General features: G+C 64.6%; 79 protein-coding genes, 1 tRNA gene and 1 pseudogene (1 of these 81 only partly in view). 45 read left to right on the forward strand and 36 right to left on the reverse strand.

Annotated elements, in window-relative coordinates; genetic code table 11:
• From rfbC to rplU, 10 genes are all read right to left on the reverse strand, one after another.
• Positions 1-555: the 5' portion of a dTDP-4-dehydrorhamnose 3,5-epimerase gene (gene rfbC / locus KDG50_01155; GenBank protein ID MCB1864011.1), read on the reverse strand. The gene continues 15 nt to the left of window position 1, outside the view; the window shows 555 of its 570 coding nt (coding positions 1-555); the start codon lies at positions 553-555; the stop codon falls past the left edge of the window.
• A gap of 42 nt (positions 556-597) precedes the next feature.
• Positions 598-2,583, reverse strand: a complete 1,986-nt coding sequence (locus KDG50_01160; protein MCB1864012.1) for a right-handed parallel beta-helix repeat-containing protein — start codon at positions 2,581-2,583, stop codon at positions 598-600.
• A 119-nt stretch (positions 2,584-2,702) separates the two neighbouring features.
• Positions 2,703-3,941 carry a glycosyltransferase gene (locus KDG50_01165; protein ID MCB1864013.1) on the reverse strand — a complete coding sequence of 413 codons (1,239 nt, stop codon included), beginning with the start codon at positions 3,939-3,941 and terminating at the stop codon, positions 2,703-2,705.
• Complete coding sequence (locus tag KDG50_01170; GenBank protein MCB1864014.1) at positions 3,938-4,774, reverse strand: hydrolase 1, exosortase A system-associated; 837 nt, start codon at positions 4,772-4,774, stop codon at positions 3,938-3,940. The genes KDG50_01165 and KDG50_01170 overlap by 4 nt, the downstream gene beginning before the upstream one ends.
• The gene (locus KDG50_01175) at positions 4,771-5,562 is read right to left on the reverse strand and encodes a hydrolase 2, exosortase A system-associated (GenBank protein MCB1864015.1); all 792 of its coding nucleotides are present in this window, start codon (positions 5,560-5,562) and stop codon (positions 4,771-4,773) included. Before KDG50_01175 ends, KDG50_01170 begins: the two co-directional genes overlap by 4 nt.
• Positions 5,559-5,807, reverse strand: coding sequence for an acyl carrier protein (locus KDG50_01180; GenBank protein MCB1864016.1), 249 nt, complete (start codon positions 5,805-5,807; stop codon positions 5,559-5,561). Before KDG50_01180 ends, KDG50_01175 begins: the two co-directional genes overlap by 4 nt.
• Before the next feature lie 232 nt (positions 5,808-6,039).
• The gene (locus tag KDG50_01185) at positions 6,040-7,170 is read right to left on the reverse strand and encodes a glutamate 5-kinase (GenBank protein MCB1864017.1); all 1,131 of its coding nucleotides are present in this window, start codon (positions 7,168-7,170) and stop codon (positions 6,040-6,042) included.
• A gap of 33 nt (positions 7,171-7,203) precedes the next feature.
• Complete coding sequence (gene cgtA, locus KDG50_01190) at positions 7,204-8,262, reverse strand: Obg family GTPase CgtA (GenBank protein ID MCB1864018.1); 1,059 nt, start codon at positions 8,260-8,262, stop codon at positions 7,204-7,206.
• A gap of 67 nt (positions 8,263-8,329) precedes the next feature.
• Positions 8,330-8,587, reverse strand: a complete 258-nt coding sequence (rpmA, locus tag KDG50_01195) for a 50S ribosomal protein L27 (GenBank protein ID MCB1864019.1) — start codon at positions 8,585-8,587, stop codon at positions 8,330-8,332.
• 16 nt (positions 8,588-8,603) lie between these two features.
• Positions 8,604-9,218 carry a 50S ribosomal protein L21 gene (rplU, locus tag KDG50_01200; protein ID MCB1864020.1) on the reverse strand — a complete coding sequence of 205 codons (615 nt, stop codon included), beginning with the start codon at positions 9,216-9,218 and terminating at the stop codon, positions 8,604-8,606.
• A 136-nt stretch (positions 9,219-9,354) separates the two neighbouring features.
• Here rplU and KDG50_01205 point away from each other — a divergent pair, with 136 nt between their 5' ends.
• The 5 genes from KDG50_01205 to KDG50_01225 all read left to right on the forward strand — a co-directional run bounded on the left by KDG50_01205 (position 9,355) and on the right by KDG50_01225 (position 12,889).
• A complete protein-coding gene (locus KDG50_01205; GenBank protein ID MCB1864021.1) occupies positions 9,355-10,365 on the forward strand; it encodes a polyprenyl synthetase family protein in 1,011 nt (336 codons plus the stop codon).
• Between the two features lie 109 nt (positions 10,366-10,474).
• Positions 10,475-10,551 (forward strand) — tRNA-Pro (locus KDG50_01210).
• Positions 10,552-10,834: 283 nt separating this feature from the next.
• Positions 10,835-11,284, forward strand: a complete 450-nt coding sequence (locus KDG50_01215) for a ligand-binding protein SH3 (GenBank protein ID MCB1864022.1) — start codon at positions 10,835-10,837, stop codon at positions 11,282-11,284.
• 157 nt (positions 11,285-11,441) lie between these two features.
• Positions 11,442-12,107 (forward strand): class I SAM-dependent methyltransferase, encoded by a 666-nt coding sequence (locus KDG50_01220; protein MCB1864023.1) that lies wholly within the window; start codon positions 11,442-11,444, stop codon positions 12,105-12,107.
• Entirely contained in the window at positions 12,107-12,889 is a 783-nt protein-coding gene (locus KDG50_01225) for a hypothetical protein (protein MCB1864024.1), read from the forward strand. Before KDG50_01220 ends, KDG50_01225 begins: the two co-directional genes overlap by 1 nt.
• 24 nt (positions 12,890-12,913) lie before the next feature.
• On the opposite strand, the gene KDG50_01230 is transcribed toward KDG50_01225, so the two are convergent.
• From KDG50_01230 to KDG50_01255, 6 genes are all read right to left on the reverse strand, one after another.
• A complete protein-coding gene (locus KDG50_01230; protein MCB1864025.1) occupies positions 12,914-14,350 on the reverse strand; it encodes a sensor histidine kinase N-terminal domain-containing protein in 1,437 nt (478 codons plus the stop codon).
• The gene (locus KDG50_01235) at positions 14,347-15,012 is read right to left on the reverse strand and encodes a winged helix-turn-helix domain-containing protein (protein ID MCB1864026.1); all 666 of its coding nucleotides are present in this window, start codon (positions 15,010-15,012) and stop codon (positions 14,347-14,349) included. The genes KDG50_01230 and KDG50_01235 overlap by 4 nt, the downstream gene beginning before the upstream one ends.
• A 147-nt stretch (positions 15,013-15,159) precedes the next feature.
• Positions 15,160-16,107: an alpha/beta fold hydrolase gene (locus tag KDG50_01240; GenBank protein ID MCB1864027.1), complete on the reverse strand. Its 948-nt coding sequence runs from the start codon at positions 16,105-16,107 to the stop codon at positions 15,160-15,162.
• Between the two features lie 42 nt (positions 16,108-16,149).
• Positions 16,150-16,551 (reverse strand): hypothetical protein, encoded by a 402-nt coding sequence (locus KDG50_01245; GenBank protein MCB1864028.1) that lies wholly within the window; start codon positions 16,549-16,551, stop codon positions 16,150-16,152.
• Positions 16,552-16,715: 164 nt separating this feature from the next.
• Positions 16,716-18,092 (reverse strand): HAMP domain-containing protein, encoded by a 1,377-nt coding sequence (locus tag KDG50_01250; protein MCB1864029.1) that lies wholly within the window; start codon positions 18,090-18,092, stop codon positions 16,716-16,718.
• Positions 18,085-18,762, reverse strand: coding sequence for a response regulator transcription factor (locus KDG50_01255; GenBank protein MCB1864030.1), 678 nt, complete (start codon positions 18,760-18,762; stop codon positions 18,085-18,087). Before KDG50_01255 ends, KDG50_01250 begins: the two co-directional genes overlap by 8 nt.
• Before the next feature lie 155 nt (positions 18,763-18,917).
• On the opposite strand from KDG50_01255, the gene KDG50_01260 reads away from it, so the two are divergent.
• From KDG50_01260 to KDG50_01300, 9 genes are all read left to right on the forward strand, one after another.
• On the forward strand, positions 18,918-19,937 hold the full coding sequence (locus tag KDG50_01260) for a hypothetical protein (GenBank protein ID MCB1864031.1): 1,020 nt from the start codon (positions 18,918-18,920) through the stop codon (positions 19,935-19,937).
• Between the two features lie 405 nt (positions 19,938-20,342).
• Positions 20,343-21,455: a hypothetical protein gene (locus KDG50_01265; protein ID MCB1864032.1), complete on the forward strand. Its 1,113-nt coding sequence runs from the start codon at positions 20,343-20,345 to the stop codon at positions 21,453-21,455.
• Positions 21,456-21,652: 197 nt separating this feature from the next.
• Positions 21,653-22,597 (forward strand): DUF58 domain-containing protein, encoded by a 945-nt coding sequence (locus tag KDG50_01270; GenBank protein MCB1864033.1) that lies wholly within the window; start codon positions 21,653-21,655, stop codon positions 22,595-22,597.
• Positions 22,576-23,010, forward strand: a complete 435-nt coding sequence (locus KDG50_01275) for a hypothetical protein (GenBank protein MCB1864034.1) — start codon at positions 22,576-22,578, stop codon at positions 23,008-23,010. Before KDG50_01270 ends, KDG50_01275 begins: the two co-directional genes overlap by 22 nt.
• Positions 23,007-23,945: a VWA domain-containing protein gene (locus KDG50_01280; protein MCB1864035.1), complete on the forward strand. Its 939-nt coding sequence runs from the start codon at positions 23,007-23,009 to the stop codon at positions 23,943-23,945. Before KDG50_01275 ends, KDG50_01280 begins: the two co-directional genes overlap by 4 nt.
• Positions 23,942-25,555, forward strand: a complete 1,614-nt coding sequence (locus KDG50_01285) for a hypothetical protein (GenBank protein MCB1864036.1) — start codon at positions 23,942-23,944, stop codon at positions 25,553-25,555. The genes KDG50_01280 and KDG50_01285 overlap by 4 nt, the downstream gene beginning before the upstream one ends.
• A complete protein-coding gene (locus tag KDG50_01290) occupies positions 25,552-27,000 on the forward strand; it encodes a hypothetical protein (protein MCB1864037.1) in 1,449 nt (482 codons plus the stop codon). Before KDG50_01285 ends, KDG50_01290 begins: the two co-directional genes overlap by 4 nt.
• Positions 27,001-27,129: 129 nt before the next feature.
• Positions 27,130-28,206: a 3-deoxy-7-phosphoheptulonate synthase AroG gene (gene aroG / locus KDG50_01295; GenBank protein ID MCB1864038.1), complete on the forward strand. Its 1,077-nt coding sequence runs from the start codon at positions 27,130-27,132 to the stop codon at positions 28,204-28,206.
• A gap of 20 nt (positions 28,207-28,226) precedes the next feature.
• Complete coding sequence (locus tag KDG50_01300) at positions 28,227-28,592, forward strand: DUF1304 domain-containing protein (protein MCB1864039.1); 366 nt, start codon at positions 28,227-28,229, stop codon at positions 28,590-28,592.
• A gap of 34 nt (positions 28,593-28,626) precedes the next feature.
• On the opposite strand, the gene KDG50_01305 is transcribed toward KDG50_01300, so the two are convergent.
• Complete coding sequence (locus KDG50_01305; GenBank protein ID MCB1864040.1) at positions 28,627-29,514, reverse strand: zinc ABC transporter substrate-binding protein; 888 nt, start codon at positions 29,512-29,514, stop codon at positions 28,627-28,629.
• Between the two features lie 132 nt (positions 29,515-29,646).
• Between KDG50_01305 and KDG50_01310 the strand changes: the two genes are divergently transcribed.
• From KDG50_01310 to KDG50_01335, 6 genes are all read left to right on the forward strand, one after another.
• On the forward strand, positions 29,647-30,675 hold the full coding sequence (locus KDG50_01310; protein ID MCB1864041.1) for a polysaccharide biosynthesis protein: 1,029 nt from the start codon (positions 29,647-29,649) through the stop codon (positions 30,673-30,675).
• A 140-nt stretch (positions 30,676-30,815) separates the two neighbouring features.
• On the forward strand, positions 30,816-31,934 hold the full coding sequence (gene wecB / locus KDG50_01315) for a UDP-N-acetylglucosamine 2-epimerase (non-hydrolyzing) (GenBank protein ID MCB1864042.1): 1,119 nt from the start codon (positions 30,816-30,818) through the stop codon (positions 31,932-31,934).
• Positions 31,935-31,944: 10 nt separating this feature from the next.
• Positions 31,945-33,135, forward strand: coding sequence for a glycosyltransferase family 4 protein (locus KDG50_01320; GenBank protein MCB1864043.1), 1,191 nt, complete (start codon positions 31,945-31,947; stop codon positions 33,133-33,135).
• A 371-nt stretch (positions 33,136-33,506) separates the two neighbouring features.
• Positions 33,507-34,259, forward strand: coding sequence for a zinc ABC transporter ATP-binding protein ZnuC (gene znuC, locus KDG50_01325; protein MCB1864044.1), 753 nt, complete (start codon positions 33,507-33,509; stop codon positions 34,257-34,259).
• Entirely contained in the window at positions 34,252-35,058 is an 807-nt protein-coding gene (locus KDG50_01330) for a metal ABC transporter permease (GenBank protein MCB1864045.1), read from the forward strand. Before znuC ends, KDG50_01330 begins: the two co-directional genes overlap by 8 nt.
• Positions 35,055-36,113 carry a hypothetical protein gene (locus KDG50_01335; GenBank protein MCB1864046.1) on the forward strand — a complete coding sequence of 353 codons (1,059 nt, stop codon included), beginning with the start codon at positions 35,055-35,057 and terminating at the stop codon, positions 36,111-36,113. The genes KDG50_01330 and KDG50_01335 overlap by 4 nt, the downstream gene beginning before the upstream one ends.
• An 8-nt stretch (positions 36,114-36,121) precedes the next feature.
• On the opposite strand, the gene KDG50_01340 is transcribed toward KDG50_01335, so the two are convergent.
• The 5 genes from KDG50_01340 to KDG50_01360 all read right to left on the reverse strand — a co-directional run bounded on the left by KDG50_01340 (position 36,122) and on the right by KDG50_01360 (position 41,242).
• Positions 36,122-37,123, reverse strand: a complete 1,002-nt coding sequence (locus KDG50_01340) for a DUF288 domain-containing protein (protein MCB1864047.1) — start codon at positions 37,121-37,123, stop codon at positions 36,122-36,124.
• Complete coding sequence (locus KDG50_01345; protein ID MCB1864048.1) at positions 37,120-37,854, reverse strand: glycosyltransferase family 2 protein; 735 nt, start codon at positions 37,852-37,854, stop codon at positions 37,120-37,122. The genes KDG50_01340 and KDG50_01345 overlap by 4 nt, the downstream gene beginning before the upstream one ends.
• Before the next feature lie 160 nt (positions 37,855-38,014).
• Positions 38,015-39,058, reverse strand: a complete 1,044-nt coding sequence (locus KDG50_01350) for an undecaprenyl/decaprenyl-phosphate alpha-N-acetylglucosaminyl 1-phosphate transferase (protein MCB1864049.1) — start codon at positions 39,056-39,058, stop codon at positions 38,015-38,017.
• A 61-nt stretch (positions 39,059-39,119) separates the two neighbouring features.
• Entirely contained in the window at positions 39,120-40,313 is a 1,194-nt protein-coding gene (locus KDG50_01355) for a glycosyltransferase (protein MCB1864050.1), read from the reverse strand.
• Entirely contained in the window at positions 40,310-41,242 is a 933-nt protein-coding gene (locus KDG50_01360) for a glycosyltransferase (protein ID MCB1864051.1), read from the reverse strand. The genes KDG50_01355 and KDG50_01360 overlap by 4 nt, the downstream gene beginning before the upstream one ends.
• Positions 41,243-41,417: 175 nt before the next feature.
• Here KDG50_01360 and KDG50_01365 point away from each other — a divergent pair, with 175 nt between their 5' ends.
• Positions 41,418-42,833 (forward strand): oligosaccharide repeat unit polymerase, encoded by a 1,416-nt coding sequence (locus KDG50_01365; protein MCB1864052.1) that lies wholly within the window; start codon positions 41,418-41,420, stop codon positions 42,831-42,833.
• Between the two features lie 43 nt (positions 42,834-42,876).
• Here the strand turns inward: KDG50_01365 and KDG50_01370 are convergent, their stop codons facing one another.
• The 3 genes from KDG50_01370 to KDG50_01380 all read right to left on the reverse strand — a co-directional run bounded on the left by KDG50_01370 (position 42,877) and on the right by KDG50_01380 (position 46,219).
• Positions 42,877-43,827 (reverse strand): class I SAM-dependent methyltransferase, encoded by a 951-nt coding sequence (locus KDG50_01370; GenBank protein ID MCB1864053.1) that lies wholly within the window; start codon positions 43,825-43,827, stop codon positions 42,877-42,879.
• Positions 43,828-43,832: 5 nt separating this feature from the next.
• Complete coding sequence (locus KDG50_01375) at positions 43,833-45,125, reverse strand: oligosaccharide flippase family protein (protein ID MCB1864054.1); 1,293 nt, start codon at positions 45,123-45,125, stop codon at positions 43,833-43,835.
• A 68-nt stretch (positions 45,126-45,193) separates the two neighbouring features.
• A complete protein-coding gene (locus KDG50_01380; protein MCB1864055.1) occupies positions 45,194-46,219 on the reverse strand; it encodes a hypothetical protein in 1,026 nt (341 codons plus the stop codon).
• A 351-nt stretch (positions 46,220-46,570) separates the two neighbouring features.
• On the opposite strand from KDG50_01380, the gene KDG50_01385 reads away from it, so the two are divergent.
• The 4 genes from KDG50_01385 (at position 46,571) to KDG50_01400 (ending at position 49,918) form a co-directional block, all read left to right on the forward strand.
• A complete protein-coding gene (locus tag KDG50_01385; protein ID MCB1864056.1) occupies positions 46,571-48,403 on the forward strand; it encodes a carbamoyltransferase in 1,833 nt (610 codons plus the stop codon).
• Positions 48,400-48,810, forward strand: coding sequence for a hypothetical protein (locus KDG50_01390; GenBank protein MCB1864057.1), 411 nt, complete (start codon positions 48,400-48,402; stop codon positions 48,808-48,810). Before KDG50_01385 ends, KDG50_01390 begins: the two co-directional genes overlap by 4 nt.
• Positions 48,810-48,962 carry a hypothetical protein gene (locus KDG50_01395; protein ID MCB1864058.1) on the forward strand — a complete coding sequence of 51 codons (153 nt, stop codon included), beginning with the start codon at positions 48,810-48,812 and terminating at the stop codon, positions 48,960-48,962. Before KDG50_01390 ends, KDG50_01395 begins: the two co-directional genes overlap by 1 nt.
• Before the next feature lie 131 nt (positions 48,963-49,093).
• Positions 49,094-49,918: an SDR family oxidoreductase gene (locus KDG50_01400; GenBank protein ID MCB1864059.1), complete on the forward strand. Its 825-nt coding sequence runs from the start codon at positions 49,094-49,096 to the stop codon at positions 49,916-49,918.
• Between the two features lie 114 nt (positions 49,919-50,032).
• Here the strand turns inward: KDG50_01400 and KDG50_01405 are convergent, their stop codons facing one another.
• From KDG50_01405 to KDG50_01415, 3 genes are all read right to left on the reverse strand, one after another.
• Positions 50,033-50,614, reverse strand: a complete 582-nt coding sequence (locus tag KDG50_01405; GenBank protein MCB1864060.1) for a hypothetical protein — start codon at positions 50,612-50,614, stop codon at positions 50,033-50,035.
• Positions 50,615-50,961: 347 nt separating this feature from the next.
• Positions 50,962-51,438 carry a single-stranded DNA-binding protein gene (ssb, locus tag KDG50_01410; GenBank protein MCB1864061.1) on the reverse strand — a complete coding sequence of 159 codons (477 nt, stop codon included), beginning with the start codon at positions 51,436-51,438 and terminating at the stop codon, positions 50,962-50,964.
• A gap of 47 nt (positions 51,439-51,485) precedes the next feature.
• The gene (locus KDG50_01415) at positions 51,486-52,700 is read right to left on the reverse strand and encodes an MFS transporter (protein MCB1864062.1); all 1,215 of its coding nucleotides are present in this window, start codon (positions 52,698-52,700) and stop codon (positions 51,486-51,488) included.
• Positions 52,701-52,857: 157 nt separating this feature from the next.
• On the opposite strand from KDG50_01415, the gene uvrA reads away from it, so the two are divergent.
• A complete protein-coding gene (gene uvrA / locus KDG50_01420) occupies positions 52,858-55,701 on the forward strand; it encodes an excinuclease ABC subunit UvrA (GenBank protein MCB1864063.1) in 2,844 nt (947 codons plus the stop codon).
• Positions 55,698-56,390: a hypothetical protein gene (locus KDG50_01425; GenBank protein MCB1864064.1), complete on the forward strand. Its 693-nt coding sequence runs from the start codon at positions 55,698-55,700 to the stop codon at positions 56,388-56,390. The genes uvrA and KDG50_01425 overlap by 4 nt, the downstream gene beginning before the upstream one ends.
• Before the next feature lie 18 nt (positions 56,391-56,408).
• Here KDG50_01425 and KDG50_01430 read toward each other — a convergent pair whose 3' ends face one another.
• Both KDG50_01430 and KDG50_01435 read right to left on the reverse strand, forming a co-directional pair.
• The gene (locus KDG50_01430; protein MCB1864065.1) at positions 56,409-57,494 is read right to left on the reverse strand and encodes an SGNH/GDSL hydrolase family protein; all 1,086 of its coding nucleotides are present in this window, start codon (positions 57,492-57,494) and stop codon (positions 56,409-56,411) included.
• Positions 57,495-57,863: 369 nt separating this feature from the next.
• A complete protein-coding gene (locus KDG50_01435; GenBank protein ID MCB1864066.1) occupies positions 57,864-58,160 on the reverse strand; it encodes a hypothetical protein in 297 nt (98 codons plus the stop codon).
• 407 nt (positions 58,161-58,567) lie between these two features.
• Between KDG50_01435 and KDG50_01440 the strand changes: the two genes are divergently transcribed.
• The 3 genes from KDG50_01440 to prpC are packed head-to-tail and all read left to right on the forward strand — an operon-like array spanning position 58,568 to position 62,526.
• On the forward strand, positions 58,568-60,472 hold the full coding sequence (locus KDG50_01440) for a propionyl-CoA synthetase (protein MCB1864067.1): 1,905 nt from the start codon (positions 58,568-58,570) through the stop codon (positions 60,470-60,472).
• Positions 60,469-61,362, forward strand: a complete 894-nt coding sequence (gene prpB, locus KDG50_01445) for a methylisocitrate lyase (protein ID MCB1864068.1) — start codon at positions 60,469-60,471, stop codon at positions 61,360-61,362. Before KDG50_01440 ends, prpB begins: the two co-directional genes overlap by 4 nt.
• A gap of 12 nt (positions 61,363-61,374) precedes the next feature.
• Complete coding sequence (gene prpC, locus KDG50_01450) at positions 61,375-62,526, forward strand: 2-methylcitrate synthase (protein MCB1864069.1); 1,152 nt, start codon at positions 61,375-61,377, stop codon at positions 62,524-62,526.
• A 90-nt stretch (positions 62,527-62,616) separates the two neighbouring features.
• Here prpC and KDG50_01455 read toward each other — a convergent pair whose 3' ends face one another.
• Complete coding sequence (locus KDG50_01455; GenBank protein ID MCB1864070.1) at positions 62,617-65,118, reverse strand: response regulator; 2,502 nt, start codon at positions 65,116-65,118, stop codon at positions 62,617-62,619.
• Positions 65,111-66,601, reverse strand: coding sequence for a radical SAM protein (locus tag KDG50_01460; protein ID MCB1864071.1), 1,491 nt, complete (start codon positions 66,599-66,601; stop codon positions 65,111-65,113). The genes KDG50_01455 and KDG50_01460 overlap by 8 nt, the downstream gene beginning before the upstream one ends.
• A gap of 551 nt (positions 66,602-67,152) precedes the next feature.
• Here KDG50_01460 and KDG50_01465 point away from each other — a divergent pair.
• The 4 genes from KDG50_01465 (at position 67,153) to KDG50_01480 (ending at position 71,640) form a co-directional block, all read left to right on the forward strand.
• A complete protein-coding gene (locus tag KDG50_01465; protein MCB1864072.1) occupies positions 67,153-68,352 on the forward strand; it encodes a hypothetical protein in 1,200 nt (399 codons plus the stop codon).
• Between the two features lie 42 nt (positions 68,353-68,394).
• Positions 68,395-69,189: a hypothetical protein gene (locus tag KDG50_01470; protein MCB1864073.1), complete on the forward strand. Its 795-nt coding sequence runs from the start codon at positions 68,395-68,397 to the stop codon at positions 69,187-69,189.
• Positions 69,190-69,296: 107 nt separating this feature from the next.
• On the forward strand, positions 69,297-70,469 hold the full coding sequence (locus KDG50_01475; protein ID MCB1864074.1) for an aminotransferase class I/II-fold pyridoxal phosphate-dependent enzyme: 1,173 nt from the start codon (positions 69,297-69,299) through the stop codon (positions 70,467-70,469).
• 4 nt (positions 70,470-70,473) lie between these two features.
• Positions 70,474-71,640, forward strand: a complete 1,167-nt coding sequence (locus KDG50_01480; protein MCB1864075.1) for a VOC family protein — start codon at positions 70,474-70,476, stop codon at positions 71,638-71,640.
• 165 nt (positions 71,641-71,805) lie between these two features.
• Here the strand turns inward: KDG50_01480 and KDG50_01485 are convergent, their stop codons facing one another.
• Together KDG50_01485 and KDG50_01490 are read right to left on the reverse strand one after the other, a co-directional pair.
• Complete coding sequence (locus tag KDG50_01485) at positions 71,806-74,913, reverse strand: efflux RND transporter permease subunit (protein MCB1864076.1); 3,108 nt, start codon at positions 74,911-74,913, stop codon at positions 71,806-71,808.
• A gap of 2 nt (positions 74,914-74,915) precedes the next feature.
• Entirely contained in the window at positions 74,916-75,956 is a 1,041-nt protein-coding gene (locus KDG50_01490; GenBank protein MCB1864077.1) for an efflux RND transporter periplasmic adaptor subunit, read from the reverse strand.
• Between the two features lie 29 nt (positions 75,957-75,985).
• Here KDG50_01490 and KDG50_01495 point away from each other — a divergent pair, with 29 nt between their 5' ends.
• From KDG50_01495 to KDG50_01535, 9 genes are all read left to right on the forward strand, one after another.
• Complete coding sequence (locus tag KDG50_01495) at positions 75,986-76,339, forward strand: helix-turn-helix domain-containing protein (protein ID MCB1864078.1); 354 nt, start codon at positions 75,986-75,988, stop codon at positions 76,337-76,339.
• A 506-nt stretch (positions 76,340-76,845) separates the two neighbouring features.
• Entirely contained in the window at positions 76,846-77,088 is a 243-nt protein-coding gene (locus tag KDG50_01500) for an AbrB/MazE/SpoVT family DNA-binding domain-containing protein (protein ID MCB1864079.1), read from the forward strand.
• Entirely contained in the window at positions 77,085-77,498 is a 414-nt protein-coding gene (locus KDG50_01505; GenBank protein MCB1864080.1) for a type II toxin-antitoxin system VapC family toxin, read from the forward strand. Before KDG50_01500 ends, KDG50_01505 begins: the two co-directional genes overlap by 4 nt.
• A gap of 238 nt (positions 77,499-77,736) precedes the next feature.
• Entirely contained in the window at positions 77,737-78,837 is a 1,101-nt protein-coding gene (locus KDG50_01510) for a Fic family protein (protein ID MCB1864081.1), read from the forward strand.
• A 130-nt stretch (positions 78,838-78,967) separates the two neighbouring features.
• Entirely contained in the window at positions 78,968-79,219 is a 252-nt protein-coding gene (locus KDG50_01515; protein ID MCB1864082.1) for an addiction module antitoxin, read from the forward strand.
• A 4-nt stretch (positions 79,220-79,223) separates the two neighbouring features.
• Complete coding sequence (locus KDG50_01520; GenBank protein ID MCB1864083.1) at positions 79,224-79,574, forward strand: type II toxin-antitoxin system RelE/ParE family toxin; 351 nt, start codon at positions 79,224-79,226, stop codon at positions 79,572-79,574.
• A 251-nt stretch (positions 79,575-79,825) separates the two neighbouring features.
• Positions 79,826-80,095, forward strand: a complete 270-nt coding sequence (locus KDG50_01525) for a hypothetical protein (protein MCB1864084.1) — start codon at positions 79,826-79,828, stop codon at positions 80,093-80,095.
• On the forward strand, positions 80,088-81,431 hold the full coding sequence (locus KDG50_01530; protein MCB1864085.1) for a HipA domain-containing protein: 1,344 nt from the start codon (positions 80,088-80,090) through the stop codon (positions 81,429-81,431). The genes KDG50_01525 and KDG50_01530 overlap by 8 nt, the downstream gene beginning before the upstream one ends.
• A 641-nt stretch (positions 81,432-82,072) precedes the next feature.
• Positions 82,073-82,480, forward strand: coding sequence for a hypothetical protein (locus KDG50_01535; GenBank protein MCB1864086.1), 408 nt, complete (start codon positions 82,073-82,075; stop codon positions 82,478-82,480).
• A 41-nt stretch (positions 82,481-82,521) separates the two neighbouring features.
• Here KDG50_01535 and KDG50_01540 read toward each other — a convergent pair whose 3' ends face one another.
• Positions 82,522-83,082 carry a hypothetical protein gene (locus KDG50_01540; protein MCB1864087.1) on the reverse strand — a complete coding sequence of 187 codons (561 nt, stop codon included), beginning with the start codon at positions 83,080-83,082 and terminating at the stop codon, positions 82,522-82,524.
• Between the two features lie 248 nt (positions 83,083-83,330).
• On the opposite strand from KDG50_01540, the gene KDG50_01545 reads away from it, so the two are divergent.
• Positions 83,331-83,672, forward strand: coding sequence for a helix-turn-helix domain-containing protein (locus KDG50_01545; GenBank protein MCB1864088.1), 342 nt, complete (start codon positions 83,331-83,333; stop codon positions 83,670-83,672).
• On the forward strand, positions 83,662-84,945 hold the full coding sequence (locus tag KDG50_01550) for a type II toxin-antitoxin system HipA family toxin (GenBank protein ID MCB1864089.1): 1,284 nt from the start codon (positions 83,662-83,664) through the stop codon (positions 84,943-84,945). Before KDG50_01545 ends, KDG50_01550 begins: the two co-directional genes overlap by 11 nt.
• On the opposite strand, the pseudogene KDG50_01555 reads toward KDG50_01550, so the two are convergent.
• Positions 84,906-85,094: pseudogene (locus tag KDG50_01555) on the reverse strand (antirestriction protein ArdA). The gene KDG50_01550 and the pseudogene KDG50_01555 sit on opposite strands and share 40 nt — an antisense overlap.
• Positions 85,095-85,220 lie beyond the last annotated feature (126 nt).

Here is an 85,220-nt window from a genome sequence, read left to right on the forward strand (position 1 = left end):
TGCATACACCGGCAACCGATCCGGCGAGATTCCGGCGAGCCGCGGCGCGGCTGCATCCTTCGCCGAGAGTTGCGGTTGCACGTCCAGCGGCCAGTCGATGCCGATCTCGGGATCGTCATAGCGAATCGAGAATTCGCACTCCGCGCAATACGACGCCGTGCATTTGTACTGGAACAGCGCCGTGTCGCTCAGCACCAGAAAGCCGTGGGCAAAACCCGCGGGGATCCACAGCTGATTGTGTTCGGAGGCACGCAGATGGACGCCGGCCCAGCGACCGAAACTCGGCGAACCGCGGCGCACATCGACGGCAACATCGAAGACCGCGCCGTCGAGCACCTGCACGAGCTTGCCCTGGGCCTGCGGATTCTGCACATGCAGTCCGCGCAGTACGCCACGCGCGGATCGCGACACGTTGTCCTGAACGAACTCGGTCGGCATGCCCAGTTTGGCATAGCGTTCGCGCTGCCAGCTCTCGAAGAAAAACCCGCGCGCATCGCCAAACACGCGTGGGCGCAGCTCGAGCACGCCGGGCAGTGCGGTCTCAATACACTGCATGTTCCAGCCCTGCCGGCTGACGTGAAGACCGGGGCGTACGGCTCATGGGGTGTTGATCTCGATGTTGTTTTCAAGCGCCGGTTCGACACCCCGCGCACGCACCAGCCGGCCCTCCGGACCCTGCCCGTTCACCAGGATGTTGTCCGTGACGGTGAAGCGGTTGTGGGTGTACTTGATCCCTTCCGCGCCGTAACTGATCAGATTGCGATTGTCGCTGCCGGGCCCCTGCTGCACGTAGTTGCGACGGATCGTCACATCACCACCGTTCGGGGTGTCGATCGCGTAGCTGGATGTACCGTCCTGCGCATCGTAGATCAGGTTGTCTTCGATCAGCGTTCGCGCGGCACGGCTCTTTACGTTGTGCCCGACGCGGGCGTGGTGCACACGCGAATAACGCAGCTCCAGCGAACGCGCCGCGCCGATGTAGATGTTGTGCGTGCGACCATCGCCAGCGCCGTTGCGGGCAAATTCGCTGTGCTCGATCACCACGTCGTTTTCCGGGCTGCGTCCGCCAAGGATGCCGTTTTCGTTGTCATGAAAATAGCAGTCACGAACGGTCAGGCCATCGCCCTCGTGACGGATTCCGGCACCGTTGCGATCGGGCACGCGCGCGCCGGAAAACTCGATGCCTTCAATGGTCACCCGATCGCCCTGGATCACCCAGATCGCCTTGCCCTGCTCGGTGACGCCAAACGATTGCAGATGCGCGCGACCGCCGCCAACCGCGCGAATCGTCAGATCGTTCTGCTTCCAGACCGCCGCATCGCGCGGATAGGTTCCGGTCAGGATCTCGATCACATCGCCGTCGACTGCATCGCGCGCGGCCTGGCTCGGCAGTTCGTAGTGCTTGCCGGTGCGTTCGATGGTCACGCCCGTGGTCGGTTTGGGTTTCGGTTTTTCGACCGTCCCGGCGTCCGGATCGAACCTGTACAGGTGCACATTTCGATCAACACCATTGACCAGTACAAAAACGTCATGCTCGGGCGAATACGCGAACCGCCCATAGGTGCCACGCGTTGCCGGTGCGCCGGGGTTCGCGCTGCCATCGATCGCCGGATGGCGATACCAGGTGTTCTTGTCGAGATCGAGCGAGTACACGGCGTCACCCGACGACCACGCGACCAGCCGGCCACTCGGCGGGTGGTAAGCAAAGCCCGGGCTGCGCGCACCGATGATCTCCGCCGCGCCCTGTGGCTTCACAAGCGTCTCGCTGACCGAACCGCCGATGTTCAGCACGATCATTTCGCCGGTGCCGATCGCGACGAACTTGCGTCGCTTCGGGTCGATCGCGACCGAGCGGTCTTCCCAGAAATTGCGGCCGCGAAATTCGAGCTTCCAGCGATCGGTCTTTGGATCGTAGCTGTAGAACTCCTTGCGCGGATGCAGATAGACCAGGCCGGTTTGCGGGTCGAACGCCGCGTAGTTGTTGAACCCGCTGGACGGCACATCGGCGAGCTGCTTCCAGGCGTGCCTGCCGAACTCGAACATCCAGGTGTTGCGATCGCCATGCCCCTCGACCCAGTTCGCGCCGCCCTGCGACCACAACGCATCGAACGGTGGCGGCAGGTACACCATGTTGCCGTAGGTGTGGCGCGAAACCGGGCTGCCGTCGCCCAGCACGCCGGTGTTCTTCTGTGTGTCATAGCCAGCGACCGAACCCGGATCCGTCAGTCGCGACCAGGCAAGATCATCGAGGTCGAACGCATACAGCTCATTGCCGGCGTAGGCCTTGTGTCCGCCGCCCCAGACGACCAGGCGGTTGCGACGGGTGTCGAACACGGCGCCGCTCCAGGCATCCATGACGGCGCTGACGCCGGCGGTGCCATACAGCGGTTCCTTCCGATCAACGGGCGCGGCAACGCGATCCATGCGCGTGTTCGGCAGTTCCACCCACTGCCCGGGTTTCAGTGTCTTGGCGGGGTGCGCGGCAAATGCCGACGCAGAAAGCAATGCGACGAACAGCGTCAGAACACGCAAGACCGCGGGAAAAAAATGTCGTGCCGGGAACATGGACTCGTTTGCAGACACCGCCGTGCGCCATCGACTGGACGCGGACGTGATGTGGAATTGCGGCGCGAAACCATAGCGAATCCACCTGCGCACCGCCACCCACCGCGGCCGATTGCCCACAACCTCGATACCGGCGCTCATCGCGAACGCGCCTCTCTCACCAGCGAATCCAGCAGTCGCGCGAACTCGCGGGTGCGCGCCTCGCGCGAGTGAACGGCAATTTCCTGCGCGGCGCAATGGTCGGAACCCGCGCAGGCCAACATCGCGCGCAGCGCGGCGGCGATCGCGTCACGCCCATCGAGCGGCGCAACGCGTGCGATCGGAAACTCCGCAAGTCGCCAGGCCGTATCACCGGCCGGGTCCGTCAGCGCAAGAATCGGCCGGTTCGCGCGCAGGTACTCGTAGAGTTTCGCGGGAATCTGTGCATTGCAGTTCGAGGCCTGCAGGAGCAACAGTGCATCGGCGGAACACATTTCCGCGAGTGCATCCCGATACGGCAGTGGTCCGGCAAGTTCCACGATTCTCTCGAGACCACGCTCGCGCAGCATTGGTTTCAGCACAGCATCGTTCTGCGTGGCCCGCAGCACGACGCGCAGGGACCGCTCGGTGGCGTCACCCGCCTCCCGCAACGCGGCCAGGGCGTCGAAGAACACCCGCGGATCGCGCTCGTTCGGATACAGCGTGCCGCTGTGCAGCAGCGTGAATGGCGCATCGTGCGCGCGAGCGGAAACGGCGGGAAGACCCGCGAAATCGGATTCGTCGAACGCGTTTTCGATGATCGCGACCGGCTGCCCGCCGCGCCGCGCGGCGAACGCCCGCGCCGCGCCAGGGGTCGTCACGGTCACGATGTTCGCCCGCGCGAGCACGGCATCCTCGATCGCGCGCATGCGCCGGTAGCGCTCCGGTTCCGGCGGAAACCCGTCGTCCGTCATGGGATCGCGAAAATCGGCGATCCATGGCAGGCCGCTGCGCCGCGCGACCTCCATGCCGATTCGCATGGTCGTCGCAATCGGATAGGTCGACCAGATCGCGGCCGGCCGATGTCTGCGAATCAGGCGCAAGGCCGCGCGCACGGCCGACCACCGCCAGGTCGCCCAGCGATCGGGGTCCGCCGCGCGGTGCGGATAGCGCCCGGCGACGGACAGATGCCGCGCCGCATCCAGCACGAAACTGCGCTCGACGATGACGCCGGGCGGCACGAGCGCATCGGCATCGCCAGGCGCGACGCGCGCATAGGCCCGCGGGTGCGGCGCCAGCACGATCGGCTGCCAGCCGAACGCGGGTAGATGGCGACTGAAACCGAGCGTGCGCTGCAGGCCGCTGCCGGTCGCAAGCGGCGGGTAATGAAACGCAATGAGCAGCACCGAGCGGTTCATGCCGGTTCCACGCGGTCGTGCAGCCAGTCGATTGTCGCCGTGGCAACGCGCTGTCGCCAGGCCGCGCTGGAAAAGGTGTGGTCGGCGTCCGGCAAGTCGATGCGCGTGACGTCGGGACGCGACAGGCGTTCGGCCCAGCGTGGCTCGCGCGCGCACAGTTCGACAAACTCCTTTGCCGTCAGATCCTGTCCGCTGATCACGAGCAGGGTTTCCCCGCCAAATCGTTGCCAGCCGTCGAGCATGCGATTGACGAACCCCGGGGCCGGCGCGTCCGAGCGCGCGGCGGTCACGCTGCCGCCGAGTTCCGCCGCGGCGTTTCCGACCCGCACCCGCCCGCGCAGCAGCTTTGCCCAGAACGACGGACTCGCCAGGCGACGCAGGTAATACCCGCGCAGCCGCGCGCGAGCCGCTCCGGCGGCGGAACGCACCCAGGGATTCGCGGTCACGATGCCGCGCACGCGGGGATCGGTCGCCGCGTAGAGCATCGCCGCCGAGGCGGCGTCACACAGACCCCAGATCACGACCGAGCGACAACCGGCGCGCGAACTGAGCGTGTCGATCGCGTCGCGCAGCACGGCGTCCAGCGCATCGAACGGCCGCGGCGCGCCGGAGCTGTCGCCCATGCCCGGCAGATCGAAGCGCAGCACCGGGAACCCGGCTTCGGCAATCGCACGCGCGAACATCACGAAGCTGCGGTGCGCGCCGACGCGATACTGCGGTCCGCCGACGACGATCAGCACACCGACCGACCGGCCCGCAGGATGCAGCAGCGCAAGCAGATCATCCCCGCCACTGGTGAACCAGAACGGTTCAATGACGGCTGCGGCGTTCATGGCCACAGTGCCGCCGTGGCATCGATCAGGGCCGGCAGGGTCACGATCTCGCCGGACTGCCAGAACGGGACGCCAACGCAGGTATGCAGGTTCGCGCCGGCCGCTGCGGCCCAAGACTGCGCGGCCGGCGTCGCGGGCGTTTCGGCCTGCGCGACGAGCTCGAACTGGTCGATGCGTTCGGCGCCGGCCAGTGCAGCGGGTTCCAGCCGCGCGGATTCCAGCCCTGTCACCAGCGCCGGAGACAGCGCATAGCCCGCGACCTCGATGGTGTCGCCGGCAGCAAGACGCTCGCGCAGGCGCTGCGGCGACACATCGGCGTCGCGCTTGCCGGTCAGACCCGCCGCCAGCGCAAGCCGCAGGAACTGTGCGAGATAGCGACGACCGTCGACCACCGGTTGCCAAAGGCAAACGCGCCCCGGATTGGCGATGGCGTCACACAGCAATGCACCGGTGCGCAGGGCCAGCACATCCACGCTTCCCGGCAGCCGTTCGCCGATCCACGCGGACATTGCCGCAACTTCTTCCCGCCAGCGCGCCATCGAGGCATCGGAATGATCACCGGCGCTGTCACCGGTACCGCCAAGGTCGGGTAGCAGCACGGCAACGCCGTGCGACTGCAACGCCCGCGCGGCAAGGCTCAGCATGCGCCGGGACTTGTTCATTTCCTCGGCGAACGGCGGCAACACCACGGCGGCACGCCGCGGCGCGGGGACGGGATACCAGAGGCAAAAGCAGGCGCCGTGCGGACCGTCCAGAAAGAACGGCTCGGGGGACGCGGGGGACGTCACGTGACGGTCTTGAGCTGCCCTTCGACGAAGCTGCACAGGCTGCCGACCGAGGCGAAGTCATCGGCGCTGATGGCGTCGTCCTCGACGGCGAACCCGAAGGTGTCCTCGATTGCGGTCAGCACCGCGACCACGGCCATCGAATCGAACTCCGGCAGCGCGCCGAGCAGCGCGAAATCCGGCTCCGGCGGCACCGGAACCTGGAGCGTGTCGGTGAGGATGCGCACAACGGTTTCGGAGCAATTCATCGGCCGGTTCATGTTGCAGTGCAGAAAAGGCGATTATAGCAGCGGGTCCGCCGCCCACTTCCAGCCCCTGACAGGCTGCTGAAATTCAGATCCCGGCCGCCGGCCCATGCCGGACAGGGTTGTCTTGCGCGCTGATCAAACACCCAAGAGATCGATCTTCGAAAGCAGCCGAAAACCGCGCGTTACGGTTGCGACTTTGAAAGGGCCCGGTGCGGGCCTTTTCAACAACCTGTCAGGACACGATCAGATTGTCGCGGTGGACGAGTTCGGCGCCATCCTGAAAGCCGAGAATCGCCTCGATCCTCGCACTCGGCTGGCCCATGATCCGGCGCGCATCCGCGGATGCATAGTTCACCAGTCCGCGGGCGATTTCACGGCCCAGTGCATCGACGCAGACGACCGGGGCGCCGCGTTCGAACTCGCCTTCAACCGAAATCACGCCGACCGCCAGCAGGCTGCGACCCGATTGCTTCAGCACGCTGCTCGCGCCGTCGTCGAGAATCAGCCGACCCTGCGGCTTCAGGCCCGCAAGCCAGCGCTTGCGCGCGAGCTTTGCAGGCTGGGTCGGCAAGAGAAAGGTGCCGACCGGTTCGCCGGCGCCGACCCGCTCGATCACGCGCGGCACGCGACCGCCGGCGATCACCGTGGGTGTGCCGGAGCGCGCGGCAATGCGCGCCGCGCGAACCTTCGTGACCATGCCGCCGCGCCCGAGCAGCCCGCCCTCGCCGGCCACGGCCTCCAGACGTTCATCATCGACCGTCGCCGATGCGATCAGCTTCGCGGCCGGGTTCTTGCGCGGATCGGCGTCGAACAGACCGTCCTGGTCGGTCAGCAGCACCAGCACGGTGGCGTCGACGAGATTCGCGACGACGGCCGCGAGCGTGTCGTTATCGCCGAAGCGAATTTCGTCGGTCGCGACCGTGTCGTTCTCGTTGATCACCGGCACCACGCCGAGCCGAAGCAGGGTCAGCAGCGTGCTGCGCGCATTCAGGTAGCGCGTGCGATCGGTCAGGTCGCCGTGGGTGATCAGCACCTGCGCGGTATGCCGGCCATGGGCCTGAAATGCCGATTCCCAGGCATCCGCAAGCCCCATCTGCCCAATGGCGGCCGCGGCCTGCAGTTCGTGCAAGGCACCGGGGCGCGTCTTCCAGCCGAGCCGCGCCATCCCCTCGGCGACCGCGCCGGAGGACACCACGATGACCTCGCGCCCGGCGGCGACGAGTGCTGCGATCTGCGTGGCCCAGCCGGCCATGTGCTCGCGGTCGAGCCCCATGCCGTCGGCGGTCGCCAGCGCGCTGCCGACCTTGATCACCAGGCGCGTCGCATTCGCGCAGACCGTACGTGTGTCGCTCGTGGTTGTCATGGCTTCCGCAGATAAACGAATTCGATCGCGGCCCTATTCACTGTCTCTGGCATCGCCGTCGGCAGTAACGGTTTCCTGTGCCGCGATCGCACGCAGGTGCTCGAAGGCACGCCGCGTCAGTTCCGTCGTACCGGCGCCGGTCAGCGCGGACACGGCAAACACCGGCGCGATCCAGCCGAGTTCCGCACACACCGCGTCGACCCGCTGTTGTACCTGATCGGCGGGCAGGCGGTCGATCTTGTTGAAAACCAGCCAGCGCTCGCGCGCAGCGAGGTCCGGCGAATAACGTTCGAGTTCCGCCGCGATGCGGCGCACGTCCGCGGCGAGATCCGCGCTTTCGTCCAAAGGCGCGATGTCCACGAGGTGAAACAGAAGGCGCGTGCGCGAGAGATGTTTCAGAAACCGCGTGCCGAGGCCCGCGCCCTCCGAGGCCCCTTCGATCAGCCCCGGAATATCGGCCATGACGAAACTCTCGGCCGGGCCGAGCCGCACCACGCCGAGGTTCGGATGCAGGGTCGTGAACGGGTAGTCGGCGACCCGCGGCTGCGCTGCGGAAACCGCGCGCACCAGGCTGGATTTGCCCGCGTTCGGCAGGCCAAGCAGGCCGACGTCGGCAAGCAGCTTGAGTTCCAGGCGCAGCATGCGCTGCTCGCCGTCGCTGCCCGGTGACGACTGGCGCGGTGCACGATTCGTGCTGCTCTTGTAGCGGGCATTGCCGATGCCGTGAAAGCCGCCGCGCGCGACCAGCAGGCGCTGGCCGTCGGCGACCACATCGCCGATGCGCTCCGCGGTGTCGGCGTCATAGACCTCGGTTCCGGCCGGCACGCGGATGACCAGGTCCTCTCCGCTCGCACCGGTGCGGTTCTTGCCCATGCCCGGACGACCGTTTTTCGCCCGGTAGCTGCGCTGGTAGCGAAAGTCGATCAGGGTGCCAAGCGCGGCATCACCCTCGAGCCACACGCTGCCCCCGTCACCACCATCGCCGCCATCCGGGCCGCCCTTGGGGATGTATTTCTCGCGACGAAAGCTCACGCAGCCGGCGCCGCCATTGCCGGCACTGACACGGATCGTGACTTCGTCGACGAATTTCATCTTCCGAAACGAAAAAGCCCCGTCGGCGACGGGGCTTTCAGGGTAGTGCTCCGGGCCGGCGTGCCGGTCAGGCCGGCACCACGCTGACGTACTTGCGCCGACGCGGGCCCTTGACCTCGAACTGCACCAGACCGTCGGCGGTCGCGAACAGGGTGTGATCCTTGCCGCAGCCGACATTGTCGCCCGGATGGAAGCGCGTACCGCGCTGCCGGACCAGAATGTTGCCGGCCAGCACGGACTGGCCGCCGAAGCGCTTTACGCCAAGTCGCTTCGACTCGGAATCGCGACCGTTGCGGGAACTGCCCGCTGCCTTCTTGTGTGCCATTGCGCTGTCTCCAGTCTCAGTCGGTTTCGCCGGCCGCCAGGCGCTTGGCCTGTCCGACCCAGTCGTCGCGCTCGATACGGCCCTTGAAGTTCAGGTGCGTATCGATCTGCTCGATCTGCTCGGCGGTCAGTGCGGCGACCTGGTGGTAATGGTAGATGCCCAAGCCGTTGAGCTTCTGCTCCAGCACCGGGCCGACGCCGGAGATCTTCTTCAGATCGTCGGCCTCGCCGGACGGGGCATCCAGGAATTTCGGCGCCGGCGCATCGGCTGCCGCGGCCGGCTTGGCGGCCTTTTTCGGCGCGGCCTTGGCGCTGCCGCCCTGACCGTTGACCGCCGTGATCTCGATCTCGGTGAGGTCCTGACGGTGGCCCTGGCGCTTCAGATGGTGCTTGCGGCGGCGGAATTTCACGATCGTGATCTTCGGACCGCGCACGTGGCCGCGCACGGTCGCCGTGACGCTGCCGCCATCGACGAGCGGGGTGCCGATGCTGGCGCCCTCGTCGCCGCCGACCATGAGCACTTCGCCGAACTCGATCGCGCTGCCGGGCTCGGCGTCCAGCCGTTCGACCCGGATCACGTCGCCCGGGGTGACCCGGTATTGCTTGCCGCCGGTGCGGATGACCGCATACATGACAGATGACTCCGTGGAATCGACTCGGGTACTCTTTACGGCTGCGCCGCCACCCAAAGCCGGGGAAAACAAAGACCGCGCATTCTAGCGGCGCAGTCCCGCGACGGTCAACGACAATCCAACGCACGAATCTGCCATGCGCGAAGCCCGAATCGCCGAAGCCCCCGCCCAGACCAGCGCCGCCGAGCGGCTGGCCGCCATCCGCGCGCTCGTGGGCGAGGATCTGGCGGCCGTCGACCGGCTGATCGTCGAGCGGCTGAGTTCGGATGTCGCCCTGATCAACCAGCTCGGCGCCTACATCGTATCGGCGGGCGGCAAGCGGCTGCGCCCCCTGCTGGTGCTGCTGGCGGCCCGCGCCTGCGGCTACCGGGGCCCGGACCACGTGCTGCTGGCGGCCGTGATCGAATTCATCCACACCGCCACGCTGCTGCACGACGACGTCGTGGACGCCTCGGAACTGCGCCGCGGGCGCGACACCGCGAACGCGATGTTCGGCAACGAGGCCAGCGTGCTGGTCGGTGATTTCCTCTACTCGCGCGCTTTCGAGATGATGGTCGAGGCCGACGACATGCGCATCCTCGCGCTGATGTCGCACGCGACCAACCGCATCGCCGAGGGCGAGGTGCTGCAGCTCCTGAACTGCCGCGACCCGGAGATCGACGAGGCCCGCTACCGCGAGGTCATCGACCGCAAGACCGCGACCCTGTTTTCCGCCGGCGCCGAGATCGGCGCGCTGCTCGCCGGCGGCGAACTCACTACGGCGCTGGCGCAGTATGGCCGGCACCTGGGGATCGCCTTCCAGATCGTCGACGACGCGCTGGACTATCGCGGCGACGCGGCAGAGACCGGCAAGAACCTCGGCGACGATCTCGCCGAGGGCAAGCCCACGCTGCCACTGATCCGCGCACTGGAACTCGCCGACGCAAACGAACAGCGCCTGCTGCGCGAAGCGATCGAACACGGCCGTCGTCAGGACATCGCCGCCGTGCAGCGCGTGATCGAACAGACCGGCGCGATCGACTACGCGCTGGCAGCGGCCGACGCCGAAATCGCGCTCGCCCTGGAGCCGCTCGCTACGCTCCCGCCGACGCCGTACCGTGACGCCCTGTTCGGGCTGGCTGAATTTTCCGTGGCGCGATCGTACTGATCTCCGCGCCAGACGCCCGGCAGCGCGTCTGCATATTGAGCGGCTCCGGCCCTTCTCGTAGAATGCCGCGTTCTCCCGCACCGGACAGCCCTGTCCGGCGTCGAGACCTCGGGGTGTAGCTCAGCCTGGTAGAGCACTGTCTTCGGGAGGCAGGAGTCGGAGGTTCAAATCCTCTCACCCCGACCAGATTTCTTTAGGGAAGCGCGGATCAATCCATCCTGGACTGCCCGCGCGACGAAAACGAAAAAGTGCGATTTTTCGTTTTCTTTCATTTTCAACGGCTTGCAGCCGTCGTTGTGGCGGCATCTCCCCGTGGCGCGCCATCTCGGCCCGGGTTCGTACAGACGGACCCGGCCCGCGCCGATTACGCCCTCCCGCTTCCATGCCCCCTTTCCCTCGTCCGGCGGAACCATTCTTGAGTAATTTAGTCAGAATATACCGATATACTGATTCACTCAGGAGGTTCGACATGAACGGTCTGATCGCAAACTTCCCCTATAACGGCGTGGTGACCGTCAACCGCGTCCTGATCAAGCCCGGCTACAGCGTGGACGACCTGCAGGAACGCGTCGCGCTGCTGTGCGAGAACGTCAAGACCTTCCACTCGGAAACGGGCTTTGTCGGCGGGTTTGTGGCGCTCAACAGCGGCCAGATCTCCAACGAGGGCTCCACGGTCGGTCAGGCCGTCGACAGCGATCTGAAGGACCGCGAGGCGTTGATCGTCACGTTCTGGCGCTCGTTCGAAGACCACGAAGCCTCGCATCGCAGCGACACCTTCCAGCCACTGTTCCGGCAGGTGCTGGAACTCTGCGAGAACGGCAACGAGGAAATCGCCTACGAGATGCTCTGGTCCGGCCGCGCCTACAGTCCGGAGGACGCCCGCCTGGCACGCGAAGCCAAGGCCCGCCATGCGGCCTGAGCCGTCACGCCTCGGCGCCGCGACCGCCGCCACAAACCCGCGGCGGATCGCGGCGTCCGTGTTCGGTTGACGCTACCCGCCCGCCCGCGTTAACTATCGGCCACCCTCCCGGACGTAGCGACGTCCGGGCCTCTTGATCCGTTGCTCCGGTGGTCCCGTGTCCGATCTCGCATTTTCAAAGAAATACGATCGCAAACACTCCGAACAGTATTTCGAGAAGCACAACACCGGCATTCGCCGCCGCATGACCAATTGGCGCGAGCACCGGCTCGCCGCACACGCGCTGGCACTGCTGGGCAACCCAGGTTCGGTGCTGGACATCCCCTGTGGCACGGGTCGATTCTGGGATCTGCTGACCGCCGACCCCGATCGAAACGTGCTGGCCGCGGATCTGAACGAAGGCATGCTGGAAACCGCGCGCACCCATCGCGACGCGGCGCTGCTCGAACGCATCGACCGTCTGTTTCAGTCGTCCGCGTTCGACATCGACCTGCCCGACGCAAGTGTCGACTGCGTATTCAGCATCCGGCTCCTGCATCACATCGTCGCGCCCGAAGACCGGCTGCGCATCCTGCGTGAATATCATCGCGTGGCACGCCAGAGCGCAATCGTCTCGCTGTGGGTCGATGGCAGCGTGCAGGCACGGTCGCGACAGAAGCGCGATGCGCGTCGCGCACGCGACGGTTACCAGAACCGACTCGTCATCCCGCGCGCCACGATCGAATCCGAGTTCGCACAATCCGGCTTCGAAATCGTTGCCGCGCTCGACGTGTTGCCGCGCATTTCGATGTGGCGGATGTACGCGCTACGCAAACGACCGTGATGCATGACGGCGAACTTCAGTTCGCAACCGAGTCCTGGCGTGCAGTGTTCGCGAGCGACGGCATCAGAGATTTCGATTCGTTATGGAACCTGGACGGCACGGCCGCCGAACCCGCCAATGAGCGCCGCGGTGGCTGGAGTGGCGTGACGATCATCGAACTCGGTGATCCGCAGGCACCGCAACGCTTCTTTCTGAAGCGACAGCTGAACCACGGCACCCGCAACTGGCGTCACCCGCTGCGTGGCGAACCCACGTTCGCGCGTGAATGGCGCAATATCCGGCGGCTTCTTCAGCTCGGCGTTCCGACCGTCGAACCCGTCGTGTTCGCCAAGCGGCGCGGCCCAGACGGGACACGCGCAATGCTGGTGACGGCCGCGCTGGAAGGCTATCGTCCGCTGGACGAATTCCTTGCCGAGACAGCCGTCTTCAACATGCCGCGCGCAGGCGCGGGCGCGCTGTCGCGGCGCATCGCGCAGGCCGTGGCACCAATGCATCGTGCACGCATGCGTCATGGCAGCCTCTATCCGAAACATCTGTTCGTGCGTGCAACCGACGCTGCGATGCGCGATTTCGATGTGCGACTGATCGACCTGGAAAAGGCACGTTCGACACTCACGATCATGAGCGCCGCGCTGCGCGACATCTCCCAGCTCGACCGACACTCGCCCGCCATGCCCCTGAAGCGGCGGCTGCGCTTCCTGCGCGACTACTGGAATGCACTGGGTATCGGTGGATCGCCGTTCCGCCTGCGCGAAAGGCTCGTCGAACGGGCGTCCAGATAGGCTTCGGTTCGCGCGAAAGCCGGATCAGGACAGTCCGGCATTTCCGCGCACCGCGCCGGCCTGGCCGCGCGGCCAGGTCACCGAGACACGCAGACCGCCAAGCCCGCTCGTGCCCAGTTCGACCCGACCGCCATGGTGTTCGACGATGCGCCGCACAATCGACAACCCCAGACCGGCGCCGCCGCCGGAACGCCGTTGCAGCCGGTGAAACCGCGCGAATGCATCGGAGCGTTGATCAGGTTCGATGCCGGGGCCGCTGTCATCCACATGCAACACACCATACGCGCTGCCGTTGCTGACCCGCACATGCACGCGCCCGCCGTCCGGTGTGTAGCGCAATGCGTTGTCGACGAGGTTTCGCACCACGACGTTTGCGAGATCCGCATTTGCGCGCACGAATACCGGATCGTCCGCCGAGCAAACGAGTTCATGTGCTTTGGTGGTCCCATTCGGGTCTGAGTCCATGCAGACAGCGCGCGCGATCGCCGCAAGGTCGATCTCGTGATCGCGTTCGATCGTCGTTTCGTCCACCCGTGCCAGTGTCAGCAATTGTTCAACCAGCCGCGCCGTGCGATCAGCCGCATCCTGCAAGCGTTCCAGTGCATGATTGCGCTGACTGGCATCGGCCGTGCGTCGGGCCACCTGTGCCTGGGTACGCATCGCCGCCAGCGGCGTGCGGAGTTCATGTGCTGCATCCGCGGTAAACCGGCGCTCGCGTTCAAACGCCGCGCCAAGCCTCAGAAACAGGCGGTTCAGCGCTTCGACGAGCGGCCGCACCTCGACCGGCGTGCTTTCGATCGAAAGTCCGTCCAGCCGATCCGGATCGCGCAGGGCAACCCGCTGTGCAAGCCGGTCGATCGGTTGCAACGCGCGACCGACACCGAACCAGATGAGCAAGGCCATTGATGGGAGCAGCACAAACAGCGGCCCGATCAGCTGCAACGTAAAGTCGTTGATGAGGTGGCCGCGCACATCCAGGGTTTCGGCCACATGCACGACGATCTCGTCACCGTCGGTGGCCGTGAATACCCGCCACACCTCGCCAGCATAGTCGCCTTCGGAAAACGCGTTCGGACGACCGGTAAAGCGTTGCGTCGGCGCCGCCTGCGAACGATAGAACTGCCTCCCGTTTCCGACCTCGATCTGAAAGGCGACCTTGCGACGCAGCTCATGTTCGTCGTCAAACTGTGAGACGAGGTCCTCTACAACGGCGACCACCGTCTCACCGGTGCCGCCCGAATGCTCCAGTTCACCACGCTCGTGGGCAATCAGCGACAGCAGCAGTTCGGCAAACTGCACCAGCCGCGCGTCGAACATCTCGCCAATGTCCTCGCGGGTGTCCCAGAAACTCCACGGAACGAATGCCGCCCAAGCGAGCGTGGTCACGCCTACCAGCCACGCCAGCAACCGGCGGCGGATGGAATTCACACCGGATACGGTCTTGCGGTCCGTCCGCGTCACGCGTGCGCGCTGTCGATCACGTAGCCCAGACCACGCTCGGTGCGGATCAGATCCCGCCCCAGCTTGCGACGCAGATAGTGCACGTAGACCTCGACGGCGTTGCTTTCGATCTCACCGCCCCATTCATACAGAACGTCCTCGATCTGTGCACGCGAAACCACCCGGCCGACCCGCTCGAGCAGCACGCGCAATACATCGAATTCGCGCGGCGTCAATGCGACATCGCGGTTGCCCAGGCTGACCCGCCGTGCGGCCGGATCGAGCGCAACCTCGCCGTGGCGCAGCACCGGCTCGGCATGTCCCAGCCGGCGGCGATGCAACGCACGAATGCGCGCCAGCAGTTCGTCCAGATCGAACGGCTTGGAAAGGTAGTCGTCCGCGCCACGATCCAGGCCCCAGATACGATCGCGCACCTCGCCACGCGCTGTCAGGACGAGAACCGGCGTTTCCTTTCCGGCGCGGCGCCACGCCACGAGCCGCTCCAGCCCGTCCCCGTCGGGCAGGCCACGGTCAAGGATCACGGCATCGAATTCGTTGGCCGCCAGCGCCGCGTCGCCCTGCCGACCCGTGTGGCACCATTCCACGCGCTCGCCGGCGAGGCGCAGACCGGCCACGATGCCATCGCCAAGCAGTTCGTCGTCCTCAATCAACAGAATTCGCATCGCACTTTGCCCTGACAAAAAACGCAGCAGCCGGCAGCCGATGTACCCCCCGGGGAGGCCATCGTCCGCCACTGTCGCAGTTTCGATCGGCGGCCTTAGGCCCAGCTTAAGAAATATGGAGATTTTGTGTGGTTTTTGTGCGGCGCGTCACAATCCAATCGCGGAATCCACCGTCGAAGGCCTCCGCAAATGCGTGTGCAGGAATCCATAGACCCGCTCCGCATAGTCCGGACCGGCGAATCTCGCCAGGTCTACATGCCCGGCACCGGGCACCAGCCAGAGTTCCTTGGGCTCATTGGCGCGCTCGTGGAGTCGGCGGGTTTCCGCGGCCGTGGTGTGGCGATCTTCCTGGCCGGAAACCACCAATGCCGGCATGCGCCAGCGTTCGATCCGGTCGATCGGGCGAAGTTGATCGGCGCCGATGCCCAGCCGCGCGGGCAGCTGCCAGAGCAGCGCCGGCGCAAGCAGCGAACCCAACGGGCCAAATCGGATCTTCAGGCGGTTATCGACCGCCTCGCCGATGGTCGGATACAGGGCTTCCAGGACGACTGCGTCGGGCGCGCGCTCCCAGTGCGAGAACAGCAGCGCTGCCGCGCCAAGCGAAGCGCCGATCACGCCGACCCGTTCGCCGGGAAATTCCGCCTCGATGAACCGCGCGGCGGCCTCGACGCCGCGCGCCTCATGCCAGCCGAAGCTGATCCGCGCGCCGTCACTCTCGCCATGCGCGGGCAGATCGATCAGTACGACGCCGAAACCCTGATCCCGCAGTGCAATGGCTCGGGCGGTCATCTGTCGGCGATCGCTGCGCACGCCGTGCAACAGCAACACCACCCCACCTCCGGATTCGCCGCGCGCGAACCAGCCGGCGACGGCCCCGCCACCTTCCGCAGTCAGGGCAACCCGCCTTGCCGACAATGCGGCGGGCGGCGGCCCAACCGTCAGTTGCACCGGGCGAGCGAGGTATTCACCGGCGGCGAGGACCGCCGCGATGCCAAGGATGGCGACAACGAGAATTGCGCTGAACCCGAAACGCCACCACCGGCCCGGCGCCTTGAGCCGCATGGAATCACGCCCACGCAATCGGTCGCAATGCACGGATCCTGTGGGCGATCGGCAGCCGCTGGTTCGCGGACGGGCTCAGAACCGAATCACCGACTCGACTCCGACATACTCGGCAGATTTCTCGTGCACGACGACGGGGTGGAGAATCCATTTGTCGGTCACGAACGCGCCTATTGCCGAACCGGCCGCATGGGAGAACATGTCCAGTGCCGAGGTTCCGGTCGTGACCAACTCGCCGATCACGCCCAGCGCGCTGCTGAGCCCGAAGCCGATCCATGCACGATTCTTGCGCGAGACCTCATACTGGTCAGCGATATAGGTAATCCCACCGGCAAGCAACGCACCGCCACCGGCATGCGAAAGTTCACTGGACCAACCGTCGTAGGCCTGCACGGGTTCGGCAACCGCGGCGATCAAGCCGACGAGAATGTAAGCGATGACGATCTTGTGCCGGCAAGCGGACTGAGAGGCGTTCACTTTTAACCTCCGGTTTCACGGCGCAGTGTTCATTGCGGGGACGCGGCAGTAGTTGATCGAAATGCCGGGCCAGAACGACCTTTCCCAAAAGTATAGGGCGGTGCGGTCGTCTGCGGCTTAAGTGACTTTAATCCGGGAGACCGGCCCCATGAGTTGGGCCCGTGTCAATCGCGCGGAAAGCGGACGCGCACGATCAGGCCCGGCGCGTTGTCGTCGAGTGTCAGCTCGGCCTGATGCAGGCGCACGGCGGCGCGAACCAGACTCAGACCGAGGCCGTTGCCGTCGGTGCCGCGCGACGCATCGAGCCGCACGAAGCGTTCGAACACGCGCTCGCGCTCCTCGGCCGGTATGCCCGGACCGGAATCGGCGACGGTGAGTTCAACGGCATTGCGCCGGCCGCGCACGGCGACGTCGATCACGCCATCGACCGGCGTGTATTTGATCGCGTTGTCGATCAGGTTGCCGATGACCGGCGCAAGCAGATCACGACTGCCGACGATGCGCGTATCGCCTTCCATCTCGAGCCGCAGGTCCTGACCGCGCTCCTCGGCCAGCGGTCGGTACAGATCGACAAGATCGTCCACGATACTGCGCAGATCGATCTCGTCCCACTCACTGCGATGATTGCCGGCCTCGACCTGGGCAATGCTGAGAAGCGCGTTGAAGGTCTGGATCAAACCGGCGGCGTCCTCGATGGCGCGCTCCAGTTCCTCGCGGTATTCGGCTTCGCTGCGCGGTTCGAGCAGGGCGACCTCGAGCCGGTTGCGCAACCGCGTCAACGGTGTGCGCAGATCGTGCGCGATGTTGTCGGTGACCGTGCGAATGCCGCGCACCAGCTGCTGGATGCGTTCGAGCATCGAATTGAGGCGCCGGGCCAGGTTGTCGAACTCGTCGTTGCGTACGGACACCGGCACCCGGCGGCCAAGGTCGCCGGCCATGATGCTCGCCGCCGTGCGGTCTATCGAACGCATGCGCCTTTCGAACGCCAGTGCCAGCGTGATCCCCATCAGCAGCATAAGCGGTATCCCCATGGCCATGCCTTCGATGAGAACGTCCGCGGCTTCACGCAGGCCCTCGGCCTGTTCGACGGGTTGCGCGACGAGCACGCGGCTGCCATCGGCGAATGCGCCACTGATGGCCGGCCAGTACGCTTGGTCTTCGATCACACCCGGCAGGTCCTCCTCGTCGATCCAGACCTGGTGCACGCGAGAGTCGGGCTCGATATCGGCCTCGCCCGGCCAGCGCACGAAACTGCCGGCAATCCATTCAGCCTCGGCATCGACGAGCGCGAAGTACTGGCCTTCCTCCGCCTCGGCTTTCTCGTGCCGCGCAAGTCTCGCGGACACGGCTGCATGCCCGCCCTGTCGATACGCGGCATCCAGATCGCCAAGCGTGTTGACCAGCGCTGCGGTGACCGCGTCATCCACTCCGCGCCCGGCATACCAGACGGTTGCGCCAAGCAGCACCGCGGCCGCGATCGCGTAGATCAGCGTGTATTTGAGCGCGAGACGCAGCGCGCTGCTGCGCAGCAGGCTACGCATTCGTGCCCAGGCGATAGCCTGCTCCGCGCACCGTATGCAGAAGTGGACTGTCGAATCCGCGATCGATCTTCGAACGCAGCCGGCTGACCTGCACGTCGATCACATTGGTCTGAGGATCGAAACTGAAATCCCAGACGTTTTCCAGCAACATCGTGCGCGTCACGACACGACCGGCCTGACGCATGAGGTATTCCAGCAAACGGTACTCGCGCGGCTGTAAGCGAATCGCACGGTCCCCGCGCCGCGCGGTCTGCATGCGCAGATCGAGCTCCAGGTCGCCGACGTGCAGGCGTTCGGTCGTCGTATCCGGCTGGGCACGCCGTGCCAGTGCGTCGATGCGCGCCAGCAGTTCTGAAAACGCGTACGGCTTGACCAGATAATCGTCCCCTCCGGCGCGCAGACCGGCGACACGATCATCCACCTCGCCGAGCGCCGACAACACCAGCACCGGTGTCTGGTTGGCATCGGCCCGCAGCATGCGCACGATCGCAAGCCCGTCACGCTTCGGCAGCATGCGGTCACAGATGATGACGTCGTAACTCCCGGTCAACGCGAGGTGCAGACCGTCATCGCCATCCTTCGCGTGATCGACGACATGACCCGACTCGCCAAGCCCCTTGACCAGGTACTCGGCCGCGCGCAGGTCGTCTTCGATCAGTAAAAGATGCATGCCTACAGCATAGCGATTCGGATCGCCGCCGACATTACGGTGCGGTAATGTTCGGGCAAGCGCATGGCAATGCGCGGTGTGAAGAATTGATCACGAGCCTGGGCAACCGCATCGACCCCGGCTCGACCCGATTCAGTCACATGAGGAACCGTGTCATGAAACCGCTTCAACGCACCACGCTCGGCTGTGCACTCGTCGCCGCCGGCCTGCTCATCGCCATCCCGCCCGCATTCGCCGACGGCATCTGTACTTCCACGGCCAAGCTGCAACTGAAGGCCTGCAAGGAGGACGCCAAGGACGATTACTATCTCACGCGCGCGCAGTGCGAAAATCTCGCCGACCCAGCTGCACACGCCGAGTGCGTGGCCGACTCCAAGCCCGAGCGGGACGCTGCGATCGACGAATGCCGTGTGCAGTATTTCTCCCGCCTGGACCTCTGCGGACTGGTCGGCGAGAACGCCTACGATCCACAGATCGATCCGGCGAACTTCGTCGATCCGCTCGCGATTGGCGACACCGTCGAGCCGAATCCGTATTTCCCGCTGACCCCAGGCTGGACGCGCGTCTACGAGGCTGGTGACGAGACCATCGTCGTGACCAACACCTATGAAACGGTCGAGATTCTCGGCGTGACCTGTCTCGTCGTGCGTGACACGGTGAGCGAGGACGGCGAACTCGTCGAAGACACCACCGATTGGTTCGCACAGCACATCGACGGCAGCGTCTGGTACTTCGGCGAGATCGCGCGCAACTTCGAGGACGGCGAGCTGACCGATCTCGACGGTTCGTTCAAGGCCGGTGTCGACGGCGCCAAGGCCGGCATCGTCATGCAGGCCATGCCGATGGCCGGCGTGAGCTATCGCGAGGAATGGGCGCTCGGCGATGCCGAGGATGCCGCAACGGTGATCAGCACCGCGGCATCGGAGAGCTCGCCGTTCGTCGACTGCGTCGGCGACTGTGTGCAGACCTCGAACTTCACCCCGCTCGAACCGGGCATCTTCGAGAGCAAGTTCTATGCGCCGGGTATTGGCGTCATCGTCGGCTACAACGACGCCGAGACCGAGGATCGCGAGGAACTCGTCGACCGCTTCTTCACCGAACCCGAGGCCGATGAAGAAGAAGACCAGGAGGAAGGCGAGGATGACGACGACGAGGAAGACGAAGAGGACGATTGATTCCCGTACCGATTCGTGAATCGTCACGGCACAGGGAAGTGCCCCATCCGACGTCCCCCCACAGCATCAGTCATCAAATGCCACGGCAATGTCCGAGACCGCCGTCCCCACAGACAGCACTCTCTCGACGCGCCAGGGCCCTACCAATCTCCCGCATCGGCCTGTGTCCGCCCCTTCCGGACGCAGGCCATTTTTTCGTTTCCACGGGCCTGTACATGCACAACCCCACGCGACAACCTAAGGAAACTCTGAACAATTCAGAGTTTCCCGCGGCACAGGGAAGTGCCGCCATTTTCAACGGACGTAAGACGTTGAAAATGAGAGAAAGCGAAAAATGACACTTTTTCGGTTTCGCTGCTCTGGCAATCCGGGACGGATTGATCAGAGCTTCGCTAAAGTATCTGCATGAAACAACCCTTCGAGACGCCGTTCCGGGCAAGACCGACACGCACGCTGTACGCAGCCGCGGCGGCATTGCTCTGGATGATCGCGAACGCGACGCACGCGAACGATGAGCCGGGCAGCGAACCGCAGCGGTTCTACCGCACGCCGCAGGAACGCCGCGAGGCCGGCATACGCCATGAGATCTACGACTGGCTCACGGTCACGGCACTGGTTGAATTCGAGACCGAACGACGCCGCACAAGCACCGACAATCCGCACGGTCATGTGCGCGAACAGGACAACGGTCAGTCGCTGCAGATTGCCGCCGAGATCACGCCGGCGGAATGGCTCGAAGCCGAGGTCGTTTACGAATATGACCCGGACCTCGGTCGCCATGGCATCGACGAGGCGGTCGTGGCCCTGCTCGGCGGGCCGTTCGAACTCAGCGCCGGCAAACAGGACACCGCGCTCAGCGAGTTCTACAGCCACTTCATCATCGGCCCGGTGTTGGAGTTCGGCGAGACCGTCGCGCCTGGCGTGGCACTGAGCTGGAAACCGGCGGCTGGCACCGAGTTGACGCTGTTCGGCTATCGCGGTGAAGCGCGTCGCGAAGGCGGCGGCCGACATGGCCGCGACGACTGGGGCCTGGCGTTCGTCGCCGAGCCGTTCGACGGCGTGACGCTGGGGCTCGGCTATCAGTCCGATCTGGCGGATTCCGACGCCGGCTTCTACGCCGACGAAGGCGACCGTTATCCGCGCCGGGTCGATGTGGCCGCCGCGCACCTGCTCGTGGAATTCGACGCCTTCGAGATCAGCGCCGAATTCGTCCGGGCACTCGACCGGCTGGCGGACTTCGACGACGACCGCAACCAACCGCGCGCCTGGAACGTCGAACTTGCGTGGTTCGCCACGCCGCAGCTGTCACTGGCGCTGCGTGCCGAAGGCAGCGCGGAGATCGAGGACGAACCGCGACGGCGGTTCGGGGTCGGTCTGAGCTGGCTTGCCAGCGAACGCGTCAGCGCACGCGTGGAATTCATGCGCGGGCGCTTTCGCCGTGGCCTGGCACAGACCGACGAGGACGCGGACCTGCGCACCAGCCATGAACTCGCGGCACAGATCAGCATCGCGCTTTAGCGAGCGGTTGTGATCGAGAGACAGGAATACCTTGGACGCAAACCGCGCTTTTCGGTTGCGCCGTTGAAATGGCCTTTGTCTTCGACAAGCTTCCAGACGCAACCCACGACTCGATCGGCGATCCGCGCGCCATGACGGATGGGTGCGTTTCGACAAACTGCTAAGCTTCTGCCCAGTTCCGCGCCACGCGTGCATGCATGCAGACGGCAAGCGATCCCTACGCCACTCCAATGCTCGGCCCGGCCGATCTCGCACGGCTGCGCGCACTCGCGCGCGGCTGCGACTTCCCGCCGCAGAGTCCGCCCTGGATCGAGGCCGCCGCACATGGCGACCGGCTCGCGCGCATCACCGGCAGCGGCCTGGAACTCGAGGAGCTGCGCCCCTACCAGCCCGACGACGAACTGCGTCGCATCGATCCACGTGCCAGCCAGCGGCTGGGTCGGCCGATCGTGCGCGTTTATCGAGAAGAACAGCTGCCGAGCGCCTATGCCGTCTGCGACGCCGGCTCGAGCATGCGCTTCGGCACCCGCGGCGGCCTCAAGCTCGCACAGGCCGCGCGCGTCAGCGCCCTGTTCGGGATTGCGGCGGCGCGGCATGGCTTTGCGGTGGGCGGCGAGCGCGCCGATGCCGGCGGCCGCATCGACCCGGTGCCACCACGCACCGGCGACGCGCACCTGGCACGCTGGCTGGCGCGACTCGCCGAACCCGCCCCGCCGCTCGCAGACGATGGCGGACGGGCACTCGCCAGTGCCCTGCAGGCACTTGCGCGGCGTGTACCGGCCGGTGCGTTCGTGCTGATCGCCAGTGACTGGCGCTTTCTCGACGCCGTGCCGGAGGCCACGCTTGCCGAACTCGCGCGGCGCACCCACCTGCGCGCGGTCGGTATCCAGGACGCCGCCGAATACGCGCTGCCCGACGTCGGCCAGCAGCGGTTCGGCCGCGATGCAGACGCAGTCCCCATGACCCTTGCGACCGGGGATTCCGCCGTGCAGGCCACCACCGCCGGCGAACTGGCCGCACAGCGCGAACGCGCAGGCCGACGCCTGGCCCGCCATGGCGTGGTGCTGCACTGGTTCGCGCCCGGGATCGACTGTGCCGAACGCCTCTGCCAGCTGCTGCGATGGAACCCGACCTCACGCTGATCCGCGACATCATCGAGCCGCGCGGCCCCGCGACGGCTTCGGCCGAGGACCCGCTCGCCGCCGCGCCGGGCTTCGCAATCACGGAACCAGCGATCCTGGCCGGCATCGCAGCCGTGCTGATCGTCGCCGTGGTTCTGTGGTGGCGCCGTCGCACGGCCTGGCGCCGCGGGATCCAGCGCGCACTCAACGCCGCCGGGAACGATGCGCCCGGCGCACGCCAGGCCGCATTCGCGACCGCTGCCGGACTGCGCCGGCGCTTCGCCCGGTCGCAGCTGGACGCCGACGATCCACCGCAGGACATCGACGCCGCCGTGTGGCGCGAACTGGTCGCGAGCCTCGACGCACTGCGCTACCCGTCGACCGTGGAGCCGGCCGCAATGGATCGCCTGCGTGGCGCGGTCGCGCGACTGTGAGCTTCGCCGAACCGTGGTGGCTCGCGCTGGGTGTGCTGCCGTGGCTGGCGCTGCGCGCAGTCGGCGCCGGTCCGGTCGGGCGCCGGCCACTGCTGCGCCATCCGTTCGCGGATCGGCTCGGCGTCGCGCAGCGCAGCGTCGCGCCGCGACGCAGCGGCTCACTGGCCGCCGCGCTGGGCTTCAGCCTGCTCGCCGTCGCGCTGGCGCGCCCGCAGACCGTCGGCGACTGGCTCGCCCCGCCGGTCGCGAGCCGGCAGATCGTCATGGTCGTCGACAGCTCGCAGAGCATGTCGATCCGCGACTATCGGCTCGGCGACGCGCCCGCCTCGCGCATGCAGGTGCTGCGCGCAACGCTGGCGCGGTTCGTCGGTGCACGGCGTGGCGACGAGTTCGCGCTGGTGAATTTCGCCACGCGCGCGGCGACCTTCCTGCCGATGACCCACGATGCGGATGTGGCGCTTTCCATGATCGAACGCCTGCGTGCCGGGCTCGGCGGCGACGACACGGCGATCGGCGACGGCATCGGGCTCGCGCTGCGCGAGATCACGGGTGCCGACGGCCCGCGTCCGGCCCTGCTGGTGTTCAGCGACGGTGAACAGAATGCCGGCGAGCTGTCGCTGGCCGAGGCCGGCGCCCTGGCCCGCGCCGCCGGCGTGCCGGTGTACGTGATCCGGGTCAGCGCCCGACCGCCACCCGAAACCGGCGCCGGCTACGACCTGCGCCGGCTCGCCGCTGACACCGGCGGGCGCTGGTTTCAGGCCGGCAGCGGCGCGGACCTGGACGCCGTGATCGCGACGGTCGGCGCACTCGAGCCCCTGGTACAGCGCGCGCCGACGCAGCGAGCGCAGATCGAGTGGTATCCGCCGCTCGTGTGGGCGGCCGCGACGCTGCTCGTGCTGGCCGCGGTCGCGCGCATCCGGCGCCTCGCGCGATGATCGGCGGCGACCTGCGGCTCGACTTCCCCGTCGCCGTCGCGCTGGCGCTGGTCCCGGCCGCGCTGACGTTCTGGTGGCGTCGCAAGGCCGACCCGGCGTTGCGCTACGCAGACACCGCGCTGCTGCCCTGGGCGGTCATCGGCGACCACACGCGGACGCGCGCCTGGCGCGTCTGGGCCTGGTGGCTGGGCTGGCTCGCGCTGGCCATTGCCGCCGCCGGGCCGAGCCGTCCGGCCGGCGACAGCGAACCCGGCGTCAGCGCCTCGGCGCGCGGCGCGCTGGTGATCGTGGTGCTCGATGCCAGCGACCCGTCGACGGACCGCTTCGGACCCAGCTTTCACGAACAGGCCCGCATCGCGCTGGCCGATCTCACCGCGCAGATGCGCGGCGCCCGCTTTGCGCTGATCGCCTACGCCGCGGACGCGGGCGTGCTGCTGCCGGAAACCATCGATCCGGCGCTAGTCGCGCATTTCGCGGATGTCGCCGTGGATGTGTTTCTTTCCATCGACGCCGAGGATCCGGCCGCGGGACTGGGCGCCGCGCTCGCGCTGGCCAATGCCATCGCAGGCGAGCGCAGGCCGGCGATCGCCTTGCTCGCGCACCAGCTGCCGCGCGGCGCCGACCGCGCCCTGGGTGTAGGACTGGCCGCCGATCGCCTGCGCGGCACGGGTCAACCGATCGTCGCGCTGGCACCGCCCGCCTTGCAGACCAATCTGCGCACGCTCACCGATGCGCGCGTTTTCGGGTTCGACGACACGCAGAGCTGGGTGGCCGCCGTGGACGCCGCGGCCGAACGCGATGAACAGACTGCGAAAGACTCCGCGACGACCCGCGGCCAGCCGGCGGCCCGGCTCTGGCTGGTGCTGGCGCTGCTGCTGCTGGGCGCGGCACACATCGAGCCCGGCCGGCTGCGCCGCCTCGTGCCCGGACTTGCGCTGGCTGCGGGCCTTGGCGCGAGCACGGGCGCGGACGCAAGCGAAGCCGAGGTCGCGGCCTGGGATGCCTATCGCGGCCAGGACTACGCGAACGCCCAGTTGCGCTACCACCGGATCGAGGGCTTCACCGCGCGTTTTGGTGAAGGCGCGGCGGCCTACCGACGCGGTGCCTGGGGCGCGGCCGCGGAGCAGTTCGCCACCGCGGCGCTGCTGGCCGAGGAAGACCGCAATCGCGCGGCGGCGCTCTACAACCTCGGCAATGCGGAATATGCCGGCGGCGACCCGCGCGCGGCGGTCGAGGCCTGGCTCGCCGGCCTGCTGCTGAACCCGGCCGACAGTGCACTGCGCCACAACCTGCAGATGATCCTGCAACAGCTGCCGCAGGCGGCACCGAACGACCCGAACCGGCCGGGACGCGCGGCCGAGGCGCAGAACCTGCCGCAGGACAACACGCCGCCGGGCTTCGGCGAGGACCCGGCCGGCGAGCTCGGCCCGCTGGCAATCGAGGCGGACGCCGCGGGCGGCTGGGCGATTGGCCGCGGGATCGCGCACTCGGGCACCGTCGTTCAGGGCGCGTCGACTGCGGAACTGCGCGCGGCCCGGCGCAAGCTCGAGTTCGTGCGTGACGAGCCCGGCCAGATGCTGCGCGAGCTGGTCGACGCGGAGCGCAAATGAGGCGCTGGCTGGCACTCGCGTGGCTCGCGGCCCTGGCGTTTCCGGCCCGGGGCGAATTCACGCTGGAACCCAGCCGCCGGGTACTGGAGGTCGGCCAGTCCGTGACGCTGTACTTCCGCGCCAGCGACGCACCGGGGTCGCTGGACGACCTCGACCTCAAGCGCATTCCCGCCGACGACTTCTTTCAGGAACCATCGGAGTTCTCGCGTGGCAGCGGCGTCGGCGAGTTCGGTGAACGCGTGATCGTGCAGACCCTGAGCGTGCGTCTGTTCGCCCGGCGGGCCGGACAACTGACCATCCCGGCGTTCGAGTTCGACGGCGTCACGCGCGGCCCCCTCACGTTCGAGGTGGCACCGCCCGCGGGGGATCTGCGCATCGAACCGCGCGTCGTACCGCGGGCCAGCGGCGGCGCTGCGGTGGGCCGTGCGGATGCACGCATGGAGCGCGAGACCTTCGAGCTGCAGGTGGTGATTTCGGCCGCGGCCCGCAAGCTCGACGCACAGATGCTCCTGCCGAGCACACGCGCGTATCACGCCCGCGCCCTGGAGACCGAAAGGCCCGGCGCCCGCGACGGCCGCGAAACCGTCGTATTGCGCCACGCCCTCACGGTGCTCGCGGCCTCGGGTTTCGAGGTGGAGTTTCCGCCGATTGAAGTCCGCAGCCAGGACGCCGTGGTCGGACGACGACTAATCCAGCCGCGCGCATTCGGTGTCGCCGTTCAGCCCCTGCCCGGCTTCGTGCCGGCCTGGGTGCCGGTGGGGCCCGTCGCGCTGGAGTCCGAGCTGGACCCGCCCACGGCCCGGCTCGGCGAGCCCGCGGTCTGGCGCGTGCGCCTGCACGGCGCCGGGCTCACCGAGACGACCCTGCGCCAGATGTTCACACTCAATCCGCCGCAGGCCGACGCCATCGAGGTGCTGGCGCCGGCGTTTTCGATCACGCGCGGCCCTGTGAGCACCGAAGAGACCGCCCGGCTCGACATCCCGCTGCGCCTGCTGCGCGGCGGCGAACTGAAACTCCCGCGACTGCGCCTGCCGTATGTGGACGCCACGACCGGGCGCCTGGAAAACCTCGCGACCGGCGGCGACACAGTGACCGTGATCGACCCGCGCGCGGGGCGCGTGCCGGGTGGACTGGCGCTGATCGCGCTGGTGCTTGGACTGTATGTCGCGGCACTGGCGCTCGCGCCGAGTGTCCGGCGGTGGCACGAACAGCGCGCGCTGCGCAGACGCGTCCGTGGCAGCGCAGACGCCCGCGAACTGCACGCCGCCCTGCTGACCGGATCGGCGGCACGCACGCTCGGCCAGTGGTTCGGGCGCGAGCTGCCGCATCGGCAGGAGCTGCGCAACCACCTGGAGCGCCTGCGCTATGCCCGGTACGCCGAACCGCAGGACGAGTTTCCGCGCCTGCGCACGGCACTGCTCGCGGCACTCGATTCCGCGCACTGACCGGACCCGGCCGCGCGCAATAGTCCCGGTCAAACGCCACCATCGGCGCATTCAACTGGATGCAATCGGGGCGCCGGGTTACCATCAAAGTTCCTGAATCCCCCTTGTTGCCGCAACACCATGGCCGCCGTGCGTTACCAGACCGACGATGTCCGCATCGTCTCGCTGAAGGAAGTCGTCCCGCCCGAAACGCTGCATGCCGAATTTCCGGTCAGCGACGAGGCGGCGACCCTGATTCACGACACACGCGAGCGCATCCACCGCATCCTGCACGGCGAGGACGACCGCATGCTCGTGATCGTCGGGCCGTGCTCGATCCACGATCCGGTCGCGGCGATCGATTACGCGAAACGCCTCAAGCGCGTGCGCGACCGGCTGGCCGGCGATCTGGAGATCGTCATGCGCGTGTATTTCGAAAAGCCGCGCACGACGGTCGGCTGGAAGGGGCTGATCAACGACCCGGACCTCGACGAAAGCTTTCATATCAATCTGGGGCTGCAGCTCGCGCGCAAGCTGCTGAGCGACCTGAACCGCATGGGCATGCCGGCGGCCACGGAGTTCCTCGACCTGATCACGCCGCAGTATGTCGCGGACCTGATCAGCTGGGGTGCGATCGGTGCACGCACGACCGAATCGCAGGTTCATCGCGAACTCGCCTCGGGCCTGTCCTGCCCGGTCGGGTTCAAGAACGGCACCGACGGCGGTCTGCGCGTGGCGATCGACGCCATCGGCGCGGCCTCGCGTCCGCATGTGTTTCTGTCGCTGACCAAGCAGGGGCATTCGGCGATCTTCTCGACGACCGGCAACACCGACTGCCACATCATCCTGCGCGGTGGCGCACGCGGGCCGAACCACGACGCGGCCTCCGTCAACGACGCCGCCACACAGCTCGAAGCCGCCGGGCTGGACCCGATCCTGATGATCGACTTCAGTCACGCGAATTCGCAGAAGGACCCGAAACGCCAGGTCGATGTGGGCGCGGATGTCGCCGCGCAGGTCGCCAGCGGTGACGGCCGCATCATTGGCGCGATGATCGAAAGCCATCTGGTTGGCGGACGGCAGGATGTCGTGCCGGGCCAGGACCTCTGCTACGGCCAGAGCATCACGGACGCCTGCCTCGCCTGGGATGCGACCGAACCGCTGCTCGAATCACTGGCCGCGGCCGTACGCGCCCGCCGCGGCAGCGCGCAGCGCGCCGCCGGCTGAAACCGGAGTCCCGCACGACCATGGAGTGGCTCGCCCGGATCGCAGTCGCCATCGTCGCCGTGCTGCATCTCGGCTTTCTGGTGCTGGAGATATTCCTGTGGAAACGCCCGGTCGGGCGGCGCATTTTCGGGCTGTCGCGTGAGGTCACCGATGGCGCCGCGGCACTCGCCGCGAACCAGGGTCTCTACAACGGTTTCCTCGCCGCCGGGCTCGTCTGGGGCCTGCTCGATGCACGCGCCGGTACGCCGGTGCTCGTGTTCTTTCTCGCATGCGTCATTATCGCGGGCATCTTCGGCGCCCTGACCGCGAAGCAGAGCATCCTGTGGATTCAGGCGCTGCCGGGTGCAATCGCACTCGCGCTGGTGCTGGCGACCGCAATGCGCTGACGAACCCGCGCAACCGGCTGTTGAAACGAGAACTTCAACGGCCTGCCAGGCAGCTGGCGACGGTATCGGCGATCCCTTCCAGCAGTCGGGCGTAGAGCTGCGCACCGGGCTCGATGTCGTATCCCAGCGGGTCGAGTTCGGCGCGGTGTACTTCGAGCCCGGCGGTCAGCCGTTCGGCGATGCGCGGCGCAAACTGCGGCTCGGTGAACAGACAGCGCGCGCCGTCGGACTCGAACAGCCTGCGCAGTTCGGCGAGGTGCCCGGCGGTTGGCGGGCGATCGGCATCCAGCGTCACGCTGGCGGCAACGGCAAGCCCATAGCGCGCGGCAAAGTAGGCAAAGGCGTCGTGAAAGGTCACGAACGGCCGCCCACGCAGCGGCTCGAGCCGGGTGCGCACACGCGCATCGAGCGCCGCGAGTTCCTGTTCAACACGCTCGGCATTCGCCCGGTACGCGGCAGCGTGCACCGGATCGCGCCGGGCGAATTGGTCGGCCAGCACGCGAGCCAGCGCGGCCATGTTCGCAGGGTCGAGCCAGGCGTGCGGATCCACCTCGGCGGCGGAATCCCCGGCGCGACGCAGCGAGACGCCTTCGGTTTCGAGCAAGGCCACGGCGGTCTGGCCCGGATGCCGCGCGATACTGCCCGCGAGCGCCGTTTCCAGCGCCGGCCCGACCCAGACCACGACATCGGCGGCATCCAGCGCGCGCGCCTGCGATGGCTTGAGTTGCAGGTGGTGCGGCGAAACGGCACCCGGCAGCAGCAAGCTCACGGACGTGCTTTCGCCGGCCACGGCCACGGCGATCGAGTGCAGCGGTCGAATCGTTGCGACGACCTGGATTGGTGGCTCCGCAGCGGCCGCGCCTACCAGTGCAAGAATCAGGGGAACGACCCAGACACGCGACATCAACGGGAGCCTCTTCATGGTGTGTACTGGCCTGGCCGCTGCATGCGCCCCCGGCCCCGGGTTACCATCGGCGGCTACGATACCGCATGTTCATTCTGCGGCATGACCGCCCCGCTCCAACACCTGAGCCTACGTCACCCCTTCGAACCCATGTTTGATTCAAGAACCCTGCTGATCACCGGTGGCACCGGGTCGTTCGGTAACGCCGTTGTCCGACGATTTCTCGGTTCGAACCTGCGCGAGATTCGCATCCTGAGCCGAGACGAAAAGAAACAGGATGACATGCGCAAGCTCTACGACAGCCCCAGGCTGAAATTTCACCTGGGCGATGTGCGCGATTACCAGTCGGTCCTGAATGTTACACGTGGGGTTGATTTCATCTTTCATGCAGCCGCGCTCAAGCAGGTGCCGTCCTGCGAGTTTCATCCGCTGGAGGCGGTCAAGACCAACGTACTGGGCACGGAAAACGTGCTCGAGGCCGCGATCAATTGCGGCGTCAGCCGCGTGATCTGTCTCAGCACCGACAAGGCCGTCTACCCGATCAACGCCATGGGCATCACCAAGGCCATGATGGAGAAGGTCGCCGTCGCAAAGTCCCGATCCAGCGGTGACACCGTCATCACGGTGACCCGCTACGGCAACGTCATGGCCTCACGTGGCTCGGTGATCCCCCTGTTTACGAACCAGATTCGCGCAGGACAAGCACTGACCATCACCGATCCTGCGATGACCCGTTTCATGATGACGCTGGACGACGCGGTGGACCTGGTTCTGTTTGCGTTCGAGCACGGCAACCCGGGCGAGATTTTCGTACAGAAGGCGCCCGCCGCCACCATCGAAACGCTTGCCAGGGCACTTACCCGGCTGCTTGATGTGCCTGAACACGCCATCAACATCATCGGCACTCGCCACGGCGAAAAGCTGTTCGAGGTGCTGCTCAGCCGCGAGGAAATGGTGTCGGCGCAGGATCTCGGCAACTACTTTCGCATCCCGCCTGACCTGCGCGACCTGAACTACGGAAAATTCGTCGAACAGGGGGAAGTCACCATCTCCGAGTCAGTCGAATACACCTCTCACAACACCACCCGCCTGGACGTACCCGGCATGCAGGCATTGCTGATGAAGCTGCGTTTTATCGAGGCCGCGGTACGCGGCGAGTATGTGGAGCCCGAGGAGTGATCCTGACCCGTTGCGGCCAACGACACCGGGACCGGTCGGAGCCAGGTTCTGTCTCCACGCACGCAGTCCGTGCAAGCACGCAAAGTCGCAGCCTGAAACGTGTCGCAGCACCCTGATCCATCATGAAGAAACTCAGAATCATCACCGTGGTTGGCACCCGCCCGGAGATCATCCGGCTGTCACGCGTGATCGCCCTGCTGGATCGACATTGCGATCATGTCCTCGTGCACACAGGGCAAAACTTCGACTACGAACTCAACCAGGTATTCTTTGACGATCTGGAGATTCGCAAGCCGGACTTCTTTCTGAACAGCACGGAAGGAAGCACGGGAGCGGCCAACACGATCGGCAACGTGATCACCGCCATCGACAGGGTTCTGGAGCAGGTCAAACCCGAGGCGATGCTGGTACTGGGCGACACGAACAGTTGTCTGGCGGTCATACCGGCGAAGCGCCGCAAGGTCCCGATTTTCCACATGGAGGCCGGAAACCGCTGCTTCGATCAGCGCGTTCCGGAAGAAACCAACCGGCGCATCGTGGACCACACCGCGGATGTCAACCTGACCTACAGCTCGATCGCGCGGGAAAATCTGCTGCGCGAAGGGCTGCCAGCGGACCAGATCATCAGGACCGGCAGCCCGATGTACGAAGTGCTGCACCACTACATGCCGCGGATCACGGCATCCGACGCGCTCCGGCGCCTCGCCGTTGAGCGGCACCAGTACTTCGTCGTGAGCGCGCACCGCGAGGAAAACGTCGATTCGGATCACGGTCTGGAGAAGCTGGCGAGCATCCTGAATGCGCTCGCCGACGACCACGCCCTGCCGGTGCTGGTGTCAACACATCCGCGCACCCGCAGGCGCATCGACGAGGCCGGCGTGCAATTTCATGCGCAGGTGCGCCTGATGAAGCCACTGGGCTTTCTGGACTATGTTCAGCTCCAGATCCACGCGAGAGCAGTTCTGTCGGACAGCGGGACGATCAGCGAAGAGTCGTCGATCCTGAATTTTCCGGCATTGAACCTTCGAGAGGCACACGAGCGACCCGAAGCCATGGAGGAAGCCGCGGTCATGATGGTCGGGCTCGATGTCGATCGGGTACGCCAGGGCCTGTCCATTCTGGAAACCCAGCCGCGTGGCGACGGACGCGGGCTGCGACTGGTTGCCGACTACGGCATGCCGAACGTCAGCGAAAAGGTGTTGCGCATCGTGCACAGTTACACCGACTACGTGAAGCGCGTGGTCTGGAGGAAATACTGAGTCGGCTGCGATGCGCATCGCGTTGATCGCCGACACCTACCCGCCGCTGCGCACCTCCGGTGCGGTGCAACTGCGCGACCTTTCCAGGGAACTGGTGCGACAAGGTCACGAAGCGACCGTCATGCTCCCGGCCCCGGGCCAATCCGCGCGCTGGACCGTCGAACACATCGATGGCGTCCGTGTCGTTCGGCTGCGGGCACCAAGAACCAAGGACATCGGCTACGTCCGCCGCACGCTGGCCGAATTCCGGATGCCGTTCGCGATGCTGCGAAGCCTGCGTGCCAGCCCTGTCGCAGATGAGCGCTGGGATGGGGTCGTGTGGTACGCACCATCGATCTTCCATGGCCCCATGGCGAGTGCGCTGAAGAAATCCAGCGGGTGCAAAGGCTACCTGATCATTCGCGATATCTTTCCGGAATGGGCGGTCGACATGGGTCTCATGGGGCGGGGGCTTCCCTACCGGCTGCTGAGCACCGTAGCCCGCTACCAGTACTCGGTCGCCGACGTGATCGGCGTCCAGACGGCGGGCAACCGGCGCTATTTTGCAGACTGGATGCGCAGCCCGGGGCGAACACTGGAGGTTTTGCAGAACTGGCTGGACCAGCCAGCGCAGCTGCGCTGTCGCATCCGGATCGATGAAACCGCACTGGCCGGACGAAGGATCTTTGTATATGCGGGCAACATGGGCGTTGCGCAGGGGATGGACATCCTCGTCGATCTCGCGGAGCGGATGCGCCTGCGTCCGGACGTCGGATTCGTGTTCGTCGGCCGCGGCAGCGATGGCGCGCGCCTGAAACGCGTCTGCCGTGACCGGGATCTCGACAACGCCCTGTTCTTCGACGAAATCGACCCCGACGAGATTCCCGACCTGTACCGACAGTGCAGCGCCGGCCTGGTCGCGCTGGACCCCCGCCACCGGTCGCACAACATCCCCGGGAAGTTCCTGACCTATATGCAAAGCGGACTTCCGGTGCTGGCCAGCCTCAATGCCGGAAACGACCTGGCTGAAGTCATCCGCACGGAGCAGGTCGGACAGGTCTGCGAGACCCATCGCATCGACGATCTGCTTGCCTTTGCCGACCGGCTGCTCGAGCAGATCGAGACCGACGGGTCGCTACCGGACCGATGCCGGGCGCTGTTCGAGCGGGAGTTCTCGGTCACCCGGGCCGCGGCACAGGTCGTTGCGGCTCTGTCGGCCTAGTGTCCTGTCCCGCAGTGATCTGTCATTCCTGAGGGTTCCTACGGTTCGAGGGCAAGGCGCGTCGTGAAGGCGACGGTCATTCCATTGGCAAGCGGCGCAACACAGTCCTCGAACCGTAGAAGCCGTCCCTGCGGTCGCGGCGCCCGCACGGCTCCAGAACGGCCCACAGGAAGGGCGAGGGCAAAAACTTCGCCGATATAATGACCAGTGCGACGCCGAACTCGCGAGACCCTTTTTCGGCCTGCCATTCCGGGTAATACTGCGTTGCAATGCCTGCGCGTCTGCCCGGCTCCGACTGGTTTCCCCGTTGATCCCGACCCAGCCATGCCTGCCGCCCGCACACACCAAAGCCCCCCACTGTCCACTGCGCGATGGCCGATCAATTTCTGATCGAGGCGCGCGGCGTGCGGCTGAGCCGCGCGGGCCGACGCATTCTCGACGGCGTGAGTCTGGCCGTGCCGCGGCGGCGCATCGTCACGGTGATCGGCCCGAACGGTGCGGGCAAGACCATGCTCGCGCGCGTGCTGCTCGGGCTGACGCCGCCCGACGCGGGCAAAGTACATCGCGCCGCGGGTGTGCGCATCGGCTACGTCCCCCAGCGGCTCACCGCCGAACCGCTGCTGCCGCTGACCGTCGCACGATTCCTGACCCTGACGATGCGTGCCGATCGTGATACCTGTGTCGCCGCGCTCGCTCGCGTCGACGTCGACGATCTGATCGACGCCGACCTCTACCGCATCTCCGGCGGCGAACTGCAACGCGTGCTGCTCGCCCGCGCGCTGCTCCGGCGCCCCGACCTGCTGGTGCTCGACGAACCGGCGCAGGGGGTCGATCTGACCGGACAGCTGGAGATGTACGAACTGATCGCCGCGCTGCGCGATGAACTCGGCTGTGGCGTGTTGCTGATCTCCCACGACCTGCATCTGGTCATGGCCAAGACCGACGAGGTCGTGTGCCTGAACTCGCATGTTTGCTGTACCGGACACCCGGAAGCCGTGAGCCGTCATCCGGAATATCTCGCGCTGTTTGGCGAGCCGGCGCCGGCCGCGCTGGCCGTCTACCGGCATCACCACGACCACCAGCACGACGTGCACGGACGCGTCGTGGAGGACGGCCATGACTGAGTTCTGGGTCTGGCCGCTGGCTGCCGCACTGACCGTCGCACTGGTCGCCGGGCCACTGGGCTGTTTCGTCGTCTGGCGCCGCATGGCCTATTTCGGCGACGCGCTGGCGCACTCCGCGCTGCTGGGCGTGACGTTGGGTTTTGCGATCGGGCTGGCGCCGACCGCGGGCGTCGCGCTGGTCATGATCGCCGTTGCCGCCCTGCTGGTGTGGCTGCAGGAACACACGGCGTTCGCCTCCGACACCCTGCTCGGCATCCTCGCGCATCTGGCGCTCGCGCTCGGCATCGTGCTGGCGAGTCGCGAGACCAACCTGCGCGTGGACCTGCTCGGCTACCTGTTCGGCGATGTGCTCGCGGTCGGACCGGCCGACTTCGCAGGGATCGCCGCGATCACGATCACGGTGGGGATTGCGCTGGCGCTGGCCTGGCGCGGACTGCTCGCGTCCGTCGTGCACGGCGAACTCGCCGCCGTAGAGGGTGTGCGCGTGGTGGCGCTGCGCTGGCTGTTCGTGATGCTGATCGCCGCGCTCGTGGCCGTGGCCATGCGGGTGGTCGGCATGTTGCTGATCACCGCGCTGCTGATTCTGCCCGGGTCGGCGGCGCGCGCGCTGGCGCGCACCCCGGAAGGCATGGCGCTGATTGCGGCCGGCGTCGGCGTGGTCTCGGTGCTGGGCGGGCTTGCCGCCTCCTTCGCGTTCGACTGGCCCAGCGGACCGACGATCGTGCTCGCGGCCGGCGTCGTGTTCGTTGTCATGCAGCTTGCCGGCGCCCTGCGTTCACGCGCCGCTCAGGGCTCATGAATCGTCACGCGGGCGCGCCCAACGACAGCGCACACCCGGCGCTGCCCGCGCTTCTGCAATCGTCCGATGCGCTGCGCGCCGGATTCATCGACGGGCTGGAGCGGCTGCTGGCACGCGACAGCCTCGGCGCCCTGATCCTCGTGCACGCGAACGCGGCGATCGACCCCGGGCTGTGGCCTGACTTTGAGCCGCGGCTCGCCGAACGTCGCGATGCAGCGCTGGCCGCGGAGGCCGCCGGTGCGGCATGGCCCGGGTCGGCCGATGATCGCGCCGTGTTCAGCACCCTGAGCAGGCAGGCCAGCGAATTCGCCGTCTGTCAGCGGACGCGCGAATGCGGTCCCTGGCGAATCTGCGTCAACCCCATGCGCGCCCTGCGCCCGGCCCGCGCGGCCGAACAGCCGGTCCATCAGCTGCGCGCGCCGTTCAACCCGGACGGCTTTCACTTCGCGCGGCCGTTTTTGCAACCGGAAATCCTCTGGCAGGGCGTTCTCGCGGGACGCGAAACGGGCCTGCTCTACAACAAGTTTCCGTTTGTACCGCTGCATGGCCTGCTGGTGCCGACGCCCACGGCCGGACGCGAGCAGTTTCTGCGCGAAGACGATCTCGGCTGGCTGGTCACGCTTGCCGGCACGCTCGCCGTCCGCATTCCGGGATTCGGCATCGCCTATAACGCCTACGGCGCCTCGGCGTCGGTCAATCAGCTGCACTTGCAGACCTTCGCCAGCGACGCCGCGCTGGCCATTGAGTCGCCGACCTGGCGACACAACGGCGGTGCCGATGCGTATCCGGTTCGGGTAGAGACATTTGTCGACGCCGACACCGCATGGAGCGCCATCGAGGCACTGCACGCGCGTGAGCGGCCCTACCATCTGGTGTTGCGGAACGCGCGGATTTATCTCATCGAACGCGCGTTCCAGGGCCGGTTCGAAGCGCCGGTGTGGAGCAGCGGACTGGCCTGGCACGAGTTTGCCGGCGGATTTACCACCGAGTCCGCAACCGCCTTTGCAGCGATGCAGCCCGCTGAACTCTACGAGGCGCTCGAGGCCGCGCGCTGAAGCCGCTATCAGGCCAGACCAAGCACGGCCAGGTCTTCCAGCCAGGCATCGAGCAGCACACGCTCGCCGGATTCGATCCAGCCGTTCGAGATCATGCCCTCGTAGGCGAGCCGAAGATTCCGGCCCATGCCGGCGGCCGAGCCGGAGAGCCGGAGTTCATCGAGCATCGCGCCGATTGCGGCGTTATGCAGATAGCCCGGGATCTCGTCGGCGAAGTCACGCATCAGGTCGTGTTCATTGCGCGCCTGCTCCACGGTCGCGGCATGAAACAGCACGCTCCAGTCACGCGCCCAGGCCAACCGCTGCGCGATGAATCCACGCCAGATATCCGTCATACGAAACGAACACAATGCCGGCAGGTACATGAGCGCAAACGCGTCGCGAAACCAGGTCGTGTTCTGCGAATTGAACGGACAGAAGGCGCGGTCACCGAGCGCAACCGGCGTCGCCTGTTCAAAACGCACCGGCAACGGCCGGGTCAGGCGATAGATCGCGTCAACGTCGGGATTGTCATCGGCTAGGCCCTGCTGGATCGGGCAGTCGAGCTCTGAGTCGGGTTCCGGATCCGGGACACCGGCATTTACCGACGCAAGCGGCAGCCCGCGCGGCCAGATCGCGGCCTGAGTGAAATAGCGATACACATTGACCCAGCCAGCGCGGGCGACCCGACGCGCGCGCCGGCCGCGCGTGCGTGGCGCCCAGAACGCCGGCAGCGGAAGATTGTCGTCATCGGTCTCGATGATGCATTCGGCACCTTCGCGCATCGCCAGCAGATAGCCGATGTTCTTGCGCGCGTAATGACGTTCCGGGCAGGCCAGCGCGGTCGCCAGCCCCGTTGCTCGCTGCCGTTCGAGATCGTAGTAGTCCGCGCCGTCGAGCCTGAAATCGGGCGGGCTCGATCGATCACCGATCACGATCATGTGGATGTCGTGCGCCCGGCAACCCGCGGCAAGCCGGCGCATGGCCTCATTGGGCGCGCCGATGGTCGTCACCACGAGTGCCGTTTTCATCTGCGAAGGGTCCTGCGCCGTGCGCGAAGGCGTTTCAGCCCGGCGAAGGCGTCCGCGAGCGCACTGCGGCCGATCGCGTGGCTCGGCGATCGGTAGTGAATCGGGACCTGCGTCCAGTTCAATTCGTGGGCGTGGGTACGAATCTCGGTCTGGAAAAACGGGCCACGCGACTCGATGCCAGCGTCGAGAATCGCGCGCAGGGCGTCCGCCGTAAAAATTTCGAAGCCGCTGGTCATGTCCGTCATTTTCGTTCCGAGCATGCGGTTCGCTAGCCAGGTGCCGCCCTGGCTGACGATCCGACGCTTCAGGCTGCCATCGAAGCGCGCGCCCTCAAGCCCGAAGCGCACACCAAACGCGCAGTCATGGCCGTCGGCAAGGGCCTTGAAGAACGCCGGGATCGACCGCGGATCGTGGCTGAAACCGGCGTCCAGTTCGAGCAGCCAGTCGGCCCCCCAGGCGAGCGCCTCGCGATATCCGCGCAGATAGGCATCCACAACACTTCGATTTTCCGGGGCCCAGACGACCTTGAGCCGCAGTTCGCCCGCAGCGATGTCCTGAAGCTGCTCCCCTGTTGTGTCCGTACTGACGCGATCGAGGATCACGAACCAGCGCAGTCGCGCGAACGGGAAGCGTTCACAGACCGCGAGCACCTCCGTAACGAATCGCTCGACGGTCGCCGCCTCGTTGGCCATGGGCGTGACAATCGCGAGATCTACGTCGCGAACGGGCATTTTCGGCGTGCGAGGCTGCTCCGGCGACATGCGCGGTCAACTAGGCGCGCGTCGGGACACCCGCCCGTCGCGTGGAACAAGAGGCACCATCATGCGCCGGGAGGATACGCGAGGTGCGCGGCTCAGAGCGCGAACTGCCGCTGCCGCGATGCGATCGGCGTCAGTCCGCCGCGTCGGGCTGCGGGGCGGAATGGCCCGCCCAGAACCAACCGAACAGGGTGTAGCCGGTGAACACGCCAATGAAGAGCCAGAACATCAATGCCTCGGACACCCCCGCGTAGTCGGCCGCCAAGCCCATGCCGGCGGTTGCGACCGCAAGCAGCGCCTCAAAGCCCAGCGCCCGACGCGGACCGAGCCGGTCGCGCAGCAGATGGTGCAGATGCCAGCGATCGGCCGAAAACGGTGAACGCCGCCGTAACAGGCGTCGCACGATCAGGCTGACCGTATCGATCAGCGGCACAGCCAGGATCCACAGCGCGGTCACCGGCGCAATCGCACGATCCTCACCTTGTGTCAGCGCCACTGCGAACCAGGCAAGCACCAACCCGAGCAGCATGCTGCCGGCGTCACCCATGAATACGAGCGCAGGCCCGCGTGCACGCAGATTGAAGAACAGAAATGCCGCTACGACGGCCATCAGCAGACCCAAGGTCCAGGCGGACTGCGCGTGTCCGCCCAATGCCGCGGCCAGCGCGAGCGCACCCGCAGCGACAAGTGTCAGCGTTCCGGCCAGTCCGTCCATGCCGTCGCTCATGTTCAGCGCATTGATGACGCCGACGGTCGCGAACACGGTCAGCGGCACCGACCAGCCACCGAGCCACATGATCTCGTCAGGCGCACCGAGATGGCCGAGGTTCGCAAGCGTGACCCCGGCCCCCAGTGTCATCACCAGTCCGGCGGCGGTCTGCGCGGCCAGGCGCAGGGTCGACCCGAGCTCAAGCCGGTCGTCGGCAACGCCGACAATGACTACGATTCCTCCCGCCGCAATCAGCCAGCCAGTTGTCGGACCACTCGCCAGCAGCGTAGCACCGACGATCAGCCCCATGAACATGCCGATTCCGCCGACCAGCGGCGTGGCCGCCGCGTGGTGTTTTCTTGCATCGGGGTGATCGACCAGCCCCCAGCGTCGGGCGCGGTGCCGCAGTTCTGCGATGGCGGCGGCGGTCACGAGGGCGGCAAGCAACAGTCCGATTGCATGGAGCATTCAGCGGTCCGGGAGTGGTCGCGCTGCAAGTATAGCGTTGTGGGTGGAATCGAGATTGCCGTCAGGCATGGCGCGATCCACCCTGCGCTGGACGTCCAGCGCATGCTTCGGCGATCGCATCGAGCGTGGCGCGCGCGATCGTCGGCCACTGATAGCGCTCGCGCACCAGCGCCGCGCCGGCGCGACCCATCGCGTTGGCCAGGCCGCCGTCACCCGCGATCTCGATCAGCGCCGCTGCAACCGCATCGATATCGAGTGGCACCACGCGGCCGGCCCCGGTCTCGGCCACCTCCGGAAAGTGACAGGCCTCGCTGACGACCACGGGCACGCCGCAGGCCAGCGCCTCGGTGATCGCCACCGAAAACCCCTCCTGCCGGCTCGGCAGGCAGAAACAGGCCGCATCCACAAGCACCTCGAATTTTTCGGCCCCGTATATCGCGCCGACCAGATGCACCCGTCCGTCAATTCCGAGGTCGACAATCTGCCGCTCGAACGCGGCCCGTGCGCCGCCATCAGGACCGGCCACCACCAGCCGCAGGCGCGGGTGTACGGCCAGCGCCCTGGCAAAGGCAGGCGCAAGCAGATCAAGGCCCTTCTTGTAGTGCAGCCGCGAAAGAAACAGGACGAACGGATCGTCGCCCAGCTCAGAATGCTGCGCGCGAAACCGCCCGCGCGCGGGCAGCGGCTCGATCTCTTCCAGAAAGATGCCGTTGGGAATGACACGGACCGGGGACGATAGGGAAAGCGGTGCAAAGCCACGCACTTCATCAGCATTCAGCGCGTGCAGAAATGCGGCGTGCTCGAGCATGGAACGATAGGACAACGCCAGCGCAAGCCGCTTCTTTGTGCGTTTCTGACGCAGACTCCACGGATCGAGCTGGCCGTGGGGCGCCACGGCATACGGAACGCCGGCCTGCGCGGCCAGCTTCGCGGTCACGCGCAGGATGGGATCCCAGATTTCGTGGATATAGACGCAATCGCTATCGAGAATGTGTGGGGCGAGTCTGGCGCGCGCCTTGCGTGCCAGCAAACGCTCCATGCGTCCAGCCCCATCAACACGTTCAAGCGCGACGTGCTGGAGTCCGGGCACGGCCGCGCATTCGCGCTGGATACTTTCATCGGCCTCATCCGGCGCGTAAGCGATGACGCGCACCTCGTGCCCTAGCGATGCCTGTGCGGCAGCCAGGCGCACGCACACCTGCTGCGGTCCACCGCTGGCCGGATCCAGGCTCGCGGCAACATGGAGGATTTTCACCTCGACGCGGCTCCGGAGCCGGCCCAACGTGCACGAATCTCTGCAAGCATCGTCGCCGCAACGTTTGCCGGGGCGTGCTCTTTCATCCATTCGGCGCGTTGCGAGCCGACGGCCGATGCGCGGGTGATTGCCAGGTCTACCGCACGCTGCCACGAGCCAACGTCGCGCTCCGAACATACGACGACGCCCGGTGCGGCACCAAGAATCGTACTGGTGCGCCCGCGCGACATCACGACCGGTGCATCACAGGCAAGCGCCTCCAGGATTGCCGTCTGGCCGGCGGGGTGGTTGAAACTCGTGAGCGGCAGCAAGACTGCCGAAGCACGCTGGTAAAGATCACGCAGTTCACGGTACGGCACCCGAACCCGCACATCGACCAGCGGTTCCCGGTGCGCCTGGTGGTAGTTTGCCACCGCGGGATCGAGGCTGACGCGAACCATGCGATGTCCGGCCCTGGCAAGCGCACAGACCAGAGCCTCGTCGCGGTCGTTGTCGCCCGGTACGAGCCAGAAGTTGTCGCGTGGCGATGCCGGCGGACGGAAGTAGTCGGTATCGACGAGATAGGGCACCCGTAACGCATTCACCCCGTAGACCACACGCATCTGTCGCTCCGTTACGCGGTCGTTGACGAACACCAGCGTTGCACGACGAGCGATCACTCCTAGGCGCCAGGCCTTCACGCGATATCGCCAGGTGCCGCAGGGACGCGGCGCGCCCCAGCTCAGAAACGCATGGGCACCCCCACGCAGCGCATACAGAAACGCCTGCGGATCAGGTGCGATGCTGAAAAGCAGACTGCGTGCCCTCAGCCACTGCCGCCAGTCCAGGCGTCGCAAGGGGGGATCAGGTAGACTGGCCCCGATCATCTCGAGGACATCGAAAATGTTTTTCGGATCGTCTTCGCCGAAGCGCGCGCGCCGAAGCGCCATTTCACCGAGTATGAAATCCGATACCAACACGGGCGTTGAGACCAATCATGCCCGGCGCCGGCCGCGCCCAGGCGGCCGCCATGCTAACAGACGCCTCGGACCTGATCCAGCAAGTCCGGAAGCGAACTCGCGCAAGCCACCAGGCACCTGTCGCTAGTGTGAACGGGCCCTGACGATGGTGCTACTCTATCTGTCGTTCATACTGGTGGCGCTGGCCGCAAGCCTGGCGCTGTTCAGAAGTCCGCTACACCCGCACTTCCTCTTCACGCTGGCATTTTCCAACGTACTCGTTATCCCGTATATCGCCGAAGGAAATGAGCACCCGCTGATTCAGGTCATTGCAACCCCGGAACGATACTACTATCAGCTCGACCTGCTGGTGGCTTATGTCGCCGTGTTGTTCACCACCGCGATCTACGCGCTGATGCGGCCGGTCAACCTGCGCTTCTCGTCCATCATGCCCCGCCCGTCGCGCTCGCAGGCGGCGTGGATTGCATTCACCTCGGTCGCATTCATTTTTCTCGAAATCGGCAAGCGACTGTACGCCACGGACTGGTCGATAGACGATGCAATCCACCACTCGCTCGCGCCCCGCGGCGAACAACCATGGAGCCGAAAAACCCTGACCGGCGGCGCGCTGCATTTCTATTTCCTGATCGGGTTCACCATGCCGTTGGCCGGCGTCGCATTTGCATATCTGTCCGCGGCCATGCGACGCGGGCGCCTGCTGAACACCGCTGGACTGCTGATCACCTGCATGCTGCTACTTACGGAGGGTTCCCGTACGCCACTGGTCTTTGTACTGGGCGCATGGATCGTCTTCTCGCTACTGTTTCAGCGCACCTGGTTCACCCGCCTACTGCCTGTCGCGCTGGCAGGCGGATTGATCGTCGTCGGCACCTCGATCATGATCGAATATCGGGCGACGGGCCTGTCGAATTTTGTCGACGCCCGATTTGGAATCGACGAAAGCAGTTTCGAAACGCGCTACCACCAGGACGACAGTTATTACTGGGCCTTGCTGGCTCTGCAGCATGCAGACGAGACCGGGGAACGGCTGGAGGCGAAGGATTTTTTCCTGTCCATGCTGGTCAACCCAATTCCTCGCGCATGGTGGCCGGGTAAACCGCAGACTGACAAGTCGTACTGGAAGGGATTCAAGCCGTACTGGATCACCAGCAGCGTGTTTGGCGAGATGATCGGAATATTTGGCAGCATTCTGGGCTTGGTAATCGGCTGGATCATGGCCAGCCTGTCATACGTTCTCCTGCATCGTGTCTCGCCGATCGCATTGCGGCCGCTGGGAATCATGCCGTATCTGGCCATTGCACTGTACGTGTACATGTTCCTGCGATCCGCCCTGAATCTGACGCAGTTCATCTACCTGCCGGCCGCGGTGTTTCTCGTTTACGCCCTGTTCTCACGGTCAGGCAAGCGACGCCGGAAAACGATGCAGCGCCGCCCGATTGCACCAACGCTGCAACAACCACCGCGTCCACCTGAAGAATTGCGCCAGGCCCCGCGCCGCACACCAGGTCACTCGCCGGAACTCGCCCGCGAACCCCGGCTCACCGGTAACCCGCTGGCCTGATTCAAGCCATCGTTCCGCAGGTCGGGCGGCCATCTCCCGCAGCCTATCGTCGCGCGAGGCGTGCTATCCAACGAAGGACGATGAACCGGACCATGATCAAAAGCTGTGCAGGATAGATCATCTCGAGCGCAACCGAACGCCAGCCACGCCCCATCAGCGCGGTTGTTTGCTTTCGAGGAGCCTCCGGCACACCCACCAGCGCACGCAAGATCATCACCCTTCGCACGTCATAGCGCCCGAGCACCCTTTGAACCGAAACCGGCACGAGCCCGAGCTTCGCAATGAACTGACGCAGGGTGGTCATGGAAAAGTAACCGACGTGACATGAATCCCCGAGCTTGCGTTTGACCATGGGTGTGTACAGCTCGAACGGAACCTCGATATACAGATGCCCACCTGGGCGCACCACGGCAATGGCGCGTTCGAGCAATTCCGTGGGCGACCACACATGCTCAAGGATGTGGTTCATGATTGCGAGGTCGTAGCTCTTCTCCGACCCGAGCCGATCAACCGTCGTACGTCGGATCTCGATGGTCGGGTGGACTGGCGCGCCGCCCGACATATCGACCACGGTCACCCGATGCCCGTGTTCCGCGAGCACCCGGCTCACGTGCCCGATTCCGCCACCGATGTCCAGAACCCGCCGTGGTGAATCGAGATTCAGATGCCGCCGAAGGAACTGGAACAGTTCATCTGCCCTGCGATCATGACCAGCGAGTTCCGTGGACACCACATGTTCGCCGCCGCGTTGAGCGTACAAACGGGTCAATTGTTCATCGCTTAGCACTCCGGGCTTGAACGTCCATCCGCAATTGCGGCAGGCAACGGTCGTGTATGCCGACCCGGTCACACCGAGCGATGCAAGCTCGGCGTCGGTGCGCGGGTCGCGGGCAACCAGTTCAACGAATGGTGCCGGCTGTCCGCAGAGATCGCAGTGATCGACCCAGCGGACCGGGGCCTCCCCGGGCTGTTCCTGCACTCGCTTGTCCGTCATGTCAGTCATCGATTGGCTCGCCCCATTGCGGCCGACAGTATTCGTCGGACCATCGAAAGACGCAGCGACAGCAACTCGACGGTGTTCGCCTCGAAGTGACTGGCCGCCGCCCGCGCAAGCACGTAAAGCTCACACAGCGCGCCCACATTCACACCCAGCACCACGCCGTAGACACCAAGCGATGGCTCAGTGACCACGGAAACGCCGATCACCAACAGCACACCGAGAGCACGCGCGCGGATGCCGCCGCGAACCACACCGCGGCCACGCAGTACGTGGTCGAACATCAGCGCGACACCGCTGAGCGCGCTCGCGGGCACGATAGCCAGCATGATCGGCACGGCCGCCGAGAACGCCTCGCCGAACAGCAGCGGCAGCAAGTGGGGACCGACCACCATTACGATCAACATGATCGCCACGGCGGCAACGATGGCGATCTGCGCCCGCTCGATCAACCACTGTGCACCCAGTTCGTCGCCCGCCGATGCCACACGCGCGAACGACAGCGACGCCATCGCCGTGGCAAAGCTTGACTGCGCGGATGCGAAAACGAACGCGACCGCATACAGACCCAGGGTATGCGAATCCGACAGCGCGATCAGCATCACCTGCGCGATATAGATGTTGAGGGCCTGCAATGCGTTTGATCCCGCGAACGGCCAGGCACCGCGCAACAAGCTCCGCAGCGTAAAATCCGGTTCGGCCATTGCCGCCGGTTCGTGACCGCGCAGCACGATGACCAGCGAGACCACCACGCCGAGCGCCGCCGCAAATCCAAACGCGGCGGCGACGACAGACACTTGCGCAGATGCCGAAAGCGCCACAACGCTAAGCAATGTCACGTAGACGAGGCTGAACGACAGACGGCTCAGGTTGTATGCGCGATGGTCCTCGCGCCCGAGTGCGATCGAAAATACCAGCACGTTGGCGACGCTGGCGGCGATCACCAGCAACATCGCGCGGCTCGTGCCCAGCAGATGCAGCTTGTCGCCCGGCAATACCGCGGGCAACAACCACCAGCCGATGAACGCGCCCAGGCCGCCGGCAATCAATGCCGCCCTCAATGCAAGACCGACCAACGCTCGGACCGAACGTCGGTTCGCGGCCGCCAGGCGCGCGGTCTCCACATCCATGCCGACCAGCGCGACATTGGCGAGCAGCATTGGCCAAAGAAGTACGGCTGCAAACTCGCCGCGTCCTTCCGGACCGAGCATGCGAGCCAGCAGCACGCCGGACACGGCGGCCAAAGCCTGGATGCCCAGGTTCGTGGCCGTGGTGTAAACAACCGCGCGGCGCATCACGGGTCAGGCGTTCGCCCCGGTAACGAAACGAAGTGTGCAGGCTTACAACACGGAGGCATGCTCAGTCAATCTGGATGCTCTAACAAATAATCACCGAGCACCCGGGCCACCAGACGATGCCCGTCGGCGGTCCAGTGAGGATCATGTGCAAAATGGTAACGTAGTGGTTCGCCTCCCGCCTCCAGCGCCGCACGGGGGTCGACGACCTCAAAGCCCCGCCGTCGTGCTCCGTCCACGAACGCCCGGTGGTAACGATCCGCCAACTCGCGGTAGCCGTCCAGCCACAGGCCGCGTGACGGGACGATCAAAATCACACGCCGCTCAATGCCGACACTGATCTCCTCGAGTCGCTTGAGCGAGTCGTCGATGACCTGCTGGTCAAAGTCGCCCGCGACCAATCCGTCATGGGGCGTTCCCGCCAGGCCCGCGTCCACCGTAAGCTCATGCAGCCAGGGTGAACGCCGCAGCATCGTGGTTGCATACACATACAGCGCCGAATGTGCTTTAAGCGCCTGCTTTGTCCGAACCGTCAACGATGCACCCTGTGTACCGCTAGCTCGCGACTCCGTCGTGGCCTGCGAGTAGCGATACAGGTCATTCTCCATGCAAATTCCAAAGATGACTTTTTCGACAGGCGCATTGAAGCCGCGCGCGTAGTGAATCAGGCGCCCGTAATTGTTGAAGTCGCCCGGAATGGCGACATTGAAGATGTCACGGCCCAGTCGTTGCACCAGCAGTTCGCCGAACCGCTCCGTCGCTTCTACGCCGTGCCCCATGCTGTAGGAGTCTCCAACAAGGAACCAGTCGTCAGCGTCCGCGCGGGCGAGATCCCGCGCATCGCGCAATCCGTACCCATTGAAACGCATCTCGACATCAAAGTCGCCGGACGGATCGACATGCCGAACCACCGTCGCCTTCGGACCCAGGGTTGGCTGGTCACCGTCGCCCGTCACGAACCGAACCAGTCCACTCGGATCGTAGGCCGGCAGCAGAATTCGCACCGCGAATTCCGCAAGCACGAGGCTCACGGCGAGCACAAATAGAGTCAAGGGCAGGTTTGCAATCAGGCGCTTCATCGCGTTCCGGATCATCAGCGGGCCTCGCCTGCAAACGCTGTCGCGGTCGACGTTTCAGGACGCATTGCAGAAAACCGGTCGAAGTGACCTCGACTGCCCGGCCGCCACTCGTCCCGCAGACGAAGCATAGACCGGCAAGCCGCAGACTCCCCTCCGGCCGGCACCTTGTTTTCCGATCTCGCGCATCAGACTGGCAACGGCCAGTCGCGACGCGAATCGGTTCCCACCGGTGCCCGGGCGCCACCGGTAAGGGGCGCAGTCTGTGGCGGCGTCCGAGCGAGGTCAAGCCTGCCCACGCCCGTCCGCGGTGTTAGAATCGCGGCCCTTTGCTGCGCCAGTGACCCCGGTTTGACCGCCCCGACCCGCATCCTCGGCCTGTCCGCCTACTACCACGACGCCGCGGCCGCGCTGGTCGAGGACGGCCGCATCGTCGCGGCCGCGCAGCAGGAACGATTCACCCGCAAGAAGCACGATGCAGCGTTTCCGGACGCGGCAATCCGCTACTGTCTGGGCGAGGCCGGCATCGCGCTGGCCGATGTCGATCGCATCGTCTTCTACGACAAGCCGCTGCTCAAGTTCGAGCGCCTGCTGGAGACCTATCTGGCGTACTCGCCGCAGGGCTTCCGCTCGTTTTTGGCCGCAATGCCCGTGTGGCTCAAGGACAAGCTGTTCCTGAAGACCACGCTCCGACGCGAACTCGCAGCCCTCGGGGACATCTCCGAGAAGGCGCTGCCGTCGCTGCTGTTCTCCGAACACCACCAGTCGCACGCGGCTTCGGCGTTCTTCCCGAGCCCCTACCAGCGCGCCGCGGTCATGTGCCTGGACGGGGTCGGTGAGTGGGCCACGACCTCGGTCTGGCTCGGCCACGACAATCAGGTCGAGGCGCAATGGGAGATCGACTTCCCGCATTCGCTGGGCCTGCTCTACTCGGCGTTCACGTATTTCACCGGTTTCAAGGTCAACTCCGGCGAGTACAAGCTGATGGGGCTCGCGCCCTACGGCGAGCCGAAATACGTCAGGACCATCCGGGAGAACCTGCTGGACATCAAGGACGACGGCACCTTCCGGCTGAACATGAAGTACTTCAACTACGCGACGGGACTGACGATGACCAACCGTCGCTTCGCCGAACTGTTCGGCGGACCGGCGCGCAAACCCGAGAGCCCCGTGACGCAGCGCGAGATGGACCTGGCCGCATCGGTACAGGTCGTGACCGAAGATGTCGTGCTTGCGCTCGCGCGTACGGTTGCGAAAGAGACCGGCGAGAAGAACCTGTGCCTGGCCGGCGGCGTGGCGCTGAACTGTGTGGCGAACGGCCGCCTGCTGCGCGAGGGACCGTTCGAGTCCGTCTGGATCCAGCCCGCGGCCGGAGATGCCGGCGGCGCGCTGGGTGCGGCACTCATGGCCTGGCATCAATATCTGGACCGTCCACGGTCGGTGAACGGCAGTGATGCCATGCACGGTGCCTACCTCGGCCCGCGCTATGGCGATGGGGCGATCCGCGCGTCACTCGACGAACTGGGTGCGAGCTACGAGCGACTCGATGACGCGGCGCTGTTCGAGCGGCTTGCGGAAATCCTCGACAATGAAAACGTCGTCGGCTGGTTCCAGGGCCGCATGGAGTTCGGTCCGCGCGCGCTGGGTGGTCGCTCGATCGTCGGCGATCCGCGCAGCGCGAAGATGCAGTCGGTCATGAACCTGAAGATCAAGTACCGCGAATCGTTCCGGCCATTCGCCCCGGCGGTGAAGGCCGAGCGCGTGTCCGAATGGTTCGGACTCGACAGCGAAAGCCCCTACATGCTCATCGTCGCGCCCGTCGCTGAACCGCGCCGCCGTGAGATGAGCGATGAGGAAAAAGGCCTGTTCGGCATCCAGAAACTCCACGTGCCACGCTCGGAGATTCCCGCGGTGACGCATGTGGACTACTCCGCGCGCATCCAGACCGTGCACACCGCAACCAATCCGCGCTTTCATGCACTGCTCGATGCCTTCGAGCAGCGCACGGGTTGCCCGGTGCTCGTGAACACCTCGTTCAACGTGCGCGGCGAGCCGATTGTGTGCACGCCCGAAGACGCCTACCGCTGCTTCATGCGCACCGAGATGGACTATCTGGTCCTCGAAAACTACCTGCTCGCCAAGCCTGCCCAGCCGGAATGGGTCGAACAGGGCGACTGGCGCAACGAGTTCGAACTGGATTGAACGCGCCGCCCACCACACCGCCGGGCGCGAAGGAACTGCGCAGCTTCGGTCTGATCATGGGCGGCATCATCGCCGCGCTGTTCGGGCTGCTGATTCCGTGGCTGTTCGATCACGCCTGGCCGCTGTGGCCATGGATCGTCGCGGGTGCGTTCGCGCTCGTGGCGCTGGCCTATCCGCCAGCACTGGCGCCGGTCTACCGCGGCTGGATGGCCTTCGGCCGCATCGCCGGGGCGATCAACACGCGCATCATTCTGGCGATCCTGTTCTACGGCATGTTGTTGCCGATCGGCTTCGTGCTGCGGCTGTTCGGGCGCGATCCGATGTTCCGCCGCTACGATCCACGCGCCGAAACCTACCGCGTCGCCAGCCGGCGGCGCGAACGCAATCACCCGGAGCGACCCTTCTGATGCTGGACCTGCTCAAAGACCTGTGGGCCTTCATGCGCGAGCGCAAGAAATTCTGGCTGGCGCCAATCATCATCGTGATGCTGCTGCTCGGCGCACTGCTCGTGCTGGGCTCTGGCTCCGCGGTCGCGCCGTTTATCTACACGCTGTTCTAGAAGCGCCAGATGGACTTGCCGATGCGTACTGTTCACAGACCGCCGTCGGCCCAGGTTACGGCCCGCGAAGCACTGGCTGCCCGGTGAGCGAAACGGCCGGAACGAGGGTTCTGGTGCTGGGCGCGACCGGAATGCTCGGCAACGCAATCCTGAGGTTGCTCTCGCAGTCCGATCAACTGGAAGTTCATGGCTCGGCTCGCTCTGCCGGGCTGCCAGTGCGTTTCCCGCAGAAACTCGGCGGGCGTGTGATCACCGGCGTTGATGTGGAGAATCCGGATGCGCTGATGCGCCTCTTTTCCACGGTGCGGCCGGACGTTGTAATCAACTGCGTAGGCCTGGTCAAGCAACTGGCAGAAGCGAAAGATCCGCTTGCGGCGTTGCCCATCAACTCGATCCTGCCCCACCGGCTCGCGCGGTTCTGCGAACTGGCCGGCGCGCGCCTGATCCACTTCAGCACGGACTGTGTGTTCAGCGGTTCGAGGGGCATGTACCAGGAAAGCGACCCGGCGGACGCGAAGGATTTGTACGGAAGAAGCAAGTATCTGGGGGAAGTCGCCTATTCGAACTGCCTGACGCTGCGAACCTCGATCATTGGACACGAGTTGAACAGCGCCCGCAGTCTTATCGGCTGGTTCCTGTCGCAGTCCGGCCGCGTGAAGGGATTCAGCAAGGCCGTTTTCTCTGGACTGCCCACGGTGGAAGTAGCAAAGGTACTCAGGGACTTCGTGATCCCGAAGCCGGATCTGAGCGGCCTTTACCACCTGTCCGCCGAGCCGATCAGCAAGTTCGATCTTTTGAGCCTGGTTGCCGAAATCTACGCCAAGGAGATCGAAATCCAGCCGGATGATTCATTCGTGATCGATCGCTCGCTGAACTCCGAGCGATTCCGAAAGGCCACCGGATATACGCCAAGCTCATGGCGAACGATGATCGAGACCATGCGTGATTTCGGCTGATCCGCGGATCAGCCGAAATCACGCCGCAACCCGCAAATCTTCCCCGCAATTTGGTAGCCCGTGGCACAGCCGACCTGCACCACGGTCTCGTTGCCGGGGGAAGCGGCGTCGCGCCTAAATCGTGCGGTGCTGCCGCACCGCCACGACACCCAGGGCGAAGATCAACAGTGCCAGGCCGAACAAGGCGCCTGACGAGGATGCAGGCACCGCGGCACAATCATCCCCCGCGGCGGGTTCAATGCGGATGGACATGCCCCCGGAGTTGTCCCCCTCCTCACCGGGCGTTTCACCCGACAGGAACACCGCTACGTCCTGATCGTATGGCACACAGAACGTGCCGGACTGTGCGGCGTTCAGCGCCTGCTGCGGAGTCGCAAAGCTGATGGCGGAACGAAACCTCCGCTCGCCCGCGCTGGTTCGCACCGTGAAGTCGTTCAGCCAGCCGTGCGCGCAGTTTTCGCCACTGCCGTCACAGCCGGTGGGCGTGTCGCCCCACTTGGTCCACGCCTGGTAGGTTCCGTCAAACGGAGTCGCCGTATAGGCACCCCGCGTCAGTCCAATGATGATCACCGGCGCCGATACGATGTGGACCGTACCGACGAGATCAACATCGATCGCGCGGGCGCCGGTCGGAATTGCAATCAGTACGGCGAACACCACCCAGACACGTGGATGGAAAAGTTTCAGGATCGACATGCTTGCCCTTCCAGCAGTCGCATCTTTCGCGTGAACGGATTTATTGTTACCGAATCCAGCCATCGCGGCAGTTCAGAGCGTGCCGGAAATCTGAGGTGTGATCTCCGGACACTCGCCTGCGCCGCCACAATCTGCCTACTGGCGCTCGCGCCGCCCAACTGACGGCGGTCGGACCGTAACACGACCCGCTTTGAGGGATCAAATCTCGATGTCAGCGCAGGGAGCTTGGCCCGGGCTGTTGAACGAACTACCAGCTACACCGCGACCCGGGTGATTCGACCGCGGTGGAAAGCAAGGGAAACAATGGGGGCACGCGCAGCACGAATCTCGTGGCGCGCGGGAGCAGGCTAGAACGGTACGTCGTCGTCCGGGTCGTCTCCGAAGCCACCGCCTGCGGGTCCGCCGCCATAGTTGTCCGAACCACCGCCGCGCGAGCCGCCACCGGAGCGGCCGGCACCGCCGCCACCCCCGAAGCCTTCACCGCCACCGCGGCCGTCGAGCATCTGCATGTCGTTGGCGACGATCTCGGTGGTGTATTGATCCTGACCCTCCTTGTTCTGCCATTTGCGGGTCTGTATCCGTCCCTCGACATAGATCTTGGCGCCCTTCTTCAGATATTCACCAGCGATCTCGCCCAGCCGTCCGAACATCACCACGCGGTGCCATTCCGTACGCTCCTGCGATTCGCCGGTGTTCTTGTCCTTCCACTGTTCGCTGGTCGCCAGGCGCAGGTTCGCGACCGCGCCGCCGCTCGGCATGTAACGGACCTCGGGGTCCGCGCCAAGATTGCCGATCAGAATGACCTTGTTGATGCCTCTAGCCATGGCCGCCTCTGGTAACTGATTGATTATTTGAAGAAAGCACGGGGATTCTACGCGCCGCCCCGGGAGAATTCATCCGCGACCGACGAGCCCGAGACCGTCTCGGCCCGGCGCGCAGGCACCCGCATGCCGGTCGCGACCACGGCCCAGACCGCCGCCATGCCGGCCAGCATGAGAAACACGGCGTCGATGCCGTAGTGCTGGTGCAGCCAGCCACCGAACGTCCCGCCCGCGAACGCGCCGAAGAACTGCGAACTCGAATAGACCCCGAGTGCCGCGCCCTTGCGCGCGGCGGGGGCCAGACGCGAAACCAGCGAGGGCAGCGTCGCCTCGAGCAGGTTGAAGGCGGCGAAGAACGGCACCAGCACGACAACGACCGACCACAGCGCCCGCGGCCCCTGCGCCAGCAGCAGATTCGCCGCGGCCAGCACGGCGACCGCCCCGATGAACGCCAGCCGGGTCCGCTGGTGCCGTTCGGCGCTGATCAGCACCGGCACCATGACGGCGATCGCCGCGATCATCACGCCGAGATACAGCCAGGTGTGGTGGATCAGCGGAATTTGCAGACGATCGACCAGCACCAGCGGAAACACGACAAACATCGCAGTGAGCATCATGTGCAGCACGAACACGCCGAAATCCAGGCGCAGCAGCTGGGCATCCAGCAGCACATCGCGAAACCGGGTCGCCGCCGCCGGCGCCGCCGGGGCCTGTGGGCGCGGGACGAAGCCGAATAGCAGCCCGATTGCGGCAATTGCCAGACAAGCGGTGAGCAGGAAGATGCCGGGCACGCCGATCAGGGAATCCAGCGCCGGACCGAGCATCAGCGCCGCCATGAAGGCCACCCCGATGCCACCACCGATCACGGCCATGACCTTGGAGCGCTGCGACTCGCGCGACAGATCGGCCGCGAGCGCCATGATCGCCGCGGCGATCGCACCGGTGCCCTGCAGGGCGCGCCCGGCGATGACCGTCCAGATGGAGTCGCCGACCGCGGCGAGCAGGCTGCCGGCGGCAAACAGGAGCAGCCCGACGGCGATTACCGGCTTGCGCCCGAAACGGTCGGACAGCCAGCCGAACGGGATCTGCAATGCGGCCTGCGTCAGCCCGTAGGCGCCGATCGCGAGCCCAGCGAGGGCCGGACTGAAGCCGTCGAGGCCGCGCGCATAGACCGCGAACACCGGCAGGATCAGGAACAGCCCGAGCATCCGCGTCGCGAAGATCGCCGCCAGCCCGAACGCGGCACGGCGCTCGGCGGGGGCCATCGGGTCGCGGGAGTGTCTGTTTTGGGCCAAGGGTTTGGGCGGCGGGCGGTTCGCGTTTGGAAACAGCGCGGCCGGTGCACCACGCCATGCACAGGCGGGCACCTGCCGCGCCGGGCCGCGTATAGTAACAGGTTGCCCAAAGCCGGATTCCGCCCCGATGGACTCGATCCGCATCCGTGGAGCGCGCACGCACAACCTGCGCGACATTGACCTGGACCTGCCCCGCGACCGGCTGATTGTCGTGACCGGGCTGTCGGGCTCGGGCAAGTCCTCGCTCGCATTCGACACCATCTACGCCGAGGGCCAGCGCCGCTATGTGGAGTCGCTGTCGGCCTACGCGCGGCAGTTTCTGGCGCGCATGGAGCGCCCGGACGTCGACCTGATCGAAGGCCTGTCGCCGGCCATCTCCATCGAACAGAAGGCCGCCTCGCACAATCCGCGCTCGACCGTCGGCACCATCACCGAGATCCACGACTACCTGCGCCTGCTGTTCGCGCGCGTGGGCACCCCGCACTGCCCCGAACATCATCAGCCGCTGGTCGCGCAGACCGTCAGCCAGATGGTCGACACCGTGCTGTCCTGCCCCGAAGACGCGCGCATCGTCGTGCTCGCGCCGTTGGTCGCCGAGCGCAAGGGCGAACACCAGCGCGTGTTCGAGGAACTGCGCGCCCAAGGTTTCGTGCGGGTGCGGATCGACGGCGATATCCATGACCTGGACGAAGTCCCGCCGCTCGATCCGGCCCGGACGCACACGATCGAGGCCGTGGTCGATCGCCTGCGCGTACGCGCGGACCAGGGCCTGCGGCTCGCCGAGTCGTTCGAGGCGGCGTTGAAACTGGGCGCCGGCGTCGCGCGTGTTGAATCGCTCGACGACGGCGGTCGGGCGCCGCTGGTGTTCTCGGAACGCTACGCCTGCCCGCAGTGCGGCTTCGCGCTCGCGGAACTCGAACCGCGACTGTTCTCGTTCAACAGTCCCGTGGGCGCCTGTCCGCGCTGTGACGGCCTGGGCAGCGAACAGTTTTTTGATCCGGAACGCGTCGTGCGCCACCCGGAACTCAGCCTCGCCGCCGGCGCCGTGCGGGGCTGGGACAAACGCAACGCCTACTACTATCAGCTGCTGCGGGCACTCGCCGCGCATTACGGCTTCGACATCGAAACGCCCTGGAACGAACTGCCCGAGGCCGTGCGCACAGCCGTCCTGCATGGCAGCGGCGCGGAGAGCATTCGCTTCGAATACATCGGCGAACGCAATCCGCGCAGCCATCCGTTCGAGGGCGTCATCCCGAACCTGGAACGCCGTTATCGCGAGACCGAATCACAGGCCGTACGCGAAGAAATCGCGCGCTTTCAGTCCCAGCGTCCATGCCCGGAATGCAACGGCACGCGACTGAACCGCGGTGCCGGTGCCGTGCGCCTGGGTGGGCGGTCACTGCCCGCGGTCGAGGACATGACGATTGCCGAAGCACTGGAGTTCTTTGATGCGCTGAAGCTCGTCGGCCAGCGCGCTGAAATCGCCGACAAGATCCTGAGCGAGACACAGCAGCGCCTGCGCTTTCTCGTCAACGTCGGGCTGAACTACCTGACGCTGGCACGCTCGGCCGACACGCTTTCGGGCGGCGAGGCACAGCGCATCCGGCTGGCGAGCCAGATCGGCGCCGGGCTGGTCGGCGTGATGTATGTGCTCGACGAACCTTCCATCGGACTGCACCAGCGCGACAATGCACGCCTGATCGCAACACTCACGGAACTGCGGGACATCGGCAACACCGTCATCGTTGTGGAACACGACGAAGCCGCCATCCGCGCCGCGGATCACGTCGTGGACATCGGTCCCGGCGCGGGCCGCCATGGCGGACGCATCATCGCCAGCGGTCCACCCGCGGTGATCGAGGCGAACCGCGAATCGCTGACCGGCGCGTATCTCTCGGGCCGGCTGGCGATCGAGGTTCCGGCCAGGCGCAACCAGCCGGATCCGGAACGCTGGCTGCGCATCCGCGGCGCGCGCGGCAACAACCTGCAAAACGTCGATGCCGCGCTTCCGTTGGGCCTGCTGAGCTGCGTGACGGGTGTCTCCGGATCCGGCAAATCCACGCTGGTCAACGACACGCTGTATGCGGTCGCGGCACGCGATCTGAACGGCGCCTCCACGCAGCCGGCACCGCACGATGGCATCGACGGACTGGACCAGTTCGACCATGTCGTCGCAATCGACCAGTCGCCGATCGGCCGCACGCCGCGCTCGAACCCGGCGACGTATACGGGCCTGTTCGCGCCGATCCGCGAACTGTTCGCCGCCGTGCCCGAGGCACGCTCGCGCGGGTATCGCTCCGGGCGCTTCAGCTTCAACGTCAAGGGCGGGCGCTGCGAGGCCTGCCAGGGCGACGGAATGATCCGCGTGGAGATGCATTTCCTGCCCGACGTGTATGTGCGCTGCGATGTCTGCGAAGGCCGTCGCTACAACCGCGAAACCCTGCAGATTCGCTACCAGGGCCTGAACATTCACGAGGTGTTGTCGCTGACGGTCGAAGACGCCGCGCGCCGTTTCGCGCAGATACCGGTGCTCGCGCGCAAGCTTGAGACCCTGCTCGACGTCGGCCTCGGCTACGTCACGCTCGGTCAGAGCGCGACAACGCTTTCAGGCGGTGAGGCACAGCGGGTAAAACTCGCAAAGGAACTTTCGCGCCGCGACACCGGGCGCAACCTGTACATCCTCGACGAACCCACGACCGGCCTGCACTTCCATGACGTGCAGCAGCTGCTGAGCGTGCTTGCGCGTCTGCGTGATCACGGCAACACCGTCGTCGTGATCGAACACAACCTCGATGTCGTCAAGACCGCGGACTGGGTCATCGATCTTGGCCCGGAAGGCGGGGCCGGCGGCGGGCGCGTGATCGCGTCCGGCACTCCGGAGGCCATTGCCGCCGCCACTGACTCTCATACCGGTCGATACCTCGCCGAACTGCTTGAACCGGCGCCAGCCGCAAAGGTGAAACACGCATGACCAAGATCCTATTCGTCATCGTTCTGGTGGCCATCGTCGCGTTCGCGCTCTGGCATCAGAGCCGGCACCGGGACGCTCTGGCCGGCGCGGCAAGCGCGCTCGGCCTGCCATTTGAGCGCGGCGAGCAGGCGTTGCCGGCGACTGTCGCCAGCGCCGGTTTCCACCTGTTCACACAGGGCGACGCGCGCATCTCCAACCGCATGTACGGCAGACGCGACGGACACGAAATCGAGGTGTTCGAGTACGGCTATCTCGCCGCGCTGGGTCAGGAGGGGGAGCCGGGCGAACCTTCGCGCAAGGTCGACGACGCCAACATCCGCGACCGGCGACAGACCGTGATCTGGATCCGTACGCCGGGCCAGCGGCTGGCGGATTTCGACATCGCCCCGGCCGACAGTGCGATACGCTCAGTCACTGAGCGCACCGGGCTGCAACTGGTCACGCTCGACGACGCGCAGGACTTCAACGCCGCGTTCCGTGTGCATGCCCGGGATGCGGATCGCATACGCGCCCTGCTGACACCTGAACTGCGAGAGTCATTGATGCAACGTCCGCGCCGCGTGATTGAATCTCGCGGTGATGCCGTTCTGATCTTCGCGCCCGAGGTCGTCCTGGACCCCGACCGACTCAACAGCGCGATCAATGACAGCCTGTCCACCGTGTCGGGGTTTCAACGACCAGCGAACTAAGCAAGCGCAACGACAACATCAATTCGACTGTGAACGGGGCAAGACCGCCTCGGTGAGATAGCGGGCCAGCAGCGCGTGCCCTTCCACGGACAGGTGCATTGGATCATGGCTCAGGAAGTAGTCGGCCGGATTGCCGCCGGCGTTCTGAAACGCACCCGCCGCATCGTGGGCCTCGATGCCTGCAAGTCGCATCTGTTCCGTCAGAAACCGCTGCGGCAACCAGACCGCTGAATCACGCGAGCGCAGCTGCGCCTCGTAGGGCGTGATCACGATCGTCAAGGGGATGCCCTTCGACATCAGCTCGCGTTCGACACTACGCAGGTCGTCGATCACCGAAGCGAGACGTTCCTTGCCATCGAGGTAGGGTTCGAAGTCGGCCTTGAAATAGCGCCCGCTGGTGTCGGTGACCAGCGCGCGAACCAGTACGTAGAGCTTCGAGCGATCCGCAAGAAACCGGTTCGCGCGCTCGATGAATCCAATGCGCCGCAGTGTCTCAACCCAATTGTCGCCGGCGGCCGCCGGCCGCGATTCGAGCACTGGCGGTGCCTGCCCGGCATCGCGCGCAGCGAGACGGGCGTTGATCTCGACTGACGACTCCCGATGTACGTCATTGAGACAGAACACCAGAAGTACCTGATCGAATTGCGACCGGCTGAGGTCGACATGGCGAACGAAGTTCAGATAGTCGTAGGTTGAATAACCGATCACCGCGGCGTTTTCGACACCGCGCCCGAGCATCGAGCGCAACAGGGCGGCGAACGTCTCTGATTCGGCCACGCCCGGCCCGAACGCGACGGAGTCTCCGAGTACCAGCAGCGAAGGGGCCGGATATAACGCGGCGCGATAGGAACCAGAAGCATCGTCCAGCGCGGTCCGAAACCCCCGCGTGTCCGTCTGGACAGGGATCCCGAAGGCCTCGCCGCGAAAATCCTTCGCGTTACCGAAGCTGGATCCATGCACGTTGGGCACGAACAGTGCCTCGCTCGTGGCCTGGCTGGGCACTTGCGAAAAAACCCGTGCCGCAATCTCGCCCACGGCCAGAAGGACGCTGACACCAACGGTCACCGACACGAGATTCTTGAGCCAGGTCAGCAGGCGGTGCATCGGTGAGAGCGGCGGGAAAACCGGATGAAGCGGGAGGCGAAGCTGCCAAAATCCGCGGGGATTGTAACCCGTTGATCCGGGCGCACGGTGAACGAGCCAAACCACTCCGTCGCCTGACGGGCTGTTAGAGCAAGGCCGGAACGTCTCGCCGGCAAATCGAATACCCAGGTGTTTGATTTTCGCGAGCGACCGAAAACCGCACTCTTCAGTTGCGATGTTGAAAAGGCCATAGAGAGGCCTGTTTCAACCACCTGCCAAACATCCGGCCCGGTCTGTCACACAAACAAAAACGCCACGTACGCAGGACGTACGTGGCGTCGTCAAGCGGTCCGGGGACAAATCCCCGGCCACTCGGATCACGCGCGGGAACTAGCCGTCGCCGCCGCCGGCACTCTTGTCCTGGCCCACGGGCCAGATGTTTGGCATGTCTTTCAGGCATTGGGTGATGTAGGCCGCCTGGTCGGCGGCACCGCTTGCCGGCGCCCAAGCCTGACACTGACGCTGATAGTACGCGACAACGCGCGCGTCCGATTCGTCGACTGCGCCGGGGGGCGAAGCATCCCCGGCATAGGCGCCGCTCGTCACCGCGCCCAGCGCGGAAACCAACAACAAACCTGACAGTCTCTTATACATACAAGTGAAGAACTCCAATTCGAGCAGGCGCACAATTGCGCGCAGTAAATGCTCCGCTCGTGCAATACGCTCCGCAAGCAGATTCCATTTATCCCCCCGGTCCGCGGGGCGCCCGATCGAGCCGCTTTATGGAGTTCGGCAAGAACCACCTCAGCCAAAACCCGGCTATTCTCTGTCCGACGGGGCTCACACCCGGGGGTGCGTGCGGATTCATCCCCGTTTCACGCGCCCCAGGCTCAGCATTACCACCGACAATGCTGAATCTTGAACGATGCAATTTCCTTAATGATGGCCACTTAGGCTACCGTCAGGGTTCGAACATCCGTCGGCGGTAATCGCCTGCGCGCACGGTACGGGCTTTGCCGCCGGCGCAACGACAACAAGACCCGACCCGCCCCGCGGGATCGCGAAACCTGCGAGCGACGAGGAGGAACGCCGAATTGACCACCTACGCGGAGCTGTATCGGCAATCGCTGGACGACCCGGACGCGTTCTGGGGCCAGGCGGCGGATGCGATCGACTGGTCGACGCCGCCAACGCGGGTGCTGGACGCCGGCGCGCGCCCGGCCGCGCGCTGGTTCGGCGGTGGTCGGCTGAACTCCTGCCGCAACGCGCTGGACCGTCACGTCGACGCCGGCTGCGGTGATCGCGCGGCGCTGATCTACGACTCCCCGGTCACCGCCCAAAAGCGGCGCTACAGCTACGCCGAACTGCGCGATGCCGTCGCGAAAGTGGCCGGCGCCCTGCACGATCTCGGCGTGCGGCGCGGCGACCGCGTGATCCTCTACATGCCGATGATTCCCGAGGCCGTGATGGCCATGCTCGCCTGTGCGCGCATCGGCGCGATCCACTCGGTGGTATTTGGGGGCTTCGCATCGAACGAACTCGCCACACGCATCGACGACGCGAAGCCGAAACTGATCATCGCGGCATCCTGCGGTATCGAACCGGGGCGCGTGGTCGAGTACAAACCACTGCTCGACGCCGCCATCGACATGGCCCGCCACAAGCCCGACCACTGCCTTGTTTACCAGCGCGAACAGGCCAGCGCCGCGATGACACCCGGGCGCGACCGCGACTGGCTGGAGACCGTCGAAAACGCCGAACCGCAGCCCTGCGTGGAGGTCGAGGCGACCGACCCGCTGTACATCCTGTACACCTCGGGCACCACCGGTCAGCCGAAAGGCGTGGTGCGCGACAACGGCGGTCATGCCGTCGCGATGACCTGGTCGATGCGCAACATCTACGACATCGGGCCCGGCGACGTGTTCTGGGCCGCCTCCGACGTCGGCTGGGTCGTCGGCCACAGCTACATCGTCTATGCGCCGCTGCTCACCGGCGCGACAACCCTACTCTACGAGGGCAAGCCGGTCGGCACGCCGGACGCCGGTGCGTTCTGGCGGGTCATCTCCGAATACGGCGTAAAGGCGCTGTTCACGGCGCCGACCGCGTTTCGCGCCATCAAGAAGGTGGATCCGAACGGCGAGTTCATCGGCCGCCATGACCTCGCCTGCATGCAGGCGCTGTTTCTGGCCGGCGAACGCTGCGATCCGGACACCCTGTTCTGGGCGCGCGACAAACTCGGCGTGCCGGTGGTCGATCACTGGTGGCAGACCGAGACCGGCTGGGCCATCGCGGCGAATCCGCTCGGGCTCGAACCGCATGAGCTCAAGCCCGGCTCGCCGAGCATCGCGATGCCCGGCTACGACGTTCAGGTGCTCGACGAGGAGACCGGCAAACCGGTCGCCGACGGCAACATGGGCAGCATCGTGCTGAAACTGCCGATGCCGCCCGGCTGCCTGCCGACGCTGTGGAACAACGACGGGCGTTTCATCGACGCCTATCTGAAACGCTTCCCCGGGTACTACCTGACGGGAGATGCCGGCTTTCGCGACAGCGACGGCTACCTGTGGATCATGAGCCGCACCGACGACGTGATCAACGTCGCCGGCCATCGCCTTTCGACCGGGCAGATGGAAGAAGTCCTCGCCGGCCATCCGGCCGTCGCCGAATGCGCGGTGATCGGCGTGCAGGACCCGCTCAAGGGCCAGCTGCCGCTCGGACTCGTCGTGCTGCGCGCCGGGGTCGACCGGCCGGAGGCCGACGTCGTCAGGGAACTCGTCAAGCGCGTGCGCGACCAGATCGGACCGGTGGCTGCGTTCAAACTCGCAACCGTCGTCTCAAGACTGCCCAAGACACGTTCGGGAAAGATCCTGCGCGGCACCATGGCGAAGATCGCCGACGGCGAAGCATGGAAGATGCCGGCCACCATCGACGATCCGGCCATTCTCGATGAAATCACCGCGGCGCTGAAGGGCCTCGGTTACGCAACGGGGAATACATGAACCATTCCATGCCCAGTCCGGGCGCGCGACTGCGCGCGGCCCTGCGCGATGAAAGTCCCCTGCAGTGCGTCGGCGCGATCAACGCCTACCACGCACGGCTCGCCGAGGCCAGCGGATTCCGCTCCCTGTACATCTCCGGCGGCGGTGTCGCAGCCGGCTCGCGCGGCATCCCGGATCTCGGCATCACGACCATGAACGACGTGCTGGTCGATCTCGAACGCATCACCGCCGTGACCGACCTGCCGGTGCTGGTCGACATCGATACCGGCTGGGGCGGCGCGTTCAACATCGCGCGCGCGATCCGTTCGATGATCCGCTGTGGTGCGGCGGCCGTGCATATCGAGGATCAGGTTCAGCAGAAGCGCTGCGGACATCGTCCGAACAAGGTCATCGTCGCGCAGTCGGAAATGGTCGACCGCATCAAGGCCGCGGTCGACGCGAAGACCGATCCGGACTTCGTGATCATGGCCCGGACGGACGCGCTCGCCAGCGATGGGCTCGAAGCAGCGATCGAACGCGCCCGTGCCTGCGTGGAGGCCGGCGCCGACATGATCTTCCCCGAAGCCGTCACGACACTCGACGAATACCGCGCGTTCACCAACGCCGTCGGTGTTCCGGTGCTGGCGAACATCACGGAGTTCGGTTCGACGCCGTTGTTTACGGTCGAGGAACTAGCGTCGGCCGGTGTCGGCATCGCGCTGTATCCGCTGTCGGCTTTTCGCGCGGCAAATGCCGCCGCGCTGAACGTCTATCGCACGCTGCGCGCCGAGGGTACGCAGAAAGAGGTGATCCAGACCATGCAGACTCGCGCCGAGCTGTATGACTTCCTCGATTATCACGCCTATGAACAGAAGCTCGATGCGCTGTTCGCAGGCTCTGACGAAGACTGAGAGAGAAACACCATGAGCGAAACCGCCCAGATTCTTCCCAAGGCCAAGAAATCCGTGGCCCTGTCCGGAACCGCGGCCGGCAATACGGCCATCTGCACCGTCGGGCGCACCGGCAACGACCTGCACTACCGCGGCTACAGCATCGAAGACCTTGCCGCACACTGCGAGTTCGAGGAAGTCGCGCACCTGATCGTGCACGGCCGCCTGCCGACACAGGCCGAGCTGACGGCCTACAAACAGAAGCTGCGCCGTCTGCGTGGACTGCCGATGCCGGTGCGAACCGCACTCGAGGCCCTGCCGCCGTCCACGCACCCCATGGATGTCATGCGTACGGGTTGTTCAGTGCTCGGCAGCTGCATGCCGGAGTCCGAGGCGCACCCCGCCGCGGCCGCACGCGACATCATCGACCGGCTGATGGCGAGCTTCGGTTCCATGCTGCTGTACTGGTATCACTACGCCGCGAATGGCCGCCGCATCGATGTCGAGACCGACGATGACTCGATCGGCGGGCACTTCCTGCACCTGCTGCACGGCAGGCCCCCCAGCGATTCGCTCGTGCGTGCGATGCACGTCTCGCTGGTGCTGTATGCCGAACACGAATTCAACGCTTCCACCTTCACCGCGCGCGTGGTCGCCGGCACGAATTCCGATCTGTATTCCTGCATCACCGCAGCCATCGGCGCGCTGCGCGGCCCCAAGCACGGCGGCGCCAACGAAGAGGCGTTTCGCGTACAGAGTCGCTATCGCTCCGCCGACGAGGCGGAGGCCGACATCCGCGAGCGGGTCGGCCGCAAGGAAATCGTCATCGGTTTCGGCCACCCGGTCTATACCATCGGCGATCCACGCAACCCCATCATCAAGGAGATCGCGCGCGAACTCAGCACGGCACGCGGCGACACAACCATGTTCGATGTCGCGGACCGGCTGGAGGCCGTGATGTGGGAAATCAAGAAGATGTTTCCGAACGCCGACTGGTTCTCCGCGGTTTCCTATCACATGATGGGTGTGCCGACCGAGATGTTCACGCCGCTGTTCGTGATCTCGCGCACCAGCGGCTGGGGTGCGCACGTCATCGAACAGCGCGAGGACGGCAAGATCATCCGTCCGTCGGCCTACTACACGGGACCGGAAAACCTCGGGTTCGTGCCGATCGACGCACGCTGACACCGCGGACGCACGATCATCGCGCGCGAGGCCCGAACCACCCACGCTTGCTTTTGATGACTCGAAAACCCCGATCAGCCCGGGGCCTGCTCAGCTGAGCGACGATTCGCTTGCGACCTGGTCGGCGTATTCACGCGCCAGCGCAAGGCCCTGATCGACCAGCTTTCGCAGCCGCGCGATGGTCTGCGGCGCCGCACGCCGGGACTCCTCAATCTCGCGGGCGAGCGCGCTGGCATCAGGCAGACCAATGTTTCCGCAGGTTCCGCGGATCGAGTGCGCGACCTGCGAACAACCATCCGCGTCCTGTGAACCGCAGGCTGCTTCGAGCCGGGCGAACAGCCCGTCGAGTTCACCCCGGGCCTGCGCGACGACCGCGCGCACGAACCCCATATTGGCGCCGAGCGCATACATGGATTCGAGCTGCGCAGGGTCGAACATCCCCGTCTGCGTCCGGCGCGGCTCGACGGGTGCCGCCCTCGGTGCATGCAGGATCGACGGATCGACGCCGGCCGCCACGGCAACGGATTCGCACAGCAACACGCCATCGACCGGCTTGGTCATCACGCGCGCAATGCCCAGTTCGCGGGCGCGCTCGCGCAGATCGGTGGTCGCATCCGCGGTCAGCAGCACCCAACCCGGTGAATTCGCAGGATTCGTGAACTGGTAGGTCGAGAACACGTGCAGGCCATCGATGTCCGGCAGGTTGTAATCGAGCACCACGACGTCGGGCCGCATGGTTTCGAGCAGTTCCAGGGCTTCCAGCCCCGAGCGTGCTCCGATGCACTCGTGGCCAACCCGCTCGAGATGCCAGCGCGTGACCATGAGGTTCGCCTCGTTGTCCTCGATCACGAGAACCTTGAGCCGTTCCGCCGCCTGGCCGGCCTCGCCTTCGCGTACGGGCGCGACGGCGCGCAGATCCGCGCGCGTTCCGCGACAGGCATGCAGGGTGTTCCACAGTCGACCACGCTCGAACTGCGTACCCATTCGGTAACCGACGAGCCCGCTGCCCATCCATGCCGTCTCGAGCGCCTCGCCGTAAACGACGAATCCCGGACGCTCGGCCGGTTCGAGTTGCAGGAGGGTCTCGACCACGCGGCCAACTTCACCATGCGACGCGCGCCGCCCGGTGTGGAGCACGATGATGTCGTGATGAAAACCGCGCGCCGCGCTCGTGAGTACCCGCTCGCGCGCTGGCGAAACAGAGTCGAACGAATCGACACGCACGCCCCAGTTCGCCAGCGCCTCGCGAATGCCCGCGGTGTCGCCACCGAGATCGATCAGCACCACGGCCACTCCGGTGAGACCGGCATCGCCGCCTTCCGCGGACTCTAGCCGCTGCAGGGGCAGATCGAACCAGAACGTCGAACCCCGGCCAGGCGTCGAGCGCACAACAATGCGCCCGCCAAGCAGTTCGACCAGGTCCTTTGCAATCGTGGTGCCCAACCCGGTACCGCCATAACGACGCGTGGTCGAGGCGTCGGCCTGGGCAAACGGCGCGAAGATGCGCCCGGATTCCTCAGGCGTCATCCCAATGCCGGTGTCCGTGATCTCAAACCGCACCAGGCTTTCGCCCGCAACGCGCCGGACTTCACGTACATGACCGGTCACGGCGCCGTGATCGGTGAACTTGATCGCGTTGTTGACTAGATTCGTGACGATCTGCCGCAGCATCAGCGGGTCCGAACGCACCTGCCACGGCGCGCCCGCATCGATGTCCAGCGTGAACTCGAGTGCCTTGCCGTGCGCGAGCGGCTCGAACATGCGCCAGATCGAGCGCATCAGCGCGTGCAGGTTGAACTCGGCCGGATCCGGCGTGGTGCGGCCGGCTTCGATCTTGGAGATGTCCAGCACGTCATTGAGCAGCGCGAGCAACACGCGCGAGGCGTCGTGGGCGCTCTGGGCCACTTCGCGCTCGGCCTGCGGCAGTCGGCCGACCCGAAGCATGTCCGTAAGCCCGATGATTCCGTTCAGCGGGGTGCGGATCTCGTGACTCATGTTCGCGAGAAACCGGCTTTTCGCCTGGTTGGCATCCTCGGCCTGCTTGCGTGCCGCATCCAGACGCCGCAGCAAAACCCCCTGGTAGAGCGGAATCAGCGCCAGCCCGACCCACAACCCGATCGACAGCGGCAGAATGCCCTGCCAGGTCGGACTCGCGGCAATCACCGCCCCGAAGCCAACCAGCGACAGCATCATGCTGTAGTTGAGCAGCGACCGCCCGAAGCGCGCGCCCATGCCCACGATGACCCACAGGTAGATCAGATAAAACGGCCAGCCGAGTTCGCCGGCCAACGCCAGCGCCACACTGAGGCTCACGATATCCAGGGTTGCACAGACGTAGCGGCGCGCAATGACGATGCGCGGTTCGACCAGCACCCAGGCGATCAACCCCAGCGCCACCAGCACATAGCCCGCCGCCATGAGCCGCGGAATGTGCAGGCCCTCGCCGCCCGGGTTGTAGATCAGAACCGCGATCGCAACGACGATCGAGATCGCCAGCCGGATCAGGGCCTGTTCGAACTCTCCGCCCGGCAGATCACGGGCGGATTTCAGACGCCCCGCGAACCCGAGCACGCGGTGCACGATCTCAGCCATGTGCAACCTTGGCCTGGCGGTTGGTTTCTTCGTCGCGCGCCGACAACTTCAGGGAGGCGGGCAGCGGCGCATCATGAATGTCAAAGCGCGCGCGGCGCAGTGCAAGGTAGTCGTCGCGACGATCGATTTCGACCGGACCGATGCCGCCGGACATCGGGTGCAGATGCTGCTTTGCGGACAGTCGCGCGAGCGCGGCGATATTTCGTTCCTCGGGCGTGGCCAGCCGGCCGCTGCGCCAGAGAAACTCATAGTGCGAGACGTAGGCGTCGTACATCTGCGTTTCGAGTTCCCGCGTGCTCATGTTCGGATGATGCCATGTCGGACAGCCCCCGTCGAAGCGGTCCATGTTGGTCTCCCAGATCAGTCCGTCGCGGCGGAACTCCTCATACTGTTCGGTGCCCGGGATCGGCGTAAGGATGTAGAACGAAACGACCTTTGGCGCCAGCCCGCGCAGCGCCTCCAGGTGTTCGGCGATCGACGCCGGCGTATCCTGCGGAAAACCGATGATGTTCGAGTAATGCGCGCGGATTCCGGCGGCCGCGCACTGCTCGATGATCGAGCGATAGGTCTCCGGGTGGTTGTGATATTTGTGCGCGGCCTTGAGCGTCGCGCGCGAAAACGACTCCACACCGACGAACATCTCAAAGCAACCCGCCCGACCAAGCAGTTCAATGAACTCCGGCTGGCGCGCGACCACGGTGTCGCACTGGCAGAAAAATCGCAGGCCCAGGTCCTCCTCGATCATGGCCTCGAGAAGAGCCGGCGCACTCGGCGCCTTGTTGAAGTTGTCGGACACGAACATGACCGTCTCGACGCCGCCCGCACGCGCGCGACGCAGGCTCTCGATCGTCGCATCCACGGACTGTTCGCGCACCGCACGACCTGCGATCTGGATCACCGCGCAAAACTTGCACTGGTAGGGGCAGCCGCGCATCGGCACCAGGCCCACCATCGGCGAGAAGTAGCGTTTCAGGTCATCGCGGGACGGCGGCGTGATCGGCGTCGGCGGCAATTCGGTCGCCCAGCGCTGGCCCTCGCCATAGACGGCCTTGAGTCCATGACCAGCGGCGGCATCGGCGAGGATTTCCGGCCACACGCGTTCGGCTTCGGCCAGCGCGAAGCTCACCCCCCGGCCCTGCAAGGCCGAGGTGTCGCAGGTCATCGGGTGCGGGCCGCCGATCACGACGTTGCGCACGCCGCGATCCAGCGCCAGGGCGGCAAGATCGAGTGCACGATGAAACTGGTGCGACTGCACCCCGACCATCGCCACGAGCGTGTCGCGCCCCGCAAGCCAGTCCAGGTAGTCGAGATCGCAGTGCACGTACTCATCGACCATGCGCGTTTCGACCGGCCGGTCCGCGAACCGCGCCGGAGTGAGAGCGGCCAGGTGGGTCAGGGTCGCATTGGGCATGAAGCCGGTACGGAAGCGTTCCACGCTACCGCTGCGGGTGTACTTGCTCGGCTTGATCAACACTACGCGCACGGCAGTCCTCCCGCTACGCCCCCGCTTTTCAGTCTAACACCGCCGCGGAGATTTGCCGCCTCTTAACAGGTTGTTGAAAAAGGTCCATCGATGGCCTTTTCAACATTGCAACCGAAAAGCGCGGTTTTCGGCTGCTCTCGAAAATCAAACACTTGTGTGTTCGATTTTCGGGCGAGACGTCCCTGTCTCGCGCCAACAGACCGTTGAAACGAGAATTTCAACAGCCTGCCAAACCCGACGACACTGGTCCGTCTATGCACCCCTTGCGGCCATCGGGCAAACTGCGGTTTCCTGGCTCGCGCAATGGTGATAACGTCCGGACCGACTCGGTCGAATGATGAACGGCACGGGGAAGTGCCGCCACAACGACGGCGGCAAGCCGTTGAAAATGAAAGAAAGCGAAAAACCACGCTGTTTCGTTTTCGCTGCGCTGGCAATCCTTCGATGGATTGATCAGAGCTTCCTTGGTTTTTTAAGGGAATTCAGAACCGTATGCCGTACGCGTCGCCCACAAACTCCGGCCCATGCACGGGCTCTTCAGGACCTCGACCATGACAGTAGCCATTACCGGGGTCGGGGTCGTGTCGTCACTGGGGATTGGCTTCCCGGCGTTTTCGGCGGCACTCGCACAAGGCCGCAGTTCGATCTCGCACTATGACGATCCGGTCAACGGCCGCAGCCGGCTCGCCGCGCGCATCGGCGACTGGGCGCCGGTACCCCCGCCCCCCGGCACCGGTCTCGGCAACGAGATTGATCCGGCCTGTCAGTACGCGCTGATCGCCGCGCGCGAGGCCGCGACCCGCGCGCGAGCACTCGAACGCCACGCCGACCGCGACCGGATCGGCGTCGTCGTCGGCTGTGCGGTGCCGGGCAAGATCGTCGACGACGCGGCCTATGCGAAGTTCTACGCGAATCCGACGCGACGTGTGCACCCGCTTTCGATCCCGCGAATCATGCCAAATGCAGCACCTTCGCTGATTGCGGCCGATCTGGAACTCGGTGGCACCGCCTATACGGTTTCAAGCGCCTGCACCTCTTCGCTGCACGCGCTGATGCTCGGCGCGACGCTCATCGAAACTGGCCTTGTCGACGCCGCGATCGTCGGCGGAACCGAGGCGCCATTTGCGCCCGGACTCATGGCGGGCTGGGACTCGATCGGCGTGCTGTCGAAGACCAGCTGCCGGCCGTTCGCCCCTGACCGCGACGGCACCGTGCTCGGCGAAGGTGCCGCGATGTTCGTATTGGAGTCTGCGCACCGCATCGGGCACGGCGCGATCGCGACAATCGCCGGCTACGGTGCAACGACCGGCCGCGGCGAAGTCGTCACCCCGGATACCGCGGCAGAAACCAGGGCCATGCGACAGGCGCTGCACGCGGCCGGGTGGTCAGGCGAGGATGTCGACTACATCGAATCCCACGGCACCGGCACCTGGGCCAACGACACCTCGGAGGCCGATGCCATTCATGCAACACTGGGCTCCGGCGCCGCAGTTTGGGTACCGGTCGGCGTACTGAAATCACGCATCGGTCACACGCTGGGCGCCGCCGGGGCATTTGCCTTGGCCGCCAGCCTGGCGCTCGCCCGCTCGCCACAATGGAGCGGCCCGGAGTATGAATTCGATCCGGCGTTGCGCCTGTCACCAGCCGGCGGCCAGACCATCCGCCCGATCGACCGCAGCCTGGTCAATGCCTTCGGCTTCGGCGGTGCGAATCTAACGCTGGCCATCCGCCATGGAAGCGGCGGCAACTGAACGCACCCATGCTCACATTCAATGACGCACGGTAGATCATCGATGGAAATGCCAGAGAATCTTTTCAAGCGGGCTCTAAGGGCTGGCAAGGTTCAGTACGGACTCTGGCTGGGGCTCGGCGAGACGTTCAGTGCGGAGATCTGCGCCGGCGCCGGATTCGACTGGCTCCTGATCGATTCGGAACACGGGCCGAACGACCTGCGCAGCATTTTCGCCCAGCTCCAGGCGATTGCCCCGTACCGGTCGCAGCCGGTCGTCCGGCCGCCGCATGGTGACTCGGTGCTCATCAAGCAGCTGCTTGAAACGGGTGTGCAGACACTGCTCGTGCCGATGGTCGAAACAGCCGAATATGCAGCCAACCTGGTACGAGCGATGCGATACCCCCCCGACGGCATTCGCGGCGTCGGCAGCGCGCTGGCACGCGCTTCGCGCTGGGGACGTGTCCCGGATTACATGGAGCGGTCGAACGACGAGATGTGTCTGCTGATCCAGATCGAAACCAAGACAGGCGTCGAAAACATCCACGAAATCCTCGGTGTCGACGGTATCGATGGTGTGTTCTTTGGGGCGGTCGACCTCGCAGCATCCTACGGCCTGCTTGGCGAATCGACTCACCCGCGGGTTGTCGACACCATTGTGGAAGGCATCAGGACCGTGTGCGCCCGTGGGCTCTCCGCAGGCGTGCTGTGCAGCGACCCGGATCTGAACCGGCGCTACATCGAAGCGGGCGCCAACTTCGTCGCCGTTGGCGTCGACGCACTGCTGCTGGCGGCGGCCACCAGCGAGCTTTGCGGAAGGTATAAAAAGACCGAAGTCGACCTGTCGAACACCTATTGATTTCGTGCGCACGGCGCATACCGACGACGCGCCCCGCGTTCTGGATATGCGCGTAGCCGCGTAGCATAATTTTCGGCTGGCACAGCCGATTTTCCCACCCCTCGGAAATGCATTCGGGCGCACCCCCAAAGAAAGCCACTCGCCTGTCGAGGATTCGTCCCTTCTACGTCATGGAGGTGCTGGAGAAGGCGTTCCGGATGGTGACGAGTGGCGCGGATGTCATCCACCTGCAGATGGGTGAGCCGGACTTCAGCACCCCGGACCCCATCACCCGCGCCGGCATACGCGCGCTCGAGGAACGGCGCACGCGCTACACGCAGGCGCTGGGCATCCCCGAGCTGCGCGAGAAAATCGCGCTTTCCTATCCCGAGACCTGCCGACCACCCGTCGACCGCATCGCGGTGACACCCGGCTCGTCGGCCGGACTGCAGATGGTCTTCGCATGCCTGGTTGATCCGGGCGACGAAGTACTGCTTGCAGACCCGAACTACCCGTGTAATTTCAATTTCATCAAACTCTACGGCGGCAACCCGCGTGCATTGCCCGCGGATGCGTCAACCGGCTACCAGCTGACGGCCGAGATGATTCGTCACGCCTGGACGCCGCAGACACGCGCGGTGCTGATTGGATCGCCGTCCAATCCGACCGGTTCGGTCGTATCCCGGGAACAGATGGGCGCCATCGCCCGAACCGTGCGAGCGCTCGGTGGACATCTGATCGTCGACGAGATCTATCACGGCCTCGTCTATGACGCGGATCTTCGAAGTGCGTTGCACGATGGCGACGACATCTTCGTCGTCAACAGCTTCTCGAAGTTCTACGGGATGACCGGCTGGCGGCTGGGCTGGATGGTGGTGCCGGATGCATTCATCGACGAAATCACCCGCCTGACACAGAACCTGTTCATCTCCGCCAGCACGCCCGCGCAGTTTGCCGCGCTGCACGCGTTTGATGGCGAAACCCTGGACGAACTGGAACGCCGCAGGGCCCTGTTTCAGACCCGCCGCGACTTCTTCGTGCCCGCACTGCGCGAACTCGGATTCAGCGTCCCGCTGATGCCCCAAGGCGCGTTCTATGTCTATGCCGACAGCAGCCGGTTCAGTGACGACAGCGACGCACTGGCCATGGACATGCTCGAAAAGGCCCTGGTCGGCAGCGCCCCGGGCAAGGACTTCGGCGCATATCGCCACCGGGAACATCTTCGTTTCAGCTACGCGAACTCCCTGGAAAACATTGAACGCGCCGTGGATCGGATGGCGGGCTACCTGAAACAACGGTAGGTGCATGAACCGGGACAGGCTCAGACTGCTGATCATCGGTGCCGGCGGTATCGGGGCGTATTACGCGGCCCGCCTGGTCGACGCCGGCCACCCCGCCACATTGCTCGCCCGCGGCGCGCATCTCGCGGCAATGCAACGAGGTGGCCTGCGGGTCGAACATCCCGATTTCGGATTCAGCGGTGCGGTCGATGCCCTCGATGCAGACGAACTGCTCACCTCGCGCGACGCCGCGGATTTTGATCTCGTTCTGCTGACGACCAAGGCCAACAGCACGGTCGACCTGATGCGGCAGCTGGGGGACTGGATCATGTCCGGCCCGGGGCTGAGCGTGATGTCCTTGCAGAACGGGATCGATAACGAACCGGCCATCGCGGGCCGGCTCGGCCTGCCCCGCACGCTGGGCGGTCTCGCCGTGCGCATCGGCGGTCATGTCACGGAACCCGGACATGTAATCGCGACAGGGCCGGCGCAGGTGGTCTGTGGCGCCTGGCCGAACCACCATGCGAATTACGGTGTACCGACTGAACGGATTCCGGCCGGCGAACTACTGGAGACCGGCGAGCGGGTCCGTTTCACGATCCCGACCGGACACGTGATCGAACTCTATGCACGGAAGACGGCCACCGGCGGCACCTTGCCCGCAGTCAATCCCGAGGCATGGTCTCCCGAGGCGGAGCACGGCATCGCGCCGATCCGCATGGACCACATCCTGCTCTATGGCCCGGATATCGACGGAGCGCACGCCATCTTCCGTGACGTACTCGGCTTCTATCTGGTCGAGCACATCGTCCAGGACGACGAATCAGATCTGGCGATCTGGTTGTCCTGCTCGATCAAGGCGCACGACATTGCGTTCGTTAAACACGACGAGCCCGGCAAGCTGCATCACATCGCGTTCGTGCTGGAAACCTGGGAAAAGGTGCTGCGCGCGGCTGACCTGATGTCCATGCATCGCGTACCCATCGACATCGGCCCGACCCGCCACGGCGTGACACGTGGCACCACGATCTATGCGTTCGATCCGTCGGGCAACCGCTTCGAGACCTACTGCGGTGGCTACCAGCCCTACCCGGACTGGCAACCAACGAAATGGACAATGGAGGAAATCGGCGCGGGCATCTTCTATCACAACCGCCAGCTGAACGAAGCGTTCCTCACCGTCCTGACGTAGGAAAATTTCGGCTTGGGGATATGCGCGACGCAGTGGGCGTTTCCTGGCGGTCAGGGCACAGATCGAGCACGACGGCCCCGTCAGGGCCTGCCGACCGAGCTGTACAACCAGAGCGGCATCAATGAACCGAAGGGGCAGAACTGGCTGCCAATCAACCGGCCCCCGTCATTCTGCTCGATGCTCCAGTTCCGCCTCCAGTCGCTTCTGGATCTGCTTTGGGGAGCCGGTCTTGCGTGCGAACAGCTCATAGGACGTCGGCACGACGAACAACGTAAACAGGGTCGCCGCCAGCACACCGTAGAGCACCACCGTGCCGATGACCGCACGGGTTTCGGCGCCAGCCCCTTCTGAGATCAGCAGCGGCAACGACCCTGCCGCTGTCGTGATGCCGGTCATGACGATCGGTCTGAAACGCACGCGAGTGGCTTCTATCAGTGCATCGTGCAACTGTTCCCCCTGATCGCGCAGCTGGTTGGCGAACTCCACGATCAGAATGCCGTTTTTCGCGGCAAGCCCGACCAGCATGATCAGACCGATCTGGCTGTAGACGTTCAGGGTCTGGTCTGTCAGGTGCAACCCCAGCAGTGCACCTGCCATTGCCAGCGGCACCGTCAGCATGATGACGAGCGGATGTATCCAGCTTTCGAACTGCGCGGCCAGCACCAGGTACACCACCAACACTCCCATGACCAGCACAAACACGATCGACTGCGCGCTGGTTTTGAAGTCACGCGACTGACCCTTGTAGTCGACGATGACCTTCCCGGGCAGATTTTCCGCAACCAGGTTGTCCAGATACTCCAGCGCCTTGCCGAGCGATACGTCATCTTCCAGATTCGCTTCCAGTGTGATACTGCGAACCCGGTTGAACCGATTGAGCTTGATGGAGTCCGCCACTTCCTCGAGGGTCACCAGACTCGCCAGTGGAATGAGCTTGCCGCTGCCCTGTGACCGAACGTACAGGTTGCTGAGATCAGTCGTAGTGCGCTGATCGGAGGCCTCGCCCTCCAGTATGACGTCATACTCCTCACCTTCTTCGATGTATGTGGTCACCCGACGCGAGCCAAGCATGGTCTCCAGCGTGCGACCGATCTCACCAACCGTCACACCAAGGTCCGCCGCGCGGTCATAGTCGATCAACACCTGCAACTGCGGTTTGGTTTCCTTGTAATCCCAGTCCAGACCGACCAGCCCGGGGTTCGACGCGTTGATCCTGTCCAGCAGGATATCGCGCCATTGCACCAGTTCGTCGTAGGTGCCGCCCCCGATCACGTATTGCACCGGCTTCTGTATACGTGCGCCGAACCCCTGACGCATGACGGGGAACGCGCGCACGCCGGACAAGCCGCTCAGCCGCTTGCGCACGTCATCCATGATCGCCCAGGCCGAGCGCCGGTCGCGCCAGTCGCTCAGCACATTGATGACGATTCCGCTGTTGAAAATCTCAAAGTTGCTGAATGTTCTCGGCGCGCGAACCAGCAGCCGCGAGACCTCGCCCGCCTCTACCAGGGGCATCATGCGTCTTTCGATTTCATCCATGTAATCCTTCATGTAATCGTATGTCGCCCCTTCCGGCCCGTTGACCAGCACAAAGAATGCGCCACGATCCTCCTTCGGGGCATATTCGCTGGGAATCTGTTCGATCAGCCAATACGTCGCGTACAGCATGCCGACAAACACCAGGCCAACCACCCACTTGGCCCGCAACGCCACCTTCAGAACGGCGAGGTAACCATTGCGCAGCTTGCCGAACACCACGTCCACACCATGCGCCAGACTGGCCTTGCCCGCATCCTCGGGCATGATCTGTGAAGCCAGCATGGGCGACAGAGACAATGCCACGAAGCTAGAGAACGCCACCGCTGCCGCCATGGTCAGCGCAAATTCGGAAAACAGTCGGCCGACATCGCCCTGCAGGAATGCTATCGGTACAAACACCGCAACGAGTACAACGGTCGTTGCGATGACGGCGAAGGCGACCTGTCGAGAACCGCGATAGGCGGCGACGAGCCGGCTCTCGCCGTACTGATCCATTCGTCGGTGGATGTTCTCCAGAACCACGATCGCATCATCCACCACCAGACCGATCGCCAGCACCAATGCCAGCAGGGTCAGAATGTTGATCGAAAAGCCCAGCATCCACAGCACCAGGGAAGTCGCAATCAATGACACCGGCACGGTCACGGCCGGCACGATGGTCGCGCGAAAACTGCCCAGGAACACAAAGATCACCAGCACCACAAGCCCGATGGCGATCGACAAGGTTTTGTAGACCTCCTCGATCGCCCCCTTCACAAACACCGAGGTGTCATAGCTCTGCTTTATGGTCATCCCTTCAGGCAGAACGGGATTGATCCTGGCCATTTCCGCCTTGGCCGCATCGGCGACGTCAATGGTGTTTGCGGTGGACTGCTTGATGATGCCGATGCCGACCATCGGCACGCCATTTCCGCGGAAAAACGTGCGCGATTCATCGGAACCTTTCTCAACCCTGGCCACATCCCCCAGCCTGACGAGGTATCCATTCTCACCACGGACGAGCACGAGTCTGGCGAAATCCTCGGCGTGTTTGAACAGCCGGGAAACCCGCACCGTGAACTGGCGGTCGACCGAGTCCAGACTGCCTGCGGGCAGTTCGAGATTCTCTTCCCGAAGGGCCTTTTCCACATCCGCCACCGAAAGATTTCTGGCTGCCAGGGCCTTGCGATCCAGCCAGATCCGCATGGCAAAGGTCTGGCCGCCACCGACCCTGACACGCGCTACACCATCCAGCACGGAGAAGCGGTCGACCAGATAACGCCTCGCATAGTCGGACAACTCCGGCACGGTCATGCGATCGCTGACCAGGTTCAGCCACATGATCACATCGTCATTGCTGTCGACTTTCTGGATTTCCGGCGGGTCCGCTTCATCCGGCAGATCCGCCAGCACGGTGGACACCCGGTCCCGAACATCATTCGCGGCGCCGTCAAGGTCACGCGACACATCGAATTCAATGGTGATGGCGGATCGTCCATCCTCGCTGGTCGATTCCATGAAACGAATGCCCTCGACTCCCGCAAGGCGGTCCTCGATCACTTGCGTGATTCGGCTCTCGATAACGTTCGCCGCCGCGCCGGGGTAGATCGTTTCGACCGAAACCACGGGTGGATCGATGTCCGGATACTCGCGCAGTGGCAGCCGATCGAACGCCACCAGACCAAACGCTATGAGGAGGAGCGACATGACCGATGCGAACACCGGTCGGGTGATCGAAACATCGGAGAGGACCATGCCTAGGGTACCGCTGGCGCATTTTTCGGCGCGGACTGCAAGATATCAGCGACTGATCGGGAGCCATCGTCGACGTCTTTTATCGTTACCGCCGTGCCCGGCCGTACGGAAATGGTTCCGTGAGTGACGACCCGCTCGCCCGCTTTCAGGCCATCCAGAACTTCAACCTCGCCCGGACGGCGGCCGCCAATGCTGATTTTCCTGCGTTCGGCCTTGTGTCCGTCGCCATTGGGCACGACAACCAGCACGAACTGCTCGCGGCTGACCGGCATCAATGCGGCTTCGGGGATGGCAAGCGCATCCCGTCGATTGTTGCTGACCGTCACCTGCATCAGCATGCCCGGTTTCAACAAACGCTCTCGGTTGGGCAATAGCGCGCGAACACGAACCGTACGTGTTACGGGGTCAATCCGGCTGTCCACACCGCTGACCTTGCCGGTGAAGCTGCGATCGGCATAGGCATCCGTGCTCGCAGAGATCATCAGACCGGATCTGAGTGAAGCGAGATAAATGCTGGGGACCGACACATCCAGCTTCATGACGCTGTCGTCGTCGAGTGTGGCGATCAGGTCCCCGGGCTCCACCAGGGCACCGACACTGATGGTTCTCAGGCCAATCACGCCGTCAAAGGGCGCCCTGATCAAGCGATCCGCAAGGCGCGACTCAATGACGGCCAATCGGGCACGCGCCGTTTCCAGCTCACGCGAGCGCTCGTCCAGAAGGGACTTTGCCGCCGCGCCCGTCGTCTCGAGCGACTTCACGCGGTGATACTGGCGTCGCGCTTCCTCGACGAGGGCCTTGCCCTCCTCCAGTTGGGCATGCTCCTCGGCCGACGTCATTTCCACCAGAACCTGCCCCTTCGACACGCGAGCGCCATCGTCAAAATACAACGCGCTGATCGTTTCGGTAACCGATGCAGTCAGCGCAACAGACTCATTCGCTCGCAGGGTTCCAAGCGCCTCGATCCTGTCCGCAAAGGCCTTGATGGACGCCTCGGCAACGATCACTGGCGTGGGCGGCGGCTTTGCGCCGTCTGCGGCCATGGCGGAAAAACAAACGAGGCAGGCGGCAAATGCCGCACTCAAAACGCCTGACTGATGTCTCACAGCACTCCCCGTCGGGTGATTCTTGTAGGCAACATTCCGGTTCCAGCGGGATCGGTTATTTATTGGTCAAGTTTAGACTGCCAGGCCCACTCTCAGTTCTCCGCCGGCCACCGCTGTTAGCGCCACATGGATTCGCGAGTTACCACGCAAAAGTCGTCGCCCGCTGGTTAGTTGCCGAAAAGACCGGCATCCATCGCGTGACACTGTCAAAAATTGCCAACCAGCACGACTACAACGTAGGCACCGAAATCCTTGACAGGCTGTGCCGATACTTCGAGTGCGAATTGGGCGATCTCGCCGAATTCATCCGCGACGACTAGATCGGACTCCGCGCTTGGCACACGAACCAATCCGGCCCGGTGCTATAGAGTCAAAATGGGGTTGTTTTCGAATGCGCGATTTCGCGAGTGTCCCGGAACTGTCCCGAGAGTGTCCCGGAGGGAAGTCGGCAAAGCGGCACTCCGTTGCAGAGCGCGCGTAAGGGCCTGAAATTTATCGAGAAAGTTGGCGCGCCCGGAAGGATTCGAACCCTGGTTCGTAGCCCGTATTTACAATGGTCAATACGAGCGTATAAAAAGATTATTTATTGTACATATTTGTATAACTACGCATAACGGCGTGATAGTTATTAATTATTTAAGTACATAGTCGATACATTATCTCAAGGGCTGTCTGATTTGAATGTCTATTTCATGCACACATTGACGACCGGCCCGGCCGCCCGCCGACCCAGATGACCGGACACTCAGGCTACACACGTCGGGAACATTGACCACCTGGAGCAGCTCAGCATATGCTATGACATATGCTTTGGAGGGCGTCCATCATGGCCGACATCGAGCGAACAGTCCGGCTTTTTCGTAACGGCCGCAATCAGGCGCTGCGTATCCCTCGGGAGCTGGAGTTGGAGGGAAACGAAGCCATCCTGCGAAAGGAAGGTGACCGCCTGGTGATCGAACCAGTGCGAAAGGGTCGGCTGCTGAAACTTCTGGCGACGCTCGCACCTGTCGAAACCGAGTTCCCGGACGTGGATCAGGACCTCACTCCCATGGAAGACGTGGAACTTTGACGGTGGCCCTGCGTTATCTGCTCGACACCAATATCGTCTCGGACCTGATTCGGCGGCCAGCAGGGCCGGTAGCGACAAAAATTGCCGAAGTCGGGGAGCAGTCGATTTGCGTCAGTGTCGTCGTGGCCGCCGAACTCCGCTATGGGGCCGCCAAGTCCCAATCCGGAGAACTCGCCGAGCGGGTCGAACTCCTGTTGTCGGCGATGGAAGTGCTTGCGCTGGAGGCGCCCGCCGACCGCCGTTACGCTCAGGTTCGTCACGAACTTCAGCGTCGAGGAACGCCCATCGGTCCAAACGACCTCCTGATTGCCGGCCACGCACTGTCGGCCGACCTGGTACTGGTCACTGCCAATATCCGCGAGTTCGCCCGAGTCCCGGGCCTCAAGACCGAGAACTGGTTGAGCGGCTAGCCGCTCCGGCTACTCCTGTTCACTCCTACTCGTTTCAAGAACGACTAGGAGGGCGTACGCGACTCAGATCTCGGGGCCTCCTCACGGATGGAATACGGTGCAGAGCTACTCCACCCGCGCCAACCGCTTCGCCCGAATGCAGAGGAACACAAGATTATTCTCCGTAGATTTTACGGTAAATATATTGACGCAAGCGGAGAATCACTCCGATAATCGGTGCTGAATAAGCGGAGATTAAATGTACATCTGGGAGCAAGCTGACTGGCCTGATCTGACCTGGGACGAAGGACAACTCGCCGGTTTGCTGGCCCAGGTGTCCCGCGAGCAAGGCCGACTCCTGGGTCGCATGCAGGCCCTCGGGTTTGATCTGCGCAGCGAAGCACAGGTTCGAACCCTGACCGAGGATGTGGTTCAGTCCAGCGCCATCGAGGGGGAGACCCTTGACAGTGCGCAGGTACGTTCGTCCATTGCCCGGCAGCTGGGGGTGGAGATCGTCGGGAGCGTCCCCTCAAATCGCCATGTCGACGGCGTCGTCGAGATGATGCTCGATGCGACCCTAAACTTTGCCGCACCACTGACCGAAGAGCGGTTGTTCGGGTGGCACGCCGCGCTGTTCCCAACCGGGCGAAACGGATTGTTCCGAATCCGAGTCGGCACCTGGCGCGACGACTCCAGCGGGCCGATGCAGGTGGTCTCCGGTCCGATCGGCAAACAGAAGGTCCACTTCGAGGCCCCGCCCGCCCGACGCCTGCCGAAAGAAATAAGGGCCTTCCTGAAGTGGTATCAGAAACCGGCCAATGTGGACCCACTGTTGTTTGCCGGCCTCGCACACCTCTGGTTCGTGACCCTGCATCCGTTTGACGATGGTAACGGCCGAATCGCGCGTGCGATCGCCGACATGGCGCTGGCACGCGCCGACGGCACCGGACAGCGGTTCTACAACATGTCCGAGCAGATTCGCGCCGAGCGCGGCGCCTACTACGAGACGCTGGAGCGGACGCAGAAGGCAAACTGTGACATCACCGCCTGGCAGGAATGGTTTCTGACCTGCCTGCTTCGCGCCATTGAAGGCAGCCAGCGCACGCTGGAAGGGGTGCTTAAAAAGGCCCGGTTCTGGGAGCGCTTTGCCAAAGAACCACTCAACGAGCGTCAGATCAAAGTGCTGAACCGAATCCTGGACGGCTTCGACGGAGCCCTCACCACCTCCAAATGGGCAAAATTTGCCGGTTGCTCCCAGGATACGGCCCATCGGGATATCCTCGATTTGATCGAGCGCGGAGCCCTGCAGAAAGGCCCCGCGGGCGGGCGCAGCACAAGCTATTCAGTCGTCCTGCATTAAGCGGAAGGTTGGGGGTATCACGGGCCGACAGTCGCCCGCACCAGCGGTATCCCGCCCCCCCCCGCGCGCCTTGTCGGTGTATTCAATCGTGAGTATATTGAATACAACCTTTGCTCATCGAGCCCCCGCCATGCCCCAGACCACCATGACGGTTCGCCTCAATGAAACGCTCAGCGACTTCGTCGCCTCCAACGTCGGCGCGCACGGCGCTTACGAGAACGTGAGCGAGTACATACGCGACCTGATCCGCCGCGACAAGGAGCGGGTGGAACGCGAAGCGTTCGACCGGCTCAAGGCCGAACTGGCGCAGGCGTATACCGCGCCTGAGTCCGCCTACAAACCGCTGACGGCTGCCGAGGTGATCGAGCGCAACCGCAGCTGATCACATGGCGCAGGTTCGCATCCAGGAAGCGGCGTCCTGGCGGCTCGACGAGATCTACCGTTACACCCGCGATCGCTGGGGCGAGTTGCAGGCCGAGCGCTACATAACCGGCCTGTTCGACGCATTCGAGCGTATCGAGTCGCGGGGCGTCGCCTCACGACCGGTTCCGGCTGAGTTCGGCGTGGAAGGGTTCTTTTTCCGTTACCAGCGACATTTCGTGTACTGGCGGCGGCTCTCCAATGACGACATTGGCATCGTGACCGTCCTGCACGAGCGGATGCATCAGATCGATCGTTTCCGGGGCGAGTTCTTCGGCGACAACTCGCCGGCAGGCGGGAATCAGCCCGGTGCTTGAGTTCACAGCAAGCTCGGGCACCAGGGGCGGAGCCGAAGCTTCGCCGCAAAGGGTCATTGGCATTACGCCAATGCCTCATTGAAGCCTCGCCTGTCTCGATGCAAATCCTGGCCACGCGGGTTGTCCGTCAGTTCGGCCAGAGCTGAGCCCAGACCGAGCACGAATTACAGGGTTGCAAGGACGGCCGCCGGGTACAGCGAAGATCATCAATTTTGCGTATTTGCGCAATATCGGAGTATCGTATTGCGTTAATGCGCAAAGATCGGCCCAAAAGAACCGACCCGCTCCTGAGCGAGATCATCCGCCGCGCCGCCGCGCAGGGGCTTGCCGAGGGTGAGCTGGCGCGCCGCGCGGGGATTCGCCCGGACGCCTTCTCACGCAAGAAAACCGGCACCCCGCCGGCTACGGTCGACGAGCTGCGCCGGCTCGGAGAGGTGGTCGGCACGCGCCTGGGCTGGCTGGATGGGCCAGCGCCCGAAGCGGTCGTCGACGCCCTGGCCGGCACCCTTTTCGATGACTGACCGCCATGCCGAGGTCTGGACCGCGCAGGCGGGCCACCCGCAGCGCATGGGTCGACTGGTATTCACCGGGGCCGAGGCGCGGTTTACCTACGATGCCGACTACGCCGGCCCTGGCCTGTCGATCCTGTTCGATCCCGCGAAAGTCGCCGGGCGCACGATCGTGCATCCCGCCACCGAGCGTTTTCCGGTTCATCCGCCCCTGGTCGACCTGATCCCACCGGCCGGGGCGGACAACCTGCAACGGCGCATCTGGCTCGAACATCTGGCCGCTCAGGGCATCCGCCCTGCCCCGGGCCTCGATACCGACTGGATACTGCTCGTGCACGCCGGCCACGGCGGAATCGGCCATCTCGACGTATTCGCGAGCGAAGGCCACGCACGACGTTTCTACGACGCGGTCCCGGCGATGCCGAGTGTCGATGAGGGTTCAAGCCTGAGCGCCGTCCTGCGCACGGTGAGCGCGATCCTGGCGCGTGGCGAAGGCCCGGATGCGGAGCGGCTGCTGCGTTACTTCGGGCCGACGCCCTCGGTCGGCGGCATGGTGCCAAAGCTGCTCGCCTCGCTCGCGACGGACGCCCGGGGCGGCGCCCTGCTCGGTCCGCCCGGCGTTGCCGGCACCCGGCAGGTGCTGGTGAAGTTCGAGCGCGAACGCTACCGCGGCGAGCTGGCGTTGGAGAATCTGATGCTCGATGAGATGCGCCGGCTCGGGTTCACCGTGCCCTGGAACGAGTGGCGCTGCGAGGACGACCAACCCGTGTTGCTCGTCGAACGGTTCGATCGCGCTGCCGCCGGCCACTCGCTCCCGCTGGAGTCGTTTCACTCCGTACTGGCGGGTGGTTCACGCAGCGCGCGCGACACGATGGATGTGGACATGGAAACGCTCGCACGCATGATCGACCGGCTGCCTGGCGTGGTCGCGGCCGATCCGCGCACGCTCAAGCGCGAAGTATTCCGACGGTTCATTGCCGCAATGCTTACAGGCAACGGCGATCTGCACCTTCGCAATCTGTCGTTTCAGTACGATGCACAGGGCGCACTCATGCTCTCACCCGTGTACGACCCCGCCCCGATGCGCGCCTGGGCGCAACACGATCTGCTGAGTGCACTGCCGTTCGAGCGCGCCAGCACGCTGGCGGAGGATCTGGAGAGGTTGGGAACCCACTACGCCCTCCCCCAAGGCGAAACTGCGGCAATGCTGGCCACCATGCACACGCGTACCGACGCACTGACTGATCGCATCGCGAATCTCGGTGACCGTGTGCCGGCACCCACGCGCGACCGGCTCATCGACACGATCAGCTCGGTACGAAAACAGCTTGCACAGTCGCGACCGTAGCCTGGGCAAAAACACTGGTCTATCGGCGATCACGTTGGATTGACCCGGCGCAGATCAGCGACGCGGCGCTCGATGGGCTGGCCCGCGCGGCGCGGCTGGTCGATCGGTAGCCGCACCAGGAAAAGTCGCTGCGGCTATGGAGGGCCGCCCGGGTGGGGTGGTGGTGGTAAAATCGGGGCATTACTCGGTCTTTGACCGGGATTCATGGTGGCCCACCATGTCAAATGCGGAGAAGGATGATGTTTGACAACGTAGTGCAGCTGCTTGCTGCACTGATCACGGTAGGCACGCTGTCGTACATTGCGCCCACGTCGTTCAGACGCTGGGTCGATCGCGTTCTTCGCCGCCATCGACAAGATGGAGGAGGTGGAGGGTGACCTTTAAGGACGTAACCAATGGGGTCCTGGTGATTCTTGCGCTATTTGCGTTTTTGTACATGACGCCAACGTTTAATGGTTGGGTCAATCGTGTACTTCGCCGCCTCCACCTGATGAAATGACCCTTGGCGGCGAGACTTCGGTCTCGCCGCGCTGTGCTTTTCCTTGCTTGTTGCCCATGAACCGAACGCCGGTCTGATCTGGCTTCTCGGGCTTGTGGGTCCGTTGGGCACGAGAGCAATTTTCTTACGCCTGTATGTCCGCATGCTGCGCAAGAAAACCCGTGTCCTGCTGACACCCACCGCGCTCAAAGTGAAAACCAGGCAAGGATGGTTTGCCTTTGATCGCACCTTAACCTATCACTTTGGCATGTTGCGCCATGACAGGACGCGGGAAGAACAGGAGGACCATGATCTGCGTATGAGACGGGCGCAAAAACAGGGCAATATCATTCGCCCCAAACGTTATTGCGCGGAATCAGCGCATATTGTGTTCGAGCATGTCGGACACCGCCGCGACATTACCAAGATTTACGATCGTTTTCGCGCCGCTGCCGTGGTCGCGCGCCTGAAGGCCTGTGATGAAGTGATGAACAATCATGCCAGGCTCGGCGACGGCGAAGCGATGGGGCCGGAGGACCAGTGGGGCGATCAGCCAGGCGATCTGCCCTAGCGAGACATGCGCACGTCAAACGACGTGCGCGCCCTCGTCCCTCACGACCCCGCGTGGATCACGCCGATCTTGCCCGGATGCTGGGCCTTTTCGTTTTCACGCCACTGGAAACGAACCTCAACCGGAATACCGAACTTATTGGCAAGGCGGCTGACTTCCTTCCACGCATCCGCAGCTGATTGCCCCTGGATGGATATGCCAAGCTCCGGCATAAATTTGTACCCATCCATTGCGTACTCCCTTTGTTTCGCCGGTACTTGCAGTTCGTGGACGAGCTTGTCTCCACTCAAACCTTTAGCTTTGACGATCCCGATCACATCGAGCAGCAATCCTGCCCAGTTCACTTTCTCGGGTTGTCTGCCATTGATGCTGGCGGACAGGATGCGTGTAAAAGAGAGGCCGGGCGCTTTTTCAAATACCAGCGCCTCATCATCGGGACCTTTGTGAGCGACAGCGTTTTCAATGTCGCGCTCCATACCGAGGTCTTTCATTTTGGACCGGACGAGAACGTCAACGGTCTCGGAGGGTGTATCGGTTCCCAGCCAGGTGGAAATCGCCTTGAGATCAACGAAGGTGGCATCGTTTATACGGATGACAGGCATCACCGGTTTCTCCGGTAGGTTCCTTGAGACATAGAATATGTTACATATACACTATCTGCGAGTAAAGATAATATGTAACATTTTTCATGGGGTCGGTATTTTTGGCGTTTATTTCTAAAGTATGTGCTCTGACGAGCTATTATAAGCGCTTAACTTGCTCTTGAGAGCATTTTTTTCTTGCCAAGGAACAAAATACGCTATATGCTCTTAAAAGCAGATAAACAATTATAGAGAGCCCTTAAAAGCACATGGCAGCCAGGAACCTTTTAACCCAAACCCCGCCCTATCCGGTCGAACAGGCCATCAAGCGCTTGGGACGTAACCTGCGTACGGCCCGATTGCGCCGCAATCTGACGATAGAGGATGTCGCTGAAAAAATAGGTACGGGGCCACGCGCCGTCAGGGACGCAGAGAAAGGCAAGCCTTCGACAGGTCTTGTCGTTTATACCGCCTTGCTTTGGGCTTACGGCTTACTGGAGCCGATGGCGACACTTGCCGACCCGGCCCGTGATGAAGAGGGCTTGAGCCTTGAGCTATCACGCGGGCGCGCCCGCGCACGCTGCGACGAGGAGCTTGATAGTGACTTCTAGCCTCGGCACGACGGAATGTTTTGTCTATTTAACGTTGCCCGGTACGAGCGAATTCGTGACGGCGGGGAAATTCGTGCGCGAACTGGATCGCACCGGAATGCCGGTGGGCCGGTTTGTTTACGGGAAGAGTTATCTAAAGCGCCCGGACGCCGTTCCAATCGATCCGGTCGAACTCAAACTTGGCAGGACCACCTATCGCACGGCCGCTCTTAAGGGCATGTTCGGGGCACTGCGCGATGCGGGTCCGGATTACTGGGGTCGCCGTGTCATTGAAAAACATGCGGGCAAGCCGCAGCTCGGCGAGCTTGATTATCTTCTATACGCGCCTGACGACCGCGCCGGTGCATTGGGGTTCGGTCTGGGGCAGGAACCGCCTGCGCCCAAGCGGAAATTCAACAAAACGCTCGATCTTGAAAAAATACTGGCCCTCGCCGACACCATCATCGCAGATGAAGAACCGCCACAAGGGCCGGAAGCCGAACAGGTCGAGGATTTAATGTTGATCGGCACGTCAATGGGTGGGGCGCGGCCCAAGGCTGTCGTTGAGGATGATGATGGGCTGTGGATCGCAAAATTCAATCGCCCTGATGATAAATGGAACCATGCGCGTACCGAGCATGCGATGTTATTACTTGCTCGTGCTTGCGGTATCCAGAGCGCGCAAAGCAAGACCATCACGGTTGGTGATCGCGATGTTCTGCTTGTAAAGCGATTTGACCGTGAAAAAACGGATGAGGGTTATCTGCGTGCCCGCATGATCAGCGGGCTTACATTGCTGCGTACCGAGGATACGCATCAACAGCGCGATCGATGGTCTTATGTTCTGATGGCCGAAGAACTCCGCCGGGCAAGCTCTAATCCGAAAAATGATGCCGCCGAGCTTTTTGACCGCATGGTTTTTAACGCGCTGATCTCGAACACTGATGATCACCCGCGCAATCATGCGCTCATCGCCAGGGATAAGGACTGGCGGCTCTCACCGGCTTACGATCTGACGCCATCAATGCCGATCAGCATGGAGCGCCGTGACCTTGCCTTGAGCTGTGGTGACTGGGGCCGCTATGCGCATGCCCAAAACCTGGTTTCGCAAAGCCAGCGTTTTTTCGTGCAACGCGAACGGGCAGATGCGCTCATTACCGCCATGGAAGAGCAGATCAGCGCTACGTGGTATGAAACCTCACGCCGCGCAGGTGTCTCTGAAAAGGACTGCGAAACCATCAAAAGCGCTTTCGCCTATCCGGGCTTCCGCCTGCCGGTCGAAGCACCGCCATAAGCTATGGCGATAGCGCACTCCTGCGCGTTGGTCACGATGAGCTCACGGGCAATCTCGACGATTTCTTCATTGATCTTCATGTCACGAGCGATGGCATCGTAGTCGATGTAGTAGCGAAGATGCTCGGGAACTTCGCTGGTCTCGTTGATGAACCGCCCCGGGTATCGCGGAGGCTGTTTGGTTTAAGTCACGCCGCCATCGCGGCCTGACGGTTGAGTTGCGTGTAGTAGTTTGCCTCAGCTTCTGCTGGAGGTATATGACCCAGTGGTCCCATC

The sequence above is a fragment of the Chromatiales bacterium genome (assembly GCA_020445605.1).
In the GTDB taxonomy this organism is placed as follows: domain Bacteria; phylum Pseudomonadota; class Gammaproteobacteria; order JAGRGH01; family JAGRGH01; genus JAGRGH01.

Excerpts from the sequence above, each read along its gene's own strand:
- KDG50_01165 (MCB1864013.1), bottom strand. The coding sequence starts at position 3,941 with ATGAACCGCTCGGTGCTGCTCATTGCGTTTCATTACCCGCCGCTTGCG.
- KDG50_01170 (MCB1864014.1), bottom strand. The coding sequence starts at position 4,774 with ATGAACGCCGCAGCCGTCATTGAACCGTTCTGGTTCACCAGTGGCGGG.
- KDG50_01180 (MCB1864016.1), bottom strand. The coding sequence starts at position 5,807 with ATGAATTGCTCCGAAACCGTTGTGCGCATCCTCACCGACACGCTCCAG.
- KDG50_01185 (MCB1864017.1), bottom strand. The coding sequence starts at position 7,170 with ATGACAACCACGAGCGACACACGTACGGTCTGCGCGAATGCGACGCGC.
- cgtA (MCB1864018.1), bottom strand. The coding sequence starts at position 8,262 with ATGAAATTCGTCGACGAAGTCACGATCCGTGTCAGTGCCGGCAATGGC.
- rpmA (MCB1864019.1), bottom strand. The coding sequence starts at position 8,587 with ATGGCACACAAGAAGGCAGCGGGCAGTTCCCGCAACGGTCGCGATTCC.
- rplU (MCB1864020.1), bottom strand. The coding sequence starts at position 9,218 with ATGTATGCGGTCATCCGCACCGGCGGCAAGCAATACCGGGTCACCCCG.
- KDG50_01205 (MCB1864021.1), top strand. The coding sequence starts at position 9,355 with ATGCGCGAAGCCCGAATCGCCGAAGCCCCCGCCCAGACCAGCGCCGCC.
- KDG50_01215 (MCB1864022.1), top strand. The coding sequence starts at position 10,835 with ATGAACGGTCTGATCGCAAACTTCCCCTATAACGGCGTGGTGACCGTC.
- KDG50_01225 (MCB1864024.1), top strand. The coding sequence starts at position 12,107 with ATGCATGACGGCGAACTTCAGTTCGCAACCGAGTCCTGGCGTGCAGTG.
- KDG50_01235 (MCB1864026.1), bottom strand. The coding sequence starts at position 15,012 with ATGCGAATTCTGTTGATTGAGGACGACGAACTGCTTGGCGATGGCATC.
- KDG50_01250 (MCB1864029.1), bottom strand. The coding sequence starts at position 18,092 with ATGCGTAGCCTGCTGCGCAGCAGCGCGCTGCGTCTCGCGCTCAAATAC.
- KDG50_01255 (MCB1864030.1), bottom strand. The coding sequence starts at position 18,762 with ATGCATCTTTTACTGATCGAAGACGACCTGCGCGCGGCCGAGTACCTG.
- KDG50_01260 (MCB1864031.1), top strand. The coding sequence starts at position 18,918 with ATGAAACCGCTTCAACGCACCACGCTCGGCTGTGCACTCGTCGCCGCC.
- KDG50_01265 (MCB1864032.1), top strand. The coding sequence starts at position 20,343 with ATGAAACAACCCTTCGAGACGCCGTTCCGGGCAAGACCGACACGCACG.
- KDG50_01270 (MCB1864033.1), top strand. The coding sequence starts at position 21,653 with ATGCAGACGGCAAGCGATCCCTACGCCACTCCAATGCTCGGCCCGGCC.
- KDG50_01275 (MCB1864034.1), top strand. The coding sequence starts at position 22,576 with ATGGAACCCGACCTCACGCTGATCCGCGACATCATCGAGCCGCGCGGC.
- KDG50_01285 (MCB1864036.1), top strand. The coding sequence starts at position 23,942 with ATGATCGGCGGCGACCTGCGGCTCGACTTCCCCGTCGCCGTCGCGCTG.
- KDG50_01290 (MCB1864037.1), top strand. The coding sequence starts at position 25,552 with ATGAGGCGCTGGCTGGCACTCGCGTGGCTCGCGGCCCTGGCGTTTCCG.
- KDG50_01300 (MCB1864039.1), top strand. The coding sequence starts at position 28,227 with ATGGAGTGGCTCGCCCGGATCGCAGTCGCCATCGTCGCCGTGCTGCAT.
- KDG50_01305 (MCB1864040.1), bottom strand. The coding sequence starts at position 29,514 with ATGAAGAGGCTCCCGTTGATGTCGCGTGTCTGGGTCGTTCCCCTGATT.
- KDG50_01310 (MCB1864041.1), top strand. The coding sequence starts at position 29,647 with ATGTTTGATTCAAGAACCCTGCTGATCACCGGTGGCACCGGGTCGTTC.
- KDG50_01320 (MCB1864043.1), top strand. The coding sequence starts at position 31,945 with ATGCGCATCGCGTTGATCGCCGACACCTACCCGCCGCTGCGCACCTCC.
- znuC (MCB1864044.1), top strand. The coding sequence starts at position 33,507 with ATGGCCGATCAATTTCTGATCGAGGCGCGCGGCGTGCGGCTGAGCCGC.
- KDG50_01330 (MCB1864045.1), top strand. The coding sequence starts at position 34,252 with ATGACTGAGTTCTGGGTCTGGCCGCTGGCTGCCGCACTGACCGTCGCA.
- KDG50_01335 (MCB1864046.1), top strand. The coding sequence starts at position 35,055 with ATGAATCGTCACGCGGGCGCGCCCAACGACAGCGCACACCCGGCGCTG.
- KDG50_01340 (MCB1864047.1), bottom strand. The coding sequence starts at position 37,123 with ATGAAAACGGCACTCGTGGTGACGACCATCGGCGCGCCCAATGAGGCC.
- KDG50_01345 (MCB1864048.1), bottom strand. The coding sequence starts at position 37,854 with ATGCCCGTTCGCGACGTAGATCTCGCGATTGTCACGCCCATGGCCAAC.
- KDG50_01350 (MCB1864049.1), bottom strand. The coding sequence starts at position 39,058 with ATGCTCCATGCAATCGGACTGTTGCTTGCCGCCCTCGTGACCGCCGCC.
- KDG50_01360 (MCB1864051.1), bottom strand. The coding sequence starts at position 41,242 with ATGGCGCTTCGGCGCGCGCGCTTCGGCGAAGACGATCCGAAAAACATT.
- KDG50_01365 (MCB1864052.1), top strand. The coding sequence starts at position 41,418 with ATGGTGCTACTCTATCTGTCGTTCATACTGGTGGCGCTGGCCGCAAGC.
- KDG50_01370 (MCB1864053.1), bottom strand. The coding sequence starts at position 43,827 with ATGACGGACAAGCGAGTGCAGGAACAGCCCGGGGAGGCCCCGGTCCGC.
- KDG50_01375 (MCB1864054.1), bottom strand. The coding sequence starts at position 45,125 with ATGCGCCGCGCGGTTGTTTACACCACGGCCACGAACCTGGGCATCCAG.
- KDG50_01380 (MCB1864055.1), bottom strand. The coding sequence starts at position 46,219 with ATGATCCGGAACGCGATGAAGCGCCTGATTGCAAACCTGCCCTTGACT.
- KDG50_01395 (MCB1864058.1), top strand. The coding sequence starts at position 48,810 with ATGCTGGACCTGCTCAAAGACCTGTGGGCCTTCATGCGCGAGCGCAAG.
- KDG50_01400 (MCB1864059.1), top strand. The coding sequence starts at position 49,094 with ATGCTCGGCAACGCAATCCTGAGGTTGCTCTCGCAGTCCGATCAACTG.
- KDG50_01405 (MCB1864060.1), bottom strand. The coding sequence starts at position 50,614 with ATGTCGATCCTGAAACTTTTCCATCCACGTGTCTGGGTGGTGTTCGCC.
- ssb (MCB1864061.1), bottom strand. The coding sequence starts at position 51,438 with ATGGCTAGAGGCATCAACAAGGTCATTCTGATCGGCAATCTTGGCGCG.
- KDG50_01415 (MCB1864062.1), bottom strand. The coding sequence starts at position 52,700 with ATGGCCCCCGCCGAGCGCCGTGCCGCGTTCGGGCTGGCGGCGATCTTC.
- uvrA (MCB1864063.1), top strand. The coding sequence starts at position 52,858 with ATGGACTCGATCCGCATCCGTGGAGCGCGCACGCACAACCTGCGCGAC.
- KDG50_01425 (MCB1864064.1), top strand. The coding sequence starts at position 55,698 with ATGACCAAGATCCTATTCGTCATCGTTCTGGTGGCCATCGTCGCGTTC.
- KDG50_01430 (MCB1864065.1), bottom strand. The coding sequence starts at position 57,494 with ATGCACCGCCTGCTGACCTGGCTCAAGAATCTCGTGTCGGTGACCGTT.
- prpB (MCB1864068.1), top strand. The coding sequence starts at position 60,469 with ATGAACCATTCCATGCCCAGTCCGGGCGCGCGACTGCGCGCGGCCCTG.
- prpC (MCB1864069.1), top strand. The coding sequence starts at position 61,375 with ATGAGCGAAACCGCCCAGATTCTTCCCAAGGCCAAGAAATCCGTGGCC.
- KDG50_01455 (MCB1864070.1), bottom strand. The coding sequence starts at position 65,118 with ATGGCTGAGATCGTGCACCGCGTGCTCGGGTTCGCGGGGCGTCTGAAA.
- KDG50_01465 (MCB1864072.1), top strand. The coding sequence starts at position 67,153 with ATGACAGTAGCCATTACCGGGGTCGGGGTCGTGTCGTCACTGGGGATT.
- KDG50_01470 (MCB1864073.1), top strand. The coding sequence starts at position 68,395 with ATGGAAATGCCAGAGAATCTTTTCAAGCGGGCTCTAAGGGCTGGCAAG.
- KDG50_01475 (MCB1864074.1), top strand. The coding sequence starts at position 69,297 with ATGCATTCGGGCGCACCCCCAAAGAAAGCCACTCGCCTGTCGAGGATT.
- KDG50_01480 (MCB1864075.1), top strand. The coding sequence starts at position 70,474 with ATGAACCGGGACAGGCTCAGACTGCTGATCATCGGTGCCGGCGGTATC.
- KDG50_01485 (MCB1864076.1), bottom strand. The coding sequence starts at position 74,913 with ATGGTCCTCTCCGATGTTTCGATCACCCGACCGGTGTTCGCATCGGTC.
- KDG50_01490 (MCB1864077.1), bottom strand. The coding sequence starts at position 75,956 with ATGGCCGCAGACGGCGCAAAGCCGCCGCCCACGCCAGTGATCGTTGCC.
- KDG50_01495 (MCB1864078.1), top strand. The coding sequence starts at position 75,986 with ATGCCGCACTCAAAACGCCTGACTGATGTCTCACAGCACTCCCCGTCG.
- KDG50_01500 (MCB1864079.1), top strand. The coding sequence starts at position 76,846 with ATGGCCGACATCGAGCGAACAGTCCGGCTTTTTCGTAACGGCCGCAAT.
- KDG50_01510 (MCB1864081.1), top strand. The coding sequence starts at position 77,737 with ATGTACATCTGGGAGCAAGCTGACTGGCCTGATCTGACCTGGGACGAA.
- KDG50_01515 (MCB1864082.1), top strand. The coding sequence starts at position 78,968 with ATGCCCCAGACCACCATGACGGTTCGCCTCAATGAAACGCTCAGCGAC.
- KDG50_01520 (MCB1864083.1), top strand. The coding sequence starts at position 79,224 with ATGGCGCAGGTTCGCATCCAGGAAGCGGCGTCCTGGCGGCTCGACGAG.
- KDG50_01525 (MCB1864084.1), top strand. The coding sequence starts at position 79,826 with ATGCGCAAAGATCGGCCCAAAAGAACCGACCCGCTCCTGAGCGAGATC.
- KDG50_01530 (MCB1864085.1), top strand. The coding sequence starts at position 80,088 with ATGACTGACCGCCATGCCGAGGTCTGGACCGCGCAGGCGGGCCACCCG.
- KDG50_01535 (MCB1864086.1), top strand. The coding sequence starts at position 82,073 with ATGCTGCGCAAGAAAACCCGTGTCCTGCTGACACCCACCGCGCTCAAA.
- KDG50_01540 (MCB1864087.1), bottom strand. The coding sequence starts at position 83,082 with ATGCCTGTCATCCGTATAAACGATGCCACCTTCGTTGATCTCAAGGCG.
- KDG50_01545 (MCB1864088.1), top strand. The coding sequence starts at position 83,331 with ATGGCAGCCAGGAACCTTTTAACCCAAACCCCGCCCTATCCGGTCGAA.